This is a genomic window from Microcoleus sp. B4-D4 (assembly GCF_036705185.1).
Taxonomy (GTDB): Bacteria; Cyanobacteriota; Cyanobacteriia; order Cyanobacteriales; family Microcoleaceae; genus Microcoleus.
Genome location: NZ_JAUBTX010000005.1, coordinates 52,876 through 168,218 on the forward strand (window position 1 = coordinate 52,876; position 115,343 = coordinate 168,218).

General features: G+C 45.0%; 99 protein-coding genes, 1 tRNA gene, 1 pseudogene and 1 riboswitch (1 of these 102 running past the window's edge). Of the genes and pseudogenes, 45 read left to right on the forward strand and 56 right to left on the reverse strand.

The features are described 5' to 3' along the window. Positions 1-318 precede the first annotated feature (318 nt). The 3 genes from QUB13_RS06215 to QUB13_RS06225 all read right to left on the reverse strand — a co-directional run bounded on the left by QUB13_RS06215 (position 319) and on the right by QUB13_RS06225 (position 5,372). Positions 319-3,450 (reverse strand): MFS transporter, encoded by a 3,132-nt coding sequence (locus QUB13_RS06215; RefSeq protein WP_333379716.1) that lies wholly within the window; start codon positions 3,448-3,450, stop codon positions 319-321. A gap of 409 nt (positions 3,451-3,859) precedes the next feature. Next, entirely contained in the window at positions 3,860-4,804 is a 945-nt protein-coding gene (locus tag QUB13_RS06220) for a hypothetical protein (RefSeq protein ID WP_333379717.1), read from the reverse strand. Positions 4,805-5,057: 253 nt separating this feature from the next. Continuing rightward, positions 5,058-5,372 carry a hypothetical protein gene (locus QUB13_RS06225; RefSeq protein WP_333379718.1) on the reverse strand — a complete coding sequence of 105 codons (315 nt, stop codon included), beginning with the start codon at positions 5,370-5,372 and terminating at the stop codon, positions 5,058-5,060. Positions 5,373-5,457: 85 nt separating this feature from the next. Between QUB13_RS06225 and proS the strand changes: the two genes are divergently transcribed. Together proS and QUB13_RS06235 are read left to right on the forward strand one after the other, a co-directional pair. Further along, positions 5,458-7,263: a proline--tRNA ligase gene (gene proS / locus QUB13_RS06230; protein ID WP_333379719.1), complete on the forward strand. Its 1,806-nt coding sequence runs from the start codon at positions 5,458-5,460 to the stop codon at positions 7,261-7,263. 89 nt (positions 7,264-7,352) lie between these two features. Next, complete coding sequence (locus QUB13_RS06235) at positions 7,353-10,322, forward strand: adenylate/guanylate cyclase domain-containing protein (RefSeq protein ID WP_333379720.1); 2,970 nt, start codon at positions 7,353-7,355, stop codon at positions 10,320-10,322. Between the two features lie 157 nt (positions 10,323-10,479). Here QUB13_RS06235 and rpmB read toward each other — a convergent pair whose 3' ends face one another. The 5 genes from rpmB to rppA all read right to left on the reverse strand — a co-directional run bounded on the left by rpmB (position 10,480) and on the right by rppA (position 15,401). After that, a complete protein-coding gene (rpmB, locus tag QUB13_RS06240; RefSeq protein WP_194011072.1) occupies positions 10,480-10,716 on the reverse strand; it encodes a 50S ribosomal protein L28 in 237 nt (78 codons plus the stop codon). Between the two features lie 85 nt (positions 10,717-10,801). Further along, entirely contained in the window at positions 10,802-12,790 is a 1,989-nt protein-coding gene (gene htpG, locus QUB13_RS06245) for a molecular chaperone HtpG (protein ID WP_333091569.1), read from the reverse strand. A gap of 122 nt (positions 12,791-12,912) precedes the next feature. Beyond that, positions 12,913-13,059, reverse strand: coding sequence for a hypothetical protein (locus QUB13_RS06250; protein WP_333379721.1), 147 nt, complete (start codon positions 13,057-13,059; stop codon positions 12,913-12,915). Between the two features lie 95 nt (positions 13,060-13,154). Next, a complete protein-coding gene (rppB, locus tag QUB13_RS06255) occupies positions 13,155-14,486 on the reverse strand; it encodes a two-component system sensor histidine kinase RppB (RefSeq protein ID WP_333379722.1) in 1,332 nt (443 codons plus the stop codon). Between the two features lie 216 nt (positions 14,487-14,702). Continuing rightward, positions 14,703-15,401 carry a two-component system response regulator RppA gene (gene rppA / locus QUB13_RS06260; protein ID WP_333379723.1) on the reverse strand — a complete coding sequence of 233 codons (699 nt, stop codon included), beginning with the start codon at positions 15,399-15,401 and terminating at the stop codon, positions 14,703-14,705. Positions 15,402-15,609: 208 nt separating this feature from the next. Between rppA and QUB13_RS06265 the strand changes: the two genes are divergently transcribed. Continuing rightward, on the forward strand, positions 15,610-16,614 hold the full coding sequence (locus QUB13_RS06265; RefSeq protein ID WP_333379724.1) for a multicopper oxidase domain-containing protein: 1,005 nt from the start codon (positions 15,610-15,612) through the stop codon (positions 16,612-16,614). A 163-nt stretch (positions 16,615-16,777) separates the two neighbouring features. After that, on the forward strand, positions 16,778-17,803 hold the full coding sequence (locus tag QUB13_RS06270) for a helix-hairpin-helix domain-containing protein (protein ID WP_333379725.1): 1,026 nt from the start codon (positions 16,778-16,780) through the stop codon (positions 17,801-17,803). A gap of 99 nt (positions 17,804-17,902) precedes the next feature. Here QUB13_RS06270 and QUB13_RS06275 read toward each other — a convergent pair whose 3' ends face one another. After that, positions 17,903-18,034: a hypothetical protein gene (locus QUB13_RS06275; protein WP_333379726.1), complete on the reverse strand. Its 132-nt coding sequence runs from the start codon at positions 18,032-18,034 to the stop codon at positions 17,903-17,905. On the opposite strand from QUB13_RS06275, the gene QUB13_RS06280 reads away from it, so the two are divergent. Both QUB13_RS06280 and QUB13_RS06285 read left to right on the forward strand, forming a co-directional pair. Beyond that, positions 18,009-18,965 (forward strand): FTR1 family iron permease, encoded by a 957-nt coding sequence (locus QUB13_RS06280; RefSeq protein ID WP_333379727.1) that lies wholly within the window; start codon positions 18,009-18,011, stop codon positions 18,963-18,965. The genes QUB13_RS06275 and QUB13_RS06280 overlap by 26 nt on opposite strands. Before the next feature lie 81 nt (positions 18,966-19,046). Next, positions 19,047-20,519 carry a sensor histidine kinase gene (locus QUB13_RS06285; protein WP_333379728.1) on the forward strand — a complete coding sequence of 491 codons (1,473 nt, stop codon included), beginning with the start codon at positions 19,047-19,049 and terminating at the stop codon, positions 20,517-20,519. A 429-nt stretch (positions 20,520-20,948) separates the two neighbouring features. On the opposite strand, the gene QUB13_RS06290 is transcribed toward QUB13_RS06285, so the two are convergent. After that, entirely contained in the window at positions 20,949-21,431 is a 483-nt protein-coding gene (locus QUB13_RS06290) for a hypothetical protein (RefSeq protein ID WP_333379729.1), read from the reverse strand. Positions 21,432-21,868: 437 nt separating this feature from the next. Between QUB13_RS06290 and QUB13_RS06295 the strand changes: the two genes are divergently transcribed. Then, positions 21,869-22,177 carry a hypothetical protein gene (locus QUB13_RS06295; protein ID WP_333379730.1) on the forward strand — a complete coding sequence of 103 codons (309 nt, stop codon included), beginning with the start codon at positions 21,869-21,871 and terminating at the stop codon, positions 22,175-22,177. A gap of 518 nt (positions 22,178-22,695) precedes the next feature. Here QUB13_RS06295 and QUB13_RS06300 read toward each other — a convergent pair. From QUB13_RS06300 to QUB13_RS06325, 6 genes and pseudogenes are all read right to left on the reverse strand, one after another. Beyond that, a pseudogene (locus tag QUB13_RS06300) lies at positions 22,696-23,379 on the reverse strand (phosphatase PAP2 family protein). An 80-nt stretch (positions 23,380-23,459) separates the two neighbouring features. After that, positions 23,460-24,725, reverse strand: coding sequence for a sensor histidine kinase (locus QUB13_RS06305; RefSeq protein WP_333379731.1), 1,266 nt, complete (start codon positions 24,723-24,725; stop codon positions 23,460-23,462). Positions 24,726-24,911: 186 nt separating this feature from the next. Continuing rightward, positions 24,912-25,589, reverse strand: a complete 678-nt coding sequence (locus QUB13_RS06310) for a response regulator transcription factor (RefSeq protein WP_333379732.1) — start codon at positions 25,587-25,589, stop codon at positions 24,912-24,914. A gap of 120 nt (positions 25,590-25,709) precedes the next feature. Further along, entirely contained in the window at positions 25,710-28,829 is a 3,120-nt protein-coding gene (locus tag QUB13_RS06315) for an efflux RND transporter permease subunit (protein WP_333379733.1), read from the reverse strand. A gap of 163 nt (positions 28,830-28,992) precedes the next feature. Beyond that, positions 28,993-30,930 carry an efflux RND transporter periplasmic adaptor subunit gene (locus QUB13_RS06320; protein ID WP_333379734.1) on the reverse strand — a complete coding sequence of 646 codons (1,938 nt, stop codon included), beginning with the start codon at positions 30,928-30,930 and terminating at the stop codon, positions 28,993-28,995. Positions 30,931-31,610: 680 nt separating this feature from the next. After that, entirely contained in the window at positions 31,611-32,309 is a 699-nt protein-coding gene (locus tag QUB13_RS06325; RefSeq protein WP_333379735.1) for a DUF305 domain-containing protein, read from the reverse strand. Between the two features lie 274 nt (positions 32,310-32,583). Here QUB13_RS06325 and QUB13_RS06330 point away from each other — a divergent pair, with 274 nt between their 5' ends. The 4 genes from QUB13_RS06330 to gloA all read left to right on the forward strand — a co-directional run bounded on the left by QUB13_RS06330 (position 32,584) and on the right by gloA (position 36,318). Then, positions 32,584-32,778, forward strand: coding sequence for a heavy-metal-associated domain-containing protein (locus QUB13_RS06330; RefSeq protein ID WP_193972516.1), 195 nt, complete (start codon positions 32,584-32,586; stop codon positions 32,776-32,778). 216 nt (positions 32,779-32,994) lie between these two features. After that, positions 32,995-35,250: a heavy metal translocating P-type ATPase gene (locus QUB13_RS06335; RefSeq protein WP_333379736.1), complete on the forward strand. Its 2,256-nt coding sequence runs from the start codon at positions 32,995-32,997 to the stop codon at positions 35,248-35,250. Positions 35,251-35,269: 19 nt separating this feature from the next. After that, positions 35,270-35,779: a cupredoxin domain-containing protein gene (locus QUB13_RS06340; protein ID WP_333379737.1), complete on the forward strand. Its 510-nt coding sequence runs from the start codon at positions 35,270-35,272 to the stop codon at positions 35,777-35,779. Between the two features lie 110 nt (positions 35,780-35,889). After that, entirely contained in the window at positions 35,890-36,318 is a 429-nt protein-coding gene (gene gloA, locus QUB13_RS06345; protein WP_333379738.1) for a lactoylglutathione lyase, read from the forward strand. Between the two features lie 234 nt (positions 36,319-36,552). Here the strand turns inward: gloA and QUB13_RS06350 are convergent, their stop codons facing one another. After that, positions 36,553-37,539, reverse strand: coding sequence for an SGNH/GDSL hydrolase family protein (locus QUB13_RS06350; RefSeq protein ID WP_333379739.1), 987 nt, complete (start codon positions 37,537-37,539; stop codon positions 36,553-36,555). Positions 37,540-38,023: 484 nt separating this feature from the next. Continuing rightward, positions 38,024-39,439: an MBOAT family O-acyltransferase gene (locus tag QUB13_RS06355; RefSeq protein WP_333379740.1), complete on the reverse strand. Its 1,416-nt coding sequence runs from the start codon at positions 39,437-39,439 to the stop codon at positions 38,024-38,026. Positions 39,440-39,823: 384 nt separating this feature from the next. Here QUB13_RS06355 and QUB13_RS06360 point away from each other — a divergent pair, with 384 nt between their 5' ends. From QUB13_RS06360 to QUB13_RS06370, 3 genes are all read left to right on the forward strand, one after another. Beyond that, positions 39,824-42,784 (forward strand): ATP-dependent Clp protease ATP-binding subunit, encoded by a 2,961-nt coding sequence (locus tag QUB13_RS06360; protein ID WP_333379741.1) that lies wholly within the window; start codon positions 39,824-39,826, stop codon positions 42,782-42,784. 87 nt (positions 42,785-42,871) lie between these two features. Continuing rightward, entirely contained in the window at positions 42,872-43,102 is a 231-nt protein-coding gene (locus QUB13_RS06365) for a DUF433 domain-containing protein (RefSeq protein WP_333379742.1), read from the forward strand. After that, the gene (locus tag QUB13_RS06370; protein ID WP_333379743.1) at positions 43,099-43,350 is read left to right on the forward strand and encodes a DUF5615 family PIN-like protein; all 252 of its coding nucleotides are present in this window, start codon (positions 43,099-43,101) and stop codon (positions 43,348-43,350) included. The genes QUB13_RS06365 and QUB13_RS06370 overlap by 4 nt, the downstream gene beginning before the upstream one ends. A 214-nt stretch (positions 43,351-43,564) precedes the next feature. On the opposite strand, the gene QUB13_RS06375 is transcribed toward QUB13_RS06370, so the two are convergent. Beyond that, positions 43,565-43,792, reverse strand: coding sequence for a photosystem II protein, Psb35-related (locus QUB13_RS06375; RefSeq protein ID WP_333379744.1), 228 nt, complete (start codon positions 43,790-43,792; stop codon positions 43,565-43,567). Positions 43,793-44,269: 477 nt separating this feature from the next. Here QUB13_RS06375 and treS point away from each other — a divergent pair, with 477 nt between their 5' ends. Beyond that, on the forward strand, positions 44,270-47,653 hold the full coding sequence (gene treS / locus QUB13_RS06380) for a maltose alpha-D-glucosyltransferase (protein ID WP_333379745.1): 3,384 nt from the start codon (positions 44,270-44,272) through the stop codon (positions 47,651-47,653). A gap of 149 nt (positions 47,654-47,802) precedes the next feature. Here treS and QUB13_RS06385 read toward each other — a convergent pair whose 3' ends face one another. Then, positions 47,803-48,123, reverse strand: coding sequence for a 2Fe-2S iron-sulfur cluster-binding protein (locus QUB13_RS06385; protein WP_333090556.1), 321 nt, complete (start codon positions 48,121-48,123; stop codon positions 47,803-47,805). Between the two features lie 119 nt (positions 48,124-48,242). Then, positions 48,243-48,890, reverse strand: a complete 648-nt coding sequence (locus tag QUB13_RS06390; protein ID WP_333379746.1) for an RNA polymerase sigma factor — start codon at positions 48,888-48,890, stop codon at positions 48,243-48,245. A gap of 222 nt (positions 48,891-49,112) precedes the next feature. On the opposite strand from QUB13_RS06390, the gene QUB13_RS06395 reads away from it, so the two are divergent. After that, positions 49,113-49,841: a DUF5131 family protein gene (locus QUB13_RS06395; RefSeq protein ID WP_333379747.1), complete on the forward strand. Its 729-nt coding sequence runs from the start codon at positions 49,113-49,115 to the stop codon at positions 49,839-49,841. A 63-nt stretch (positions 49,842-49,904) separates the two neighbouring features. On the opposite strand, the gene tcmP is transcribed toward QUB13_RS06395, so the two are convergent. The 4 genes from tcmP to QUB13_RS06415 all read right to left on the reverse strand — a co-directional run bounded on the left by tcmP (position 49,905) and on the right by QUB13_RS06415 (position 55,980). Continuing rightward, entirely contained in the window at positions 49,905-51,200 is a 1,296-nt protein-coding gene (gene tcmP / locus QUB13_RS06400) for a three-Cys-motif partner protein TcmP (protein WP_333114860.1), read from the reverse strand. A 102-nt stretch (positions 51,201-51,302) separates the two neighbouring features. Beyond that, positions 51,303-55,019 (reverse strand): hydantoinase B/oxoprolinase family protein, encoded by a 3,717-nt coding sequence (locus QUB13_RS06405; protein WP_333379841.1) that lies wholly within the window; start codon positions 55,017-55,019, stop codon positions 51,303-51,305. Positions 55,020-55,088: 69 nt separating this feature from the next. Then, positions 55,089-55,217: a hypothetical protein gene (locus QUB13_RS06410; RefSeq protein ID WP_333379842.1), complete on the reverse strand. Its 129-nt coding sequence runs from the start codon at positions 55,215-55,217 to the stop codon at positions 55,089-55,091. A gap of 16 nt (positions 55,218-55,233) precedes the next feature. Then, a complete protein-coding gene (locus QUB13_RS06415) occupies positions 55,234-55,980 on the reverse strand; it encodes a M20/M25/M40 family metallo-hydrolase (protein WP_333379748.1) in 747 nt (248 codons plus the stop codon). A 47-nt stretch (positions 55,981-56,027) separates the two neighbouring features. Between QUB13_RS06415 and QUB13_RS06420 the strand changes: the two genes are divergently transcribed. The 3 genes from QUB13_RS06420 to QUB13_RS06430 are packed head-to-tail and all read left to right on the forward strand — an operon-like array spanning position 56,028 to position 58,205. Further along, positions 56,028-57,194, forward strand: coding sequence for an AAA family ATPase (locus tag QUB13_RS06420; protein WP_333379749.1), 1,167 nt, complete (start codon positions 56,028-56,030; stop codon positions 57,192-57,194). Position 57,195: 1 nt separating this feature from the next. Then, positions 57,196-57,867 (forward strand): phage tail protein, encoded by a 672-nt coding sequence (locus tag QUB13_RS06425; protein WP_333379750.1) that lies wholly within the window; start codon positions 57,196-57,198, stop codon positions 57,865-57,867. A 50-nt stretch (positions 57,868-57,917) separates the two neighbouring features. Then, positions 57,918-58,205, forward strand: a complete 288-nt coding sequence (locus tag QUB13_RS06430) for a hypothetical protein (RefSeq protein ID WP_333379751.1) — start codon at positions 57,918-57,920, stop codon at positions 58,203-58,205. Between the two features lie 185 nt (positions 58,206-58,390). Here QUB13_RS06430 and QUB13_RS06435 read toward each other — a convergent pair whose 3' ends face one another. After that, positions 58,391-59,461: a DMT family transporter gene (locus tag QUB13_RS06435; protein WP_333379752.1), complete on the reverse strand. Its 1,071-nt coding sequence runs from the start codon at positions 59,459-59,461 to the stop codon at positions 58,391-58,393. Between the two features lie 147 nt (positions 59,462-59,608). Continuing rightward, positions 59,609-59,746 carry a hypothetical protein gene (locus QUB13_RS06440; RefSeq protein WP_333379753.1) on the reverse strand — a complete coding sequence of 46 codons (138 nt, stop codon included), beginning with the start codon at positions 59,744-59,746 and terminating at the stop codon, positions 59,609-59,611. 46 nt (positions 59,747-59,792) lie between these two features. Here QUB13_RS06440 and sppA (QUB13_RS06445) point away from each other — a divergent pair, with 46 nt between their 5' ends. Together sppA (QUB13_RS06445) and aroH are read left to right on the forward strand one after the other, a co-directional pair. Beyond that, entirely contained in the window at positions 59,793-60,611 is an 819-nt protein-coding gene (gene sppA / locus QUB13_RS06445; protein ID WP_333379754.1) for a signal peptide peptidase SppA, read from the forward strand. A gap of 288 nt (positions 60,612-60,899) precedes the next feature. Continuing rightward, positions 60,900-61,307, forward strand: a complete 408-nt coding sequence (gene aroH, locus QUB13_RS06450; RefSeq protein WP_333379755.1) for a chorismate mutase — start codon at positions 60,900-60,902, stop codon at positions 61,305-61,307. Positions 61,308-61,496: 189 nt separating this feature from the next. Here the strand turns inward: aroH and crtR are convergent, their stop codons facing one another. Next, positions 61,497-62,387 (reverse strand): beta-carotene hydroxylase, encoded by an 891-nt coding sequence (gene crtR, locus QUB13_RS06455; protein ID WP_194010554.1) that lies wholly within the window; start codon positions 62,385-62,387, stop codon positions 61,497-61,499. A gap of 176 nt (positions 62,388-62,563) precedes the next feature. Here crtR and QUB13_RS06460 point away from each other — a divergent pair, with 176 nt between their 5' ends. The 3 genes from QUB13_RS06460 to QUB13_RS06470 all read left to right on the forward strand — a co-directional run bounded on the left by QUB13_RS06460 (position 62,564) and on the right by QUB13_RS06470 (position 64,815). Further along, the gene (locus tag QUB13_RS06460; RefSeq protein ID WP_194010543.1) at positions 62,564-62,737 is read left to right on the forward strand and encodes a hypothetical protein; all 174 of its coding nucleotides are present in this window, start codon (positions 62,564-62,566) and stop codon (positions 62,735-62,737) included. Positions 62,738-62,862: 125 nt separating this feature from the next. After that, on the forward strand, positions 62,863-64,650 hold the full coding sequence (gene pyk, locus QUB13_RS06465; protein ID WP_333379756.1) for a pyruvate kinase: 1,788 nt from the start codon (positions 62,863-62,865) through the stop codon (positions 64,648-64,650). 93 nt (positions 64,651-64,743) lie between these two features. Continuing rightward, positions 64,744-64,815: transfer RNA gene (locus QUB13_RS06470), tRNA-Thr, on the forward strand. A gap of 289 nt (positions 64,816-65,104) precedes the next feature. Here the strand turns inward: QUB13_RS06470 and QUB13_RS06475 are convergent. Further along, positions 65,105-66,163 carry a potassium channel family protein gene (locus QUB13_RS06475; protein ID WP_333379757.1) on the reverse strand — a complete coding sequence of 353 codons (1,059 nt, stop codon included), beginning with the start codon at positions 66,161-66,163 and terminating at the stop codon, positions 65,105-65,107. 836 nt (positions 66,164-66,999) lie between these two features. On the opposite strand from QUB13_RS06475, the gene QUB13_RS06480 reads away from it, so the two are divergent. Beyond that, a complete protein-coding gene (locus QUB13_RS06480) occupies positions 67,000-68,100 on the forward strand; it encodes an iron-containing redox enzyme family protein (RefSeq protein ID WP_333379758.1) in 1,101 nt (366 codons plus the stop codon). 97 nt (positions 68,101-68,197) lie between these two features. Here QUB13_RS06480 and QUB13_RS06485 read toward each other — a convergent pair whose 3' ends face one another. The 3 genes from QUB13_RS06485 to QUB13_RS06495 all read right to left on the reverse strand — a co-directional run bounded on the left by QUB13_RS06485 (position 68,198) and on the right by QUB13_RS06495 (position 70,240). Continuing rightward, positions 68,198-68,917, reverse strand: a complete 720-nt coding sequence (locus QUB13_RS06485; RefSeq protein WP_333379759.1) for a methyltransferase — start codon at positions 68,915-68,917, stop codon at positions 68,198-68,200. Positions 68,918-69,548: 631 nt separating this feature from the next. Next, positions 69,549-70,031, reverse strand: a complete 483-nt coding sequence (locus QUB13_RS06490; protein ID WP_333379760.1) for a YqhA family protein — start codon at positions 70,029-70,031, stop codon at positions 69,549-69,551. A gap of 68 nt (positions 70,032-70,099) precedes the next feature. Next, a complete protein-coding gene (locus tag QUB13_RS06495; RefSeq protein WP_333379761.1) occupies positions 70,100-70,240 on the reverse strand; it encodes a hypothetical protein in 141 nt (46 codons plus the stop codon). A 478-nt stretch (positions 70,241-70,718) separates the two neighbouring features. On the opposite strand from QUB13_RS06495, the gene QUB13_RS06500 reads away from it, so the two are divergent. Continuing rightward, positions 70,719-71,834 carry a hypothetical protein gene (locus QUB13_RS06500; RefSeq protein ID WP_333379762.1) on the forward strand — a complete coding sequence of 372 codons (1,116 nt, stop codon included), beginning with the start codon at positions 70,719-70,721 and terminating at the stop codon, positions 71,832-71,834. Positions 71,835-71,984: 150 nt separating this feature from the next. Here the strand turns inward: QUB13_RS06500 and QUB13_RS06505 are convergent, their stop codons facing one another. Beyond that, positions 71,985-72,353, reverse strand: a complete 369-nt coding sequence (locus tag QUB13_RS06505; RefSeq protein WP_194010532.1) for a Lin0512 family protein — start codon at positions 72,351-72,353, stop codon at positions 71,985-71,987. A 462-nt stretch (positions 72,354-72,815) separates the two neighbouring features. Here QUB13_RS06505 and QUB13_RS06510 point away from each other — a divergent pair, with 462 nt between their 5' ends. Further along, positions 72,816-73,730, forward strand: coding sequence for a branched-chain amino acid transaminase (locus QUB13_RS06510; RefSeq protein ID WP_333379763.1), 915 nt, complete (start codon positions 72,816-72,818; stop codon positions 73,728-73,730). Between the two features lie 110 nt (positions 73,731-73,840). Further along, positions 73,841-74,125, forward strand: coding sequence for a tetratricopeptide repeat protein (locus QUB13_RS06515; RefSeq protein ID WP_333090601.1), 285 nt, complete (start codon positions 73,841-73,843; stop codon positions 74,123-74,125). 22 nt (positions 74,126-74,147) lie between these two features. Here the strand turns inward: QUB13_RS06515 and fghA are convergent, their stop codons facing one another. Then, positions 74,148-75,002 carry an S-formylglutathione hydrolase gene (gene fghA / locus QUB13_RS06520; RefSeq protein WP_333379764.1) on the reverse strand — a complete coding sequence of 285 codons (855 nt, stop codon included), beginning with the start codon at positions 75,000-75,002 and terminating at the stop codon, positions 74,148-74,150. Between the two features lie 90 nt (positions 75,003-75,092). Continuing rightward, complete coding sequence (locus QUB13_RS06525; protein WP_333379765.1) at positions 75,093-76,202, reverse strand: S-(hydroxymethyl)glutathione dehydrogenase/class III alcohol dehydrogenase; 1,110 nt, start codon at positions 76,200-76,202, stop codon at positions 75,093-75,095. A gap of 79 nt (positions 76,203-76,281) precedes the next feature. On the opposite strand from QUB13_RS06525, the gene QUB13_RS06530 reads away from it, so the two are divergent. The 3 genes from QUB13_RS06530 to sppA (QUB13_RS06540) all read left to right on the forward strand — a co-directional run bounded on the left by QUB13_RS06530 (position 76,282) and on the right by sppA (QUB13_RS06540) (position 80,486). After that, positions 76,282-76,965 (forward strand): SDR family oxidoreductase, encoded by a 684-nt coding sequence (locus QUB13_RS06530; protein WP_333379766.1) that lies wholly within the window; start codon positions 76,282-76,284, stop codon positions 76,963-76,965. 142 nt (positions 76,966-77,107) lie between these two features. Continuing rightward, positions 77,108-78,163 carry a type 2 isopentenyl-diphosphate Delta-isomerase gene (fni, locus tag QUB13_RS06535; RefSeq protein ID WP_333379767.1) on the forward strand — a complete coding sequence of 352 codons (1,056 nt, stop codon included), beginning with the start codon at positions 77,108-77,110 and terminating at the stop codon, positions 78,161-78,163. Between the two features lie 502 nt (positions 78,164-78,665). Further along, positions 78,666-80,486: a signal peptide peptidase SppA gene (gene sppA, locus QUB13_RS06540; RefSeq protein ID WP_333379768.1), complete on the forward strand. Its 1,821-nt coding sequence runs from the start codon at positions 78,666-78,668 to the stop codon at positions 80,484-80,486. 253 nt (positions 80,487-80,739) lie between these two features. Here sppA (QUB13_RS06540) and QUB13_RS06545 read toward each other — a convergent pair whose 3' ends face one another. Continuing rightward, a complete protein-coding gene (locus QUB13_RS06545) occupies positions 80,740-81,012 on the reverse strand; it encodes a GlsB/YeaQ/YmgE family stress response membrane protein (protein WP_194013129.1) in 273 nt (90 codons plus the stop codon). A 374-nt stretch (positions 81,013-81,386) separates the two neighbouring features. Between QUB13_RS06545 and QUB13_RS06550 the strand changes: the two genes are divergently transcribed. Next, positions 81,387-82,574: a tetratricopeptide repeat protein gene (locus tag QUB13_RS06550; RefSeq protein WP_333379769.1), complete on the forward strand. Its 1,188-nt coding sequence runs from the start codon at positions 81,387-81,389 to the stop codon at positions 82,572-82,574. 158 nt (positions 82,575-82,732) lie between these two features. On the opposite strand, the gene QUB13_RS06555 is transcribed toward QUB13_RS06550, so the two are convergent. Further along, positions 82,733-83,446 carry a carbonic anhydrase gene (locus tag QUB13_RS06555; RefSeq protein WP_333379770.1) on the reverse strand — a complete coding sequence of 238 codons (714 nt, stop codon included), beginning with the start codon at positions 83,444-83,446 and terminating at the stop codon, positions 82,733-82,735. A gap of 345 nt (positions 83,447-83,791) precedes the next feature. On the opposite strand from QUB13_RS06555, the gene QUB13_RS06560 reads away from it, so the two are divergent. Beyond that, the gene (locus QUB13_RS06560; RefSeq protein ID WP_333379771.1) at positions 83,792-84,607 is read left to right on the forward strand and encodes an MOSC domain-containing protein; all 816 of its coding nucleotides are present in this window, start codon (positions 83,792-83,794) and stop codon (positions 84,605-84,607) included. A 19-nt stretch (positions 84,608-84,626) separates the two neighbouring features. Here QUB13_RS06560 and ylqF read toward each other — a convergent pair whose 3' ends face one another. The 3 genes from ylqF to QUB13_RS06575 form a co-directional block, all read right to left on the reverse strand. Continuing rightward, positions 84,627-85,481: a ribosome biogenesis GTPase YlqF gene (gene ylqF, locus QUB13_RS06565; protein WP_333090617.1), complete on the reverse strand. Its 855-nt coding sequence runs from the start codon at positions 85,479-85,481 to the stop codon at positions 84,627-84,629. A 255-nt stretch (positions 85,482-85,736) separates the two neighbouring features. After that, positions 85,737-85,970 carry a hypothetical protein gene (locus tag QUB13_RS06570; RefSeq protein WP_333379772.1) on the reverse strand — a complete coding sequence of 78 codons (234 nt, stop codon included), beginning with the start codon at positions 85,968-85,970 and terminating at the stop codon, positions 85,737-85,739. Next, complete coding sequence (locus QUB13_RS06575) at positions 85,946-86,356, reverse strand: universal stress protein (RefSeq protein WP_194009194.1); 411 nt, start codon at positions 86,354-86,356, stop codon at positions 85,946-85,948. The genes QUB13_RS06570 and QUB13_RS06575 overlap by 25 nt, the downstream gene beginning before the upstream one ends. A gap of 185 nt (positions 86,357-86,541) precedes the next feature. Here QUB13_RS06575 and QUB13_RS06580 point away from each other — a divergent pair, with 185 nt between their 5' ends. Both QUB13_RS06580 and QUB13_RS06585 read left to right on the forward strand, forming a co-directional pair. After that, complete coding sequence (locus QUB13_RS06580; RefSeq protein WP_194009193.1) at positions 86,542-87,741, forward strand: phosphoglycerate kinase; 1,200 nt, start codon at positions 86,542-86,544, stop codon at positions 87,739-87,741. Positions 87,742-87,928: 187 nt separating this feature from the next. After that, the gene (locus tag QUB13_RS06585) at positions 87,929-88,654 is read left to right on the forward strand and encodes a pentapeptide repeat-containing protein (RefSeq protein ID WP_333379773.1); all 726 of its coding nucleotides are present in this window, start codon (positions 87,929-87,931) and stop codon (positions 88,652-88,654) included. Positions 88,655-88,869: 215 nt separating this feature from the next. On the opposite strand, the gene QUB13_RS06590 is transcribed toward QUB13_RS06585, so the two are convergent. From QUB13_RS06590 to QUB13_RS06625, 8 genes are all read right to left on the reverse strand, one after another. Further along, positions 88,870-89,532: a response regulator transcription factor gene (locus tag QUB13_RS06590; protein WP_194070775.1), complete on the reverse strand. Its 663-nt coding sequence runs from the start codon at positions 89,530-89,532 to the stop codon at positions 88,870-88,872. 312 nt (positions 89,533-89,844) lie between these two features. Continuing rightward, positions 89,845-91,191 (reverse strand): EAL domain-containing response regulator, encoded by a 1,347-nt coding sequence (locus tag QUB13_RS06595; protein WP_333379774.1) that lies wholly within the window; start codon positions 91,189-91,191, stop codon positions 89,845-89,847. Between the two features lie 459 nt (positions 91,192-91,650). Then, the gene (locus tag QUB13_RS06600; RefSeq protein ID WP_194009188.1) at positions 91,651-91,917 is read right to left on the reverse strand and encodes a hypothetical protein; all 267 of its coding nucleotides are present in this window, start codon (positions 91,915-91,917) and stop codon (positions 91,651-91,653) included. A 45-nt stretch (positions 91,918-91,962) separates the two neighbouring features. After that, positions 91,963-92,094, reverse strand: coding sequence for a hypothetical protein (locus QUB13_RS06605; RefSeq protein WP_333090623.1), 132 nt, complete (start codon positions 92,092-92,094; stop codon positions 91,963-91,965). Positions 92,095-92,392: 298 nt separating this feature from the next. After that, positions 92,393-94,291, reverse strand: a complete 1,899-nt coding sequence (locus QUB13_RS06610; RefSeq protein WP_333379775.1) for a serine/threonine-protein kinase — start codon at positions 94,289-94,291, stop codon at positions 92,393-92,395. Positions 94,292-94,528: 237 nt separating this feature from the next. After that, a complete protein-coding gene (locus QUB13_RS06615; protein WP_333379776.1) occupies positions 94,529-95,245 on the reverse strand; it encodes a Uma2 family endonuclease in 717 nt (238 codons plus the stop codon). Positions 95,246-95,397: 152 nt separating this feature from the next. Further along, positions 95,398-96,492 (reverse strand): Rho termination factor (modular protein), encoded by a 1,095-nt coding sequence (locus QUB13_RS06620; RefSeq protein WP_194009185.1) that lies wholly within the window; start codon positions 96,490-96,492, stop codon positions 95,398-95,400. Between the two features lie 296 nt (positions 96,493-96,788). Then, entirely contained in the window at positions 96,789-96,968 is a 180-nt protein-coding gene (locus QUB13_RS06625) for a hypothetical protein (RefSeq protein ID WP_333379777.1), read from the reverse strand. Continuing rightward, positions 96,924-97,020: riboswitch (Fluoride riboswitch) on the forward strand. Its footprint overlaps the gene before it by 45 nt. 97 nt (positions 97,021-97,117) lie before the next feature. On the opposite strand from QUB13_RS06625, the gene QUB13_RS06630 reads away from it, so the two are divergent. Beyond that, positions 97,118-98,740 carry a cation:proton antiporter gene (locus QUB13_RS06630; RefSeq protein WP_333379778.1) on the forward strand — a complete coding sequence of 541 codons (1,623 nt, stop codon included), beginning with the start codon at positions 97,118-97,120 and terminating at the stop codon, positions 98,738-98,740. A 103-nt stretch (positions 98,741-98,843) separates the two neighbouring features. Further along, positions 98,844-100,148, forward strand: a complete 1,305-nt coding sequence (locus QUB13_RS06635; RefSeq protein WP_333379779.1) for a voltage-gated chloride channel family protein — start codon at positions 98,844-98,846, stop codon at positions 100,146-100,148. Between the two features lie 390 nt (positions 100,149-100,538). Here the strand turns inward: QUB13_RS06635 and QUB13_RS06640 are convergent, their stop codons facing one another. The 4 genes from QUB13_RS06640 to QUB13_RS06655 all read right to left on the reverse strand — a co-directional run bounded on the left by QUB13_RS06640 (position 100,539) and on the right by QUB13_RS06655 (position 104,786). Continuing rightward, positions 100,539-101,420, reverse strand: coding sequence for a ParB/Srx family N-terminal domain-containing protein (locus QUB13_RS06640; RefSeq protein ID WP_333379780.1), 882 nt, complete (start codon positions 101,418-101,420; stop codon positions 100,539-100,541). Beyond that, complete coding sequence (locus tag QUB13_RS06645) at positions 101,420-102,922, reverse strand: AAA family ATPase (protein WP_333379781.1); 1,503 nt, start codon at positions 102,920-102,922, stop codon at positions 101,420-101,422. Before QUB13_RS06645 ends, QUB13_RS06640 begins: the two co-directional genes overlap by 1 nt. A gap of 278 nt (positions 102,923-103,200) precedes the next feature. Then, positions 103,201-104,250 carry a fatty acid desaturase gene (locus QUB13_RS06650; RefSeq protein ID WP_333379782.1) on the reverse strand — a complete coding sequence of 350 codons (1,050 nt, stop codon included), beginning with the start codon at positions 104,248-104,250 and terminating at the stop codon, positions 103,201-103,203. A gap of 266 nt (positions 104,251-104,516) precedes the next feature. Beyond that, a complete protein-coding gene (locus QUB13_RS06655) occupies positions 104,517-104,786 on the reverse strand; it encodes a hypothetical protein (protein WP_333379783.1) in 270 nt (89 codons plus the stop codon). Positions 104,787-104,924: 138 nt separating this feature from the next. Here QUB13_RS06655 and thrC point away from each other — a divergent pair, with 138 nt between their 5' ends. Next, on the forward strand, positions 104,925-106,061 hold the full coding sequence (thrC, locus tag QUB13_RS06660; RefSeq protein WP_194067408.1) for a threonine synthase: 1,137 nt from the start codon (positions 104,925-104,927) through the stop codon (positions 106,059-106,061). Between the two features lie 51 nt (positions 106,062-106,112). Continuing rightward, complete coding sequence (locus QUB13_RS06665; RefSeq protein ID WP_333379784.1) at positions 106,113-106,304, forward strand: hypothetical protein; 192 nt, start codon at positions 106,113-106,115, stop codon at positions 106,302-106,304. 260 nt (positions 106,305-106,564) lie between these two features. Here the strand turns inward: QUB13_RS06665 and QUB13_RS06670 are convergent, their stop codons facing one another. After that, a complete protein-coding gene (locus tag QUB13_RS06670; protein WP_333379785.1) occupies positions 106,565-107,203 on the reverse strand; it encodes a hypothetical protein in 639 nt (212 codons plus the stop codon). A 151-nt stretch (positions 107,204-107,354) separates the two neighbouring features. Between QUB13_RS06670 and QUB13_RS06675 the strand changes: the two genes are divergently transcribed. Beyond that, entirely contained in the window at positions 107,355-108,386 is a 1,032-nt protein-coding gene (locus tag QUB13_RS06675) for a YihY/virulence factor BrkB family protein (RefSeq protein WP_333379786.1), read from the forward strand. A gap of 557 nt (positions 108,387-108,943) precedes the next feature. Beyond that, positions 108,944-109,606, forward strand: coding sequence for a hypothetical protein (locus QUB13_RS06680; RefSeq protein ID WP_333379787.1), 663 nt, complete (start codon positions 108,944-108,946; stop codon positions 109,604-109,606). Between the two features lie 397 nt (positions 109,607-110,003). Here the strand turns inward: QUB13_RS06680 and QUB13_RS06685 are convergent, their stop codons facing one another. Continuing rightward, positions 110,004-110,720, reverse strand: a complete 717-nt coding sequence (locus QUB13_RS06685) for a DUF1997 domain-containing protein (RefSeq protein WP_333379788.1) — start codon at positions 110,718-110,720, stop codon at positions 110,004-110,006. A 121-nt stretch (positions 110,721-110,841) separates the two neighbouring features. Here QUB13_RS06685 and QUB13_RS06690 point away from each other — a divergent pair, with 121 nt between their 5' ends. Beyond that, positions 110,842-111,501: an NAD(P)H-binding protein gene (locus tag QUB13_RS06690; protein WP_333379789.1), complete on the forward strand. Its 660-nt coding sequence runs from the start codon at positions 110,842-110,844 to the stop codon at positions 111,499-111,501. Between the two features lie 798 nt (positions 111,502-112,299). Beyond that, on the forward strand, positions 112,300-113,010 hold the full coding sequence (locus QUB13_RS30395) for a glycoside hydrolase family 24 protein (RefSeq protein WP_442922139.1): 711 nt from the start codon (positions 112,300-112,302) through the stop codon (positions 113,008-113,010). A 15-nt stretch (positions 113,011-113,025) separates the two neighbouring features. Here QUB13_RS30395 and QUB13_RS06700 read toward each other — a convergent pair whose 3' ends face one another. Beyond that, positions 113,026-113,421 carry a hypothetical protein gene (locus tag QUB13_RS06700; RefSeq protein WP_333379791.1) on the reverse strand — a complete coding sequence of 132 codons (396 nt, stop codon included), beginning with the start codon at positions 113,419-113,421 and terminating at the stop codon, positions 113,026-113,028. 253 nt (positions 113,422-113,674) lie between these two features. Between QUB13_RS06700 and QUB13_RS06705 the strand changes: the two genes are divergently transcribed. Then, a complete protein-coding gene (locus QUB13_RS06705; RefSeq protein WP_333379792.1) occupies positions 113,675-113,872 on the forward strand; it encodes a hypothetical protein in 198 nt (65 codons plus the stop codon). A gap of 47 nt (positions 113,873-113,919) precedes the next feature. Here QUB13_RS06705 and QUB13_RS06710 read toward each other — a convergent pair whose 3' ends face one another. Beyond that, positions 113,920-114,264, reverse strand: coding sequence for a Dethiobiotin synthetase (locus tag QUB13_RS06710; protein WP_333090667.1), 345 nt, complete (start codon positions 114,262-114,264; stop codon positions 113,920-113,922). A gap of 248 nt (positions 114,265-114,512) precedes the next feature. On the opposite strand from QUB13_RS06710, the gene QUB13_RS06715 reads away from it, so the two are divergent. Continuing rightward, positions 114,513-115,343 carry the 5' portion of an SGNH/GDSL hydrolase family protein gene (locus tag QUB13_RS06715; protein WP_333379793.1) on the forward strand. Its footprint extends 642 nt past the window's final position, so the window shows 831 of its 1,473 coding nt (coding positions 1-831); its start codon is at positions 114,513-114,515; the stop codon falls past the right edge of the window.

Below are 115,343 nucleotides of genomic sequence, written 5' to 3' on the forward strand. Positions count from 1 at the left end.
CTTCTTAATTTTTGCGGACTAAAGTCCTCACTACCAACCTTTTTTTGCGTTGGAAGCGAGATAATAAGATTCCCAAGTAAGGTTCGCAGCATCGGACTTCAGTCCTTCTTAATTTTTGCGGACTAAAGTCCTCACTACCAACCTTCTACAGTAAGGTTCGCAGCATCGGACTTCAGTCCTTCTTAATTTTTGCGGACTAAAGTCCTCACTACCAACCTTTTTTTGCGTTGGAAGCGAGATAATAAGATTCCCAAGAAAATAGGCTGGCGAACAGCCAGCCTAGAATCAGGAGAAATTTAATTGAAACTTGTTGAAATTCTAGCTAAACAAACCAGAAATACCGCCGACTGCTATTGCTCCAGCCAGAGCCGAAACAACCACAGAAGTTAGAGCCGTACCGAACAGCCACCAAGCAGCAGTTGCGGCTGCTTCGCGCGCATCTTCTGCTTGCTGCTTGGTCTTTTTATTGATATCTTTAATGCGTTTTTTGGCTTGCTCTTGCAGGCGTTCCGAGCGCGACAGCACGCTGTCCCGGGCTCCTTCAATTTGGTCGATAATTTTGTTAGCTTGGTCTTCTGAAATATCGGAGCGAGAGCTAATTACTGCGACTAAAGTACCGCGATCGAACTCGCCTAAACGCTCTTTAATCGCATCAAATCCGGCCTGCGGGTCGTCAAATACTTTGCGGATGTCTCGTTTGATGCTTTCGTAGTTGAGTTCTGGTCGATCGAGGGAATTGAGGTAATCCCGAATTTTCGCGAAAATACCGTCAATTGCCGACTGGAACTTGTCTTGCACCATTTGAAGTTGTTCCACAAACTCGTTGCGGACTGATTCAATACGATCGGCAATTTGGTTTGCTTCCTCTTCGGAGATGTCTTCCCGCTGCGACAGCAAGGCTACCAGCGTACCGCGATCGAAGTGCTTCAGGCGATCGCCCAAACTTTGCATCCCCATTCCCGGCTCGTTAAACAACAACTGCAAATCGCGTTTGATACCTTCGGGATTGAGTTCTTCCTTGTTGGTATTCTGCAAGTAATTTTCCAAACTTCCTTGGAAATCCTTGACAGTTTTTTGAGCGCGAGATGCCAAACGACGGGGCGATTTCACGATGCTGCGAATCGAATCTTGCACGCGGTCGATCGTCCGATCGATTTGTTCTTCGCTCAAATCTTCCCGCTGCGAAAGCAACTTGACTAAGGTTTCGCGATCGACCTGAGAAAGTCTTTCCCGAAGTGCCAAAGTACCCTCTTTCGGATTTTCAAACAATTTGGTCAAATCTCGATTGATGGCTTCTGGATCGAGTTCTTCCAGGTTTGTATTCCGCAGGTACTCGCCAATTTTTGCAGTAACTTCCTCGTACTGTTGCTTAGCTCTATCTGCAACTCTTTGCGGCGCGTGGATAATGTTGTCGCGCACAGATTCGATCCGGTCGATCGCCCCATTTATCTGTTCTTCGTTGAGGTCTTGGCGCTGCGACAGCAGTTGCACCAGCGTATCGCGGTCGAATTGAGACAAGCGTTCTCTCAGCGCTTTCAATCCCGCTTCCGGGTCGCTTAACAGCGTTTGAAACTCGCGCTCGATCGCTTCAGGATTGAGTTCTTCCTTGTTAGTATTGCGGAGATAGTCTTCTACCTTTTGGCGCAATTCTTGCGCTTTCGATTGCGCTTGCTCTTGCAATTCTTGAGATTTGGCAATTACGCGATCGCGCGAACTTTCCAGCCGCCCGATTAACTGATCTGCTTCTTCCGGGCTGAAATCTTCCCGCTGGCCGAGCAACTGCACCAAAGTATCGCGGTCAAATTGCGACAGGCGATCGCGCAAAGCCTCAAAACCAGCATCGCGATCGTCCAAAAGCGCTTGGAAGTCCTTCTCGATACCTTCAGGATTCAGCTCATCTTTGCCGGTCGATCGCAAATAATTCTCAACTCGGCTGCGTAAATCTTGAGACTGTTCCTCACCAGCAGCATCTCGAACAATTCCCAAAACTTCTTGACGGACACCTTCAAGCTGTTCGGCAATTTCCGCCGCCTGTTCCTGACTAAACCCCTCGCGGCGGCTCAAAATCCCTACAAAATACTCAGGATTCAACTGTTCTAACTGGCGCAATACTGCCCCCGGAGAAGCTTCGGGATCGTAAATAACATCCCTAAATTCCTGCTTGATAGTTTCTCGGTTGAGATGCCAAGGTTGAGTATTCAGCAAGTAATTTTCCACATCAGCCTTAGCTGTATTGAAAGGCAGCGCAGGCAATTTATCGCCCACCTTATCGCTCAAAGACTTAGCTTTTTCCTTCCCTTTTGCAGTCAGTTGCTGCAACTGACCAGAGATTTTTTCAACATCCAAATCCGACAAATCCGTCCGCGACAAAACAGTACCAACCAGAGCTTCCACACCAAACTGCATTGCTCGGTTCATGCCCCCGCTGGACTCCGATTTGTTGTCCCGATTTTCCAGAATTTGAGACAATTTGGCGTTGAGTTCGTCAGACTTCAGCAAATCGGGAGCCGCAAACTTGAGAAAATCAACCAACTCTAAATTCGGGTCTTTCTTTTCTTGCTGCTTGCCAAATGTTTGCTTCCAAACGCCTTCTAGTTGGTCGGCCACTAGATTTATTTCTTCTTGAGAAAAATCACTGCGGCTGCTAATCAAATCCACAAAAGTCTGGCGGTTAACATTCTTTAAAACATCGGTTCCCGCCAGAGATTTGATATCGGCATCCCCCAGCAATTTTTCAAATTGACCGCGAATTTCCTTGACATCTAACTTCGGCAACTGCAAAGAACCCACATAATCTTGCAGTGTTTCGCGAATGCTCTCCGGGTCTACAGCCGAGCTCAATTCGCGGCGGACAGCAGCCACAGATGCTTCTACAGTATTGACCATTTGGTCGCCCGCCATCTTGCCGCCGATCGCTGAACCGGCAGTACCCATGATGCCTTGAATGCCTGAAAAAGCAGTTTTTATCAAGGAACCAATCATCGAACCGACGGCGCTAGAACCGAGCCATACCAGGGTTAAAAAGTACGCAGCCCAGATGACCACACCAATAATTGCCGCTCCATCTACCGAGGCAATTGAAGTTAATTTGACGGCCAGAAAACAAGCTAAAAATAAAGCTAGGTTAACTGTGACTAAAATCCAACCGCCGACTAAACCTTCAGTCTTCCGAACTTTAGTGCCTAAAGTTTCAAACTCGTCATCATCGTCATCGTCGGGTAAAGCCTCATCCCAATTTGAGATTTTGGCAGCGATTGAGAAATTAGTTAACAGGAACTGGAAGCCGAAAGCCATGATGACTCCGGCAATTAATGCCACGAAAAACTGAGGACTTAGAAACATCAGCCCTGCGATATCGGGGTGCTGGAACGGGACATCTCTCTGCACCGGCATTTGGGCAATATTGAATTTGGGACTGTACAGCCACATTAATAACTCACTTTCAAACATAAATTACCTCCTAAACTTTGATGCCGAATCAGGCATATTGAAATTAGCCCCTAACATTTAACTAGGGGAATTGACACTTTTTAGATGGTGGTTTTTTTCGTCAGGCTTTATCTTAAGGAAGCCCTAATTCGTGAAATAAGGATGAATAGTAAATCAGTTCTTTAGTTATGTCATCCTTACTGCTGATTATGGCTCTGGAAGCGGAAAAATAAATCCCTCTAAAGTCAGAAATGAGTTGATTTGCGAGGAGTAGCCGTAGAGTTCGCCCAAAAAATGCAGGTTTGAGGCGGGGGCGATGGCTAGTAATTATCACAGGGGCCGTCAAGACTTTTTATGTAATTAATGGGGCGTGGTTACTTAATAAAGTGCGATTTGGCGCACCCTACAGATTGTAGAGCGCGCTGCTGAGTTAGGATTCCGGTTGGTTTTTAGACGCATCGAAACGAGCTAGTAATTCAGCCCGATCGAGCTGCATAATCAGCCGCATGATTTCAAGAGGTTCTAGTTGAATCAAAGGCTCGATTATTTGGGCTAATTCTTCATCAATCTCACTAAATTTTACTTGTAGCAGATTCTCAACCATCAGGCGTTGAGCGCGCTGCATACCTTGCTGGATACCTTGCTGGATACCTTGCTGGATACCTCGTTGAGTTGCATCTTCAAGCCGTTGCAAATAGAGGGGTGACAGTTCCATAATTAACTCCCGATCTTCTCGATCTATGTCTTGGCGGATTTCTAAAATCGTTCGCAAGTTGTACAACAATTCTAACGCGCTCAACCGAAAGAAATTATCAGAGGGTAATTCTCTCAATTCGGCAATAGCTTGCTTTTGCACGTTTCCCTTCCCTAAAACCCTCAGCCACAGCGTTTCGGGAGTGCGGGGCAGTTGGTGAATGGCAATGATTGCTGCTTTCAGAGACGGACTCAGAAAATAAACTCCATTTACCCAATTTTCGGGTTCGGGAATCGCTCCAAATCCAGCTAACATAACGTCGGAAACCGTCGGCGACAGTATCCAGAGTTGGGGCAAGTCTGCCTCTGCAATCCTGCTATTATCTCTGGCTGCGACTCGTTCATATTCGGCGTGGACATCAAATAGTTTGCCCAAACAACTGCGAATTTCTCCGGTTTGAACAGGACTGCGGAATGGTTCCAATACAGCGGGTTTTGCTGCGATTTGACCCAAAATGCCGAGGGCTGTTGGTTCGACTTCAGGTTCCGCTTTGGGGGCAAAAAAAACGTCAATCTGCCTCACTTCTCCAGCAATGTCGAGGCTGGTTTCGACATTGCCGAGAGGGGTTAATAGTTCTTTGAGATACTGTTTTGCGAATTGGTCGTGAATAAATCTAGTCATGAGAATTGTCAGCTATCAAGTGTTTAAAAACCTCGCGACTACTCATCTACTCGCTACTCGTTACCAAGCTATACCTGGTAATGCATATCCGGAGGTTCTGCCTCCATTGTTGCAGCGGAGGCTCTGCTTCTGGAAAATTTCATGCTCTGGCTGGGAACCAGTTAAACCAGTTAAAGCCAGTTAAATCTGCTCGTGAAAATTGTCAGATATCAACTGTTTAAAACTCTCGCCATCAACTATCAATTATCAACTGTCAACCATCAACTGTCAACTTTTGGCAGCATTTACCCTCGCAGTTGCGAATGCTGCGAATACAGCCGTACTCCTCGAAACGTTGACTGTGTTTGCGAACAGTAGGATAGGCCAGTAAATATAATGGAATTCCGATTAGTTTGTAAAGCAATCGACCAGCAGCATGAACAATATCCCAAATTTCGCTTAAATTAGGTTCTCGAACAAATTCTCCTATTTCATCTTTTAAGGCAAGCCATTGAGATTGCACAGTAGGAGAGTGACAATTATCAAATACTGCCATACCTTTTTCGTAGTTGTGCCAAATTTTATTCATATATTTAATCAAATCGGGCTTAATTCTGATAATATCAGAAGTTGATCTAAAATTACAATCATCCGGTATTTTAAGGAAATCAGCCATGCGACTCTCTCAAATGCTTTTTGTCACTCTGCGGGAAGACCCCGCAGAAGCAGAAATTCCCAGCCACAAACTATTACTCCGTGCGGGATACATCCGGCGCATCGGTAGCGGCATTTACGCTTATCTCCCTTTGATGTGGCGAGTTCTCAAAAAAGTCTCTCAAATTGTGCGGGAAGAAATGGATGCTACCGGCGCTCAAGAATGCCTTCTCCCGCAACTGCAACCTGCTGATTTGTGGCGGGAATCAGGTCGCTGGGATACCTACACTCAAGCTGAAGGTATCATGTTTTCTCTCACAGACCGTCGCGATACTGAGTTGGGATTGGGCCCAACTCACGAAGAGGTAATTACTACAATTGCTAAGGATATGGTTCGTTCCTATCGGCAGTTGCCTTTGCATCTCTATCAAATTCAAACTAAGTTTCGCGATGAAATTCGCCCGCGTTTTGGGTTGATGCGCGGTCGCGAGTTTATTATGAAAGATGGCTATTCTTTTCACACTAGCGAAGAAAGTTTGAAAAAAACTTATCAGGATATGGATCGAGCATACAGCAATATGCTGCGCCGCTCGGGCTTGGAATTCCGAGCAGTAGATGCCGATTCTGGTGCAATTGGTGGCTCTGGTTCTCAAGAGTTTATGGTGCTGGCAGAAGCGGGTGAGGATGAAGTTCTTTATACTGAAGACGGTCAGTATGCTGCTAATGTGGAGAAGGCTGTATCGATTCCTGCTGAGGCGGAAGTGTCGCCCTTTGCAACTTTTGAAAAGCGGGAAACGCCGGGAACTGACACAATTGATAAACTTGGCAAGTTTGTGAAGTGTTCTCCGACGCAAGTTGTCAAAAATGTGCTTTATCAGGCTGTTTATGACAGCGGTATTACAGTTTTGGTATTGGTAAGCATTCGCGGCGACCAGGATGTGAATCAGGTAAAGTTGCTGAATGAATTGACGAAGTTAGCGGGCAATTATCAAGCTAAAACTGTTTTATTTTTGACGGTTCCTGATGCGGAAGCTCAGGGGAAATGGGCGGCTAAATCTTTGCCTCTGGGTTATATGGCTCCGGATCTTGCTGATGATTATATCGCTGCAAGCAAGGAGGTAAATTCTAAGTTTTTGCGTTTGGTCGATCGCACCGCAGTTGACCTGACAAACTTTGTCACTGGTTCTAACGAGTCAGGATACCACGTTGTGGGAGCTAATTGGAACAAAGAATTTCCGCTACCTGCAACGGTTGTGGGTGTCAGAACGGCCAAAAAGGGCGATCGGGCGGTGCACAACCCGGAACAAACCTTGCAAAGCGCCAGAGGTATCGAAGTCGGCCACATCTTCCAATTAGGAACCAAATACTCGCAAGCAATGGGCGCCACCTACACCAGCGAACAAGGCGAAGAAATGCCCTTAATTATGGGCTGCTACGGTGTCGGCGTGTCGCGGCTGGCTCAATCTGCCGTAGAACAATCCTACGACAAAGACGGGATCATCTGGCCAGTGGCGATCGCGCCCTATCACGCCATCATTAGCATCCCCAACATTTCCGACGCCCAACAAGTAGAAGTCGCCGAAAAACTCTACGCAGAACTCAATCAATCTGGCATTGAAACATTACTAGATGACCGAGACGAACGAGCCGGAGTTAAATTCAAAGATGCCGATTTAATCGGCATTCCCTATCGCATTGTTACAGGTCGTTCGCTGAAAGCAGGTAAAGTTGAAATTGTGGAAAGAGCAACTCACAAATCCCATGAAATTCTCATTGAGGAAGTCAATTCTACTTTGAAAGAGTGGATTGAGGCAGCCCTCAAATAAGCCTTAATAACGGTAAGGTGCGCAGTGCGCAACGTATAGAGGTAAGGTGCGCAGTGCGCACCCTACATTAACGAGTAATAAGGTGCGATATGAATCTGAATATAAGTCAGTTTCTTCGATTCCCTCAATCCCGAATTTGGCGCTACTTAGCCCAAGTAACTGTCGTTGCGATCGCTTACGCCGTGGGGGCGAGACTAGCATTTGCAATTCAAGGTGTCAATCCCTTTGCTGCCTCGGTGTGGCCCCCCGCAGGAATTGCACAAGCTGGACTTTTATTGTTTGGCAGAAAAGTCTGGCCTGCAATTGTTTTGGGTATATTTATACTCAATTTTGTTAACCCAACTGAACAGATATTTGCGGTTTGGCTGGGAGGAAACATTGGTGCTATTCTGCAAGCTGTTTTTGGAGCAACTGTGCTGCGCTGGCTGGGGTTTCGTCCCTCTCTAGAACGTTTGAAAGATGTAGTTAATTTAATCTTGTTTGGCGGTATAATTTCTACTCAAATCAGTTGTACTATCGGCGCGCTTTCCATATATTTAGCTGGTAAAGTAGATTTGTCAGCATATTGGTCGCTTCGGTGGAATTGGTGGTTGGGTGACGCAATGGGAGTTTTGATTTTGACTCCCTTAATCCTGATATTTTTTCGTCCTCAAGTAACCGCCGATCGTTTAAAACTACAAACATATCTTCCGAAAAATTATTTAATTTGGCGGGGAGTATGGTTGCTCTTATTAATTGGGGTGAGCTGGTTTGTATTTGAATCAAAAAATGACGCTTCTCTTTCTCGCTATCCCCTTGAATATTTGCCGTTTCCTTTGATAATTTGGGCGGCGCTCCAATTCGGTCAGCGGGCCGCTGTTCTGGCATCGTTAGTTGTCTCAAGTATCGCAATTTTAGGCAGTTCTAATGGAGGTGGCCCGTTTATAGCCAAAGCAGAAAATATTAATCAGGCTATTTTATTTTTACAAGCTTTTATGGCTGTAGTTACGATTACTTCGCTGTTATTGGCAGCGACGGTAGCCGAACGCGCAGCAGCCGAAAATTCTCTGCGTGAAAGTGAAATTAAATATCGAGAGTTGGTTGAGAATGCTAATAGTATTATTGTCAAATTAGAGCGAAACGGTAAAATCATTTTTTTTAATGAGTTTGCCGAAATATTGTTTGGCTACAATCAGGAAGAAATCCTGGGGAAAAATGCACTGGGAACAATTATTCCCCAAACCGACGAGGAAGGGAATAACTTAGAGTTGGTTTATAATGAAATTTTACAAAATCCCGATCGCTTTACTAACTATGAAAATGAAAATATCCGGCGCAACGGATCTCGCATTTGGGTATCTTGGGCAAATAAACCGCTGTTTGATGCAGCGGGAGAACTCCAGGGCATCCTCTGCATCGGCACAGATATCACCGATCGCCGTAACGCCGAAATAGCCTTGCAAAAGTTGAATGAAAAGCTGGAAATACGAGTAGAAGAGCGGACAAATGCCCTGAAACAAAGCGAACTTCAGCTACAGAAACAGAAATCGGCATTAATTGATTTAGCCAAAAATAAAGCGCTGAATCAAGGGGACTTAACCAAAGCACTTGAAGAAATTACTGAGACTGCTAGCCGTACTCTGGAAGTTGCGCGATCGAGTGTCTGGTTGTACGATCGCCCTAAATCTAAGATGGAGTGCTTGGATTTGTTCGATCGCACCGCCAACCAGCACTCAAAGGGTATGGAATTAGCAGAAGCAGACTATCCTGTCTATTTTAAAGCACTTCAAGAAGAACGAGCAATTGCGGCTTTTGACGCACAAAAAGATTTGAGAACTAGAGAATTTGTGGAAGATTACCTAATTCCGTTGGGCATCACTTCCATGCTAGACACGCCGATTCAAATAGGCGGAAAAACAGCAGGAGTTCTCTGTTTGGAACACGTAGGAATGCCCCGCAATTGGACTATTGAAGAACAAAGTTTCGCTGTTTCTCTAACAGACTCTGTAACTTTTGCAGTAGAAGCGCGGGAACGCCAGCGGGCTGAAGCAGCGCTGCGGCAAGCTGAGGCCAAATACCGCAGCATTTTTGAAAATGCGATCGTCGGTATCTTTCAAACTACTCCCGATGGGGAATATCTCAGCGTCAATCCAGCTTTGATTCGCATTTATGGTTACAGTTCCTGCGAGGAGTTGATGGCAAATTTAACTGATATTAATCGCCAGCTATATGTCGATCAAGAACAGCGCGCTGAAGTCATAGATTTAATGCGAATCAACGGCAAAGTATCGGATTTAGAATCTCAAGTTTACCGTCAAGATGGCAGTATAATTTGGACTGCCGAAAATGCTTATACTGTCTGCGATATACATGGAAATTTGCTTTATTACGAAGGTACTGTTGAAGATATCACAACTCGCAAAGAAGCTGAGGCAGCTTTGCGCTTAGAACAAGAAAAATCCGATAGCCTCCTGCTCAACGTGTTACCACAAGCGATCGCCGAAAGACTCAAACAAGACCAAAGCATCATCGCCGATACTTTTGCCGAAGTAACAGTATTGTTTGCCGATATAGTCGGTTTTACCCAAATTAGTTCCCAAATTTCTCCGCCGGAATTAGTTTCGCTGCTTAACGACATTTTTTCTACCTTCGATCGCCTAGCCCAAAAGCACGGATTGGAAAAAATTAAGACCATTGGTGACGCTTATATGGTAGTTGGAGGGCTGCCCCTGCCCCGCAGCGATCATGCAGAGGCGATCGCCCAAATGGCCCTGGATATGCAGCAAGCAATTATTGATTTCAGCCACACCCAAAATCAAGATGTCAGCATCAGAATCGGCATCAACAGCGGCCCAGTTGTCGCGGGAGTCATCGGGATTAAAAAATTTATCTACGATTTGTGGGGAGACACCGTTAACACCGCTTCTCGCATGGAATCCCACGGCTTACCGGGCTGTATTCAAGTCACTTCTGCAACTTATGAACGATTGCAAGAAAAGTATGTATTTGAAAGTCGCGGCGCGATCGAAGTTAAAGGCAAAGGTGAAATGACTACTTATTTACTGAAATGTAGAATGTAGTTCTAATCTAGGTTTGTAATCGGGACTTGAGTCGTTTGTTTTCTGATTCGTGGAGAAGGAGTGAAGTCCTCACTAGGAAGGCTTTTTTTGTAAAAGTAAGGGCGATCGCACTTTTAATTTTATACGATCGCCCTTTGTGCTCAATTAGCAAGGTTATTTAAAGCTTGTAAAGGTTAATTCCAGCTTTCTTGGCCATAATTTCCAAACCCTTGTGTTCCAAGGTTTTAATTGCCTTCGTAGAAAGGTGCAATCTTACCCAGCGCTTTTCCTGCGGCCACCAAATCCGCTTCCACTGTAAATTTGCGTCTTGCAACTTGTGAGTGCGGTGGTGCGAGTGAGAAACCGCAAAACCGTTATTCGCCTTCTTCCCCGTTAACTGACATTTCCGTGACATATTGCCCTCCAGACTACTTGTTTGTGATGCAGCCTTTTATTATAGAGCAAGGACTAGGCGCGCAATGCGCGCCACACTTGCAAGATTACATTGCACGTTCAGTTAATTTTGTCAAGACATTGTTCGATCGCTCGACAAACTCTTTCATCCCCTCAGCATCGAAACCCTTCTGGGCCATCAAAGCCAAGTCATAAACGTGGTGACAAATCATACTCGCCAACTGCGCCGACGGAGACTCGCCACCGTCTTGAATAATCGCACCCTGACTCAAATTAGCCAGATTTTGAATCAGCGGGTGAGACGTATTCACCAGCAAAACGTGTTCTTCGGGGAATTCCGCTGCTTGCTGCTGTAACAGCGCCGTCATATCCCGCATCCGGCGCAAAGCTTCCGGTAAAAGGACGATCGCAGGTGGCGCACCCTCAGTAGAGTCAGACTTCAAAGCTTCGGTGCGGATGTTCACTTTCGGCTTGTTGAGAGCATTTTGGAACATTTCTTTAACTTGTTCGCTGCGAGTTTTATTCGTCGCCGGATCGACAATTTCCGCTTCTTTTTCTTTATCAATTAGCGTGTCGTCAATGTCCGAATCAACCCGCAAGAATTTAACATCAGAATATTCTCGTTCCAAGAAACTGATAAAGTGCGTGTCGATGAAAGAATCCATAAACAGCACTTCTAAACCTTGGCTTTTGTGCAGGGCGACGTAAGTTGCTTGAGACGCAGGTTCCGTACAGTAAAACACGCGATTTTCGTGACGTGTTTGATTGCGTTCCAAATACTCTTTCAGTGTCGTATAAGGCAGTGTCGAAGCGGAACTATCCGATTTGGGAGTCACATCTTGCCACAAATCTCCGTCCTCTGTTTGCACCTGCACTTCTGGGGTTGTAGTTTCTGGCTTGTCCGCTGTTGGCTCGTAGGTGCTGCGGTAGATTAAGATATCTTCGACTTGCTTTTTGAACTTGTCATCGTTGAGAGCTCCAAACTTGACAAAAGTTCCGATATCTTGCCAGCAGCGGATGTATTCCGATCGGTCGTCGCGGTAAAGTTCCTTCAGGCGATCGCCTACTTTTTTCGCAATATAGTCAGCGATTCTCCGCACGGTGCGATTGCTTTGCAAAGAACTGCGAGAAACGTTCAGCGGAATATCGGTACTGTCAATGACTCCCCGCAGCGGCATCAAAAATTTCGGGATAATTTCTTCGCAGTGGTCGCTGACAAAAACCTGATTGCAGAATAGCTTAATGTTGCCTTGGGTAACATCAACATCCGGCCGCAATTTGGGGAAGAAAAGAATGCCGTTGACAATAAAAGGATAGTCTGTATTCAGGTGTACCCAAAGCAGCGGCTCGTCTTGGAACGGGTAAAGGTAGCGGTACAGTTCCAAGTAATCTTCTTTTTGCAAATTGCTGGCTGATTCCCGCCAGATTGCTTTGTGTTTGTTGAGTTCTTCTCCCTCAAATTTGATGGGAACCGGCATGAAATCGCAGTAGGTTTTGATTAACTGCTTGATGCGGCTGGCTTCTACATATTCCTGTTCTTCATCTTGGAGAGTGAGAGTAATTGTAGTACCGCGTTCGGTGCGGCTAGATTCTGATAGTTCAAAAGCGGGGGAACCGTCGCAAGACCAATGTACTGCTTGGGAACCTTCTTTGTAGGAAAGAGTGTCAATGTCTACTTTCTTGGCAACCATGAAAGAAGAGTAGAAACCGAGTCCAAAGTGACCGATAATTGCGTCGTCGCCGCTGCCTTGGTATTTTTGAATAAATTCTTCGGCGCTGGAAAAAGCGACTTGGTTGATGTATTTTTTAACTTCGTCGGCGGTCATGCCGATGCCGTTATCGGAAATTGAGAGAGTTTTGTTTTCTGTGTCGATCGCAATGTTGATTTGCGGTTCGCCAATGTCGCCGCTGTATTCGCCGGAACGGGAAACCATTTTGAGTTTGGCAATGGCATCGACGGCGTTAGAAATTAGTTCCCGCAAGAAGACTTCGTGGTCGGTGTATAGCGACTTCTTGATAATCGGGAAAATATTCTCGGTATGGATAGAGATTGTTCCCTGTTCTAAAACTGTCATACTTCTTCGCTAGGTATTTTTTAAGAGTCATTCGTCATTCGTCATTCGTCAGTAGTTATTTGTTAGTTGTTATTTGTTAGTTGTTAGTTGTTATCACTTATTAGTTATTAGTAAACTATCAACTAAGATGGCCCGCACGGGACACCGCCCCTGCCAACTATCAACTGCCAACTGCCAACTATCAACTGCCAACTGCCAACTGCCAACTGCCAACTGCCAACTGCCAACTGCCAACTGCCAACTGCCAACTGCCAACTGACAACAGCCAACTGACTAATGACTATTTATTGATTTTGGGCGATCGCGCTACCTTTTGCCAAAGGGATTACCACAAAAAATGATTCGGTTTCCCTCACATAGTACCTTAGAAAGGCAACCGCAGGACAAAGGTGCTGCCGAAACCCACTTCGCTGCGGGCGCTGAGGCTGCCACGGTGGGCCGTAACGATCGCCTGCGCGATCGCCAATCCGAGTCCCGATCCGCCGGTATGGCGCGATCGATCGCTGTTGACTCGGTAAAATCGATCGAATATGCGCGCTAAATCTGCCGCCGGTATCCCAATACCGGTATCTTGCACCTGAATTATCGCCTCCTGGTGAGTGCAATCTAAAACCGCTGTGACTTTTCCCCCAGCCGGAGTGTATTGAATGGCATTGACAATTAAATTCGTAACTAAACGGTAAAGTCGATCGGCATCTCCGACGACATTCAACGGCTGCTGTACGCGGATTTCGGAGGTTAGCGCTACCTCGGAAGATTTCGCCAAAGCCGCCAATTCCTCGACTAAATCGTTCACCAAGTCATTCAAACAACAAAGCTGAGGGCGATCGGATCTCACCTGAGAGTCCATCCGCGCCAACAGCAACAAATCAGCCACTAACTGAGTCAATCGTCGGTTTTGGCGATCTACAGTTCGCAAAATTTCCCGCGCCTCTTTTTCATTCAATTCAGGCATCAACAGCGCCGATTCTACTGTTGATTGAGATGCCGCTAAAGGAGTCCGCAATTCGTGGGCAGCATCCGCTGTAAACTGTTGGATTTGTCGGTAAGAAGAATAAATCGGTTTCATTGCCAATCCTGCCAGCCACCAACTAGAAAACCATACAAAAATTAACGCTGTCGGCAATCCCAATTTCAAAACCAATTTCACTCTACTGAGATAACTGTTGAAGTCTTGCAAACTCCGCCCCAGTTGAAAATATCCCCATTTTTTCTGGGTTTGAGGGTGCAGCGATACAGTAATTTGGTGATAAACGTTGCCTTGGCTATCAGTTATTTTTTGCCATTGTTTAGGCTGAAATTCGGGTGGTAATCCTTCTGGATAAGCGCCTGCTGTAGCAACCAATTTTCCCGAATAATCAAATAAACGAATATAGTAATAGCCTTGGTTGATAGTGCTTAAAATAGGGCGGTTTGGCAACGGTTCTTTAATGCCATTAGCTCCAATTAGGCGAAGGTTGGGCAAAAGTTCGTTTACTGTTGGCTCCAAGCGTCCGGGCTGCTGCAACTTGAGTTCTAGGCTGTCGTGCAGCGTCCCCGCTACCGATTGTAATTCCCTGTCTATGGCTACCCAGTGAGCGTGGGCGATCGCCTTATATACGCAAAATCCCAACAAGCTTAAAATCAAACCCATTACTGCGGCATAGGAAATGGCTAATTGCGATCGAGTTCGATTAAATAGTTTGTTTTGATTCACATTAAGTTCAATTAATTTTAATATTTAACATTAATATTTAAGAAGGTATCTTGTAGGGGCTGGTTCACCAAAAATTTCAGCAAAAAACCAACAATCTCAAAAACCAGCCCCCACCCAACGGTAAATCTATATAGCAGTTCTCAGAAAGATGAGGATGGCCCTATGCCCTATGCCCTATGTCCTATGTCCTATAGTACCTCACCTTTTTGAGAAAGGCTATATCTCTCCCCTTTTCATCCGATATCCAACACCGTGGACAGTTTCAATTAAATTCGCGCAATCAACTGATTCGAGTTTGCGCCGCAGCAAGCGCACTTGAGCGGCTACTACATTGCTAAAAGAATCTGCGCTTGCTTCCCATATCTGATTCCGAATTTGGTCGGTAGTGACAATTTGGTTCGGATGTTTCATTAAATATTCTAGCAGTTGAAATTCTTTGTTAGTCAGCGAAATATTCTGATGTTTCCCGTGGGAGTCGAGATGAAAAACAGTGCGACTTCCGCAATCTAAGGCTAGATTGCCGATTTGTAGCTGTTGGGGCTGAATTTGGGGCGATCGCCTTTGCAGAGCCCGCAACCTTGCTAACATTTCCGCCATCCCGAAGGGCTTGACTAAATAATCGTCAGCCCCGGCATCCAATCCCGCGACTTTATCTTCCATCCTGTCTTTTGCTGTCAGCATCAAAACTGGCAAAAAACAATTTTTTTCGCGCAATTTTTGCAGTAGTTCTATTCCCGATAATCCCGGAAGCAACCAGTCAAAAATAGCTAAGGTGTATTGCATCCAATGACTCTCTAAATATTCCCAAGCTTCATTGCCGTCTTGCGCCCAATCAACTATATATTTTTCCTGTTTTAAGGTTCGTTCGATCGCTTTTCCTAAATCTGGCTCGTCTTCAACTAGCAAAACTCTCATAAGATTAATTTACAGCAGTCAATCTGTATATATTGTTAGCTGCCGCGAGCGCCAACCCCCAACATATAAGTTGACACACTTAGATGAAATCAGTATGAAATATCCTGAGTTCGCATAATAAAGATAACAGTTGACAAAAATTGACAATAAGCTGAAAATGTCTTATACTCGAATGCAGCCCAAATTTTGAGAATTATTATCAAGAAGTATGGCAGACTTATCCGATCGCTCCGTGATGAAAAAGCCGGGGCACTGGACTCGCCGCCAACTCCTACAGCTAGGAATAGCTGGTGCTGGGGTAGCCGGAGGCGCGATCGCACTGCAAAATTTCACCCAAAAGCGATCGGCTGCACCGAGAATACCGCCAATGGCTGCCGATCCAGTCCCAGGTAGCACGATCAACCCGATGCAAATTGCGCGGGATTTTGATTACGGCACGGTGACGCGGGAAAACGGGCGCACGGTGCGGGAATTTCGCCTGGAAGCGAACACATCGATCATCCAACTTAACAGCGCCGTTAGTTTCAACACTTGGAATGTGAACAATCGCGTACCCGGGCCGACATTGAGAGCAACTGAGGGCGATCGCATCCGGGTCATTTTTTCTAACAAAGCCGGACATTCTCATTCGCTGCACTTCCACGGCGTTCATCCCGTAGAAATGGACGGCGTTAAACCGATCCGAAACGGCTCTGCGTTTATCTATGAGTTCGACGCACTTCCCTATGGCGTGCATCTATATCACTGTCACATTGCCCCAGTGACCCGCCACATCGGTAAAGGACTTTATGGAATGTTCATTGTCGATCCGCCAAAACCTCGCCCACCAGCAGACGAAATCCTGTTAATCATGGGAGGTTACGACGTAAACGACAACCAAAAGAATGAGCTTTACGCTTTTAACGGAATACCCAATTATTACATGAACAACCCGATCCAGATTTACAAAAATCAGCTTATCCGGCTGTATGTAATGAACATGATTGAGTATGAATCGGCCGTGACTTTTCACCTGCACGCCAATTTTTTTGACGTATATCGCACGGGAATGACTTTAACTCCCAGCGAGAAAACAGATGTCATTACAATGGGAGTAGCTGAACGACATATTTTAGAATTTAGCTACAGCTACGCCGGAAAATATATGTTTCATCCCCATCAAGATGCGATCGCCGAAGCAGGCTGCATGGGTTTATTTGAAGTCATCGCTTAACCCAAATCGCGATCGATATGCGCCGATTATTAGTTAAGAAAATCTTAAATTATCTACCAAAATTTATCCTAAATAGGTAGAATCATTAACTCGCAAATAATTAAGAAACTTTCTTGATAACAGGCGAGTCAAACTGCACCCAACCCAAAAATCATCAACTGCCATGTTACCATCCTTTCGCCAATTACCGACAGCCGCTGCTACAGCCATCCTCGTTGCTTTGACTGGTTGCGTTTCCACCCCCACCAACACCGGCAGCACCGCCTCACCCACCCCCACTGCTACTACCGCAGCAACAAGCGGCCACAGCATGAATCACGGCGGCAAACCCGGCATTAACATTAATACCGCCATTCTTTCGGAGTTAGATAAACTCGAAGCCAAGTTAGGAATTCCGGCACTTTCTAACAAAATTCAAGCCAGCCGCCCCTACGGAAAAACCGAAGAATTGGTCTCTAAAAATGTCATTAATCAAGCCCAATTTGACCAAATTAAAGACATGGTAACTATTGAAGATGTTGTCCTCACAGGGGAAGCCAAAGATGTAGATTACATGACTAAACTCGGCTTGATGAAAGGGCATCTTTTCGTAGCAAAAGAACTCTTGGATGCAGGCAAAGTAGACCAAGCAGAACCGCACATCGGTCACCCGGTAGAAGAAATTTATGCCGATGTGGAAGACCAGCTAAACGAGCGAAAAGTTCCCGAATTCAAGACAACTTTAATTAAATTGCAGGATTTAATTAAAGCTGGTGCAAAAGATCCGGCTCAAGTAAATGCAGAATTTAATACATCAATGCAAGCTGTAGATGGAGCAATTGCCGCCCTTCCCGAAGCGCAGCGCCAAGATCCGAAATTCGTGCTGCAAGTGATTAACGGCTTGCTAGATACAGCTAATTCCGAATACGGAGCGGCAGTTGCTAACGGCAAAATTTCCGCAGTTATTGAATACCAAGATTCGCGGGGTTTCGTCATGTACGCGGAAACCCTGTACCAAAATATTGCCGCTCAAGTGGCTAAAACTAACCCGGATATCGACAAAGCAATTGTTGCTAATATGACTGAACTTAAGGCAAATTGGCCAACTGCGATCGCGCCGCCAGCCCCGGTAAAAACCACCGAACAAGTGGCCGTGCTCATTAAGGCGATCGAAAACGACAGCCAAAAAGTGCTCAAACCCGCCTCTTAAAAACGGTTTGTAGTGCGGACTTAACTCCGCACTACAAACCTTTCAAATATTATCGAGATTAAGTAAGTCTTTTTCCTTCTTCCTTAAGTCGCCGGATAACTAAAGCCTTCTTCCCTCTTCCTTCTTCCTTCTTTCCTCTTCCCTCTTCCCTCTTCCCTCTTCCTTCTTCCCTCTTCCTTCTTCCTTATTCCTTCTAATTAAAAAAATGAATTTCAGCGAAGCATTACCCACATTTGTAATTACTCTCCGCGAAGGAGTAGAAGCCGCCTTAGTTGTTGGAATCGTTCTAGCTTGCCTCAAAAAATCGGGACAAAGTTATTTAAGTCCTTGGGTTTATGGCGGTGTCGCCGTCGGACTTATTGCCAGCGCTTTGATAGGTGTACTGTTTGGCTGGACAATTCAAATTTTGTCCGCATCCAATCAACCCTTTGCACCAATTATGGAATCTCTGCTAGAGGCAAGTTTTGGAGTTTTAGCAATAGCAATGCTGAGCTGGATGCTGCTCTGGATGACCAAGCAAGCGCGATTTATGAAAGCCGAAGTCGAAGGCGCTGTAAGTGCTGCCTTAACGGACAAATCTCATGCAGGTTGGGGCGTATTTAGTTTAGTTTTGATTGCCGTTTTGCGCGAAGGATTTGAAACCGTTTTGTTTGTCCTCGCTAAGTTTCAACAAGGCATTCTTCCAGCCATCGGCGCTTTGGGAGGAATACTTTCAGCCGCCGGAATTGGCGCGCTGCTGTTTAAATGGGGAGTGAAAATTAATATCCGCCTGTTTTTTAAATATATGGGCATTTTATTGCTCTTTATTGTAGCGGGTTTAGTGGTATCTACTTTGGGATTATTTGACAGCGCGGTGAATATTTTATCGCAAGCCAATCGCGAGTCAGCAGGGATGTGTTTCTATTACGAAAGATTTGCCAAAGAGCACTCTTGCATTCTCGGGCCGATGGTGTGGAATACCTCGAAAGTGCTTCCCCAAGAAAAGTTTCCCGGCTTGTTGCTGAGCGCGATGTTTGGCTACACGGACAAACTTTATTTGGTGCAGGGCTTTGCTTATTTCGTCTTTCTAATCACCGTGGGCGGTATTTATCTCCAAAGTTTGAGCGGTAGAGTATTTTTTCCAATCAAATCAAAAAACAGCAGTAACGAAATAGAAAATTAAGTGCAAACAACAGGGTGCATCTATCTGGAAAATTAACATTAGTGAGATTTTAACCTAATTCAAATTAACTAAGGATTGTTTATGATTGACTTAGCAATTGCTACGGGTTCAGCAAACTCTGGAATGCTTAATTGGGAATGGCTGCAAGTTCTGATCGTAATTTCCTATTATGCAATTCCCACAATGCTGGTTTACTCGCTTTACAAAGGGCGAGATATCCCGTTTCAGTGGATGTTTTTGGTATTCGGAGCATTCTTCGTCGCCTGCGGCACAACTCACGTAATCCAAACATGGTATCTCTGGTTTCCTGAATCTTTAGTCTCACAATTCATGAAAGCGATTACGGCTTTCGTCGCTGGGAGTTCAGTTTTGTTGCTGTTGACATTGATGCCTTTTGCACTGGCACTTCCCAGCCCAGCAAGGCTAGAAGCCGCAAATTTAGCATTAGAAAATGAGATTGCAGAACGCCGGAAAGCCGAGACAGCACTGGCTGAACTAGCCGAAGTATTGGAACAGCGAGTGCAATCAAGAACTGGCAAACTTTGCCAAGCAAATAATTATTTAATTAAAGAAGTTCAAGAGCGAAAAAAAGCTAAAAAAGCTCTGCAACAATCTGAAGCAGAATTGAGAATAAAAGCCCGAGAATTAGAGCGAGCTTTGCAAAAACTTCAGGAAAGTCAAGCTCAATTAGTACATACCGAAAAATTATCCGCTTTGGGTGAATTGACAGCAGGAATTGCCCACGAAATTAACAACCCCATCAACTTTATTGATGCGAACATCGCCTACGCACGCAATTATGTTGAAGATTTGTTGCGTTTGGTCAACCTCTACGGCCAACATTATCCGAATCCGGTAGAAGAAATTCAGGAGGAAATTCAGACATTAGAATTAGATTTTCTCCGCGAAGATTTGCCCAAACTAATTACTTCAATGAAGGTAGGAACTGACAGAATTTGCGCGATTGTTTCGTCGATGCGTAATTTTTCGCGTTTAGATAAAGATGGCATGAGTGTGGCTTCGATTCACGAAGGAATCGACAGCACTCTGTTAATTCTCCAGCACCGACTGAAATCGAACGGCAAACTTCCGGGTATCGAATTGATTAAAAATTACGGGAATTTGCCGCTGGTAGAATGTTATGCAGGGCAATTAAATCAGGTGTTTATGAATATTATCAGCAATGCCATTGATGTTTTGCGAGACAGTTCTAATGCGGGTGTTTTGAATGGTCACAGAAGCTGTCCTACAATTGAGATTAGCACGGAAGTCGCGGAGGGCGATCGGGTAATCATCCGCATTTCCGACAACGGCGCTGGAATGACGGAAGAAGTCAAGGCTAAAATATTTAATCACTTTTTTACTACGAAACCCGCCGGTAAAGGAACGGGTTTAGGGTTATCAATTAGCTGCGAGATTGTTCGAGAAAAGCACTGTGGTAGCTTGGAGTGCCTTTCGAGAGTTGAAGAAGGTACTGAGTTTGTAATTTCGCTACCAATCAGGCAGCAGAAGTCTGAAACTAGCAGGTTATTGACAATGCAGCAAGCAGTTTGAATTTGATATTTTTAACGGCCGGTAGCCCAACGGGCGGCACTGTTGGTATTAGCAAACAGGTCAAATTCGCTATGAAAAAGGGTTGAAACCCCTGTCTAATAACAAAAGTCCTTGGCGGTCTTTCTGGCTTAAGTTGACACTAGCTGGGCGGGAGGTTCGTGCTACAATAAACGGGGATTTTGACTTTTGTAAAATTAGAGTAAAGCACAAAATCTTTGAATAAGGTGAGGAATATTAGCATTTTGCATGGCTCCTCCTGCAATAGATGAAATTTTAGCTACTTAAAATTGAATTATTCAATTATAACTTAGCAGGATTTACGCATTTATACCAAAGAAACCGGGTTTTTTCACGAAAATCCTTCGTTGCAGCCAAAAAATTAGGCAAAAAACCCGGTTTCTGGCCACCCGTGCTTCCAGGACTGTCAAACTACTGAGTGAATGTAAAACGACCGTCTACTTTTTCTCCGTTAATATCCGCATTCATCTTCACAGGATATTGACCCGGTTCTTTGCCGGGAAACACAACAGCGTAATGTTTGCCCTCTGGATCGTATTTGAGAGCTAGGGTTTGCTGCTTTCCATTCGGCAACTGCACTTGAGCCGTCACTTTTGCGTCAGGAACTGGTTCCTTTTTATCGCCTTTTTGCAGATACAAATCTAAGTGAGTTCCCGTAGCTTCTTTTTGAGGTACAAAATCTAAATGGTAAGCACCAGAATTGACAACTTGACCCCCGTTAGCTCCTTTCGCAGCAGAAGTCGTGGCGGGAGCGGAAGACGCAGGTTGAGAGGCCGCAGGAGGTGGTGGTGGAGTAGTATTTGTATCGCTGGTTTGGTCGCCTTTACCGCAAGCTCCCAACAAGAGCAATCCGACACTGCCTAGAATAATTAAACTTGACTTGAGCGTTTTCATGTGATTTACTCTTGGCGGACAATGATTGGTAAATTATGGCATTTTGAGACAGCTAGTCAATTAAAATTATTAAAACTTATTCATATATTAACCAACATAACTGTTGAAACAATGCTGGGCGAATCTCAGTAATTAAAAAACATATCGCCCTTGGATATGAGCGGAGACGACTATTAATCGAGAGATATTTTCATGGTTGATGGTATTTTGGTCTGTGGCTGCGAAAACTTGCACGCTTGATACTTGCTATCTTAAGTGCGATCGCACTCCTCACCGCGACAGCACCTCATCCATGTTCGATCGCCACTTAACCTAGGTTGACGCCCAAAAATGAAATCAAGATGAAATTTCTTAACTTTTAGACAGATAATCTTGCCAAGTTCTTGACATTTGCCCTGTAGAGTGAAATCGCCAACTCACATTGAAGGGATTTAACGGTGAAAACTTCAACTAAAATCACTCTTGTTGACAACTTAAGCAACGGCGAGATTAATGAAGACTCGTTAGCTGCAGGTAATGCCAGCACAGACAAGATGCTGGGCGGGCAGACAAAGGATGTGGTTCCACCATTCATTAATAATTTAGACGGCAGAATGTGGCACGATCCACTCGATCGCACAATAGGTAACGATTTGCTATCCGGTGAAGAAGAGAACGAGAAATCACTCAAAAAATTGCTAACTAAAATAAATCTTGCTAAGTTTTTGACTTTTGTGATCGACAGTGAAACTACAAACCTAAATTGAAAAAATTTAACACCATAAAAACTTCCAGAAAAATCGCTCTAGCAGCAGCTTTTGTCGGTAGTTTATAACTCAGTGGATTAGTCCGAACTGTGTACAGCCAGCAAAATCTCTGGTTGCCGCCATGCCTCGCAATAACAGCAATCCCAAAGCAGAAGCCAGTGATGGCGACGGCGAAACTAACGACGATGCCGAAGAAAAGCAAGAATCAAGTCGCCTGCAATCTAACGATGAATAAAATTGGTTTGTAGTGAGGACTTTAGTCCTTATATTTTGATAAAAACTTCAGTTTTTACTACAAACACCTGCTGATTGCGAGCAACTAACCAAACATTATATAGCGGTAGCGGTTCTCACAAAAGTGAGGTATACCCTATGCTCTATGCCCTATGCCCTATGCCCTATGCCCTATGCCGGATAGTACCTCATCTTTCTGAGAAAGGCTATATGATAGGGTAGTTTGATTTTTACCACAATCACAAGCTACCCTTTGCCATTCGCTGGAATTGAGCAATGCAATACTAGACTTGTCTGGTTTGTAACCTCAGCATTGCGATGCAAAGCGTCAGCCAAAGATAGCCGATGCCGTAGCCACCAATGATATCTGTTGGCCAGTGTACTCCTATATACATCCGACTCAGGCTAATAAGAGCGATCGTCAAAACAGCTCAAGTATATATTAATTTGGAAAACTTCGGAAAGTGAGCGGAAAGCAGGTAAGCTAGAAACCCATACATTACAAAACTTCCTAAAGCATGACCGCTCGGAAAACTAAAGGATGTTTCTGCAATTAAGCTCGGAAAAAGATGGGGACGAGGTTTAGTAAAAAACAACTTCAATCCAGTATTTAGAATCAAGGCTCCCAAACAAGCAAGAGCAAAAAAATTAGCTTCCTCGCGGTAATGCTGCCACCATAGAATTCCCAGCGTGACTGCCACAATCACTATAACTACACGGGGATCAGCAAGCTGAGTAATTGTTAGCATCACAGCATCTAGACTCGGATTTGCATATCCGTGCAGCCAGTACAGCCAAGAAGTATCAAAAGCAAAAGCTTCTCGTTCTAAGATTTCTTCAAATAGCCACGCTAAAATGAAACTGATTAGCAGAAAACTGGTAAGTCCAACTACACCAATTGTCACAATTAAAGTATTTAAGCGTGGGTTGATATGCTGCAACCAAAATTCATATATTTCTCGTAACATAATCAATCCAACTCAACAAATTTCAAATCATGTACAATTTATATCACAATCTTTAAATAGTTTTTAATATTTAAAAAACATCAATAAAGCGATGTATTTTCACCTATTTTAAAAGAGTGATCTGGCAATTTTACAGTGAAACAACTGCCAACTCCGAGCTTACTGGTGACGGTAATTGAGCCGCCGTGATTTTGGGCAATGGTTTGGGCGATTGCTAATCCCAAGCCAGAACCTCCATTCCAATAGGAACGAGATTCATCTGCTCGCCAAAACCGCTCAAAAATCAGCTTAATATGCTCCGGTGCAATTCCCACACCCGTATCTCGGACGCTGACAATGCAATAGGAAACGAGACGGTTGGCTGTTAGTTCAACTGTTCCTCCAGATGGCGTGTAGTGAAGTGCATTTTCAATTAAATTGGTGAACAGTCGCGTTAGTTGGTTTGAATCACCTACTAAATTAAGATTTTCTGTTATATGAAATTTTAAATTAATTTGTTTGAGTTCGGCGCGAGACTGATAAAGCTGAATTAAGTTATCCAAAACAACAGTTAAATTGACAGAAGTTTTATTGACGCTTGCCACTTTATCGGTTCTTGCTAACAGCAGCAAATCTTCGGTTAGCTGCGTCATTTGATTCGCCGCACTAGCAATAGCCTGAAACTTTTCGGCATCTAACTCTCTCATCCCCTCTGGGTATTTTAATGCTACCGCTAGGTTACTTTTTATAGCCATCAAAGGGCTACGAAATTCGTGAGAAGCATCGGCGGTAAACTGCTTTAAACTTTTAAAACTATCCTCAATTGGCTGCATCGCTAAACGAGTCAATATCACTCCGCCAACACCGCTAAAAATCAAGGCTATCAGGATTCCACACCCTAGCCCTAAATTGAATTTATTTAAGGTTTCGTCAATTTCATCGAGGGATTGGCTTACTCTTATATAGCCGATTATTTTACCATTTTCCCTCTCAATTATTGGCAAGGTAATTCCTTGAATTCGATTTTTTGCTGTTGGCAATTGTACTGTCTCGCTGAATGATAATGGTATGGCAAGTACAAACCTGCCTTGTTGAATTATCGTATTTCCTTTAGTATCAAATAATTCCAAACCTTGATTGTTATCAATTATAGTTTGCACGTTAAAATCAGTATCAAATCTTATACGTCCGTTTTCCCATTCTGTATTGGCAGATGCTCCTTCTCCTAAAACTGTCAGTTTTTCTGTTAGCTGGTCGGTGAGACTGCGAGCGAAAATTAGTCTAACGCCAATTGCAAAAATACTTAATATTGATGCCAGTACAAGCAGGTAAGATAATAGCAAACGAGAGCGAATTTTCTCAAACATACTTAGGAAAAATAATTAGCTATAAAAAATGCAAATATATTGGTAGATTTTCAATATATTTGAGATCTAACAAGATTGCATCAATTTTTGATATAGAAACTGCAGATGTAAGGTAGATGCAACACAGATGCAACGCAAATGTTTTGAAAGAAGTGAAAAGGAAAGAGTGCTGTTTGTCTAGAGTTGTTAGTGATGGCTGATGAGTCGATAACCAATGCCGTAAACTGTTTCGATAAAATTTTCTGAAGTTCCGGCTGCTTTGAGCTTGCTACGCAAATTTGTGATGTGAGTTTTGACTGTTCCTTCTCCTGAAGCTTTATCAAAATTCCACAATTTATCTAAAATTGCCGAGCGTGTCAAAACTTGAGTGGGACTTTTTAAGAAACATTCTAATATCATATACTCTTTGGGAGTTAAAGATAAGGCGTTTCCTGCATAAGTAACGGTGCAGCTAGTGGGATTGAGTTGTAAATGACCGTGGGTTAGAATCAGGGGTTTGGTTTCTGGAATTCTCCGAGATAAAGCTCTAATTCGGGCGGCTAATTCTTCTAATTCAAAGGGCTTAACTAAGTAATCGTCAGCTCCTGCATCGAGTCCAATGACTCTATCTAAGGTGGTATCGCGTGCTGTCAGCATCAAGATGAGAACGTGAGAGCGATCGGCACGCAGACGCTTGCACAGTGATATACCATCTAATTTGGGCAGCATTAAATCTAACAAAATTAGGTCGTAATTGACCGATCGCGCATATTCCCAACCCTCTAGCCCGTCAGTCGCTATATCTACGACGTGGTTTTGATGCCTTAAGTCTTCTGCAAGGGGTTTGACAATGCGAAGATCGTCTTCAACTAGCAAAATTCTCATTTTTTTATATCGAGATATCTTTCTCAACAGTATGATATCGTGTCCTGTCGATTGACCGCAATAAGATTAGTTCGTAGCATCGGACTTAAGTCCGATGCTGCTGCGGATTCAAAGAGGGAACTACAAACTGTTTTTTATGAGCGTCGATTTACTGGACATGAGATGAGTCGTTTTAGGTGCTAAAAAGTTTCTAAATTGAGCGTACAAAGCTGGCAAAACTAACAGAGTTAAGGCAGTAGAAGTAAACAATCCTCCTAAAACTACGATAGACAAAGGTTGTAAAATTTCTTTGCCGGGGCCGCCTTCTAAAACTAAAGGTGCTAAACCCAAGGCTGAAGTTAAAGCAGTCATCAAGATGGCGTTGAGCCGTTCCATCGAGCCTTTAATAATAGCTTCTTGAAAGGGCATTCCTTCAGCAAATTTAGAGTTATAGTTGTCTACTAGCAGCAAGCCGTTGCGGGTAGCTACGCCGAATAATGTGACAAAGCCAACCAGGGAAGCTACGGAAATTATACCGCCCGTCAAAGCTACAGCAATTACTCCTCCAACTAAGCCGAGGGGCAAATTAATCATAATCATCGCAGTTGAAGCGATCGACTTGACGGAAAGGTACATTAATACGGTAATTACCAAAAAGGCGATCGCACTAAACACTATAATATTTTGCGAAGCCCTTTGTTCCGCCTCAAATTGACCGCCGTACTGGATAAAATAGCCAAACGGCAACTGCACCTCTCGTTTGACTTTAGCTTGAATTTCAGTCACAACCGATCGCAAATCCCTACCTTTAGCATTAGCCGCCACCACAATCAACCGAGAAACATTCTCGCGGTTAATCGTATTTGGGCCCGTACCGTATGTAACAGTCGCAACTTGCGCGAGGGGAATTTTATTACCGCTGGGAGTATCAACCAACAAATTCTGAATAGTTTCGAGGTTATTTCGGGCTTCAGTCTGCAACCAAACAACTAAGTCAAAAGTTTGCTGCACCTCCAAAACTTGTGATACAACTTTGCCATTTAAAGCTGTTTCAATGATTTCCGAAAGTTCTCCAATTTTCAAACCATATCTACCCGCAGCTTGGCGGTTAAACTTAATTTGAATTTGTGAGACTGGTACTTGCGGTTCTAGTTGCAAATCCACAATTCCCTTAACAGTTTTCATTTGTGCTTCAACTTGAGCGCCGAGGCTGCGAAGTTGATTCAAATCCGGGCCAAATATTTTCACAGCAATTTGACTTCTGACACCGGACAAAACCTCATCCATCCGATGAGAAATAAAACCGCCGATATTTGGTGCAACTCCCGGCAATTTACCAAATTCCTGCCGCAGCGACTCCAAAGTTTTCGGCCTATTTTTCATCCCTTCCTCGCTCAAACCGATATCGATGTGAGCTAAATTCACTCCGGCAGCATCAGCATCACCCGGAGCTCGGCCCGATCGCACTTGCACGTATTCAAACCTGGTATCATCCTTAAGTGCATCTTCGATAGCAAAAGCCGCGCTATCCGTCGTCTCCAAAGACACACCCGGATAAAGCAGAATAGTATTCACCAAAGTTTGCTCCTGAAACTCCGGCAAAAACACTCGTCCAAAGGAAGGCAAAATCACTAATGCAGCCACCATACTAGCAGTAGCTAAAGCCAAAATTATCGCCGAATAGCGCATTGATAATTCGATAAAAAAGTGATAGATGCGCTTGCAAAATCTCGGCAACCAAGGTTCCTCAGCACTCATGCGTTTGCTCGGCAATAAAATAGCACAAAGAGCAGGAGAAATGAACAGCGATTCCAGACTAGAAATCACCACAACTACCAAATAAGTAATTCCCATCGGCGTAAAAATCCGACCTTCAACACCGGGCAAAGTAAAAATTGGTGAAAACACAACGATGCCAATAACAGTTGCTCCAATTAACGAATCGCGCACCTCCTGACTGCCATCAAAAATCACATCCATCACCGGGCGCGGATGCCCAGAAGCAGTATTTTCTCGCAAATTGCGGTAGGTATTTTCAGCATAAACAATCGCATCGTCGATCGCAGTTCCGATCGCCACCGACAAACCGCCCAAAGTCATCGTATTCAATCCCAGCCCCAGCCAATACATCGCCAGCAGCGCCAACAGCCAAGTCAGAAAGAAATCTAGCAAAACAACCGCCAGAGTGCGCCAATTCATCAAAAACGGGATCAGGATGATGGTAACAATGATGCTGCCTTCAACTAAAGCCGATCGCACATTCTCCACCGAAGAATTGATATACTCTTCCTGGCGGAAAGTGACAGTAACTTTAATGTCTTTCGGCAAAGCTTGCTGTACCTCAGTCATTGCTGCCTCAACCGCTTTCGTTACCGTCGGAGTATCGGCAATCGGCTGCCTATTTACCATCACAATCACAGCTTTTTTGCCATTAAAACTACCATCGCCCCGCTTGATTGCAGCACCAATCTTGACATCAGCCACATCACCAATTCTGACAGGTGTTCCTTGCCGAGATGCGATCGCAGATTGCCGCAAATCTTCCACCGACTCAATCCGCCCCACGCCTCGAATTAAAGTTTCTTTATCCGGCGTAATTAAATACCCTCCCGGCGCGTTAACATTCGCCGCCGCTACAGCTTCGGATACTTGCTGCAAAGATACATTAAATGCTTTCAGTTTGGCTGGTTGTACTAATACTTGATACTGCCTCTGATCGCCGCCGTAAGCCACAACTTGAGCAACGCCAGTCACTGCCAGAAGACGATTTGTCACTTGCCAATCAACCAGACGGCGCACTTCCATCAAAGGAGTAGTTTCCGAGGTAAAAGCATAAGTAATTACCAAGCCAACCGGAGAAGTTGTCGGAGAAATTTGCGGTGTTTCTACCCCAGCCGGGAGTTTGCTTTGAGCTTGCTGCAACCGTTCTGTTATCAACTGGCGCGCTTGATAAATTTCAGTTCCCCAATCAAAGATTACCTTGATCGCAGAAAGGCCCACAGCGGAAGACGATCGCACTGCTGTTACTCCAGGAGTTCCGTTAATCGCACTTTCGATGGGTAGTGTTACTAAAGACTCGATTTCTTCCGGTGCTAAACCCGGTGCTTCTGTCTGAATTTCGACTTGCGGAGGCGCAAAAGGTGGGAAGACATCAAGGGACATTTTGGGGACGATATATAATGTCCAAAGACTAATAATAATGGTGGCGAGAACGACTAGCCAGCGGCGGTTAATTACCCATCTGAGAATTGTGCTGAACATTTTATTAGCTTTGAGTTTATAGAGAATACTGGGCGGTTGAAACCGCTTCTATACAAGCAAAACCCGCCTCCGCGGGTTGAATACCAGACCGTTAAAACTACGTTATTCTCTTGAGTCCGCGGAGGCGGACATCGTTTGTATAGGCGCGGTTTCAACCGCCGTCTTATCTTTTGACTTCTGCCTCTTTAGTTTTAACGTGATGGTTGTCATTGTGTAACAGCAATTCATCGTGCAACACCGATGCAGAGGCGGAAAAACTATTGTTTCCGGCATTGTTTCCAGAATCTGCTGCCATTGCTGGCAATTTGCGCCGATTTCCCCAAAACGCACCGGCTGTGAAAGTCAGGGATGCGATCGCAATTCCTCCCCCAACTCCCGCCCACAACGGCACGGGTAAATTATTCAAATTAGCTGCTGTTACTTTCGGAGTTACCTCTTTCTTTTCCTCGGTTTTTGAGGGATTACTGCCGCCCCGCAAAGATTGTGCGTAAAGTTGAGGCGCGCGCTGCGTTACTATCAAATCTCCCTCGAATAAACCGCTCTTAATTTCAACTAAATCTCCGGCTGTTTGACCGAGTTCAATGTCAACCGCTTGATAAGCATCGCCATTTTTAACGTAAACTGTTGTTTTACCGTTAACATCTACTACCGCTGCGATCGGAATTGCTAAAATATTTGTGGTGGTTTTGTCGGTTAAAATCTCCAATTCCGCAAACTGTCCCGGCTTTAATTCGCCCTGACTATTATCTAGTTCTGCTTTCACGGGTACTACCCGCGTTTCTCCTTGCACGGATGAGCCAATTAAGGTGATTTTTCCCTTGAAAGTGCGATCGCCCAAATTAGCAACTTTCACCCTGACTTCCTGGCCCTGTTTTACCTGATTTAGGTCTTTTTCGTAAATATTGGCTGTGGCAAAAACGCGGCTGTCATTTAAGAGAGTCATCAACGGTTTTTCAGCGCTTACGGACTCTCCTGGGGTGATTTCGCGATCGGCTACCGTGCCAGAAATCGGAGCGATAATAGTAACAAATCCTTTGTCATTGGCAATAGTTCCTAATTGTTGGAGCCGCGCTTGATAGGCTGCATCAGCCAAGCGAATCCGCGACTGAGCGACTTCCACTGCAGTTTTGGCGCGTTTGACTTGGTTCTCCGCTTCCAACACTTCTCGGCGACTCAAAACCTTGGTAAGTTGAGCTTTTGCTTCTGCTACTCTGCCTTGAGAATCGCGCAATTCCCGCATTGGCAGGTCTACTTCCGCTTGTTTAATTTCGGTTTCCGCTTTGATAACTTCGGGACGGCTTTTTGCCTTAGCAACAGCCGCTTTGGCTTTGGCGAAGTGGGCTTGCGATTCCAGCATTGTCCGCCGCGCGATCGCCCCTGCGGCTACTAATTCTTTATCGCGATCGAACTGTTCTTTCGCAACAGTTAATTCTATTTCCGCTTGCGCTATTTCAGCTTGCGCTATTTCAACTTGACGCTGATAGTTTTCTTGAGCAACTTTCACAACCGAACGATTGTTTACTAATTCTTGCTCTCGCTGGTACTGCTGAGTTGCTGCTGTTAGTTGAGTTTTGGCTTGGGCGATTTCCGCTGCAGATATTTGAATTTGGCGATCGTAATTTTCTGTAGTTAGTTTCAAATCGCCTTGCGCTTGCTGCAAATCCGCCTCAGCTTCGGCACGTTTTGAGAGAGATTCAACCCGCAACTGTCCTAATTCTGAACTCGACAAAACAGCAACCGGTTGATCTTTTGATACTTTGTCCCCAGGCTTAACTAGCAACTCTACCACTTTGCCAGCAACCGAAGCCGTCACTTCTACCTTTTGGTTGGGCAAAGTTTCAATTTGTCCCGTGGTTTTGATGCCTATATCTAGTCGCTGGCGAACCGCTGGGGAGACTTTAATTCCTAACCGTTTTGCGGTGACGGCATCGACAGAAATAGCAGCAGGAGCTTGAGAGGTTTCGCCGCTTTGGTTAAATTCATTTCCGTGTCCCGCGTGGGCGAAAACAGCCGCGGGAGAAGTTAGCACCATTAGGCTGAAAAAAGTTCCCGAAAAGGTACTAATAATTGCCTGAGACTCAGAATATTTGTGCAATATCATTGTTGGCATTTTCCTTGAAATCAGGTTGAGTGCCCAAGGCTTAGCGGTTGGTATTTTGCCAAAGTAAGTTAACCGAATTAACGGGAGCTACTTATGAGCCTTTTTCAATAAACGACGGCTAAGCAATGACCAAGAGCTAAAATTTCTCTCCTCAACCTAGTCTTTCACTGCCAAATGAAATTAGGATGAAATTTAGCCTCAGCAGCCCAGATGCCCTCCAGATTCTAAAATACGAATATAAATTTTGCCTAATGCCAAGGGATTGTGCTTTTTAGTTTCTTTCACTGTTGCGAGATATTCTTGCGATTTAATTTCTTTTGTCCATCCGTTCACTAGCTTCTGTACTGCTGCATTTGATTGAGATGTTGTGTTTAGTTCCAAGCTCTGCAACATCATACAATACCCCTTTATTTTTTTTTTTGAGTGACTGTTATACTTTATAACGACTGCTGTTGAATTGTCTACAGTGATTTTACGTAAAAAATGCAATAAAAGGAAGTAGTAAAACTGCTGATAGTCGTAAAGAAGCGATATTATGGTTGATCCCTAATCCTTTTGCTACTATTTCCTTAGCTTAATTTCTGGCTGTTGTGATGCAAGTGTTTCCTGAACAATTAACATAATGTGATTCATGTCACTCATTTTCTGGCTTTGTGTCACCTTTGGTTGAGCCAGCTAAATTACTGTTTGTACCAAGCTTGTCGCCACTCTTTCATTTGCTGAATTTCTTGCTTTTGGGAAGTAATAATTTCTTGAGATAATTTCTTCATTTCCGGGCGTTTTGATTTCTTCAAGGCATCTTCAGCCATCACCAAAGCTCCTTCGTGGTGGGGAATCATGGCATTCAGAAACCGCAAATCAAATTGGTCGTCAGCAGCACCTAAATCCATGCTCATCATCATACTTTGCATTTGTTCGGGAGTCATTGCCATCATGTGACCCATTTGAGCGTGATAAGCCATTGGCGTACTGCTGGCTTTGGGATACCAATTTGTTCGCCACTCTTTCATTTGATTAATTTCGCGGTTTTGAGCGGCAATCATCTCATTTGCTATTTTTTTCATTTCAGGACGTTTGGATTTTTCCAGCACCTCTTTAGCCATGTTTACAGCACCTTGATGGTGTACTTTCATGCCATCAATAAATCGCAAATCATAGTCGGCATCAGCCGGGCCTAAATCCATTGACATACCGTGATCCATGCCACTCATGTTGTGGTTTTGTGCCACGTTTTGCTGGCTGCTAGCAGGGGTTGCTGCCGTAATATTTGGGGCTTGGGTTTCGCTGGAAGGAGCTTTTGAACAAGCTACTAGCACGCCGCTGGTGAGGGCGGTTAATGTCAGCGCTGCAAAGCCTGTTTTTAATGAGATTGATTTCATAGACTTTAGTTAAATCCTTAAAACTGCCATTTATATTGATGTTTTCACAGATAAATGAAATTAGGATGAAATCTTGATTCAGATTGGTAAATAATTATTATGTTGCCATCATTTAAATAAATATGTAAGGCGTGCAATGATTACCATACAAGTAGAATCGGTATAAATCTCAAATCTTAAATCTCAAATTGACTTGACTCTCCTCCTTACAGGAGAGTTTACAATGAAGTTAATTCATTTATTGAGCAGAGTAGTTTCTGCTGAGGTTCAAATTATGACTCTACAATTAAAAGTTCCCAAGATGGCTTGTTCTGCTTGTGCGACTACAATCACAAAAGCAGTCCAAACAGTGGATTCAGACGCCACTGTTGAGGTGGATCTCAAGACAAAAGCGGTCACGGTTCAAACCGCTAAATCGGAAAGTGAGGTTAGAAAAGCGATCGCATCTGCTGGCTATCCTGTCGATTAATATTAAGGCTAACGCCAGCGAGTTCTAACTTTAGGAATACAGCAATTTCATTGTAATTTCATCTTAGGGTGAAATGCTGAATATTACAAATGTAGCGTCCAGCCACCGCACCACTCATTTTGATCGCAATTCTCCTATCTAATTGGTCAATTCGGTTAGGCTAATTACTAAATACCTTGACAACCTGCGCTCTTATTTAGTTTAGGAGTAACCCCTATGGACAATCTCACACTTAAATTGCGGGGCATGAGTTGTGCTTCTTGTGCTTCCTCTATCGAACAAGCAATTCAGTCTGTTCCTGGTGTAATTGAGTGTCATGTCAATTTTGGCATGGAACAAGCAAGCATTCAATACGACTCTCAACAAACCAGTGTAGCCACAATTCAAGAAGCTGTTGATGCAGCGGGATATGAAGCTTTGCCACTTCCAGAAAGGGCGGCGGAAGAGGATGACAGCGAGCGAAAAAATCGTCAAGCTGAATCTCAATTGTTGCAGCGTAAACTATACGTAGCAGGAACTATTAGCATCATATTATTTGTGGGTTCAATTCCTGCCATGACTGGCTTGCATTTCCCATTTATTCCTAGCTGGCTGCACAATTTTTGGCTGCAATTAGTGCTGACAGCACCAGTACAATTTTGGTGTGCTAACTCATTTTATACGGGAGCTTGGAAAGCCTTAAAACGCCGACTTGCGACTATGGATACTTTAATTGCTTTAGGTACAAGTTCGGCTTACTTTTATTCTGTATTTGTGACATTTTTTCCGGTTTTTTTCATAGCTAAGGGTTTGATACCGAGCGTTTATTATGAAGTGTCATCGAGTGTTGTTGCTCTAATTTTGTTGGGTAAAACTCTAGAAAATCGGGCGAAGGGGGAGACTTCTGAGGCTATTCGGAAACTTATGGGTTTGCAAGCGAAAACGGCTCGGATTGTTCGCAACGGGGAAGAGTTGGAAGTGCCGATCGCCCAAGTGGAAATTGGCGACATCGTGCAGGTGCGGCCCGGCGAACAAATTCCCGTAGACGGAGAGGTGATTGAAGGTGCTTCAACCGTAGACGAAGCAATGGTTACGGGAGAAAGTATGGCTGTCAAAAAGCAGCTTGGTGACGAAGTTATCGGCTCGACAATTAACAAAACGGGCAGCTTTAAGTTTCGCACTACTAAGATTGGTAAGGATACCTTTTTAGCTCAAATTGTCAAGATGGTGCAGGATGCCCAGGGGTCAAAAGCACCTATTCAAAAGTTGGCAGACGAGGTGACTGGTTGGTTTGTTCCGGCAGTAATTGCCGTCGCTTTAGCTACTTTTGTAGTCTGGTTTAATGCGACGGGAAACTTTACTTTGGCAACTATTACAATGGTGGAGGTGCTGATTATTGCTTGTCCTTGTGCTTTGGGTTTGGCGACTCCGACTGCTGTGATGGTCGGCACTGGAAAAGGTGCAAAAAATGGGATTTTAATTAAAGGAGCCGAAAGTTTAGAGTTGGCTCATAAAATTCAAGTCATTGTGTTAGATAAAACTGGAACTCTTACTGAAGGCAAGCCGACTGTTACTGATTTTGTCACAATTAAAGGAACGGAGAATAGCAATGAGTTAAAATTGCTGCAATTGGCGGCATCTGTCGAGCGAAATTCCGAGCATCCTGTGGGGGAAGCTGTTGTTAGATACGCTCAATCTCAAGAGGTTGATTTGACGGATGTTAAGGATTTTGAGGCGATCGCCGGGAGTGGTGTGCGAGGGGTTGTCGGCGGAAAGCCGATCGCCCTGGGAACGCTGAGGTGGATGCAGGAACTAGGCTGCGATACTGAATATCTGGAACTGCGCGCGAAAGCTTTGGAAGGTGATAGCAAAACGGTGGTTTGGATGGCATCTGAGGGCAAAATAGAGGCAATTCTGGGCATTGCTGATGCTCTCAAACCGTCGTCAGCGCAGGCGGTGAAAGCACTGCAAAAACTCGGTTTGGAGGTGGCGATGCTGACTGGGGACAACCGCGCGACTGCGGAGTCGATCGCCCGATCCGTTGGTATTACTCGCGTTTTTGCGGAAGTTAGACCAGACCAAAAAGCAGCTAAAATCCAAGCCCTGCAAGGGGAAGGAAAAATTGTCGCGATGGTGGGAGACGGGATCAACGATGCACCGGCTTTGGCCTTAGCAGATGTGGGAATTGCGATCGGCACCGGCACAGATGTGGCGATCGCAGCCAGCGATATCACCCTAATTTCTGGAGACTTGCAAGGCATAGTTACAGCAATTCAACTTTCGCGCGCCACCATGCGTAACATCCGCGAAAATTTGTTTTTTGCCTTTATTTACAACATCGCTGGAATTCCGATCGCAGCGGGCGTTCTGTACCCGATTTTGGGCTGGCTGCTAAGTCCAATTCTCGCCGGTGCAGCAATGGCTTTTAGTTCAGTTTCCGTACTTACTAATGCTTTGCGCTTGCGTAATTTTAAACCAAAGTCTCTGGCCTAAATTAGGAGTAATTAGACAAATGTTGCACCATCGTCAAATGTGGGGAACTCTCGCGAGTTTAGGAATTGCGATCGGAATAGCATCGGGAGTTCAAGCTGCCGAACCCGTCGCTGCTTCTAATTCAACCACTCAATTTCGCAGCATCGAACAGCCGCTAGGTTTAAAAGTTGGTGTCACCCTCGGTGGTTTGACATTAATTGGTTTGGAGTTGTGGTGGTTTTTGTTCAATAAAGCAAAAGGTCAGCAAGCTGAATCTATTCAGGGAATACAAGAGTTGACGATTACTGTAGACGGGGGTTACGAGCCTGCTAGTGTAGTTGTGAAATCCGGTCAATTAGTCCGGCTAAATTTCTTGAGGCGTGACCCGAATAGTTGTCTTGAAAAAGTGTTGTTACCAGATTTTCACATTGTGCGAGAATTACCTCTCAATCAGGTAACAGCTATTGAATTCACCCCTGACAAACCCGGACGATACCTATTTACTTGCGGCATGAATATGTTTCGGGGTGTGGTGGAAGTACAAAAGTAAATCAAATAGACAGTTGTCAACCTGCTGCAACTGCGACGGTTGAGGCGCGAGTTTTTTCGGCAAGAAATCGCTAAAATAGATGAAAGCTTAAAAAATTTGGAGTGAGCTAAATGCAATTACTACACACGATGCTCCGAGTCTGCAACCTGGAAGAATCTCTCAAATTCTACACGGAAGTGTTGGGAATGAAACTGCTGCGGCAAAAAGATTATCCAGATGGGAAATTTACCTTAGCTTTTGTGGGCTACGGCGACGAATCAGACACTACGGTTTTGGAATTAACATACAATTGGGGCGTAACAGAGTACAATTTAGGAGATGCTTACGGTCATATTGCGATCGGCGTTGACGACATTTACGGTACTTGCGAACAAATTAAAGCCCGCGGCGGTAAAGTCAGCCGCGAACCCGGGCCGATGAAACACGGCTCAACTGTTATTGCTTTTGTGGAAGATCCAGATGGATATAAAGTTGAATTAATTCAACTAAAAAATCAAAGCAGCAGCAGTCAGAAAATAGCTGCAACAAACGCATCCTAGAAACTCTCTTTTTAGGGTGCCCGGAAACCAACTTTTGGAGTTAGTTTCTAACTCTACTTCTGGCGCACCCTAGTGATAGCAAATCCGGGTAATATACCTCCTTTACTCGCTCGGCGGTTGAAACCGCGTCTACACAAACAAAGTCGGCCTGCGCCGACTGGTTGATCGAGGGTATCCAAAACCCGGATTTGGTATTAACAATGCGACAATCCTGCACTGTTAGCAAACTGAAGTTTAGGGTTTCTTTTTGGGAGATTTGGGAGGTTGGGGAGATTTTAATATTTTGTCGGCGACCATTTTGTCAACGATTACGTCGCTGATAATCTTAGATCCGTGGGAGGTAAAATGCACGCCGTCACTAATTTTTACATAGCCTCGCTTCCCCGATTTGTCAGCAACTACCGGCACAAATTTTCCCGATTCTGCAAAGGTTTCCCAAGTAGAAATAAATTCAATTTTGGGAGAAGCTTTTTTAGCATTTTTATAAATATTGTTCATGACCGGAAAAGCTTTGATATACGGCGATTTATTAGAGTTAGATTGACCGATCCAATACACTTTTCTCACGGAGGACGAGCCAAGTAACTTGGCATATTTGTCTACTCTTTCTTGATAAGCTTTTTGCCATTCTGGGGTCAGAATTGCCCGATATTTTCCTTGAGAATCAATGATATCTTGAGGGTCGTTTCCTCCAAACAAAATTATCACTACATCTGGGCGGTAATCCTGGATAATTTTGCTGGTTCTGGCATACCAGTCATAATAATCTATCCGATTTAATCCGCTGGATACTTTGTAGTCAAGTTTTGTATCAGCGATGTTGTATTTGTTCTTAAGAGTGTTCTGGAGTTGAATTCCTAAGTCGAACATTACGGAATCTCCAATAAATAAAAATTTGCGATAAGGTACGGTTAGTTTGGGTTTGGCTGGAGTTTGCTTTTTTGCAGGTTTTGGGGGAGGAGGTGCGGATTTTGTGGCGGTTTGGACTGGAGAAGTTTCGGCTTTTTTGGGGATGCTATCGAAATTGATATCTTTGATTTTGCTCCAAAAATCTTGTTCTGATTTCCTGAAACTGTCTATTTCTATTTGGCGCGCTGCTTGTTTGATTTCGGGAGTTGCGAAAGGAGTTGAAGCAAAGTTTTTGAGAAATAAGGATAAGTTGGAAAATATTAAGGTGAGAATTACAGAAGTAACTATTAGTAAAATTTCTCGATCTTTCATAGGAAGTCATTAGTTATTGGTTATTGGTTATTGGTTATTAGTTATTAGTTATCAGTTGTTAGTTATCAGTTGTTAGTTATTAGTTGTTAGTTGTTAGTTATTAGTTATTAGTTGTTAGTTATTAGTTATTATAGCAATCCTAAATCATTTTCAATAACTGGTTAAGAGGCTAAGAGCCTAGGAATCGATGTCACTTTTGAAGAGCCTCCTGCGAAAAGGTCGGCAGAGCCTCCGGATCTGCGTTACCAGGCAGAGCCTGGTAACGAGTAGAACGAGTAAATCACTTAGGATTGCTATAGTTATTAGTTGTTAGTTGTTAGTTATCAGTTATTAGTTATTGGTTATTAGTCATTAGTCATTAGTGCTGTCCCCTCCTAGCGAACGTCCAACGTCATCAGGAAGAAGGAAGAAGGAAGAAGACATATACAGGAATCTTTTTAGCGATCCCTATTTTACGTTTAATTAGGTGGATTTATTTGCTTTTTTAGAAATTAAAGTAAATAAAAGGTGGGACGGTGCTCGGCCCCAACATCAAAATAGCATACACGAACAGCGAAACTAAGACAACTCTCAAGAAAATATTTTTTAAGGAAAATACTCTTTGCAAGAGTTGGGAAATTCTCTCGCCCCAAATGTTGATCGCGCCAATGATGGCAATTACTAAATACAATTGCCAAAAGTTAAATTGAAAAGTTGCAGCGGAAAAATTCAGAATTCCCTGAAAAAAATTCATTGCAGTTTCCCAGTTGGGCGTGCCGAAAAATACCCAGCTACAAGTCACAAAGCTAAATGTTAGCAGCCAACTGCAAAATTTAGCAAGTCGGGGAAAGGAATAGTCTAATTTTAGGTGGATAGCTTGGGGAATATCTTTGCATAAATGGTTGACAATCAATCCTAAACCGTGAATTGTTCCCCAGACAATAAAGTTTAAACCTGCGCCGTGCCAAAATCCGCCGATCGCCATTGTTATCAGTAAATTTACGTACTTCCTTAATTTCCCGTATTTATTGCCGCCTAACGGGAAGTAAACGTAATCTCTCAGCCACTCGGAAAGACTGATGTGCCACCTTTTCCAGAATTCTTGCAAGCTGAGCGATCGGTATGGCATATTAAAGTTAGCAATGGGTTTGAAACCCAGCAAACAAGAGATGCCGTTAGCTAAATCCGAGTAGCCGCTAAAATCTACGTAAATTAAACATGAATAGGAAATTGCCGCGAGGATTAAATCGATGCTGCTGTATTGCTGGGGAACTGTGAATGGGAGTTGGGTAAAGTTAAACAAAAAGCTCGATAAAGTATATTTTTTGAAGAGTCCAGACAAAATTAAAACTATGACTTCTTCGATTTGATAGTCGTATTTTTTGGGTGAATTTAGCTGGGTGTAAAACTCCCTAGGCCGCGATATGGGCCCGGAGGCAATTTGAGGAAAGTAGGTAATGTATATGGCGTAGTCTACAAATTTAGGACAGGGGATTTTTTGTTGGTAGCAGTCGATTAAATGGGAAATCATTCTAAATGTGTAGAAGGATACGCCGACTGGGGCGATTATTTGCAACATTTGAATGCTGGCGGGAATTTGTAGTTGGTTGAGTACCTCAAACAAGGATGTTACAAAGAAGTTGCAATATTTAAAGATGCCGAGGTTGGCAATGTTGAAAATTATGCCGGAAATTAAGGCAAGTTTTTTATATTTGCCGTAGCAGGTGGCTCGGAGAATGATATAATTGTAGGCAGTACCTAAAACTAGGAGTAATAGAAAGTCTAAACTCCAAAATGAATAAAATAATAAACTGGAAATTAGCAAGACGATTTTATATAAACCGACTTGGGACTTCAAGGATATAATTATGCTAAAAATAATTAGAAAAAATACTAGGAATTGGTAAGTTGGAAATAGCATAAATTTTAGAATATCAAACAACGTTAGGGCAATTTATAAAGGTTAAACATACCAATAAAAAGGTTCGTAGTGAGGACTTTAGTCCTTCATGAATGCGGACTAAAGTCCTCACTACGAACTTAGGGGAATGGCGATTCTCTGGAGTAGTTGAGAGAATGGGGAACTGCTGTATTTTAATAAGTTCGATCGCGCGCTGCAGTCGCAGAGTACAAAAAATTTCCCTAGATTGCGGGCTGCAAGCTTTTGCAAAAGCTCAATTATGTTGCAACTTCAGCAGAATTAACCGCACTCATAGATTCACAATCGTGTTTAAAGATTATGATAGTTGTGAGACGATATATTAACGGATAACAACAGGAATCCCCTTGATTGCGAGGAAGCAACGTGCAGCCAACAGACCCTAGCAAATTTACCGATGAAGCCTGGGAAGCGATTGTCAAATCCCAGGATGTAGCCCGCCGCTTTGCCAATCAGCAGCTAGAGGTTGAACATTTAGCGATCGCCATTCTCGAACAGCTCGCGACAGCAAACACGATTCTCAGCTTGGCTGGAGTAGATGTAACCCGCTTAGCGCAACAGTTAGAAGCTTTTGCCAAACGACAGCCCAAAGTTACCAACGCTGACCAACTATACCTCGGTCGCGGCTTAGACGTGATGTTAGATGCTGCTGAGTCTGCCAAACAGACTTGGCAAGATAATTTTATCGCCATTGAACATTTATTAATTGGCTTAGTAGAAGATGAACGAGTTGGTAGGCGATTGCTGACTAGGGGCGATGGGCCGCCCGGTCGCCCCGGTTACGATCGCAAATCGGCCCCAGGGACGATCGATCGACCAAAACTCGAAGAAGCAATCAAATCAGTCCGCGCCACCGCTAAAGTCTCAGAAAAAAGTTCCGAAACCGCGAAAGCCGGCCTCCGCAACCCTAAACCCCAAGGAGATAGCGAAGCCAATTCCGACGCCCTCAGCAAATACGGCCGAGATTTGACCGAAGCCGCCAAAGCAGGAAAACTCGATCCAGTAATCGGCCGCGACGAAGAAATTCGCCGCGTCGTCCAAGTTCTTTCGCGCCGTCAAAAAAACAACCCAGTATTAATTGGCGATCCCGGAGTCGGAAAAACTGCGATCGCCGAAGGTTTAGCGCAGAGAATTGTTAACGGCGACGTGCCCGAATCTTTGAAAAACCGCCAGCTATTTAGCCTCGACATGGGCAGTTTAATTGCTGGGGCAAAATTCCGAGGTGAATTTGAAGAACGATTGCGATCTGTCCTGCGAGAAGTTATCGATTCCGACGGGCAAATTGTCCTATTTATTGACGAATTGCACACCGTAGTTGGGACTGGTGGCGGTGGCAGTTCCGGTTCGGGAATGGATGCCGGAAATTTGTTGAAACCGATGTTAGCCAGAGGCGAATTGCGCTGCATCGGCGCTACAACTCTCGATGAATTCCGCAAGAATATTGAAAAAGATCCGGCACTGGAACGCCGCTTTCAACAAGTATTTGTCGGCGAACCGACTGTGGAAGATACGGTTTCAATTTTGCGCGGATTGAAAGACCGCTACGAACGCCACCACGGGGTCAAAATTACCGATTCGGCGCTGGTTGCTGCTGCAACTCTGTCTTTTCGCTATATTTCCGATCGCTTTTTGCCGGATAAGGCGATCGACCTCGTAGATGAAGCGGCCGCCCATTTGAAAATGGAAATTACCTCCAAACCCGTGGAACTGGAAGGGATCGACCGCCGGGTGATGCAGTTGGAAATGGAAAAATTGTCGATTGAAGGCGAGGGAAAAGGTTCTCCAACCCCCACCATCAGCCCCCGGATCGAACGCATCAAAACAGAGATTGACATCTTAAAAGTCAAGCAGGAAAAATTGTCCTCTCAGTGGCTGGGCGAAAAGCAGTTATTGGATGGCATCAATAAATTGAAAGCAGAAGAAGACCAATTGCGAGTGCAAATTGAGCAAGCAGAAAGAGCTTACGATTTGAATAAAGCCGCGCAGTTGAAGTACGGTAAATTGGAGACGGCGGTGCGCGATCGCGAAGCCAAGGAAGCCGAACTTTTGAAACAGCAAGCTCAAGGTTCTTCGCTGCTGCGGGAAAAAGTTACTGAGGGTGACATTGCCGAAATTGTGGCGAAATGGACGGGAATTCCGGTCAACCGATTGTTAGAGTCGGAACGCCAAAAATTGCTGCAATTGGAAAGCCATTTACACAAAAAAGTCATCGGTCAAGAGGAGGCTGTAACGGCGGTTGCTGCGGCGATCCGGCGGGCGCGGGCTGGTATGAAAGATCCCGGTAGACCGATCGGTTCTTTCTTGTTTATGGGCCCCACAGGCGTGGGAAAAACTGAGTTGGCGCGGGCGTTGGCTGAGTTTTTGTTTGACAGCGATGATGCGATCGTCCGCATCGATATGTCGGAATACATGGAGAAGCACAGCGTCTCTCGATTAGTAGGAGCACCCCCCGGATATGTCGGTTACGACGAAGGCGGACAACTTTCCGAAGCTGTGCGGAGACATCCTTATTCGGTAGTGCTGTTTGACGAAGTGGAAAAAGCGCACCCGGATGTATTTAACATTTTGCTGCAAGTGTTGGATGATGGCAGAATTACCGATTCTCAAGGTCGAGTGGTTGACTTTAGAAATACCGTAATTGTGATGACTAGCAATATCGGTAGCGATCACATTTTAGAGGTGTTTGCGAAGAAGGAAAAAACTCCCAAAAAACCTGCTAGTCGCAAGCAGGAAACGAAGGAGGTATCAATTCCCAAGACAGATTATAAAGTTGATGATGATGGTACTGTCGAGGTGTCAGCTCAGCGAGTTGATATTGATAGTGAAGTTAAGACGGGAAGTAAGTCTGAAAGTAAGTCTGAAAACAAGTCTGACAATGAAAAATCCTTGACTCAAGAACGGGAGACAGACGAAGAGTACGAACAAATGTTAAAACGAGTGATGACTGCTTTGCGATCGCACTTCCGGCCCGAATTTCTCAATCGGGTAGACGAGATCATTTTGTTCCACACTTTGAGCAAAATCGAACTGCGGCAAATTGTCACCATCCAAGTTAAGCGGATCGAGCGGTTGTTGGCGGAGCAAAAAATCACTTTGGAACTGTCAGATGCGGCGAAAAACCATATCACAGATGTCGGTTACGATCCAGTTTACGGCGCTCGTCCGCTGAAACGCGCTATCCAGCGGGAGTTGGAAAACCCGCTAGCTAACAAGATTCTGGAAAATGCGTTTGTCGAAGGCGATACAATTGCGATCGACTGCAAAAATAACAGTTTGCAGTTTCGCAAAAAAGACTCTCTCCCCGCGCTAGTAGGTAAAAGTTTGTAGTTACCGAACAGCTAGGAACAGGCTGTCCGGCCTGTTCCACCAAAAATAAATCTTCTTGTTTCCCAGAAAGCCTGGTAGTTTAAAATTATGAAACAACTAACTAGAATCACTCTGAATCCAGAAGTAATGGGAGGAAAACCCTGCATTCGCGGCTTGCGAGTCAGTGTTGGCACGATAGTCGGACTGATGGCATCGGGACACTCACCGTCAAGCATTTTGCAGGCCTATCCCTACCTGGAAGAAGCAGATATATATGAAGCGCTTGCTTATGCAGCCTGGCGAGTTGAAGAAGTAGAGATTCCTCTCAAAATAGCGTGAAAATTTTGATTGATATGAATCTGTCACCTGAATGGACTATCGTATTTACTAAATACGGAATAGAGTATCTTCATTGGTCTACTGTCGGCGATCCTCGTGCCACAGATCGTGTTATTATGGAATGGGCGCGAGTAAATGACTATGCCGTATTCACTCATGATTTAGATTTTGGCGCACTGCTGGCCGCAACCCAAGCTGATGCTCTAGCGTGTCATTCAAGTACGTATTCAAGACGTGCTGCCTGCTAATATAGAGAGTTTGATTGTGGAAGTGTTCCATCAATTTGAGGCACAAATTGAGTCGGGGGCATTCATTTCTGTGGATGAAACGCGCTCTAGGGTGAGAATTTTGCCGATTACACTTCGATAATTATTTATTACCTGTTCCACAAAAATTAATCTGCTTGTGGAACAGGTCAGAAAGCCTGTTATTCAAAATAGTCAAGCCTGCTACTTAATATTACTAATTGCCCATCGTGCGGCTGGTGTAAGCATCCATGCTGTAAGCGGGAACGCGAACGCTGTAATCAATATCTGTTCCAGTCACAGCTTTTGCCAGTTGTTCAAAAGATTCGTTGTTCCAGTTGCGATCGTGGATGGGCTTTGACTGTTCGCCGAGGAAGTATGCTTGAGTGCCAATCACTGAGGCTGCTACCCAACCGACGATTAAAAGGGCGATTACGATAGTCATAGCTGTTTTTCCTTAACTTTTGTTGCGTTATGTAAACAAATGTAACAAACCGTGAATGAGAATGTCAAGGTGGTGTATGTTCGTGGCAACCGTCCAGCAGGTAGTAAATACCACACCTTTGAGGAAACTAAGAGAAGGTGACAGGACTTGACCGGAATTTGCGCGTGTAGGGCCAGCAGCGCCACCAGTATGTAGCGTCTGCTAGCGCGCACCGATGCAGCATCCGCCACCAGACTCGAATTTTATGCTGTATCGGTGCGCGCAGAATTCATGGCATCTTATGATGAAATTTTAGTTAAGAATTTATAATTTTTGCGTTTAAAATTTACGATTAAAACTATGCCACTAGCATGAGGAACTGGGCAAAGATATGAGTTATAATCTATCGGTTTGGATTTGAAACAACAAATCTTAATTACTAAATCTCAATTACCAAATAACCATTACCAATTACCCAGACAAATTATGGCAATTTCAATGTTAAATGACGATCCCTTGTGGTTCAAAGATGCTATCATTTACGAAGTACCAATTCGCGCTTTTGCCGACAGCAATGCAGACGGCATCGGCGACTTTCAAGGACTGACAAAAAAACTCGATTACCTGCAAAACTTGGGAGTAACAGCCATTTGGGTACTGCCATTTTTTCCCTCACCGCTCCGAGACGACGGCTATGATACATCTCACTATACCACCGTCAACCCGATTTACGGCACCTTAGATGACTTTAAAAACCTTTTAGAAGCAGCGCACCAGCGGGGAATTCGTGTCATTATTGAGTTGATTGTCAACCACACTTCCGACCAGCACGAGTGGTTTCAGCGAGCGAGGCGCGCTCCGAAAGGCAGTAACGAAAGAGATTTTTATGTGTGGAGCGACACGCTGGAAAAATATCAAGATGCTCGGATTATTTTTCAAGATTTTGAAACATCTAATTGGGCTTGGGATGCGGTAGCAAAAGCTTATTACTGGCACCGTTTTTATTCCCACCAACCCGATTTGAATTACGACAATCCTGCCGTTCGCCAAGCCATCTTAGATGTGGTAGATTTCTGGTTGGCATTGGGCGTAGACGGATTGCGAATGGATGCTGTACCTTACCTGTACGAGCGCGAGGGTACTAACTGCGAAAACTTGCCAGAAACTCACGCTTTCCTCAAACAGTTGCGCCAGCACGTAGATGAAAAATTCCCGAACCGGATGCTGCTAGCGGAGGCGAATCAGTGGCCGGAAGATGCGGTTGAATATTATTCGGCTGGGGATGAATGTCACATGAACTTTCATTTTCCGTTGATGCCGCGTCTATTTATGGCTTTGCACATGGAAGATAGCTTTCCGATTAGCGACATTCTCCAGCAAACTCCGCAGATTCCTAATAACTGTCAGTGGGCATTGTTTTTGCGGAATCATGATGAATTGACGCTGGAAATGGTGAGCGATGAAGACCGAGATTATATGTATCGGGTTTACGCTCAAGACACTCAGGCGAGAATTAATTTGGGTATCCGCCGCCGATTGGCTCCGCTGATGGGAAATAACCGCCGCCAGATTGAGTTGATGAATGCTTTGTTGCTGTCTCTTCCTGGTACGCCGGTGCTTTATTACGGCGATGAAATTGGCATGGGTGATAATATCTATTTGGGCGATCGCAACGGGGTGAGAACTCCGATGCAGTGGAGTAGCGATCGCAATGCCGGTTTCAGCCGCGCTAACCCGCAGCGACTGTACGCGCCGCCAATTGTTGACCCTGAATATCACTACGAATCTGTTAATGTGGAAGCGCAGCGGGGGAATCCCAGTTCTCTGTGGTGGTGGATGAAACGCTTGATTGCTGTGCGCCAGCGCTTCCAAGCATTCGGTCGCGGAACTTGCGAGTTTCTGTACCCAGAAAACCGCAAAGTTTTAGCTTTTGTTCGCACCTATCAAGACGAACACATCCTGGTAATAACCAATTTATCCCGCTTCGTCCAGACGGCAGAATTAGACCTTTCGCCGTTTAAAGGTGCTGTTCCAGTAGAGATTTTCGGCCGGACTGAGTTTCCGCCAGTTGGCGAATCGCCTTATTTTTTGAGCTTGAGCCCTCACACGTTTTACTGGTTTACTCTTACTGTCAAGCAAGAGGATTTTTCGGTGAACGGTTTGAATACAGATTTGCCGAGTTTGGCGATCGTCGGTACTTGGGAAACTGCTTTTTCTCCTAAAAGTCAGCTCAACAATATGTTGATCTCTCTTTTGCCGAATTACTTGCAATCCAATCGCTGGTTTAGCGGTGCAGACAGGATAATTCAATCATTAGAAATCAATGAAATTGTACCTGTTGGATATAAAAATAGTGCCGGGGAGCAATCTACGGTTTACATTCTGTTTTTGCATTTGAATTATACCGAAGGTATGGCGGAAACTTACGTTTTGCCTTTAGGTTGGGAAGAACTCAAAAACGAGCCGGACGATCGACCGACGATCGCGGGCCTGCAATTCCCAGAAACCAAGGAAGTCGGAGTGCTATTTGATGCTGCGGGGGATAAAGGTTTTCTGAGCGAGCTGCTGGGGGCGATCGCCACCAATGCCAGTTACCAAGGTACAGCGGGCGAACTCGTAGGAATTGCCGACAATTTCTTGAACTCAGAACAAGATTTATCGCAACTAGAACCGTACCTGTTCAAAAAAGAACAAAGCAATACATCGGCCGGTTACGGCGATCGGTTAGTCCTGAAAATCTTGCGAAAATTCGAGGAAGGAATCAACCCAGAATTAGAAATCGGACGCTTTTTAACCAATAGCCAGTCGCTCGAAAACTACGCTCCCATTGCCGGAGAATTGGAATATCGCACAGCCGGTCAAAAACCAGTTACAGTCGGAATACTGCAAAAACTAATCCCCGACAGCAGGGATGCTTTGTCTTATACATTAGACTCGCTGCGCGACTATTTCGAGCAAGTAATGGCAGTAGAAGCAAAGTATGCAGGCGATATTTTATCTACTTCCCCCGAAGATTATTTACCCAGCGCTTTGACCGCACAAATGCGACAGTCAAGCTCGCTACTAGCCGATTTATCCCTAGAAGTACCCGCATTAGCTCGCGAACTAATCGGCTCTTACTTCGCATCAGCAGAACTTTTAGGTCAGCGGACAGCCGAACTCCACCTCGCTTTAGCTTCGGACACAGAAAATCCCGCTTTTGCTCCAGAAAATTTCACCTCATTTTACCAGCGTTCCATCTATCAATACATGAGAAATCTGGCAGGAAGAACTTTGCTGCTGTTGAAAAAGCGGCTGTCTAAACTGCCGCCAGAAACGCAAAAGTTGGGACAAACTCTTCTCAACCGCGAAGACTTGCTGATGGAACGTTTCAAGTCTATTTTGAACTTGAGAATCACCGCCGACAGAATTCGCTGTCACGGAGACTTTCATTTCGGACAAGTTCTGTATACAGGGAAAGACTTCGTAATTATTGATTTTGAAGGAGAACGTAATCGACCGTTAAGCGAGCGGCGGATGAAGAGGTCGCCTTTGCGAGATGTTGCCGGAATGCTGCAATCTTTCAATTACGCCGTTACTATGGCGCTGCAGAACGAAGTAGAAAGTGGGATGATCCGCCCTGAAAACTTACCTGAAATGCAGCAGTGGGCGAATGTTTGGCACCGCTGGGTTAGCCTGACTTTTCTCAAGAGCTATTTGTCAACAGCAGCGGATGCAAGTTTCTTGCCAAAATCTGTACCGGAATTGGAAGTTTTGCTGAATGCTTACATCTTAGAAAAAGCGGTTTCTGAGTTGTCAGATGAACTCCAGTACCGCTTGGATTTGGCAGAAATTCCGCTCCAGCGAGTTCTGCAATTGCTTCAGGTCGAGCGTCAGTCCTAGCTGATTTTTAAGTATTAATAAAAGGTGCGCGCAGCGCGCACCTTTTATTAACTAAATCTGCTTTGATAACGATTTTATCGGCGAATAGAATTCGTGACTATACAAACAAAGTCCGCGCAACGCGAGACTCAAGAATCAAGAACTTTGCATTACTTAAAATAAAGAGCTGCTTGATACAAAACTTGTTCTTGATGCGTTAACAAAGTACAATCAGAAAGTGGGTAAGCTACACAGGTAACAGCGTAGCCAGCTTGCGATTCTGACGGCTTCAAAAACTTTTGTTCGCTTTGGTCGATTTCACCACTGAGCAGTTTAGCAACGCAAGCAGAACACTCTCCTTGCTTGCATCCATTGGGCAAGCGGATGCCGGCATCTTCTGCTATATCTAAGATATACTGGTCGTCTGGTACGGCGATCGTGCGATCGAGGGCGAGAGCTTCATTCACCAGCCGAACTTGATAAATTGCCATTTCCACCTCTGATATTATTTCCGAGTTTAAGAAGGAGGCGGTTGAAACCGCTTCTTATCAAACGAAGTCCGCGCAACGCGATACTGAAGAATAATTGATATTAGCGGAATTATCGGCTGCTAGACAAGTGCTTGTTGATATTCTAGATGTTCATCTAGATAAATAGCGCGAATATCCTCCGGCAGATTTGATTCTAAAGTTTGATATCCTTTTTGGAGCAAAGCCTTGACTTGAGCGGGCGAAATTGCTTCACCTTCTGCTTGCAAATAAGCTGCGATTCGTGTTTCGCTCCAGCGGAAAGTCTGAGCCATCAACACGACTAAACGCGGCAGCGGGGCCAACAATTCTAAGGCTTGTTTGACGTAACACCAGAGGGGAGGCGGAGCGGATTGCAAGGAGTAGTGAATCGACTCTACAGGTGGCAATTCGGCTTGATTGATGCAGATAGCGGTGACATTAATCAGCCAGTTTTGGAGGCTGAGATTTTCGCCATCAGACTCTGGGATTTCGTGGCGCAAATCTAGGCCTCGGAGCTCGTGATAGATGTGCAGCCAGGTGTGGGCGAACAGGTAATCACCTTGTACGGGCGATCGCACGGAATGGCGGATCAGGGAGTGGACAATTTGAGCGTAGCGGCAAAAAATTGCCGTGAAGAAGCGACCTTGATCGGGATGGTTTTGAAACAAAGTCAATAATTCGCGATCGCTGTGGTGGAACAGGGATTTAACCACAGGATGGTTTAGTTCGGAAAAAACAGGTGTTTGCACAATTGTTCTGGAAAGGTTGTAGGAATAAATGCTGGTGCAGCATGATTCTACACTAGGATCTACAGTTCATGCAACTGCTTAAAACTTGTTGATATTTACGTCAATTTAATTATATAATAGAGTTGTAGGCGATGCTGCATCAATCTAAATTGATACATATAAACTATATGTATCCAGCGCACATCAAAAGATAATTTATTGTTTCAAGGGTAAGATTCTTGTATGTCTAGCATTAATACTGGTATCGAATGGTGCGATCGCACATGGAATCCCACAACTGGCTGCGATAAAGTCAGTCCCGGCTGCACTCATTGTTATGCAGAAGCCTTAACAAAGCGTTTCCATACTAATTTCCCTAATGGGTTTACTTTTCAAGAACACCCCAAGCGTTTGAACGAACCTAGAGGTTGGCGAAAGCCAAGTCGTATCTTTGTCAATTCAATGAGCGATTTGTTCCATGAAGATATTTCTCTTGATTTTTTGAAACAAGTCTTTGATGTAATGCGTGAAACTCCTCATCACATTTATCAAATCCTTACCAAGCGAGATAAACGTTTAGTAGAGTTAGCGCCTCAACTTGAATGGTCTGATAATATTTGGATGGGCGTGTCTGTTGAAAATCAAAACTACGTTAACAGGATTGACTGTTTGCGACAAGTACCTGCAAAAGTCAGATTCCTATCGTGCGAACCACTTTTAGGTGCTTTGGAGCTTGATTTAAAAGGCATTCATTGGGTAATAGTTGGGGGAGAATCGGGGGTAAAACACCGTCCGATGCAGGTAGAATGGGCGCAAAGTATTAGGGATCAGTGTCAGGAGGCTGGAGTCGCGTTTTTCTTCAAGCAATGGGGAGGTAGAACACCTAAAGCTGCTGGCAGACTTCTCGATGATAAAATTTGGGATGAGATGCCAAAAGCTGAGAATAAACAGAGACAAAAATTGCTTAGATGATCGAAGATGAATAAATGCTAGTAACAGAGGAGCAATTATTACAACTAAAATTTAATAATCATATTATTCTACTATCTTTAACAAACTATTTAGTGTGTAAGGCTTTTTGGAACCAGGTTTTTGTATCTCTAACATCCCTTCTTGATACAGTGAACCTAGAATATCGTTGTAATACTGAGTTCTTTTTAAACAACCCAAATCATTCAATTTTAAAATAATATGAGTAATTACATCTTCAAAAGATTTCCATTCTGATTTGAATTCACGCAAAATTTGGATAGATTGTGTTTTAATTATAGCGATGCGTCTTTTCTGTTCTGCTTCCCATTCTTTATCAAGAAATTTTTCAATTCCTTGATAATTATCTTGAAAAAATAAGAGTTTATCTTCGTCACAAACAAAATCGTTCAGAAAAGAACCAAATGCTTTTTCTGGATGATTGCTGCCAACTACAATACTGTATTGAGGTCTGACATCATTATAAGTCTCCTTAATTTCAAAGCTAGTTACACCTCTAAAACCGCCTTCTTTTCTCATTCTTTCTTTGAAGTATTCCAGCGCCCACCTTTCAAATTTTTGAGGCTCACTTTTTAGTTCCAGCCACTTTGGTTTCCAATCTATATCAGAATTAACACCTAGAAGTTTTGTCAAATTTTTTATATAAGTCTCGGCAGTTTGTTGTTCTTTAGAATTAGCATAGGTAGTTTTGTACTGCCCAGCATTACGAGCTACGTGTATATTGTGAAAAAGTAAAAACAGTTCGCCCTTATACTGGCTGACATAGTTTCCTATTTCGCATATATTATCGAAACTCATTCCTTTAACAGCAAAGGTATCAAGAAAAAATAATGTAGGATAGTTTTGCAAGTCTTTCATTAGCTCAGGCAAAGCAACTTCAAATGTTTGTGGATTATAGATTTTATATGACAATTTTTCTGCTAAACGTTCACAATGCTCATGAAGCTTTCTATTGAAATTACGATTAGATTCTATAAATAAACATCTTAAGTTTACACGATTTTCTTGCCTGAAGAGTTTCGCACATTTGAGAGCTATTAATGGTGAACCATCAGTATTTTCAAATTCATGTTTATATTTCGACCAAAAATTTGAATTATTTACAAAGTCTTCAATTCCTATTCCTTCTGTATATTTTCCTACTCCTGCGAACCCATCGACATAATTTAGATGCTCTGATTGATAAGCTTTTTGACCACCAAGATTGTAACAAAAACACTGAATATACCTTAGCATTATCCGATGCTTAGATGCTGACCATAACCGTTTTCGAGTAAAGTAATTTTCTGACTCATTTGAATTTTGTGGAAATAGAGGTAGAGATAGTTGATCGCCTTCCATTTTTTACACCAGTGCTATTATAAATTGTATTTGTAATTTATTTTCTAAATAGAGCGTAGCATAAAAAAGAAATCTGTTTACATTAAAAAATGTAATCCTATTTTAATTTTCCCTGCAACCACCATAACCGCCGCCGCCCGGAGTTTCAATTACAAACACATCCCCCGATCGCATTTCCACACTCGCCGTACTTCCCAACTCCTCAACATTTCCATCAAATCTCTCCACATAATTCCGCCCAACTTTCCCCGCCTCACCCCCATGCAAACCGCAGGGAGAAATCACCCGCCGCCCCGATAAAATTCCCGCCGTCATCGCCTCCAAAAACCGCACTCGCCGCACCACTCCATTACCCCCGCGATGACATCCATTCCCGCCGCTATTAGCCCGGATTGCAAAACTTTCTAACAACACCGGAAACCGCCATTCTAATACTTCTGGATCGGTTAAACGCGAATTAGTCATGTGAGTTTGCACCGCATCAGTACCGTCAAAACTTGCACCAGCACCCGAACCGCCACAAATTGTTTCATAATATTGATAGCTGTTATTTCCAAAGGTGAAATTATTCATAGTGCCCTGGGAAGATGCGATCGCCCCCAGCGCACAATACAAAGCATCCGTAATATTCTGCGACGTTTCCACATTTCCCGCCACCACCGCCGCCGGATAGCGCGGATTCAGCATACAGCCTGCCGGATTGATGATTTCCAGAGGTTTCAAACAGCCCGCATTTAGAGGAATATCGTCATCTACCAAGGTGCGAAAAACGTACAACACAGCCGCTTTACACACCGCAGCCGGAGCATTAAAATTGTTAAATTGCTGAGAAGATGTGCCAGTAAAATCTATTTTTGCACTGCGCGCCGACTTGTTAATTGTAATAGCTACCTTAATCTGTCCGCCACTATCCATCGGATAAGTAAACTCGCCATCTTGCAAAACATCTATTACGCGCCGCACCGATTCTTCAGCATTATTTTGCACGAAGCCCATATAAGCTTGTACCATTTCTAAGCCGTAACATTCTACCATCTCGATCAGTTCTGCTACACCGCGATTGTTTGCAGCAACTTGCGCTTGCAAATCCGCGATATTTTGTGCGACATTGCGAACAGGAAAATCTCCATTTGTGAGAATGTCCAGTAATTCTGGTTCGCGAAATTTGCCCTCGCTTACTAGCTGAAAATTGTCCAGTAATACGCCTTCTTCAGTTACAATTTTACTATTCGGAGGCATGGAACCGGGAGTGATGCCGCCGATGTCGGCGTGGTGTCCCCGCGAGGCTACATAAAACAAAGGAAGAGAGGAAGAATTATCAAATACGGGAGTAATTGCGGTGATATCTGGTAAATGCGTGCCGCCGTTGTAGGGATTGTTAGAAACATAAACATCTCCAGGTTTAATTGTATGAATTTGTGCTAAAATCAAAGCTTCTACGCTTTCGCTCATCGAACCTAAATGCACGGGAATGTGCGGCGCGTTGGCAACTAATTGCCCGTTTTTGTCGAATATTGCACAGGAAAAGTCGAGGCGTTCTTTGATGTTGACTGAGGAACTTGTATTTTGTAATGTAACGCCCATTTGTTCGGCGATCGCCCGAAATAAGTTATTAAAAATTTCCAGCAAAACAGGATCGGCTCCAACCGCAGATAAACGCGAATTAACGCGGATGCGATCTGCGTCTATCTCCGTCGATCTGCGGTTCAAAATTAAATCATTATTTTCGGTGATGGTCGCTTCCCATCCAGGCTCTATAATATTAGTTCCAGTTGCTTCTACGATCGTAGCCGGCCCGCTAATGCAGTCGCCCGATCGCAAATCGTCCCTCCGATAAACAGGCGTTTCCCGCCACTCACCAGCAACATACATTTGCACGGTAGAGATTGGCTGCTGGGCGATCGATTCCGCGTCACGATAATTAGCAACTATCGATTCATCCGGCACATTCATGGTTTCTACAACTTCCACCGAAACCGCTTCCACAATCAGCGATTTTTCCGGCATAATAAAACTGTATCGCTGTCGGTGCAAGATTTCAAACTCAGCCTGCATCTCCTCAAGATTTCCAGCAGAATTTACCATCAAAACCGAATCACTTCCCTGATATTTAAGATGCAGCTTCCTCACAACCAAAACCTCAGACTCTCCCTCAGCGCCCTCTGCACCTCTGCGGTTCAATTCCCTCTTTCCCTCCGCCTCCAATTGCGCTAAAACATCCTGTAAATCACCAATTAATTCATTAGTTAATAATTCCTCGATCGCCCTTTCGCGAATAGCCCGCACATCCGCCAAACCCATACCGTAGGCGGATAACACCCCCGCATAAGGGTGAATGAACACCCGTTTGACGCCCAAACTATCGGCGATCGCACAAGCGTGTTGGCCGCCCGCGCCGCCGAAACAGCACAATGTATACTCCGAAACATCATAACCGCGCTGAAGCGAGATTTTTTTCACCGCATTAGCCATCTTTTCCACGGCGATCGCCAAAAAACCCTCAGCCACCTGTTCCGGTGTCCTCTCGCCCCCAATTTGACCCGATAACTGCACAAATTTTTGCTTGACTACTTCAGTGGCGATCGGCAAATCTCCATTCAATCCAAACACTTTCGGGAAAAAATCCGGTTGAATTTTCCCCAACATCACATTACAATCAGTCACAGTCAAAGGGCCACCTTTGCGATAGCAAGCAGGGCCTGGATTAGCGCCCGCAGACTCCGGCCCGACGCGGTAGCGCGCCCCGTCAAAAAACACAACGGAACCGCCACCGGCTGCTACAGTATGAATTGCCATCACGGGCGATCGCAATCTCACCCCAGCAATTTCTGTCTCAAATTCCCGTTCGTATTCGCCGTTAAAATGGGCGACATCTGTCGAAGTTCCGCCCATATCAAAGGTAATAATTTTATCGAAACCAGCCTTTTTACTGGTTTGAACTGCACCGACTATTCCCCCAGCCGGGCCGGATAAAATACTGTTTTTGCCTTGAAATTGTGCCGCGTCCACTAAGCCGCCATTCGATTGCATAAACATTAATTTGGGGCATTGGGCATTGGGCATTGGGCATTGGGCATTGGGCATTAATAATCCCTCGTTCCCGGAATCTGCCTCGATTAACTGACTGATTACTTGTTCGACGTATCGACGTAAAATCGGAGATAAATAAGCATCGACAACCGCAGTATCTCCCCGCGAAACCAGTTTCATCAGCGGGCTAACTTCGTGAGATACTGAAATTTGAGAAAAGCCAATTTCTTTCGCTATTTTAGCAACTTGTTTTTCGTGTTCCGAGTAGCGGTAGCCGTGCATGAATACGATCGCACAACTGCGAATTCCCTCATCGTAGGCTTGCTGCAAAGACGGGATAAAATCGGGATTGACAGCCATTAATTCCTCACCTGTAGCGCTGTAGCGTTCGGCAACTTCGATCGCGCGATCGTACAACATTTCTGGTAAAATAATGTGGCGGGCAAAAATATTCGGGCGGTTTTGATAGCCAATTCTCAGCGCATCGCCGAAACCTTTAGTAATTAACAGAATTGTGCGATCGCCCTTACGTTCCAGCAAAGCATTTGTCGCCACCGTCGTACCCATTTTAATCGCTGCAATCTCCCCCGCCGGGATCGATTCCCCCGCCCCAATCCCCAAAATATCGCGAATTCCTTGCACTGCTGCGTCGGTATAGCGATCGGGATTTTCCGACAGCAGCTTGTGAATTACGAGCTTACCATCGGGCTTTTGGGCTACTATATCGGTAAAAGTGCCACCGCGATCGATCCAGAATTGCCAGGAAGTGCGATCGTAAAAAACATTCATATCTTCTTCTCCCATCTTCTTCTTTCTTCCTTCGCGCCCTTCGCGTCTTCGCGGTTCGTTAAAATAAAATTATAGATACCCAATAGCCTCAACCAAACCCCGACAAACACCAGCAAGAAAATCCAAATCCAAAGTCTCAATCTTATCACTCGGTTGATGATAATGCGGATTCCGCATATTAGCCGTATCCGTCACCATAATAGCCGGATAACCATTATCCCAAAAAGGAGCGTGATCGCTGCGGCGAGTATCCGGCACAATTAAACCTCGATTCGGCACCGGCAACCACTCGCAAGGCTGACCAGATTTGCGAATATTCCCGCTCAAAGTAATCATATCGCGAACAGTCCGCAAGTTCCCAATTAAAGCAATAAAATTGCCAATATTCGGATAAAAATATTTCAGTCCCGCCGGATAGCTTTGAGAGTTGGGTTTGTTGTTGCAATAACCCAACATTTCCAAAGCAATCATCAACCGAATCTGCTGTTTTTTTTTTTAAGTTAGCAGCATGATGGCTGCTTCCCCAACAACCGTATTCTTCCATATCGAAAGCAACTAATTGTACTGGATATTTTAGCGGTTGAAGTGCGATCGCCCTTGCGAGTTCCAGCAAAACAGCCACCCCAGTAGCATTATCATCAGCCCCAGGCGTACCGGGTACAGAATCGTAATGAGCACCAATTACGATCGGCAAATTTTCTTGCTTCCCCCCCTTAGCAAGGGGCGATCCTTCTTGCTTCCCCCCCTTACCAAGGGGGGGACTGAGGGGGGGTAAATCCAAGATAAAATTGTGATGAATTCGCCCGCGCACTGCAAAATCGTCGATTTCTACAGTACCCCACTGTCGCAACTGTTCGCGGATGTATTGCTGAGCATAAAAATGCCCTTCGGATGCGAGGTATGGGTTGCGATCGCGTACAATTTGAATTAGGTGGCCCTGCAGACGTTCTTTGAGATCCATGCGATCGCAGATACAATGAGTACACTCAGATTATATGGGATTGAATTATGATTGGAGAAGTCAGAATCGAAAATTATAAGTCCATTCAAAAGCTGAAGCTAGAATTAGGACGAGTAACTGTATTGATTGGTGAAAATGGCTGCGGCAAGAGTAATATCCTAGAGGCGATCGCCCTGGCTTCGGCGGCGGCTGATGATAAGCTGGATAACGAGTTTTTAGCATCTAGGGGCATCAGAGTTACAGAACCTCAATTTATGCGATCGGCTTTTGAAATTGACAATTTGATTAAAGATATCAAAATTGAGTTAAGAGGGAATGAGGTACAACCATTCAGTTGTATTTTACAAAATGATAATTCTCCCTATTCTAAGTGGGTTAGTAAAAATTTTTTGGGTGATATTGAAACTTTTCTAAAAACTGCTGTTAAGAGTGTTATTGACAAATACGGTGGGGCAGAAAAACTCCGATCTATATTAGAAGAAAAAAGGGATTTTTCAGAACCAGAACTATCAAGATTGACCAAAGAGTTGCAAGCATTCTCGCTGATAATTTCCCTCAATATTTTTATAATTTATTCTCCTGAAAACCAAGCCTTAAGAACTTTTGAAAAAGAAGGTCAAATTCAACCATTAGGCATTAATGGAGAAGGTTTGTTTAAACTTTTAAAATTTTTGAGTTCAGATAACCCAGAGCAGCTTAATGAAATAAAGAAAAAACTGCAATTGATAGATTGGTTTCAAGATTTTGAAGCTCCTCCAAATTTATCAAATATTCAAAGCTCTCTCCAAATTAAAGATAGATATTTAGATCCAGATTTAGCTTACTTCGATCAAAGAAGTTCCAATGAAGGGTTTTTGTTTTTGCTTTTTTACTTTGCTTTATTTATTACCGATATCACACCTAATTTTTTTGCAATAGATAACATTGACGCTTCTCTCAACCCCAGATTGTGCCGCAGATTAATCCAAGAATTAGTCGAATTAGCAAAAAAACACGACAAACAAGTTATATTCACAACCCACAACCCGGCAGTTTTGGACGGTTTAGATTTAGATGATGATCAACAGCGGCTGTTTGTGATCTACCGCAATCAATTAGGACATACTAAAGCCAGACGCATTCTCAAACCTGAACCTCTCGAAGGACAGGAACCTGTCAAACTATCCGAGGCTTTTTTGAGAGGCTATATCGGCGGACTTCCTAAAAATTTTTAATATGATTAGTTTTGGATTGGTTACAGAGGGACTTACTGACCAGATTGTTATTGAGAATATTTTAGCTGGATATTTCGATAGTTCGGATTTAGATGTCAAACCACTTCAACCAGAAAGAGATAAAGACAATCAGAATAAATCTCAATACGGCGGTTGGACTCTAGTTTTTGATTATTGCAAGTCAAAAGATTTTCGAGAATCATTTCAATTTATTGACTATATCATTATTCAAATAGATACTGATGTTTCAGAAGATTATAATATCGCTCATCAAGATGAAAATGGTGAGTTTATTCCTCAGCAGTTGATTGCAAAAGTTATTGAGAAATTTAGAGGCGCGATAGGTGAGGATTTTTACAGCCAAAATCAACAGAAGATAGTGTTTGCAATCTCTGTACATTCTCTTGAGTGTTGGTTGCTCCCACTGTATTATACAGATAAGAAGAAAAAAGCTAAATCCAAAAACTGTCTCGATACGTTAAATCAGGCACTTTCCAAGAAACATGATTTTACAATTGACGCTAAAAATCCTGATTATTATCGAGAGATTTCCAAACAATATGTCAAGCATACAGTTTTGATGAAGCATTACGAAGATAATCCTAGTTTAAAAAGTTTTATAGAAGAGATTCAAGGTAGAAATATTCAAATTTTTGAAGAGGATGACTGGTAACTATCCAGATTTTTATGTCGTATAATAGAGACAAAAATTAGGAGATTAGTATGCAAGTATACAAACTTAGAGGTAAAATAGATGAGGCTGGGAATTTAGTAGTTTTGGAATCCCTGGATATGCCGCCCGGAGATGTGGAAATCATCGTTTGGCCGGTGGCTGATGCTGTTAAACTGGCTAGCGAGTCGAAAAGTGCGATACCTGAGACACCTCAGACGAAGTTTAAAACGAAGGTGAAAGCATTTCAAGCTTTGTTTGAGAATACTCAGCCTGTCCCGCCTGACTTCGATGCAGACGAAGCTAGATGGGAAGCTTTGAAGGAGAAACATAACTTGTGAAAGTCCTCATAAACACCAATGATTCAAGACTTAACGAATTATCCCCATAGCAGTTTTCAATTTTCTGAAATAGAGGACACGGCAGTGCCATTTCCCTACCTGAAAACGGCTATAAATTTCTCTGAAATACAGGACACGGCAGTGCCGTTTCCCTACCTGAAAACGGCTATAAATTTCCCAAATCTCTAAATTTCTGACTCCAATTCTGTAGCCCGCACTTGCACGGGAAATTCAACTTTCTTGAACTCTGACGACTCTAATAATTGCACTTTATCCTCACAATTAGCTTCACCCTTCCGCACTTTTCCCAATTTTTCCGCCAAAGTATCCCGCTGGTTGATTAAATAAATACTCACCAAAGTCAGCCCTACCCCCATAGATTGCAGCGAATTCAACACCTCGCCCAAGAACAAATTGCCGAACAGCAAAGCAAAAATTGGGGTAAGAAACGTCAGAGAACTTAAACTCGTCAAACTGCCGCTAGAAGCAAAATAAAAGAATAAACCGTAGGCGATCGCACTTCCGAACACGGTAGAATAACCTAGCGCCATCCAACCCGAAAAATCGATATTCACAAACTGCTCAGACTCAGTTGCAGCCGAAATCGCCAACAGCGGCAAACCGCCCAAAATCATGTGCCAGCCCGTCGCCACCACCGGGTCAACATAGCGGCAAACCCAGCGCACCAAAACCGTACCCACAGCCATCGACAAAGCCGCCAACAGCATCAACCATTCCCCACCCTCAAAGAACTGTTCCATACCCCCAGAAACCTGCGTGCCTTCGGGAGAAAACAGCCCCAAAATCCAGCCATCGGGCAACCCAATCAAACTGATGCCGATAACGCCAATCACCAATCCCAACCAGCCCCAAAAACCAATTTTTTCTTGAAACAACCACAAACACAAAATCGCCACAGCTAGCGGTTGAGAATCAATCATCACCGAACCCAAACCCGCACCGGTTTTCGCCAAACCTTCGGCTAAAAAGCCTTGAAACAAAGTACCGTCAACTAAAGCAAACAGCGAAATCCACAGCCAAGCTTTCCAACCCGCAGGCTGTGCCTTTCCCATCAGCGCCGCCGCCAACAGCACTAACACGCCTGCAGGTACTAAACGCACAAATGCCACAAATAGCGGTGTCGTGTGCGGCATGACTCCTTTCATCGCTACCATCGCGGTTCCCCACAGGAAAAACGGCGCGATTAGCAACAGCGGCGCAAAGGGCAGTTTAGAATCGGTAATTTTTAGCTGCATGGCGGGGGCTCCAAATAATTGATGAGAGTGGCTCTCAGAAAAATAATGTAGATTTGTTAAGCAATTTTTACAATTATATATCGAAGGTGGGTTAAGTGTGATCGACTGATCGGCAAGAAACCCAGTTTTTTCACCCAGATATTCGCTTCAAACCCTGAATCTCTGCAAAAAACCCGGTTTCTTCAGTCTCATCGAGTAGCCTTCTTCCCTCTTCCCTCTGACAACAGCCAACAGCCAACTGCCAACTGCCAACTGCCAACTGCCAACTGCCTTCAGATGAGTCACACTAGAAGTTAGCTACAAAATTTCCTACATTGCCTGTAAACTGCCCATGATTTGGCCATTCAAGCCCCGCTACCGCAAACAAATCGCCCGTATCGAAGTCACCGGAGCCATCGCCGGAGAAACCCGCAAACGAGTTCTAGAAGCGCTCAAAACCGTTGAAGAGCGCAAATTTCCCGCCTTGCTGCTGCGGATAGACAGCCCTGGAGGGACAGTCGGCGATTCCCAGGAAATTTACAGCGCGCTCAAGCGTTTGCAAGAAAAAATCAAAATAGTCGCCAGTTTCGGCAATATTTCAGCTTCTGGCGGAGTCTATATCGGCATGGGATCTCACCATATCGTTGCCAATCCCGGTACAATTACCGGCAGCATCGGCGTGATTATCCGGGGTAACAATCTAGAAAAGCTGCTAGAAAAAGTCGGCGTTTCTTTTGAGGTGATTAAATCGGGGCCGTATAAAGATATCTTGGCATTCGATCGACAATTGACCGAGCCAGAACAGCAAATTCTGCAAGACTTGATCGACACCACCTACCAGCAATTCGTCGAAACCGTCGCAGAAGCCCGGAAACTCCCAGTTGAAAAAGTCAAAACCTTTGCCGACGGTCGCATTTTTAGCGGTCAGCAAGCCTTAGAATTGGGTGTGGTCGATCGACTCGGAACCGAAGAGGACGCTCGCCGCTGGACAGCCGAACTCGCAGGCCTCGACCCGGAAAAAACCGAGTGCTGCACGCTAGAAAAAGCTAAACCTTTCCTAAATCGGGTCTTGGGGAGTAGTCTGGATACATCCGGGCTTTCAGCTTACAAAAACTTGCTGGAATTCGAGCTTTCGACTAGCGGTTTACCGCTGTGGCTGTATCGCCCGTGATTTAATAGTCAGTTGGCAGTTGGCAGTTGCTAATTGGCAGTTGCTAATTGGCAGTTGGCAGTTGGCAGTTGGCAGTTGGTAATTGGCAGTTGGTAATTGGCAATTGGTAATTTGTAATTGCAACTCACAACTACCAACTACCAACTAACAACTCACAACTCACAACTACCAACTCACAACTCACAACTCACAACTCACAACTACCAACTCACAACTACCAACTAACAACTAACAACTAACAACTAACAACTGACAACTGACAACTAGCAACTACCAACTGACAAAAAAATGGAGAATATTTGCGTGGAATGGCAAGTGCGGGCGATTCGCGGGGCAACAACTGCTAGCGAGAATTCGGTGGAAGCAATTCGAGAATCGGTGAGAGAACTTTTAGATGAATTAGAAACAAGAAATAATTTAGATCCGCAATTAATAATTAGTGCTACGTTTTCTGTCACCCGCGATTTAGATGCTATCTTTCCGGCCGCGATCGCCCGCGAACGTCCCCGCTGGTGCAATGTTCCTTTGTTGGATGTCCAACAAATGCACGTTAAGGGTTCTTTAGAACGCTGCATCCGCTTTTTAATTCACATCAATTGGCCGGCACATACCGAAATTTATCATCCTTATTTGCGCGGAGCTCAAAATTTGCGCCCCGATTGGAATTTAGCTGTGGCGGTGGCTGGGGAAAAATAGACAGCTCTTTCGGATCTTTGGGGAAAAATGTATATTTGGCTGCAGGGTAATTGGTAATTGGCGATCGATTCGGAACCTATTACCCATTACCAGACATTAGATTAACCGATCGCCAAAATATCGGGAGAGCCGTTTGATTTACTAATAAATTGCAAAAAAAACCGGCTTCTCGAAGAAACCGGGTTTTTATTAATCAGTGGCTTTCTTGTGATGCAGCCTAATCCCTAAAAAGATGTCATATATAAAACTCCAAAAGTCCTTTTTCCCTTCCAATATTCCCAAACTTTGAGGAGAACCCTTCTCATCCAACAGCGGCTTTACAGCCTCGTAAGCCGGCTTGTAATTGTACCAAGGAATTGAAGGCCACAAATGATGGATCAGGTGATAATTCTGCCCCAAAATTAAGATATTCAGAATCGGACTCGGATATACTCTGGCATTTTTCCAGCGATCGCGCTCGTGAAACGGACGGTGCGGCAAATAATCAAAAAATAACCCCAAGGCTAAGCCCACCACCAAAGCAGGAGAAAACCAAAAATTCAGCACGTAACCTAAATGGTCGTATTGAATGGAGATACAAACCACTCCAATTACAAACAAACGGCTAAAAAACCATTCCCAAAGTTCGTATTTCCGCCACAGTTTGCGCTTAAAGAAGAAAATCTCGTGGTAAAAAAACCTCGCAGCAATTAACCACAAAGGCCCGCCAGTAGAAACATAATGGTCTGGATCGTTTTCTGGGTCATTAACGTGGGCGTGATGCTGCATATGTACCCGCGTAAACACCGGGAAAGCAAAGCCCAACATCAGCGCGCTACCGTGTCCCAAAATAGCGTTAATTGTGCGATCGCGGTGCGCCGCATTGTGAGACGCATCGTGAATCACCGTTCCAGCCATGTGTAACGCCAGCACGTTCAGCAAAAAACAACACCAATCCGGCCATTCCCCGTACCAGTAACCCACAAAGGAAATCGCGATCGTCGCTAATGCACTCACAAACAACAGCAGCGTCGGATTCAAGTCACCGGGAGGACTCAGAAACTCTTTCGGCACTGTCAGCGGCCGTCCTGCCTCCGACATCTTTGTTAACACTCCTTAATATTTCACCCTTGCGTAGTATAAGATACAAGTCTCCCTATAGTAAAGTTTGGTAAAAAAACTGAATCTAATGTATCGCCCACTAAGTTTAGAGATGTCTCTGGACTCAAACTCTTAGGTGCGCGGGACAATCCCAAATATCCAATCCCAAATTAAAATTGTTTTACCCGCAAGCTGACCAACTTTTCGAGACGGGATATTTAAAATTTCGCCCGATCGCAAATTCGATCGCCACAATGGTAGAGTTTTTGTATTATAGGCATCTTGACCCCGCCCAAAAACGGATACAAGTTTCCCACAAAACTCGCCAGCAGCCCCAAATTTTAGACTAAGAGTTCAGATCCCAGATTCATCTGCAGACTAAATCTCAAATCTAAAACTTGTAAGCCAAAGTCGAAGAATCTCAAATCTTAAATCGACCGACTGTCTTTCCACCCGCCTCCCCAGAACACCGCTGATGCAATTGCCAAAAGCCCTACGCCGAACTAAAATTGTCGCCACCATTGGCCCTGCCACATCCCAACCACAAGTGCTGCGAAACCTCATAGAAGCTGGTGCTACAACTTTGCGACTCAACTTTTCCCACGGAACAGAAGAAGACCACCAGCGCAGCATTCGCTTAATCCGGCAAACTTCCTTTGAACTCAACCAGCCGGTCGCCATCCTCCAAGACCTCCAAGGCCCTAAAATTCGTTTAGGGCGCTTTGAAACAGGCTCTATAGTTGTCAAAAACGGCGATTCCTTCATTTTGACCAGCCGCCCGGTGGTCGGCACAGAACTCATTTCTTCCGTCACCTACGAGCCCCTAGCTTCCGAAGTCCCAGAAGGAGCGCTGATTTTGCTAGACGACGGGAAAGTAGAAATGCGCGTCGAAAAAGTAGACCGCGGCGGGGGAGAACTGTTCTGTCGCGTCGTCGTTGGCGGGCCGCTTTCCAACAACAAAGGCGTAAATTTTCCGGGAGTTTACCTGTCAATCAAAGCCCTGACTGACAAAGACCGCAAAGATTTAATGTTCGGCCTCGACCAAGGTGTCGATTGGGTGGCTTTGAGCTTCGTGCGGAATCCCCAGGATATGCTGGAAATTAAAGAACTGATTGCCAGTGCGGGCAAGCAAGTACCGGTGATTGCTAAGATCGAAAAGCACGAGGCGATCGAACAAATGGAAGAAATTCTCGCCCTTTGCAACGGCGTGATGGTCGCCCGGGGCGATTTGGGAGTAGAACTTCCCGCCGAAGACGTGCCGATTTTGCAAAAGCGGCTGATTGCGACTTCCAACCGCATGGGCATTCCGGTGATTACCGCGACCCAGATGCTCGACAGCATGGTCAACAATCCCCGTCCTACCCGCGCCGAGATTTCCGACGTGGCTAACGCGATTCTCGACGGAACTGATGCGGTAATGCTCTCCAATGAAACCGCTGTCGGCAATTTTCCTGTCGAAGCGGTGGCGACGATGGCGAGAATTGCCATCCGCATCGAAAGGGAAGAAATTAAGCGCAATATTAGAAATGTAGAAGATGTCGGTCGATCGATCCCCAACGGCATCAGCCAAGCAGTTAGCCAAATCTCCGAACAGCTAAACGCCGCGGCGATTATGACACTGACCAAAACCGGCTCTACAGCCCGCAATGTCTCCAAATTCCGACCGAAAACTCCAATTTTGGCAGTTACTCCCCACGTAGACGTAGCCCGACAACTGCAATTAGTCTGGGGAGTCAAACCCCTGTTGGTGCTAGATTTGCCCTCCACAGGCCAGACATTTCAATCTGCGATAACTGTCGCCCAAGAAAAAGAATTATTGTCCGACGGAGATTTAGTGGTGATGACCGCCGGTACTCTGCAAGGGGTTGCCGGATCGACGGATTTGATCAAAGTTGAAGTAGTGACAGCAGTTTTAGGCAAAGGCACCGGTGTCGGTTTGGGATCGGTAAGCGGGATGGCCAGGGTGGCTCGCACTGCTGCAGATGTATCGAATTTCCGCGCTGGAGACATTTTGGTAGTGGAGCACACTAGCGCCGATTTTGTGGAGATGATTCGCAAAGCAGCAGGTGTGGTGACGGAAGAGGACAGTTTGACTTCTCACGCTGCAATTATCGGCTTGCGCTTGGGCGTGCCGGTGATGGTGGGCGTGGAGAATGCGATGCGGATAATTCGGGACGGCACTATGCTGACGCTGGATATGCAGCGGGGTTTGGTTTATTCCGGAGCCAGAGCCGGCTCAACTGACGGGGAACTGGTTGTTTGACAAGTTCTGAGTTAGGAGTTGTAGAGTGTTGAAGAAAATTCTACAACTCATTGCTTTTTTCTGGAATTTGTGCTATGATTCTAAATTGTCTGTGCCGATGTAGCTCAGTGGTAGAGTAACCGATTCGTAATCGGTCGGTCGCGGGTTCAAATCCCGCCATCGGCTTTGGGTTTGAGCTGTTTTTGCGAAAACGAAGCCATTAAATTTATATCAAATCCTCTCTTCATCGGAATAGTAAATTTACTGTTGACTGTTAACTGTTGACTGTTAACTGTTAACTGTTAACATCACCAGGAGTGCAGCCGGAATTGATATTAACTATTAATTAGGTTTGTAGTGAGGAATGCAAGTCCTGATTGATTAATTAACGAAGAGAGAAGAAAGAACAGGCATTCCGAAGGATCGAACGGTTAATTAGGTTTGTAGTCCAGACTTTAGTCGTGATTAATTGATTTTATTTTGGAGGGCGAGGGACGCGAGAACTCAGCGGGCTGAGGATTTGATTCAGGGCGCGCAATTGTTCCGCAGTGCCCAAACAAATTAGCATATCTCCTCCTTCGATCGCAGTTTCTCCAGTTGGCCCCACAATCAAATGGCCGTCAGCCCGCCGCACTGCTAAAACTAAGGCCCCGGATTGCGATCGCAACTTGGCATTTCTTAAAGTTTCTCCGACGTACATACAACTATTCGGATCTACCAGAAATTCTTCCATGTAAAAAGAATTTTCGGTTCCCGTCAAAACCCCATCTAAAAAATCCATAACTTGAGGGCGCAAAGCCGCCGCCGCCATGCGTTTGCCGCCCGTAATGTAGGGGGATACAACCACATCCGCGCCGCCCCGCTGCAACTTCTTTACGGCTTCTTCTGTCGTGGCGCGGGCGATCGCCCGTACCTTCGGATTCAGAGTTTTCGCCGACAGCACAGTGTATAAATTCTCGGCATCCGAAGGCAAAGCTGCTACTATGCAAATTGCGCGATCGATCCCCACATTCAGCAAAGTTTCATCGAGTGTCGCGTCTCCCTGCACGCCCTTGTACCCCAGCGCCAAAGCAGCCTCAATCGACTTTATCGCCGAATCTACCACCACAAAAGGGATATTTTCTGCCTCAAATTCCAAAGCAATCTGCCGGCCCGTGCGCCCAAAACCGCAGAGAATATAATGCCCGATTAAAGAATCTACCAAACGCCGCTGCTGCCTAATTCTTGCTCCTTCTTGAAAATAGCCTTGAATGAGCGCTTCTGTAAAGCGGTTAACGATATAACCAATCACCATCACACCCATCAAAATCAGGCACATGGTAAACATTCGCGCGCGGCTACCGAGGGGGTGTATTTCGCCATAGCCGACAGTTGCTAAAGTAAATACAGTCATATAAGCTGCATCCAGCAGTGACCATTTTTCCACTTGCCAATACCAGAGAGTACCCGTGCAAAAAACGCCACCAAGGGCGATCGCGCCGCCCGTTAACTCTTTTTCCAGATGCTGATACTTTTGCTCTAGAGTTGAATACACCTATCGCCCTGACCTATTACTGATTAGCTGCTACCAAATTTAAGCATATCAATACTTACATAAAAATCAGGTTTATTTGAGTAATTTTTTCCTCTCAACTCTTCAATTTTAACTCGATTGACTGACAGAGTTTTAACCATTGTCATTACTCACATTTGCTGAAATCCTCACGCTGGCCACGATTGCGCCAGGGAATTTATTCCCTGACTAATAGCTTGAGTCTGTTAAAACAGACTAACTTTTTGGTTTTTTGAGCTTTTTTTATGGAATGTGAGATGGCTCGCCGTGGGTTTGAACCGAAGGCTGGTTATTTGGTAAATAACAAATTAAAAATGTGGGTAAATATCGGGTTTTAACTCTGTCGCAGATGTGACGATTGCTGGAATTTGCGATCGGCAATTATGGTAGTGCGAGATGTCGGTTGTATTAGGAGTATTTTGGCGATCGGCTAGAATGCAAATAATGCCTATTTAGCCGATAGCCAAATCCACCTCATCTGATAGTATTCTTCTCGGGTGAAAAGTTTTTTGAGCAACTGTACTGCCATAATTTACCGTTCTTCTAGTTCTTGATTCCATTATAGTTAATGGAAACACAGCTCTATTAATAAATGTGGAAGGATTTTTTTTGACGAACCGCGAAGGCGCAAAGGACACGAAGGAAGAGAAAGGAAGAGCTGAGAACAAGGGGAAGTCAAAAATATCTATCAATAGAAAGGTGTATCTGGCTGACTGATTAAGTATCTTGAAAATAAGCAGCCAGAATATTCGGCAATCTGCAAAGGTTGGCTGTTTTGGCAGGCAGCACAATAATCTGAGTTAGCATAATTTGATTCCATGCAAAACACCCTAGAGATACTTTCTTCTTCTGAGTCGCCGAGTCTTCCCAAAAAGCCACCCGCGCTACCAAATTATGAAGCAGCCGATCGCCAATTTGTCAATTTGCTAGAGGTAGATGATTTAGACAAGACGGTGGCGGCAAAACCTTTACTCGTCAGCGATTTTGAAAGCGCGATCGCCTTTGCCCTGGGATCGGCCTATCAGGAAGATTCCGCCGACGAGGCCACTCACCGCTTCTTGCAGCGCGTGCTCTACCGCATCAACCGCCTCAACTTATTTTGGTACGACGATTTGCGCCGCTACAACAACGAGCGATCGCACTATTTACGTTCAGTGCGCGATCGCATCGAAGCACCCTGGCAGCAATGGGAAATCGCCCAAATCGACGTTGCAGCGCTGCAAAACATCGAGGATGTCAAGCAAGCCCTGCGCGATCGCGCGGCCGCTGATGTCGATCCAGAGCTCACTGAGATCGATCGCTACCTGCGAGAACAGATGACTGAAGAGGGATACAAGCACTTGCTGGCGATCGCTTCCTTCGACGGTTTAGTGGAAGCCAGCCGCGTTTCTCGCATCATCGGCGGTGCCGGCAACGAAATTCAGTCAACCCTGACGCGGGTGCTGATCGAAGAATACGGCGGCGGTCGCTTAGCCCGCAAACACTCGACCTATTTTGCCCAAATGCTGGCAGAATTCGGGATGAGCACGGAACCGGAGGCGTATTTCGATTTGGTGCCTTGGCAAGTGCTCGCCAGCATCAATCACAATTTCCTGCTTACCGAACGCAAGCGCCATTTTCTGCGCTACAACGGCGGACTGACATATTTTGAAGTGGCGGGGCCCGTGGCTTACCGCAATTATCTAGCCGCCGCCCAGCGTCTGGGCCTCTCGCAGGCTGCGATGGGTTATTGGGAACTGCACATCCGCGAAGATGAGCGTCACGGGCGCTGGATGCTTGATGAGGTGGCGCTACCGCTGGTTGACAGATACCCGCAGGAGGCGTGGGAGTTGGTGTTGGGCTACGATCAGGAGAAGTCGATCGGCGATCGGGCTGGTGCTGCTGTGGTGCGATCGATCCAAGCGGCAGAACAGAATTAAACTGCGAGCTCCCAGCTATCTCTTGCGGTTGCGTCAGTCACAAGCTTTTACTCAACTCGTGCAGTTTGTGACTGATGCACCATACCAAGGCTCGATCTTAAAACGCTGTCATTAACTGAATTAGTTCGATCGACAAATCTCTGCGCGACTTTTGCTGTTTCTGAAACAAAACTCCAGCCAGCAGATAGATATTGTCCGAATAAAAAGCCATTCCCTGTTTTCGGAGATTGGCGATCGCGCTTTTCACCTTGGGCTCCGAACTGTAATAGCCAAAAGTTAAAGGTGCAATCTCAAAATTCGCCACCGAGTAGTCTAGATCCAAGGCATAATCGATCAAACCCACAGGATTAGAATAGCTAGAAACCATCAGTAAAACTCGATCGCAGTCCAAAGATAAAAGTTTCTTAGCAATTGTCGAACCATCCGTCCCGCCGTGCAACAGCGGCTGATAAATATTGTCATCCACCGCAGGCAAATAAGGCGGATTGGAGATTACACAATCCGCCGACTCGTATAAAGGCGAATCAAAAAAAGAACAATTGTTGACCGTGTATTGTTCGCTGAGTTGATATTGCTTAATTTGAGACTGAGCAATTTTCCAAGCTACATTATTTAGCTCAAATCCCTGTATTTCCCCGTCAAAATCTGTTCTCAGCAAAGACTTAATAACTGGACTTCCCTCTCCTGAACCAAACTCTACGATAAGTTGAGAATTGTCGCTGGCATTTAACACTAAACTTTCCAAGCAGTGCGAGTAAAAATCTGATTCTTCCGGGCAGTGGAATACCTGTTTGAGAGGATTGGATGAAGTGAGCATAAATTCTGTAACAAAGTTTACTATTTTAAAAGTATCTAATCAGTAATAGTGCAGCCATCTGTCCCAAGAGCTATTTAATAAATTTTTATAGCACTTCGATCCAAAGATAAGGGAGAGCTCGCTCCCTCATTTTTCGTTCGATTCCCCCATTTAAAATCTCAACTCAAAAAATGAAAAATCTATAGCAGTTCGATCTAAAGATGAGGTATTGAGCGATCGAGTTCTCAATCCCTCAATTCTTCAATCTCAAATCAAAAAATGGAAAAACTCTTCCTGTTTGACTTCGTGCGATTGTAAAAGTATTACTTTCGATTGAACGTAAAATTAATAATATTCATCCTATTGATAGATTGCAATTCCCTAGCAATCCGTTTATCAATTTAAATAAGTGGTTCCCCGTTCGAGCGAAAGGAAACTGTGTAAGCGAGGAAGAGCCTAGGCACACGATTAGATCGGCTCTTCCTCGCCTGTGGGCCCTGCTTTCGCTCGAACTGAGCAGTCCTACAAATCCTGCGAGGATTGCTATAGTGATTAACAGGTTTTATATAAAATTTATTGTGAGCCTAGAGTCCCATTAGGATGCCGTTGCTCTATCAGCAAAATTTTGGTAATTTCCCTGCTCAAACAGGCCTTAATCTGACTTGGGCTTTTTTACCTGCGAACTCAGAAAATACGTCAGCGCAGCGATTACTAAAGCGATACTCACTCCTAATGAAAGGATGTTCGGATCGCCGTTCCACTTAACTACCTGGCCGAGATATAATACGCTCAATACGACGACTATCACGCTGGCAAGTTTGGTTTTGAGGTCGTCTATGGTGTGAATTTCTAGCCAGTCTGGTACTTTGATGCGCTCGTCAATAAACAGTTCGTAAAGTCCGAGTGCCGTAATGTAAAATACTGTGGCTAACAGAAACAAATCTACAACTTCGACAAAGGACAGAATCAGTGTTTTAGAGTTTTCGCTGGAAATCGGCCCTGTAGTGATAATGTAGCCGATGGTAGCGATCGTTTCTAGGGCACCGTAGATCAAAAGTGTCACAGAGGCTACAAAAGAACCGAGTACAGCAATTATCATTAGATAGCGACTTTTGGCAAGAATTCGATGCAGCATAGTTGATATCCGCTGGGGAAATTTGTGAGAGAAGAACCGCTCTCTGGCATACCTTTGGCTTTACTATATCAGGGTTTTGCCCGATCGCACTGACCAGCAAGCAATTGTGCTGCGGCCGCGCCCCAAGCCTCATCAAAACCTTGCCGTTGAAAGGTTACGGGCGAATTCGGCAACCAGCGGGCGATCGCCTGAGAGCTTTTTGAGATCATTGAGTTTGCTGGGAAAGTTTGATCCGTAGGCTGCGAGTGACAAAAATGCCAGCAGCAACATCAGAAACAGTAGCGCTAAAAAAATATTCAACTAACTCATCTGAGGGAGTTAAGCGAACGCAACACTAAACCTCAAAATCAGAGAAACCGGGTTTATATGCCCTATCCCTAAGTTTTGATGGATCTCGTAAACCCCAAAAGCAAATATCATCCACTTGAAATAAACGCCATTTTCCGAAATATTCCTAAAGATGAATGGCGAAGTTGCCAGAGTGGTAATACCTTATAAAGTATGGACACTTTGGTGTGATTTTCCACGGAAAATCACACCAAAGTAACCGCAATCAATGGGCTTCATTACCTTGATTGTCCCGCAGTGAATCTTATAAAAGTTGTAAGTTACGCTGTCAATTTAAACCTGCTGTTTTGGCCTCAAAACCCGATCGCAGGAATCTATAATGCAAAAGCAAGCATAATCATGAAATCTTCTAAATTGTTGTTGAAAGTTATTTTAGCAGGGGCTTGTAGTTTAGGTTTGGCAACGGTTTCCTTAACAGTGCCTGCCTCTGCCCAGTCGGGAGGTACCGCAGGCACTGGCACCAGCGGTACAGGCGCTGGCACCAACGGTACAGGCACTCGCACGGGTACGGATGCAACTGGTACAGGCGCTGGTACGGGTACGACAGGCACTACTGGTACGACAGGCACAACAGGCACAACAGGTACGACAGGCACAACAGATACCACTGGTACGACAGATACCACTGGCACAACAGGCACAACAGGCACAACAGATACCACTGGTACGACTGGTACGACAGATACCACTGGCACAACAGGTACAACCGATACCACTGGTACGACTGGTACAACCGATACGACAGGTACAACCGATACGACTGGTACGACAGGCACAACAGGTACAACCGATACCACTGGTACAACAGGTACGACTGGTACGACAGGCACAACAGGTACAACCGATACCACTGGTACTGCTGGTACAACCGATACGACTGGTACGACAGGCACTCCTGGTAGTGCTGGTACGACAGGCAGAACTGGTACTGCTGGCACTACCGATACGACTGGTACGACAGGCACTCCTGGTAGTGCTGGCACGGGTACGACAGGCACTCCTGGTAGTGCTGGTACGACAGGTACGACAGGTACAACTGGTACAACTGGTACGACAGGTACAACTGGTACAACTGGTACGACAGGCACAACCGATACAACTGGTACAACTGGTACGACAGGCACTCCTGGAAGTGCTGGCACGGGTACGACTGGTACAACTGGTACAACTGGTACGACAGGCACTACTGGTACGACAGGCACTACTGGTACAACTGGTACGACACCGATGCCGGCTGGTACGACAGGTACAACTGGTACTACCGGAAGCTCCACAGACGTTACGACAGACGTTACGACAGTGACGCCGGCTGGGGCGAATTCTGGAGTTTTGAGTGCTCGGCGCGATCGCCCCAATAACTTCGGTTGGCTGGGCGTGTTCGGCGTGTTCGGTTTGCTCAACTTGCTTCGGAAAGACCGTACAGCGTCCGATCGCACTTTCACCCGATCGGAGTAAAACTGAATTTTGTAGGGTGCGTCAGAACCTCGCCTTTTCTCTTGTGTTTGAGGCAAAATCTCTGACGCACCCTACCACTTTGCCTAAATCGATCGTAATTTTCTCACGGGCGATCGCACTTCAGCGCTGATTTATTCAAACAACACAAAATTAGTCCTGAGTGTCCACAAAAACAGTCACAGCCGCCACAGCGATTAACATTTCATCATTTTTATCATTCAGAGAGGCGATCGCCCTTCCCGCCACCACCATGCCTCCTTGCTCCACAATCAGAGTTTTGCTACCAAAAGGCAGCACCGCCAACACCTCATCGGGTCGCACTTGTTCCGGGTAAGGAACAGCCACCTTAACCTCCACAATCATCTGATTTGGGTCAGTCAAACCCGCCACTTCCCAGACACCTAACAGAGCATTATTGGCGATCGCATTCCGTACAGCCCTAGCCGCCGCTACAGTCGGTTCCTGCCCGTGCTGGTCAATACCCATCCCCATTTCAATGATGAAACATTTACGTGCCACAGTTACCCCTTCGTTGATATTTGCTTGCAGTCGTTAGCGAAGCCCCCAAAGAGGATCGCACTCTTTCTCAAAACAATACAATTATCTCCCAACCTGACCGCTATTTATATTATTTTATCGATCGATACAATCACAAAATAATCATCCCAGTTTCAACAAATAATGCAACTGTATGCAAGCATCAAAGCCCAATAGTCATCAATCATTCTCAATTTAATATCTAAAACTTGTAGAGTGAAGCCGAAGTCGAAGAATCTAAAACTTGTACAGCGAAGCCGAAGTATCTAAAATCGTCTAATACCATTTTTCTAAAGATGTGCTGATGAAGTCTTAGCCCCCCCTTACGAAGGGGGTTGGGGGGGGTAATATCTAGCGCTACTTTATGAAATTGGTATAACTTATGGTAGTATAACCCAATTCACGACTCCTCGCGGAAAGCCAAACTCATCTCCAGCTTAAATCATGGATAGTTTTCTACCAATTGCCTACTTTCAAAACCAATTTCTGCCATTTAGCGACGCCAACATTTCCATAGCCACCCACGCCCTGCACTACGGAACCGGAGTTTTAGGCGGGTTGCGAGGAATTCCCGACCCCCAAAATGCCGATCGCATCCTCCTATTTAGATTAGACCGCCACTGTGAAAGATTAAGTCAAAGTGCTAGCTTCCTCCACTGCGATTTACCCGCCGACAAAATTCAACAGATAATCATTGATTTTGTCCATAAAAACCAGCCCACAAAATCATTTTACATCCGCCCTTTCGTCTACACATCCAGCTTAGGAATTGCCCCCCGACTGCACAACGTAGAAACAGACTTCTTTGTCTACGGATTAGAACTTTCAGACTACTTGCCCAAAGCAGGAGTCAACTGTAGAATTAGCTCTTGGTACCGCCAAGAAGACCGCAGCTTACCCTTGAGAGGCAAAATTAGCGGCGCTTACATCACCTCAGCCTTAGCCAAAACAGAAGCAGTCGAATCCGGCTTCGACGAAGCGATTATGATGAACACCCAAGGAAAAGTCAGCGAAGCTTCAGGAATGAACATATTTATCGCCCGAAACGGTAAATTAGTGACACCAGGTTTCGATCAAGATATTCTCGAAGGAATTACCAGAGACAGCGTTATAACTATCGCCAGAGACTTAGGAATAGAAGTCATAGAAAGACCAGTTGATAAATCAGAACTGTTGATTGCAGACGAGATTTTCCTCTGCGGAACCGCCGCCAAAATTACCCCAATCAACCGAATAGAAAACTATCAATTGCCTCAAAACCGACCCATCACCGAAAAGATTTTGGACAAACTCACCGGGATTATCGAAAATCGCGACAGCCAATACAAAGACTGGGTATTTGCGATTGACCTAAATTGACCGTTTGTAGTGAGGACTTCAGTCCTTCTTTTCGTGACCAAACTCCTCACTACAAACCATCACTCGCTCCTTTATACAAGCAAGATGAATAGCAGAAATTAAGAAATGCGATGGAATCTCAAGAATTTTATGAAAAAGGATTTGACCTCGGTCGTAGAGGGCTGTACCATGAAGCAGTTGAAGCTTTTACTCAAGCAATTAATCTCAATCCTGACTTTGTAGAAGCTTATATGATCCGTGCTGATGTTCGAGCTGCTGCTGGAGATTTACAGGGGGGAATTGAAGATTTTGAGAAAGCTATGGATATTTACAGGGCGAGAGGACAATCGCAAATAGCTGATATGCTTTTAGTTCCTTGGGGTGCCCTGCACAATCAAATTAGGTTTAAGGACTAAAGTCCGAACGATCGAACAAAGTTTACCCGCACAAAACAGCCGCGTGATGGCGAATGTGATCCTCCATAAAACTCGCTATAAAATAATAGCTATGATCGTAACCATCCTGCATCCTTAAAGTTAGCGGTTGTCCCGCTTTCGCACAAGCCTCCGCGAACACTTCCGGCAACAACTGCCCGTCAGCCAAAAACGAATCAGCAGTGCCGCAGTCAATCAGAATCGGACGGTTGTACTGCGCTGCCACAACCAATTCGCTAGCATCCCAAGCGCTCCAAATCTCTTTGTCACCACCGAGGTAGTTTGCAAAAGCTTTTTGTCCCCAAGGGCAGCGCACGGGCGCGCAAATAGGCGCAAAAGCGGAAACAGAAAGATAGCGATCGCCATTTTTCAGCGCACAAATTAAAGCCCCATGTCCGCCCATTGAATGACCGAAAATTCCCTGTTTTTCTGGTATCACTGGAAAGTTTTCGGCGATTAAATTTGGCAATTCATCAACTACATAACTGTACATTCGATAGTGAGAATTCCAAGGTGCAACTGTCGCATCAATATAAAAACCAGCGCCACTTCCCAAATCCCAACTGTCATCTTCCCCAGGAATCCCAGTATCGCGTGGGCTAGTGTCGGGCGCAACTAGCATTAACCCGTATTTTGCCGCAAATTGCTGCGCCCCCGCTTTTGCCATAAAGTTTTCTTCCGTGCAGGTTAATCCTGATAGGAAATAGAGAATTGGTACGGGTTGATGTTGGGCTTGGGGGGGTTGGTAAACAGTGAATTTCATTTCGCTGTTGCAGGTTGAGGATTGATGGCTGTAAAAGCCGAGTTTGCCGCCAAAGCTTTGATATTCTTTGTGCAGTTTTAGGGTGTGAGAGATCATGTTAATTATATTTCATTTTGGAATTAGATTTTTTTTAACCGCAGAGGGCGCAGAGGACGCAGAGGAATAGAGAAGAGAGAAGTTGTTTGTTCAAAATGTTAAGACTGTGCGAATTACTTCGCCTTTTTGCATTAAATCAAAGGCTTTGTTAATTTGCTCGATCGGCATTACTTTAGTTATCAAGCTGTCAATGTCAATTTTACCATCCATGTACCAATCAACAATCTTGGGGACATCAGTTCTGCCCTTCGCCCCGCCAAAAGCCGAGCCTTTCCAAACCCTACCAGTTACTAGCTGAAACGGGCGGGTGCTAATTTCTTGACCTGCTCCCGCTACCCCAATAATTACGCTCACGCCCCAACCTTTGTGACAGCATTCTAAAGCTTGGCGCATTACATTAATGTTGCCGATACATTCAAAACTGTAATCAGCTCCGCCTTTAGTTAAATCTACTAAATAAGGCACTAAATCGCCTTCCACTTCCGAGGGATTAACAAAGTGAGTCATGCCGAATTTTTCTGCCATTTCTCGCTTGTCGGGATTCAAATCTACGCCGACAATCATGTTAGCTCCTACCATGCGAGCGGCTTGAATTACGTTTAAACCCACGCCGCCCAAACCGAAAACTACCACATTAGAACCTGGTTCTACTTTTGCCGTATTGATGACAGCGCCGATACCCGTGGTTACGCCGCAGCCGATCAAACAAACTTTATCAAAAGGAGCGTCATCGCGAATTTTTGCTACCGCAATTTCTGGCAATACTGTATAATTTGCAAAGGTAGAAGTTCCCATGTAATGGTGAATTTTTTCACCGTCTCTGGAAAACCTACTCGTGCCGTCGGGCATCACTCCCTGGCCTTGAGTCAGGCGAATTGCTTGACAGAGATTCGTTTTGTAGCTCAAACAATATTCGCAGTTGCGGCATTCGGGAGTGTAAAGTGGAATTACCCGATCGCCCTTTTTGACACTTGTCACTCCCGGCCCAACATCTGCCACAATCCCGGCTCCCTCGTGGCCTAAGATAGCAGGAAATAAACCTTCGGGATCTGCGCCGGAAAGAGTGTAAGCGTCTGTGTGACAAACACCAGTCGCTTTAATTTCCACCAGCACCTCTCCGGCCCGCGGCCCATCCAGATCCACCGTCTCAATAGTCAAAGGTTGGCCGGCACTGCGAGCAACTGCTGCTTTTACTTTCATGGTTGATTCCCTGCGATCGATTTGTCAATTAACCAGTCAATATGTATTGTATTACTTTCTGCCAAACTTCAGCAAATCTATGACCAAATTAATTGTAATTACCGGAGTCAGTCGCGGTCTTGGTCTTGCCATGACCGAAAAATTTATTGAATTGGGACACACAGTTGTGGGATGCGCCCGTTCTTCGGAAGCGGTGAAAAAACTCAACCAAAAATATAGTAAACCCCATTATTTTACTTGTTTGGATGTCACCAGCGACGATCGAGTCAAAGCTTGGGCTACAGAAATTATTGCAAATAACCAGGCTCCAGATTTGCTCATCAACAATGCAGCTTTAGTCAACCATCCCGCGCCTCTTTGGAATATCGGCAGCGAAGATTTTTCTCAGCTAATTGATGTTAATATTAAAGGTACTGCTAATGTAATTCGCCACTTTGTCCCGGCAATGATTGCGAGAAAAAGCGGCATAATTGTCAACTTTAGTTCCGGTTGGGGAAGGTCAACTTCGCCGGAAGTCGCGCCCTATTGCGCTTCCAAATGGGCAATAGAAGGACTTACGCGATCGCTCGCCCAAGAACTCCCGCGAGGTATGGCAGCAGTTCCTTTAAATCCCGGCATAATTCACACCGATATGCTAGACATTTGTTTCGGCGAAGATGCGGTAAATTACACCTCAATCAAAGCGTGGGTGCAAAAAGCAGTGCCTTTGCTGCTGAAATTAAAACCTTCAGATAACGGCGTACCGATGACCGTTCCCGGATAACAAAGCAACAGAAAACATAACTTGCAAACATCTCTCATTTCTACTCTCTGCGCCCTCTGCGCTCTCTGCGGTAAAAAAAAACTCAAAAATGAAATAAAATTACTATATTCCCAAATCACAACTCTTTCCCCAAACAGCCACTGTGAACTTGCCGCAAACCTCGCCCTCGCAAACCGAAACCCGCAAAGCAGATCATCTGCGGATCTGCCTCGAAGAAGACGTACAATTTCGCGAAACTACCAGCGGACTAGAAAACTACCGTTTTGCTCACTGCTGTTTGCCAGAACTCGATCGCGCCCAAATCGATTTAACCTCCACATTCCTCGGCAAAAAACTAGCCGTTCCCCTGTTAATATCCTCAATGACAGGCGGCACAGAACTAGCCCAGACAATCAACTACCGCCTCGCCGATGTCGCTCAAGAATACAAACTAGCAATGGGAGTCGGTTCCCAGCGATGCGCTGTCGAAAACCCTCAACTAGCTCCGACATTTGCAGTCCGCCGCCGCGCTCCCGATATTCTGCTATTTGCTAACATCGGAGCGGTGCAATTAAACTACAATTACGGTTTAGAAGAGTGCCAAAAAATTATCGACATTCTCGAAGCCGATGCCCTTATTTTACACTTAAATCCGCTGCAAGAATGCGTTCAAACCGAAGGCGATACTAACTTTAAAGGACTGCTAGATAAAATTGCTAAATTGTGCGAAAAATTACCAGTACCGGTAATTGCTAAAGAAGTTGGCAACGGTATTTCAGGCAAAATGGCAGAGAAATTGCTGGAGGCTGGAGTAAGCGCGATCGACATTGCCGGAGCCGGAGGCACTTCTTGGGCGAAAATAGAAGGACAGCGAGCCACAGATAGCAAGCAGCGCCGATTGGGTGCCACCTTTGCTGACTGGGGAATCCCGACAGCCGAGTGCGTTGTCAGCACCCGCGCTGCCGCCCCAGATGTTCCCCTGATTGCCTCTGGAGGCTTGCAAAACGGCTTGGATGCAGCGAAGGCGATTGCCCTCGGCGCGGATGTGGCGGGACTGGCGCGGCCGTTTTTGCAAGCCGCAGCGGAATCGGAATCAGCCACAGCCCTCCTAGCTGAGGTTTTGATTGCAGAGATTGCCACAACGATGTTTTGTACCGGCTGCGCTAACCTCGACGAGTTAAAGCATTCTGGGGTTTTATTCAGTAGCCGGAATATCTAGGTTTACCAAGGATTAGAATATCTAATTCTTAGTATTTCGGCTTTTGACACCGATGAGGCAAAATTAATGTATGATTTGATAACGCTGGATTAATGCGGGTTGTTAAGGCTTAGACGGGGTGAAAGCCGTAAAACACCTAACACAAATTAATCATCCCACTACAACTAAATAATTTACCCCCTCAAGGTCGTAAACTTTAACTAAGGAATTGTGGCCATGCTGAAAACTGGGCAACCGCCAAGCGATAAGCAAGCAGTAATGCACTACTTTTTACCTTGAGGAAGTTACACCGTGGACTTGGGCTTCTGTGACATCTTGTTCTTCAAGAAAAGATTTACATAGGTTTTTAGAAGCGGTTTTGGAAAGGCTAAGATAGAAGGATGTCAGTTGGCAGTTGGCAGTGGGCAGTTGTTAGTTGACATTGTTAACAGTCAACAGTTAACAGTTAACAGTCAACAGTCAACAGCTAACAATGCCTAATTCCCAATTATCGATTACCTAAATGAAAGATTTCCTCAAATATACTTGTGCAAGTTTGCTGGGAACCTTCCTAGGATTGTTGCTGCTGGGTGGCGTCGGATTGGGAGGGCTGGTACTGCTAATTGCTGTTGCGGCATCGTCCTCAAAAGATTCAGGCCCGCAAGTTAAAGATAAGTCTGTAATGGTATTAGACCTTTCTTTAAATATCACCGATAGCAAACCGAACCGCAGCACGAGTGCGGCGATTCAAGGAGTGCTTTCGGACGATTCCGGCGATGCAGTGACGCTGCGGACTGTTTTAGACGCGATCGAATCTGCGAAAAAAGACCCCAAAATCGTGGGCATTTATCTCGAAGGCAGTTCGGATTCCAGCAGCAGCGGGTTTGCTAATCTCAAAGAAGTTCGATCGGCCTTACAGCGTTTCCGAGATGCCAAAAAACCCATTATTGCTTACGAAATGGACTGGAACGAGCGAGATTATTACCTCGGTTCAGTCGCCAACACAATTGCTATCAATCCCTACGGTTCTTTAGAAATCAACGGTTTTAGCAGTCAGGCAATGTTCTGGACTGGTGCTTTGGAAAAGTACGGCGTGGGAGTGCAAGTGACTCGCGTCGGCAAATACAAGTCAGCCGTGGAACCGTTTTTGCTCAAACAAATGAGTCCCGAAAATCGCCAGCAAACTCAAAAACTGCTCGGAGATATTTGGGGAGAATACCTAAAAACTATCGGCCCCAGCCGCAAATTGACCGTGCCGCAACTGCAAGCGGTGGCAGATAATGGCGGAACTTTGATGGCTGACGAAGCTCTCAAAGGTAAGTTAGTTGATAAAGTTGTATACTTTGACGAAATTACGACGGAACTCAAAAAACTCACAGGAACCGATCGCGAAGACAAATCTTTTAAGCAAATTAGCTTAAAAAACTACGCGAGAGTTGCTGAGAGTAAAAATTCAACTCGCGCTGACAATAAAAACCAGATTGCTGTGCTTTACGCTGAGGGTGAGATTGTCGATGGGGACGGCGGGCCGACTCAAGTAGGGGGCGATCGCATTGCTAGAGAATTGCGGAAAATCCGAGAAAATGACGACGTAAAAGCAGTAGTTTTGCGCGTTAACAGTCCCGGAGGCAGCGCGACGGCAGCGGAAGTCATCGGGCGCGAAGTCGCGCTGACGGGCAAAAAAAAGCCAGTTATCGTGTCGATGGGCAATTTAGCAGCTTCCGGCGGCTATTGGATTTCGATGGGTTCCAACAAAATTTTTGCCGAAGCGAGTACGATTACGGGTTCCATCGGCGTGTTTGGAATGCTATTTAACGTCGAAAAGTTGGCTGCTAACAACGGCGTGACTTGGGACGTGGTGAAAACCGCCCGCTTTGCCGATAGTAAAACGATTTCCCGCCCGAAAACTCCTCAAGAATTGGCGAATATTCAGAGAGTAGTCGATCGCATTTACGATCGATTTATCACCAAAGTCGCCGACTCCCGCAAACTGCCAAAAAACAAGGTGCAAGAAATTGCTCAAGGCAGAGTTTGGTCTGGTACCGCCGCGAAACAGTTGGGTTTAGTCGATGAAATTGGCGGTTTAGAAGACGCTATCAAAGCTGCGGCGGAGCAAGCTAAACTAGGTGAAAACTGGCAGTTAGAAGAATATCCAAAAAATCGCACTTTGGAGGAGCGAATTTTGGAAAGACTTTCAGGCGTTCATGTTTTGGAACCAGCCACCAAACTCGACCCGCTGACTGCTGAAGTTAAGAAAATGCAGGATGAATTAGCTGTTGTCAAGTCCATGAACGACCCGCAAGGCGTTTACGTTCGCTTGCCTTTCAATTTACGGATTAATTAACTTGAATCTTCAACCCGATTGGCATGGGTTTTGTTTGTGCAGCAGCGGTTTTAGCCGCACCCGTCCGATGAAATAAACAAGGTTTGTAGTGAGGATTTTAGTCTGCATCTGTTAGAGAACTAAAGTCTTCACTACGAACTAATCTTATTATAGCGATCGCAGCGGGGGCTATTCACTGAAAAACCCGGTTTTTCAAAAAACCGGGTTTATGAATACCCTAAAAATCGGCAGGATTGGGAATAGAAAATATTTTTTATGCAGCACGCTGAGTTAACAATCCCCAGACAAAAAGTACCACGATAGCACCGATGACTGCAAAAGCTATGCTGGGTAGAGTCAATGCTCCGAATGAAGCTCCCGCGCTTGTCCCGAAAAAGACTTGACCTAGATAACCTCCCACTAAGGCACCCACAATTCCTAAACCTGTCGTTGCGAGAAAACCGCCGCCTTGAGTTCCGGGATAAATGGCTTTGGCGATCGCACCGGCAATCAATCCTAAAACGACCCAAGCAATAATTCCAAACATTTCTTTTTCTCCTGAATACTTAACTTTCTTTCGTTCTTTGTCTTATGTACCAAGAATAACAACTGACGACTCACCATTACCTCTACCGTAAGGAGGAACCGAAAGTGGTAGAATTTGTCGTGAATCCTCGGAATTTGAGGCTATTTAATCAGTCAAAAGAGTTAACCCAGTCTTTTTCGCGACGCAAGGTACTTATGCTCAATGCCAAAGGAAAAGCATCCGATTTGAGATTTGAAATTTTAGATGAAAATGACGGAGGACTATTGAGGTTTGCAGCACGCGCCCGCAGTAGTATTATCATTTTTAAGCTGATATAGGAGAATCTTTTCTCGGAATTTTTGTGTGTTACTGGTAAAAAAAATTACAATTATCCTATGAATCTGACACTGTGCACGATCGCCAAGAATGAAGAGACAACACTGTCGCGGACTTTGGACAGCGTTAAAGGTGTTGTTGACGAAATAGTCGTGGTTGATACTGGTTCGGGCGATCGCACCCGTGAAATTGCCCGTGAATCTGGGGCGAGGGTTTATGACTTTGAATGGTGCGACGACTTCGCAGCAGCCCGCAATGAGTCTCTCAAGCACGCCCGAGGCGACTGGATTTTGGTTTTGGATGCCGATGAGGTTTTGGTACCGGAGATTGTACCTCTTCTTAAGCAGGCCATTAAGAGCGATCGACTGCTGCTCATCAATCTCATCCGCCAAGAAATCGGTGCATCTCAATCTCCCTATTCCCTCGTCTCGCGCTTGTTTCGCAATCGCCCCGAAATCCGCTTTTCTCGCCCCTACCACGCCATGATAGACGACAGCGCGGCTGAGATTTTGCAGAGGGAACCCACATGGAAAATAGCTTCTCTCCCCGATGTGGCGATTTACCACTCTGGTTATCACAAAAATGCGATCGCCGCCAAAAATAAATTCCAAAAAGCTCAAGCAGCAATGGAACGCTATATAGCTTACTATCCAAACGACGCCTATGCTTGTAGCAAATTAGGCGCGCTTTATGTAGAAAGCGGGCAAATTGGGCGGGGAATTAATTTATTAACCAGAGGGTTGACGAATGTCGCAATTGATGATTCTATTATTTATGAACTCAACTATCATTTAGGAATTGCTTACTGCCTGCAGCAGCAGTTTGTTAAAGCAAAAGAACACTATCAAGCGGCAATTAATACGAATGTGTTCCCGGCGCTGAAGTTGGGCGCTTACAACAATTTGGGCAATTTGCTCAAAGATGAAGGAGATTTGCCAGCCGCAGCAAAAGCTTACAAAGCAGCATTAAAAATAGACCCCAATTTTGCAACAGGTCACTACAATTTGGGACTGACGCTGAAAGCAGGCGGAAATTTAGCAGATGCGATCGCCTATTACCGACAAGCCATTAAAATCGCTCCCGAATACGCCGAAGCTCATCAAAACTTGGCAGTAGCCCTACTGAAAATTGGCAAAATGCCAGAGAGTTTAGCAGAATTCAAAAGAGCGATCGCCCTTCACGAACAGTCCCGCCCCTTTGAAGCAGAACGCCTCCGCCGAGGCCTGCAAGAAATGGGCTTGATTTAAGCTGGCATATCTACTTTATTAACCAATGATATTCCCGATCGGGCACAGGACTAATGACCAATGACTAATGACTAGCCTTCGACTTCGCGATCGGGCAAGATGCCCCATGCCCCATGCCCCATGCCCCATGCCCCATGCCTAATGACTTACCAGCAAAATCAAGCAATTATCTCCACTTTGCCGCTATCCAAATCGTAGCGCCCCCCAACAACTTTCAGCTTGCCCGCTTTCACAGCTTCAGCCAAAATAGGCGACGAAGAACTTAACTTCTGCACATTCATTTTCACATTAGCTCTGACTGCATTATCCCACGCATTGCCATCGAGATTTTTTGTCGCATCCACAGCCGGTTTAATTGCCGCCACCAAAGTACCAATGTGACCGGGTACAGCTTTGCCGTCTAAAGCAGCTTTAACAGCACCGCAGCGTTCGTGACCCAAAATTACTAATAGCGGAACACCTAATTCTAATGCGGCATATTCGATATTTCCCAGAACCACATCGTCGAGAAAATTTCCAGCTACTCGGATATCAAATAAATCACCCAATCCTTGATCGAAAATAATTTCGGGAGCAACCCGCGAATCAGAACAAGCAAGGATGGTTGCAAACGGATGTTGACCCTGCGCTACTTCGACAATTCGCGATCGGGCTTGGTCGGGAAATGTCCGTTTTTGTTCAATGTAGCGTTGATTCCCCTGCATCAATTTCTTGAGAGCACCGTCGGGAGTGATCTCAGAAATAATCTCTGCAGCATTTGCAGCTTGGGCTTGTAAAAGCGTGGGTGCAATGCTTGCCGCCAGCATCCCTGCACCAGCCCTCAACATTAAATTTCTTCGCGAAATCCTGCTTGTTTTTTCGCTTTCAGTCATTATTTGCAACTCAGTTCAATTTTTTGTACTTTAGTCATGGACGCACCCCAACAAAAAAACCGAATTTTTAAACTCTCCCAAGAAAGTTTTAAACAAATATTTTAGTGAAAAACCCGGTTTCGGGTCGCCCGTGCCTAAGTCCTATATTTTATAGCATAAGAGTTACCACAAGATCGGCAATAGCGGCCCAAATTATTTAATTATTCTTTACAAATAGCTAGGGCAAAAATTACACTTCAAAAAAATTGCCCAATTTTATTTCAAAAAGTCAACAGCCGTCATCGTTCTGCCGGCAGAGGATGCTATAGTGTATCTAAAAAGACAATTATTTATAAATAAATCAAAATGTCTTACGTTGCCAGCATTCATATCTATCCAGTCAAGTCTCTGGACGGCATAGCAGTCAGTCAAGCCACTATTCTTGCTAGCGGAGCTCTAGAAGGCGATCGCTCTTTTGCAATCTGCGACGCAGCAGGAGAATTTATTAACACTAAGCGCAACAGCGGAATCCATTTTCTGCACTTTTCATTTGACATCAAAAAAAGAATTGCCGGTCTAAAAATTAAAGACACCGAACAAGAATTTTTTTTTCATGTAGATAGAGAACGCCCCGAAATAGAATATTGGTTGAGTAGCTACTTCGGTTTCTCCGTTCAATTAATTGAAAACTTGCTGACAGGCTTTCCCGACGATACCGCAGCACCGGGGCCAACTATTGTCAGTACCCAAACAATTGCCGAAACTGCATCTTGGTTTCCGAGAGTTTGCGTTAACGAGATGCGACATCGCTTGCGAGCTAATATTGAAATAGGAGATGTCCCGGCTTTTTGGGAAGACCAACTTTTTCCAGAAGCAGACGAAATTGTTAGGTTTAAAATAGGGACAGTAATATTTGAAGGTATTAAACCCCGTCAGCCCTGTCTCCTATCAACGCGAAATTCGGCCACGACAGAAGCTTATCCAAATTTGAAAAATGTACTAATAGCCAAGTACAAGGAAATTATGCCTGACTTGGCAAAAGATGGGGGTTTAAATCACTTGAGCAGACTGATAGTTAACACGCGAGTACCACGGGAAGCCGCCGGAAAAACAGTACGAATAGGAGACGAAGTTCAAATCCTCAGAGTCACCAAATCCCTATTTAATGCCATTCCTGATTAGTGGTACAGCACGAGTCTGATTAATCCACTGGCAATTCCAAACTAAGCTTACCCAACACACCAGTTCTAAAATCATTCAACATTTGTCGCGCCGTTCGTTCGACATCTCCTTTATATCTGTCTTTTGCTACCTCGTGCAAATAATCTTCACCGTTACTAGATCCTATATCTACTTTATACCGGGATTTGAAACCAGATACTGATACTAAAGTGTCATCATCCGCCTCAAGTTTTAGGACCAAATCTACCATAGCCGCGGCTACTACTTGATTGTCGTAAGCAGCTTCGCCAATATCTTCGCAAATAGCTAATTTTATGGCATTTTCTTGATTGTTAATCCGGGTGGGGATGATTCCGGGGGCATCTAATAACTCAATTTCGTCAGAAATGCGAATCCATCTGAGCGATTTAGTTATTCCAGCTCTGCGGGCACTGTCCACTACTCTCTGTCCTAACAGCCGGTTGATTAAAGCAGATTTTCCGACATTTGGAAAGCCCATTACCACCGCCCGAACTGGACGGGGCAGCATACCTCGATCGAACCTGCGTTTATTTAGCTGCACCCCAGCCTCCTGGACAGCATCGGAAACATCGTGTACTCCTTGGCCGTGCTCGGCATTGGTAAAATAGGCGGTTTCTCCCTGGGACTCAAACCATGTTTCCCACGCCTCGCGGGTTCGAGGCGTAATCATATCCATGCGGTTGACCACCAATACTCGCGCCTTACCGCCCACCCAGCTAGGCATTTGGGGGTGGTAAGTCGCCAATGGAATGCGGGCATCTCGGACTTCGAGCACCACATCTACTCGCTTTAGCTGTTCTTTTAATGCCCGTTCAGCTTTGGCAATGTGACCGGGATACCAGTGAATTTTCATAATACGAAGGAAGAAGGAAGAGGAAGGAAGAGGGAAGTTCGGCAACGAGCAATGTACGGGATGTAACGGATGTAACGGATGTAACGGATGTAAGTCCGTCGGAAGAGGGAAGAGGGAAGAGGGAAGAAGGAAGGGGCTTATTACATAAATCTTTGATCGAGCCAGCCAACCGTAGATGAAAGGCAGATAAATGTAGATAATTTCCTCATTGAAAAGCGACTTTTACAATAAATCTAAGGAATAAATAAGAAGGAACTAACCACAGAGGGCGCAGAGAGCGCAGAGAGAAGGAAGCAGAGGGAAGAAGGAAGAAATCAGGAAAATGGAAAAAGAATCGAGAAAAATGCCAGAAGCAATAAGAAAGAGTTGTCTTACTTCTTCCTTCTTCCTTCTTCCTTCTTCCTTCTTCCTTCTTCCTTCTTCCTTCTTACTTCTTCCTTCTTCCTTCTTCCCTCTTCCTTCTGTTAAGGCACAATCAAAACTGCACAAGGAGACAGATTGATCACCCGATTGGTAACGCTGTCAGACGCCCCATCATCGGTTAAACCCATCCCGCGACAGCCCATCACAATCAAATCAGCGCCAATTTCGTCAGCCACATCACAAATCGTGAAAGCCGGTTTGCCTTCTCGTTCAATGATTTCAGCTTCAATTCCCTGCTGGGAAAACATCGATTGGGCCTCTGACAGCAGCTTGGCCACTGCTTCGGGCGAACTCATCACCTCTGACGGCGCGTCGCCCTCCTCGGCTGGGGGCTCGACTACCGACAGAATAACTAAACGAGAAGCGTAGGTTTTCACAATATTGACAACCTTTTCGGCAGCTTCGCGGGCTTCTCGGCTTTGATCTACAGGAAATAAGACAGTCTTGAACATAGTTCGCATTTCCCGGACACGGACTCCGATAAAATGTTTACGTTGAGCCAAATCAGTGCCGTTTGTTTCATCTTCCGTTTTGTGTGCGGGCGCGGTTGAATGCGTCCGAGGCCCCAAGTGCAAGTGACGAGTGCCACCATTTCAACGGAATTAGACAAAAACACACATATTAGGAGGTTAATCCTGTGACAAAAAAAACTGTAGCAAATTTATCAGCATCAGACTTATCGGGCAAACGGGTATTGGTGCGGGCGGACTTTAACGTGCCGCTCGACAACGGCAATATCACTGATGATACTCGCATCCGGGCTGCTCTGCCGACTATTCAGGATTTAGCGTCCAAGGGCGCTAAGGTCATTTTGTGCAGTCACTTCGGGCGTCCCAAGGGTGTGACGGAGAAGTTGCGCTTGACTCCGGTTGCTAAGCGGCTGTCGGAATTGTTGGGGAAAGAGGTCAAAAAGACTGACGACTGCATCGGCGATGAAGTGGCTGCTACAGTGGCGGCGATGGCTGATGGCGATGTGGTTTTGCTCGAAAATGTCCGCTTCTATCCCGAAGAAGAAGCAAATGACCCGGAATTTGCCAAGAAGTTAGCTTCTGTGGCCGATTTGTATGTCAATGATGCTTTTGGTACGGCTCACCGGGCTCACGCTTCTACTGAGGGCGTTACTAAGTATCTGAGTCCTTCTGTGGCTGGGTTTTTGATGGAGAAGGAATTGCAGTATCTCGGTAGTGCGATCGACAATCCTCAGCGTCCCTTAGCTGCTATTATCGGTGGTTCCAAGGTTTCCAGCAAGATTGGAGTCATTGAAAAACTGCTTGAAAAGTGCGACAAATTGCTGCTGGGAGGCGGCATGGTGTTCACGTTCTACAAGGCTCGCGGTTTGAGCGTTGGTAAGTCTTTGGTGGAAGATGACAAGCTGGAATTGGCGAAGTCTTTGGAAGCTAAGGCGAAGGAACGGGGAGTTACTTTTCTGTTACCTACTGATGTGGTAGTTGCTGACAAGTTTGCTGCTGACGCTAACACTCAAACTGTCTCTGTTGAGAATATTCCCGACGGTTGGATGGGTTTGGATATCGGCCCGGATTCTGTGAAAACTTTCCAAGATGCTTTGGCCGATTGCAAAACAGTAATCTGGAACGGGCCGATGGGCGTGTTTGAGATGGAGAAGTTTGCTGCTGGAACTGAAGGAATTGCCCATTCTTTGGCGGGAATTACTAAAACCGGCACTACCACAATTATCGGTGGCGGTGATTCGGTAGCGGCTGTGGAACAGTTAAATTTGGGGTCTGAAATGAGCCACATTTCTACTGGTGGCGGTGCTAGTTTGGAACTGTTAGAAGGTAAGGAATTGCCTGGTGTTGCAGCTTTAGATGAGGCTTGATTGATTTAAGTAGGGCGGGCTTTGCCCGCCTTGCTGTAAGCAGGTCTAAATCATTGGCTGCGAATGCTGTTTTTTTTTACCGCAGAGAGCGCAGAGAGCGCAGAGAGGGAGAAAAGAGAGAAAGAAATGGGTTGAAATTCTACTGTTTGCGAGTACGATCGATCTGAAGTGGCAGTGAGGTTTGTTTGTGAAACTTAAAATCTTGGCAAGTGTAACGGCAACTATAGCAGTTTTAGCGCCGTTTTTGCTGGCAGATCCCGTCAAAGCTCAAAATCCAGATCATGTCCGGCGGTTGCTGGAAAGTAAGGAGTGTGAGGGCTGCGATTTAAGAAATGCTGATTTGTTTAAGGCGAGTTTGTACAGAGCAAATTTAAGGGGGGCTGATTTAAGCGGAGCTAATCTCTACGAAGCTAATTTGCTAGAAGCGGATTTAAGTGGTGCTAATTTGGCGAATGCTAATTTGGTTAATGCGGAGATGTACGGTGTTGGCTTGGACAGTGCTAATTTGCGAAATGCGGATTTGTCTAATGCTTTTTTGGGGCGGGCAAATATGACGAGAGCTGATTTGCGCGGTGCTAAACTTTTTAATGCTAATTTGGGCGAATCTAATTTGCTGCAAGCTAATTTGTCGAATGTGGATTTGAGGCGTTCGCTGCTGTTTAGAGTGAATTTGAATCGCGCGAATTTAAGCGGAGCGGATATGTCTTTTGCTGACGTGCGCGATACTAATTTGCAGAATGCTATTTTGTCAAATACTCGGCTTGCTAAAGCTCAATTGAGCGGGACAAATATTGACGCGGCTAATAATGCGCGGCAAGCTGATTTGGAACGTGCTAACTTGCGGGGGACGAATTTGGGGCCGGGGGTTTGTGTGATAACTACTTTTCCTGATTGTGTTGGGAATTTGGAGTAAGATCCTGTCGGTTAGAGCTGCTATAATATGATTTGGATCGTTCGGACTTTAGTCTTTTGATTGATGCGGACTAAAGTCCTCACTAATAACCTGTTCGTTGCGTTGAATGCGAGTTTTTTGATGCGGACTAAAATTCTCACTACTAACCTTGATTTGGGCTGCTGCGGGAGTTTTTGACTCCGCCCCAAAAATTTATGCTTGCTTTCCGACGCTTGCTAATTTTGAGGTGGTTTGTATCCCCTTTCTAGGGCGAATTTCACAAGCTGGGCGCGATTTTCTAACTGTAGTTTGCTGAATATGCTGCCTAAATGAGCTTGTACAGTCCGGGGGCTAATAAACAGTCGATCGCTAATTTGTTTGTTAGTATAACCTTGGATAACTTCCCAAAATACTCTTTCCTCGGCTGGTGTGAGCGGCAAAGGTGCAGGATTTGGCAATACGGCCACAAGTTTTGGCTCCAGCCTAGCGCTAGAAGTTTGCAGCAGTCGGACAATCTCGGCGTGAATGCGGTGAGAGCGCTCTAATTGTCCCTTCACTTTAGCCAAGATTTCTTCAGACTGAAAAGGTTTTACCAGATAATCGTCAGCGCCGATCGCGTGACCTTCAACTTTGGACTCAATCTCGCCTTGGCCTGATAAAAATATAAACGGCACTAACTGTCCCAAACGGGTAGTACGCAAGCGCCGGCAAAACTCAAACCCGTCCATTTCCGGCATCATCACATCGGAAATTACCAAATCAGGAGGGGCATTTTCAAAAATCGAGAGCGCCTCAATTCCAGAAGTAGCGCATTCCACCCGGTATCCTTGGCTTTCCAGGTACATTGCTAAGACTGTTTGACAGTCTGCTTCGTCGTCAACTACTAAGATTCTTTCCATGACAGCCTTGCACCAATTCCCGTTGACAGTTTTTAAAACTGCGGCTCCCAAAGTAGGAACTTAAATGAGTTTACCTGCTGCAACTTGATAAAGGCTCCCAATTTCAAGACGGCACAATTCCTCAAATAGTCCAATTACCGGTGCCGCTCCCACATAATGAGAAGAAGTAGAGGAATATTGGGGAAAATCTCCTTTTTTTATTTGCCTATCCAAAAAAAGTACAACTTTTTATGAAGCATCGTCAACTTTTCCGCAGAAAATAGCAGCTAAAAGCCAGAATTTTGTTTTATTATACACAAATCTTGCTAACATTTAGACTATTCCTAGACTAGACATGGAAAGGTTTTTAGATTTTTCTGGTTCCGACAGGGGTACAAAGGGAATAAAGTGAGCAGTTGCTGCAGCCGCGGGCGGCGCGAACAAACGCTGGTCGGCAACTAAGATACTTTCAAATATCGGTGCGGGTTCGGGGCGGCTGAACAGATACCCCTGGATGATATCGCAGTTGTGCTGTTTCAAAAAGGCTAGTTCTGCTTCTGTTTCTACCCCTTCAGCAATTACTGTCATGTTTAAACTGTGACCCAGTAAAATTACTGCTGTAGTAATAGCAGCATTTTGAGAGTCTTCATTGGCATTGCGGACGAAAATTCGATCGATCTTTAAACTGTCAAAGGCAAATAGCTTGAGATATCCTAAAGTAGCATAACCCGTGCCGAAGTCGTCGATCGCAATCCGAATTCCTAGAGCTTTAAGTTCGTTTAAAGTAGCGCCTGCGACTGTCGCATTTTCCACTAAAGCGCTTTCGGTCATTTCTAATTCTAAATTAGCAGGCTCCAAGCCTGTAGTTTCCAATATTTGCACGATTCGCGCTTTGAGTTCCGGGTCGGATAACTGTCTGGCCGACAAATTTACTGATATCCTAAAGGGCGAAAACCCCGCCGCCACCCAACTAGCGGCTTGAGCGCAAGCTGAAAGCAGTACCCACTCGCCAATCTGAATAATTAAACCTGTTTCTTCGGCTAAGGGAATAAATTCGGCGGGAGAAATTATACCTCGATCGGGATTTTGCCACCGCACCAAGGCTTCAGCACCGATGATTTGTCCGGTAGCAATATCCACCTGCGGCTGATAGTATACCTGAAACTCACCTTGTGCCAAAGCGCGGCGCAGCAGAGATTCCAGAGCCAACTTTTCAGGAGAGAAGACTGAAGCATTGGTAGATTCGTTAACTAAATCTTTGAGTCTGGCTTCTGCTTGGTGAAGCGCGAATGTCAGCGGTTGAGTAATTCTTTGCCGTTTCGAGATGCCAGAAGCAATGGCTCCGAGCAATTCAGCCTTAGTAAAGGGCTTTGTCAGGTAATCGTCGGCTCCCAATTCCATCCCCCGACGAAAATCGGTTTTGGAACTTTGAGCCGTGAGAAAAATAAATGGAATTGTTGCGGCTAGAGAGTTTTGTCGCAACGTCCGCAACACGTCATAACCGTCGATTTCCGGCATCTGCACGTCGCACAAAATTAAATCGGGGATTTCTGAAAGTGCCATCTGCACCCCAAATCGACCGTTTTCGGCGACAATCACCCGATAGCTTTGAGATTCCAGGAGTTGCAGAAGAGTTTCCCGGATTAATTCGTCGTCCTCAATAACCAAAATTTTGAGCATGATACTTAGATTACAGATGGCACTATATATCAGAACCTGACTAACTCTAGCATACTCAAACTAACGAGCTACTGATTAGGCCAATTAGCCAATAAATTATTAGCCAAATGGCTAATAATTTTGCATCTGTTCTTAAATCACAATCGAATACCTGACAAAATTGGGAATAGTTCGATATTTGTCCAGTTTTGTAAGGTCAGAAAACTGCGGCGCGATACAAGTTTTATAAATTATTATTACAAGCTCGCGGAGATTGAGCCTCAAAAAATGTCGCCAACACTTTCTGCGAGCAGATGGTGGCAATTACTTATATAATTCCAGGTCATATCATATCGGGTCGATCGCCATAACAACGATTCGTAATGTGCACTTTAGTCCGCTCTCCGGCTGCGGACTAAAGTCCGCACGCGCGAGCCAATTTTAATGCTAGCTCATCAGGATAGGCTCGGATACACCGTTTTAATTCAATGGCTTAGTGGAGTTCTCACAAAACTTGTTATCTACAATTGCAGAATTGATACTGACAGCCTGCATTGATGACGGAACGATTTTGTTTTGCGGAACTACAACTGTCTTTTTACACACAAGTTCGCTGCTGCCTACAGAGGCAAAGTTCCAAGCATAAAATTCGGGATTGCTGACTGTTGCACTGGCGGGACGCAAACCAAATGCTGTCACTAATACTAATCCCAAAGTTAATAAAGCTACGATCGCAAATCTCACCATATTATTTTTTTGAATCTAAAAATTCACCAGCTCAGGATTACCTTATTATTGCCCGATCGCCCTCAAAGCGTCAATAGCCATCAATCGATTTGAGATTTTAGATATTTCGGCTTGCTTCGGCTGCGCCAGCCGACAAGTCGCGAGGGTACAAGTTTTAGATTTTAGATTGATTTGCAAATCCATCTTGCATATAAAGTTTGGGGCGGCCCGGGACGAGTGTCGGGGGCTTGTGTCTGTTTTTGGGCGCGGGTTATAGGATTTGAGATTAAAAAACTTGAGCTGCATAAATATTCGATATTAGATCGCCCTTTTAACCGCAGATTTTAAACGGATAAACACCTATGGACGCAGATCATTCCATGACTGAAAGCGATTGAGTGCAACTCGATTCTCAAGAATTGGGGATGATTGACTGGATATGGATTAGGAATTGCCCGACAGTTGTATAATTTGGAGAAAATTGTGTTATAACCTCTTACTTTGCTGTCAGATTCAATTCGTAGGCGATCGGCTCGGATGACTGAGAAACCACTACGAATTCATAAAAACCAGTATCATCCAGCAATCCCGACCAACTTTGATCCTCTGCATCTTGCAGCAAAGCTCTAGCTTTGGTGGTTCTCCCAGGAGAATACATTGACAGCAGAGTAGATTTTGGCGGCGCTTGCAAATTTACTCGCAAAGTTTGATTTTGAGCTAACCGCGCAATATATGCTTTGCCTTCTCCGGGTTTGAGATTACCGGTGAGGGTTTTGCTGTTAGCTCGGCTGTCAAATTCTACGCTTTCGAGAGTTGCTCCTGCTTGCAAAGCTGCGAGGGTGTCGGCGGTGATTGCTTGCCAAATTTGTCCGATCGGCAAACCAATCAGATTGCGATCGCGCGGCTGTCGCGGAAACCAATAAAAGAACTTCGCATCAGCCAAATCGTACAAAGCCCGACTGCTCAAATTCAGCTTGTTAACCTCTATTTTCCAGCGATCGATATCGGCGGTGGTGTAACTCCCCAACCTGGCTCTAGCGTCGCTGCTGAGGTTTTGGAGTTTGTCGAGCAACTCGTCGCCGATTTTCTGCCACCTTTCGCGCCACAGGCGATCGTCCTCACCTTCTTTTAGCAGTCGCCCACCCAATTCTGGGTATTTGGCATAGAAATTTTCGTCTACAAGGTTGACGTAACCGCTATAGAATCGATCGTCAATTCCGAGCCTTGAAAAGCGATCGCGCAAAACATCTTCTTGCTGCTGCTTCGGGCCCCGAGTTTGGGGAATTTTCTGCACTTTTGATTGCAGGTTTAACAAATAATTGCCCGCAAACCAGCCAACTCCCCCCATACCAACAAGCACCAATACCACAAACAAAACCATTTGCCAAGCAGGCATTTTTTGCTGGTTGTTAATAGCGGCTCGCACAGGAATTCCCGGCAGTGTTGGGACTGGGGCGGGCATGGGTATGGGCGATCGATCCGGCGACGGCGCGGGCGCAAAATTTGGGGCCGGCTGCGGTGGCTGTAAAGGCGGATTGCCGGAGAGAGCGAGCATTACCTCGCGAGCCGAGGAGTAACGCTGGTTCGGCCCGTGAGCGAGCATTTTATCCAACACTAGGGACAAATTGGGAGATAGAGAACATTCTGCCCGCCAGTTCCAATTCAGCGTCTGGCTGTCGAGCAACTGATGCGGTTCCTTCCCCGTCAGCAACACCAAAACTGTCGCCGCCAGAGCGTACAAGTCGCTGTGGGGATTGACGATGCCCATTTGCATCTGTTCGACGGGAGCATAGCCGAGCTTGCCGATGCGAGTTGCGGGGGCGGGAGTACCGTTAGCTTCGGCAAACAGAGATTCTACGGTGGCTGCGACTTGTTTTACTCCGCCGAAGTCAATCAACACCGGCATTCCGTCAGACAAGCGCAGAATCAGGTTGTCTGGGGAGATGTCGCGGTGAATCACTCCCAGAGAGTGTATGTATTCGAGCACTGGCAAAATCTGGAGCAGCAGTTGATTGATTTCTGCTTCTATGAACCGCAAACCCTGACGCTTGCGGGCATCCAGCAGGAAGCGGTAGGTTTGGCCCGGTACGTAGTCTTGGACGAGAAATAGGTAGCCTCGATCGCTAATACTGACTCGAAACAGTTCGCGGAAGCGCGGGATTTGATTGTGTTGCAGCTTGTAGAGCACTCCGGCTTCTCGCTCGAAGAGTTCCTCGGATTTTTGTAAGGCGTAACTTCCGTGCACTTGGGGCGCAAATTCTTTTAAAACGCAGGGTTCGTTAAATCGGTGGGCATCTTCAGCTAGGTAGGTGCGCCCGAAGCCTCCGTGTCCCAATTCGCGGACGATGCGGTAGTGGTTGTTGAGAGTTATGCCTGGGTAAATGGGATTGTTCATTGGAACTTGCTGCGTCGGATTTGTACGCTTGACTGAAACTGGGAGTTTTGGCCGATCGCGCTAATTAATCTTGACATAGTGTGTGAGTGTTGATTGACCGATCGCCCGCAACTGTCATGTCCTGCGGTTATTGTTGTTCAAAAAGGCGGTTTCGGGCGCGCCAGTTGGTCGGCTGTGCGATTTTGGCGACCTCGAATACACCAAGCCATCAACCGTTTTTTTGGGATGAACCGGGCGCTAAATTGTATCTGGATCGATATTTAATTCTCGCAGTTTCGCGGCCAGGCGATCGGCTCGTTGAGCTTCTTGTCCGGCTCGTTGAGTCTCCCTTTCTGCAACCTCTTCTAAAGTAGGAACAAGCTCTCCTTCAGCAGTAAAGAAACGCAATTTTTCCCCACAAATTCCCAGACTCAAATCGAGCTGCTGACTCCGCAGATGCCCGAATTCGTTAGGTGCGATTGCTTCATATTCCCCGTCAAGTAAATGAAACCCTGCTAACTCTAAAGTTTCTGGATCGAACCAAAAGTAATCGTGAGTGCGAAAAGTATCTTGATAGAGTTGTTTTTTAAAGTTTTTGTCTATATTCGCTGTTTTGGGCGACAGGATTTCAACGATAATATTCGGGTACTTTCCCTCTTCATCCCAAACAACCCAGCTTTTCCGAGTTTTTCGTTCAGTTCCGAGTACCACAAAAAATTCTGAGCCTCGGAAGTCCTTCGATTTGAGTTGCTTGGAACAGTAATAAAGGGTGAGGTTTCCCGCAGCATAGAAATCATTTCTATCTCGCCACAGCCATTCTAGACAGTTGAGCAGTAGGATTATTTGTCGCAGGTGCAGTTCTGTTTCTACGGAATGTTCATCACTATATAAATCGTCGGGCGGAAAGATAAAGTTTTCCGGTATCTCTTGTTCTGGTATTTCTTGGGTAGTAGCTAATTCTGCCGTTGCGGACATGGCTGCTGGGTGAGGAGTAAGAGGTTATCTGTCTATTTTAGCAAGCTTTTGATATCTCTGCCGAGGACTATTCTGAAATCCCGATCGCGCTTTTGTCTAAAAACGCGATCGAACACCGAACAATTAGTCTTGAAATATTAGCAATTACCCCTTTATTGCGCGTCAGATTCTCTGAGAGCCGCTAGAATTTCCGGTCGTTTCATGCGCGCGTATCCCGGCAATTTCCGGTCTTTGCCGATCGCCTTTAACCGTCTCAGTGAAAGATCCTCGTAGTCTTCCTCTTGGGGCGGAAACGGCAACGGCAACGGCAACTGTAACTGCGGTAGCTGAGGTTTTTGCTGCGCCTTCGACTGCTTCTGACGCTGCGACTTCGGCTGCTTTTTACCCTGTATTTGCGGCGGTATTTCTGAGGGCGTCGCACCGTCGGAAAGTTGGCTGCGGAGTATAGCGATTTGATTTTTGAGATCGCTTTCTACATCTTCAATCGCCTCGGAAACAAACTGATTAATAATTTGGACTGTGCGTTTTAATTTTATTGACAGCAGCTTTTCTAGTTCATCCAACTGGATCGACGCACCTGCCAGATTTATCTCAGAAATTACCGCCGATTTCGGAGAATTATCGCTCCCAGACTGTTCATTTTTTTTAGCCAATTTATCTACCTTTTCGTGAAATGTTTTTTCAACTTGTTCGAGCCGGCGCTGAATTTGTTCTATTCTGTCACTCTCAAAATTAGGCTCAATTAGAGCTTTTAGTTGCTTTTTTAGTAAATCTTCATTTTTTTTAACAGATTGTTCTATTTGTTTAGTTAGACTATCGACTTTTTTTTGAAACGACAGCTCAAATTGTTGCAGTAGAGTCTCAAGTTGTGCGGTTTTCTGAGTCGGTTGCGGAGCTAAATGTTCCATTTCCGATCGAGCAGCAGCTACCTCCTCATCCGTCATTTCAAACACCCAAGCCCACATTTGCTCGGTGCCGAGTTCTTTGGCAACAATACACCAATCTGAGCCGCAGATTACTTCATATTCTTCTTCGTTGCTGTAAGCTTCTGTAGGACGTACAATTAAAGGAATTAAGTTGCTACCTTGCTCGATGAGGCTTCTTCTGAGAGCTTCGCGGCGTTCGCGAGGGATTTCTCTCCCCTCAGTCTCAGGTACCGCAATTTGCGAAGTATAAATCTGACTGTGACTAATTGGCTTAATCCGTAAATATTCAACTATTCGGTTTTGATCTTGCGATCGATCCATCTTGTTACAAGTCCCCTTTTGTCATCAAAATTATGGTGTTTGGGTAATTATGTATATTTGCACTTTACAGCCTGCGTTTTGAGTGATGCGAGATTAACCCAAGAACTCTCAGCCATAAGGTGCGAGACAAACACCTTAGCCAGACTGTGCGCTCAGGAGGACATATCGCCGCAGTGCTTTACTGTGCCGCTGGCTGTGCGGTGAGAACCCGGGCGATCGACAAAACAGACTGCAATTCCTAAAAAAAGCGACTGTGATGAGTTTAACTGGCTGTGGGACACAAATGATACACCGCTTTACTCATCTTTACTTTTTTTGGAGTTAGGGCGAGCCTCTGCGAGGGCTTCGCTAACGGGCTGACGTTGCGAGTTGTGATCGCGATTCTGCCAGAAATAATCTTCTTTTGCTTTTTGTACAAAAGATGGTATAAGAATATTAATGGCGATGGAGCTCGCCAAAACCGCCTGAAGCGTCATTCTTTCCTTGCGTTAATTGAAAGACTAAAAGGCTGATGGCTCCTACTTTTCTGGCTTGCTGCCGGAGAGTGGGGCCGTGAAAACTTCTCACTAACGACTCACAGATAGCAAGCCTTTGTCCATACCCAGAATCTGGAGAAAGGAATCTCATGTTAGCTAGTGTGCTGTGGATTTTATTGATGGGCTTTTTTGCGGGTCAAATTGCCCGCCGCTTAGGTGCTCCGCCTCTGATTGGAATGATTTTGGTAGGGATAGTTTTAGGGCCACAAGTTAGCGATGTCCTGAGTCCAGAAGTGCTGAAATCGGCGGATAATCTACGAATTGTGGCAGTGATGATTATCCTGATGAAAGCGGGATTAGGATTAGATCGAGAAAAGCTATCACAGCAGGGAACTGTGGCGCTGCGGTTAGGAGTTTTACCAGCGGCAATTGAGGCAATTGCGATCGCATTCGCTGCGATACTAATTTTTAAATTCGACTTTCCCACAGGGTTACTTTTGGGTTGTGTAATTGGTGCAGAATCACCCGCTGTAATTGTCCCTGGAATGCTACGACTAAAAAGTTTAGGCTGGGGTGTCACCAAAGGAATTCCCGATGCCATTCTTACGGGTAGTGCCTTATCTGATGTTTTATTACTGTTAGTCTTTAGCTTACTTTTGAGTTTCTTCGATCGTGGAAAAGTTGAGAATATCATGTTCCCTGGAGGATTTAGCCTGAGCGCAGTTCAATTGCTCCCCTTTCAGGTAGCAATGGAAGTAGGATTTGGGGTCTTAATTGGCTACATTGCTGCTCGTTTAACTGTCTCTCTACTAACTCAACAAAACTGGACGCAGAACGCCGTACAAGATGTATTAATTGCCGCCAGTCTTGCGCTTTTGTTAGTAATTTTTGAGCAAGCTTTCCCCTACTCCGGCTATTTGGCAGCAATGGCAATGGGCTTTTTTTTGATTGAACTCGACCCACCTTTAGCTAGACGACTACGCGGTGGATTTGACAGCTTATGGATTGTCGCTGAGATTGTTTTATTTGTCTTATTGGGAGCCAGCATTCAACTTCAGGTATTAGGGAAGACTTTTTTGCCGGGGCTTTTTGTATTGGCAATTGGCTTGTTTATTGGTCGCACTATAGGTTGGTATTTCTCCACATTGGGTAGTAATTGGAATTGGCGAGAAAGACTATTTTTGCTACCCGGAAATATGGCAAAAGCCACCGTTCAAGCTGCCATTGGTGGGATTCCTCTATCTGTGGGGATTGAGGGAGGAGAAATTATCTTAGCCGTTGCTGTCCTCTCAATTTTGACAACAGCACCGATAGGCGCTTGGGCAATTCCCATGTTTGCCCCAAAATTGTTAGAACGGGGAAAAGTCGATCCGACAAAAGTAACAGTAGTAACTCGTAATATATTGTTAGCAGCAGTCGATACTTCTCCCTTTTCTACAGATGTTTTGCTCAAAGCAGCAAGCCTAGCACGTCGTGTTGATGGTGAAGTAATTGTGTTACACATCATTAATATGGCAGAAAAAGAGGCTGTAGAACAACTGCGCGATCGCACTCAAAAATTACTTTCAGATATCCGTCATCAATTCATTACCATTACTGGCTCAGTTCCAGAGGAAATTATGCGCGTCGCGGAACAGTATCAGGTGACAGATATTGTGATGGGAAAACGGGGATATCAACCTTGGAAAAAGGTGTTGGTTGGTTCCGTATCGCAAGCAGTGATAGAAAATAGTTTTATTCCCGTAATTTTGGTAGACGAGCGCAAAATTTAACCTGCCAAAACATTTAGGAAATATATCCGTACTGCCGCCCTCTGAAGGGTATTTAAACCGCCCAGAGGGCGGCGTCACCAAAGTAACAAATAGGAGTTTGATTATGAAAAGGTTTGAGAAATTTGAGCAATTTATTGCAGTCTTCCAACTCAGTAAGTGGTTCATCATTTCTTGTCTAGTTGGTATTCTTTCCGGCTTAGGTTCTGCTGCTCTCCTAGCATCTTTAGAGTGGGCAACAAATTGGCGAGAGTCTCATCTGTGGATTATTGCCTTATTGCCATTAGCGGGATTCTTAAGTGGTTGGATTTATCATCGATATGGAAAGAGGGTAGAAGCGGGAAATAATCTTTTATTGGAAGAGATTCATAACCCGAAAAATATTATTCCGTTGCGAATGGCTCCGATGGTGCTGCTAGGTACAGATATAACTCATTTATTTGGGGGTTCCGCAGGTCGTGAAGGGACAGCACTGCAAATTGCTGCATCACTCGCAGACCAATTAACTAAAATATTCCGCTTTAAACACGCTAATCGACGAATTTTATTAATGTCTGCTCTCAGTGGTGGATTTGCTTCCGTTTTCGGAACTCCCTTAGCTGGAACTATCTTTGGTTTAGAGGTTTTAGCAATTGGAAATATTCAACATGATGCTCTTTTTCCCTGTTTAGTTGCAGCAGTTGTGGGCGATCGCGTTACCTTAGCTTTGGGTCTGCATCATACAGCATACCGCCATGCTACCTTTGTACCCACAATGACTCCAATGGGGCTAATTTCTGCAATTGTCGCTGGTGCAATCTTCGGAATTGTAGCGATGATTTTTGCCAGACTCACTCATCAAATAAGCCACTTTTTTAAATCAAAAATATCCTATCCTCCTTTTCGTACTGCGATCGGTGGTGCGATTGTCGCACTGAGTGTGTGGGCGATTGGATCGACTAAATATATCGGTTTGGGTATTCCTACCATTGTCGATGCGTTTAACACTCAGTTACCGCCTTGGGATTTTGCAGCAAAAATAGTGTTAACTGCATTAACTTTAGGGGCAGGTTTTAAGGGAGGGGAAGTGACTCCTCTATTTTTTATTGGTGCAACATTAGGCAATGCTTTGTCATTAATTTTGGCATTACCAGCACCTTTATTGGCAGGAATGGGATTTGTTGCTGTCTTTGGCGGTGCGGCGAATACACCGATCGCCTCAACTTTAATGGGAATTGAACTTTTTGGTCTCGAATCGGGGGTATTTATTGCGATATCCTGTGTGATGAGCTATGTTTTTTCAGGTCATGCCGGCATTTATAGTTCACAGCGAATTAGTTCTAGTAAATACTCTTTTATGTCAATGCAAGAAGAGTTAAAGTTGCCAAATCATGCAAATAATTCTTTTGATACAGAAAAAACTATCAAGTAGTCGCGGCCGTTAACTTGATTTGAGATAGTTCGGTTAATCGGATATGCTGATTACTGATCCTACGCTGTTACAGAAACCCGCGATCGCGATGCTAGTCGCTTTGGTATTAGTTATTTGGCTGGAAAACGCTAAAAAGCAAATCTGTTGAGCAGCAGGTTGGTTTTTAATCGCGGTTTATCCAGTCTTGCTGATGGCCATGTTTTGCTATGAAAGGCGATCGGGCAGTTTCAAATTTTGTCGGATAAGCTAGAAGCCCGCCCCAACAATGCAATTGCAAGTGATAAGTATTTTTGCCCTAGTCAATTACCTGTCAAAAATCAGGTTTCAACTCGGATTTCAACTCTTGTGGGGCGAGCTTCTAGCCCGCCCCAACAATGAAATTTAAACAGATCACAGCTTATGAGTATTTTGCCAATAATCAATAATTTTAATCATTGTTTTGTCCGTTAACCCCTTAATGCGTTCCACCACATTAGCAAAGGACACAAACGGCCGCACATCTCGTTCTTTAAGTATTAATTGTATCACCGGAGCCTTCAAAAACGTAGTGGCTTCTAAACTCGCTTTCAGTTGAGCTTTATCTTGAGTATTCAATGCCTCCAAAAGCGGCATCGAACCTGACAAGCTCGGTGTAACAGATTCCAGCTCTACCGCCGGAGGTTTTGCAGCTTCACTCTCTAATTTCAACCGCTCAATTCTGCGATCCAGCCCAGCCTCAATTAACAGAGGTAATTGTTGGGAAAATAAATTTTCAACTTCTTGTATTCTCTCAGCCAACACCTGTTTTTCGCGGGCGTGTTCCGCCTTCAATTCATTGATTTCATTTTCTAACCTAGCTTCAATATTAATCAACCGCTGCTCAAAACTCGATGGCGGTTCCGAAACCGGATTTTCACCCACACTTTCAGTTATAGATGACTCTTCGGGAGTTGCACTTTCACCCCTACTCTCACTGACAGCGCCGCTTCTGAGAATTTCCAGTTGTGCGAGGAGAAGTTCTTCATTTTCTGGTTCCAGAATGAATGCACCGATTGTCTCGCCCTTGAAAGGTTCAATTTCCTTTGCTCTCGCCGCCGCGTAGAATTCAAAATTTCCATCTACTATTTCGTAGGAATCCATACCCGTGCGGCGAACAATTATCGGATTAATCAATCCTCCCAAATTTAAAATCAGTCTCGCTAATTTCTCCAAATCCGGCTGAGCAAAATTGGAAGAAGGCACAGCAGATACAATCTTTTTCACCGCAACCAGCGACGGAAATAATTTTTTCATTAATTTTTACCTGTTTTTTCCAAAACTTCTACTGCTAACATTTCAAATTCTTGAGCAGCGATGGAATCTGGCTTAAAGTCCAGTACCGAAATCGGATCGGAAATTTCCATATCTCCCACGATTTGAATTTGTTCTGCACACTTAGCCAAATCATCTCTCTCGTAAATCACGCTGTCCATAATTTCAATACCGTAACGTTGGGGAATTGTTTCCCGCCGCTTCGGCAAACTGTACTGTACAAATTTAGCATTTGTCGAGATTTTGCAAGGCAGAACTCCTAAAATTGCTAGAGGTTTCTTGCCAATTTGTTTCTTGAATCCATTAACTTTTTTAATAAAATCCTTGACATTAATCAGTCCTTGATTGGCAAAGGGTTTTAAGTCAGAAGGAATAATCAAATAATCCGCAGCAATCAGCGCCACTCTCGCATAAAAATTCAAAGACGGCGGCGTATCAATCAGTACAATATCGTACTTATCTTGAACTTCCGCTAGTTTTTGAATTAAAATCATGCGGCTGTAATCTAGTTGATTTAGTTCCGTTTCGTAGTACATTAAATCGATGTGGGAAGGAACCACATCAATGGCGGGATTGCAAAAATTAGACTTGCGTGCTACTTCGGCTATTGAATAAAAATCTTCTGATTGTAAAATGTGAAGAATATTGCTATCTTTCAAATCGTCTTGTTCTTCATCATCAAATTTTACCAATCCAGTTGCAAAGGTTGTATTTGCTTGACTGTCTAAGTCGATGACTAAAACTTTTTTACCTTCCTTGCTCAGCGCTGCCGCTAAATTGACTACTGTTGTAGTTTTGCCAACGCCGCCTTTGTTGTGGTAGACTGCAATTATTTTCATAGTATTTGGCTTGTTAGAGGAAACAGTTACATCTGATTGAACTTGCAGATTAACTGCATTATTTTCAGGTATTTTTTGGGGTTCTGAGATGTCACTTGACTGTGGCTCTGAGGTGGCGAGATTGTCCGGTTGTATTGATACTTCGTTAATTAAATCAGGAATTAATAAATCAATATTACTATCTTTCTGTTCGAGATTTTCTGGATCTTTTAGAGATTTTAAACTATCTCTGCCAATTAAAGCGATAATTTCATCAAGTCTAGTTTCTAACTCTTCTCCGGCACACTGAAAAACTAGCTGAATATCATCGTTGACTTTTTCGTAAATTCTAATTTCTTTAGCGTTAGTTATGACTCCGTAGCGAATACTTAAACTTGTTAAGTAACGCTTCAGTCTCCTGACGTGACGGTCTAATTTTTCCTTGGGATGTTTGGCTTCGATGACTATACTCATCTGCGAGTCTGCATCGAGCATTAAGGGGATGTATTGGATGCGAAATGAGAGGAAGTCTAGGCGAATATTCCCAAAGGCGATTTCTTGATGCCAACTGTCGGGGGTATAGCCCAGTTTTGGCAACAGATAAGTGACAATGAGTTTGCTTTCTACTTCGCTTTCGTTGCGACAGTTATTGGGATTAAAACTCAAGGGATTTTATTAGTTGTTAGTTGTTAGTTGTTAGTTGTTAATTGTTAGTTGTTAGTTGTTAATTGTTAGTTGTTAGTTGTTAATTGTTAGTTGTTAGTTATTAGTTATTAGTTGTTAGTTGTTAGTTGTTAGTTGTTAATTGTTAGTTGTTAGTTGTCATTGGAAATTGGGAATTGGGAATTGGGAATTGAGAATTGGGAATTCGTAGCAAGTAACCAATAACCAATAACCAATAACCAATAACTAATAACCAATTCCCAACAACTAATGACTGCTGACTATTTGGTTTGAGCGTTAACTTCCTCTAGTGTCAGATAGCCGCCTGCAGGATTGTACAGGTGACAGTTGTCGGCAATTCGCTTCATTAAAGACCAAGAAAACTTGGTTTCGTAGAGATGAGGTTGCCAGTTTTCCTTGAGGCTGCTGTGGGCGAGGCGCAAGTTGTACCAGGGTATCGCTGTTGAAAGGTGGTGCGGAACGTGGACGTTAATGTCGTGACACAAAAACTCTACCCAGCGGGGATAATCGCAGTGAACTGTTCCCGATAGTTGTGCTTGGGCTTCGTTCCATTCTTCGGGTGCTTTAAATGAAATGTCTGGTGCTGTGTGGTGAACAATGGTGAAAGTGCTCATCCAGAAATGGTAAACCATCCAGGGCAGCAACCAAAATTTGACAAATCCCCAAATGCCTGTGGTGGCAATTAATAGCGGAAATCCGATCGCAGCACCGATTAAAACTACCAAAACTGAAAACCGCACTTGTTCGCGCTGTTGGCCTTTGAAGCGCCACCACATGAAGTGTACTTTTGCCCAGTGGGCGATCGAGCCAACCCACCACATCGGGCCGAAGATTAAACTATAAGCTATTTGTAAAGCTTTGGGTGCAGCAGCATAGTCGGCTGCTGTCATCGGCTGCCAAGCATTATCTTCGCCAATTTTGTTGGTATGCTTGTGGTGATAATTGTGTCCGTGCCGCCATGCGTGGAACGGGAAAATTAACGGCAAAAATGCCAGATGTCCGACTAAATCGTTTACCCAGCGGCGGTTAGCAAATGACCGGTGGCCGCAGTCGTGGCCGATGACAAAAAAACCCGTTAATCCGGTACCGGTGAAAATCCACATCAGGGGCAGTAAATACCAAGGTGATACTGCTATGCCAACATAACCGACAGCTACTAATAAAACGTTGACGATGACTTTTGTCCAAGCTTTGCGGGGGTTTTTGACAAAAACTTCGCGCGGCAGGGTTTTGAGAATATCTTTGAGGCGCAGGTTGGAAGTGTCACTTGCGGATGTCAATTTTAGTGGTTTTTCGATCGATGCTGTCATAAATTGATTTCGATTCTCCGTATGCCATGTGGATGGCTTAACAAAATTAACGCAGTACAAAAGCGCAATAAAATATCAGCTCGCTGTCAGCTAGGGACAGACGAGTTGAACAACAGGCAGGGGCGTTTTAGCAAATGCTAGCGATCGCTAGCCGCCGTTGATAATGGCTAGCGCTTTTGGTTTAAAAAACACTCAGGTTAACTGGGGTTAACAAAACTTTACTTTTTATACCACAGGGGCGGCACAATTAGCACGAGTTGTCACTACTAATTGCCGTTGCTGACAGCAGAATTGTGTTCGATCGCCAATTGAGAGCAAGCAACAGAGCGCTGCTGTTTGAGAGTTTGTACCTGCAACAGCAAGGAGTCAATTTCCGCTTGTAAGTGCAGGAACTTAACTTGCTGATCGGCTTGGTAGGGACACTTCACCAAATCTAATTTGCGAGTCAAGCAGGTCGATCGGGCAGAAGGACTAGCCGTTTCGGGATGGCTCGCGGTGATTTGAGGCCGGGAAAGAGTGGATGAATTATTTGACATTAGTAATTGAGTAGACATATCTACGCATTCACACCATTAAGTTACTTTAACCTGAACCGATCGTATTAAACATCAAATTAACCGATCGAGCTAAAATTAGTGTAAATTCTTTGCCAAAGCCTAGAAACCATTGACATCGTGACCCCGATCCTACCTGCTACTGACTCTGCTACTCACTCCGCGGCTAACTCCGCTGCCCCTGCAGCCTCGCCGAAACGCTACGGTTGGCCTGGCTTGATCGAAGCTTATCGCCCCTACCTGCCGGTGACGGAAACCACGCCCGTAGTGACGCTCCAAGAAGGCAACACTCCCCTGATTCCAGCACCGGCGATCGCCTCTCTCATCGGTAGAGACGTGCGCGTCCTGGTCAAATACGACGGCCTCAACCCCACTGGTAGTTTCAAAGACAGGGGGATGACAATGGCAATTTCCAAAGCCAAGGAAGCCGGCGCAGAGGCAGTAATTTGCGCCAGCACCGGCAATACTTCCGCCGCTGCGGCAGCCTACGCCAGACGCGGCGGAATGCGGGCTTTCGTGCTGATTCCCGAAGGATACGTCGCTTTGGGCAAGTTGGCGCAAGCCTTGCTTTACGGTGCCGAAGTAATTGCGATTGGGGGAAACTTCGATCGAGCCTTAGAAATCGTCCGCGAAATGGCCGTCAGCTATCCCGTGACTTTAGTCAACTCCGTCAATCCTTACCGCTTAGAAGGGCAGAAAACCGGCGCCTTTGAAGTAGTGGATGCTTTGGGCGACGCGCCCGACTGGCTCTGCATTCCCGTGGGAAATGCGGGAAACATCACAGCATACTGGATGGGTTTTTGTCAATACCACCAAGCAAAAAAATGTTCGCGCCTGCCGCAGATGATGGGATTTCAAGCAGCCGGAGCAGCGCCGTTAGTAACCGGCAAAGCGGTGGCGAACCCGGAAACCTTGGCGACAGCAATTCGGATCGGCAACCCTGCTAGCTGGAAACAGGCGATCGCCGCTTCGGAAGCCAGCCGTGGCAGTTTTAGTGCTGTTACGGATGAGGAAATTCTCGACGCTTACCGCCTGCTAGCATCCCAAGAAGGGATTTTCTGCGAACCCGCAAGCGCCGCTTCTGTAGCCGGTTTGCTGAAGGTAAAAGACCAAGTTCCGACAGGAGCGACAGTGGTTTGCGTACTCACCGGTAACGGCTTAAAAGACCCGGATACAGCAATCAATCACAGCAATAACAAATTCAAACAGGGAATTGCTCCTAGTTTGGATGCTGTAGCTGGGGCGATGGGATTTTAAGAAGGAAGTTCGGCAACGAGCAATGTACGGGATGTAACGGATGTAAGTCCGATGTCCGTCGGAAGAAGGAAGTTCGGCAACGAGCAATGTACGGGATGTAACGGATGTAACGGATGTAAGTCCGATGTCCGTCGGAAGAAGGAAGAAGGAAGAAGGAAGAAACTACTTGCTTCTTGTTACCAGGCTCTGCCTGGTAACGCAGATAGGCGAGGCTCTACCTCCATCTGGGAAACAGTTACATAAAGCGAGGCAGAGCAAGAGTGATATGGGTTCCCAGGCTGGAGCCTGGGAACCAGTTAAAGTCAACACTACAGGTTTGTAGTGCGGAATAAAGTCGGTTCGTAGTGCGGAATAAAGTCCGTACTACGAACCGTTTTTGTTATATTAGTAGTTCTTTTTTTGTGGAATAAAGTTCGTACATACGAACCGTTTTTGTTATATGAGTCGATCGCGCAAAATCTAACCGTCCAACAAATCTTCGCCACAAGTCACTTTGCTCATTTCTAATTCCCAAAGGGCGGTAAATCTATTAACTGGTTTTTAGAAGGTGGAAGCTGAGCGGAATTTCTACCGGTTGGAGCGGGATTTTGACGAATTTCGATCGCAGTTTCGCCGGGATTTGCAGTGCGGGTAGGTACTATTTCAAGAGAATATGCTGGTGTTTCCATTTTGGTAGTAGGAACAGTTTGTGCTTTCGCCAGCAAGTCAACTGCGTCTCCGAGGGCGGTGGTTAAATTCCTGCTAGTATCGGCGTGACGGGCTTCTTCTTGTTTGAGGGCTTGACTCAATTGTTTAATTTGTTCGATCGCCCGATCGCGCTCTTCGAGAACTTCTGCTAACTTAGCTTTAAGTTCGCCCACTGTTTGCAGTTGTGCGACTTCCTGCTGGCGAGCAATTCCAGCATCTTCGCCTTCGGGCGCAATCGGCGAAAAACTTTGTAACTCTTCTATTTGTGCTTCAAAAGCAGCGATGCTTTGCTGAGTTAATTTAGCATCATTCCGGCGCTGTTCGGCTTCTGTATTGTAAAGCTGTCGCCACTGAGCCGCACTTTCACCGGCATCATCGCGATCGCGCGAAACCTCTGTTAACTGCTGTTGCAGCCGCTTAATTTCATCTAACCACTGTCTGACATCCTGAGCCATATTGTTAATTTTAGATTTTAGATTGAAGAATGGGTAATAGCTTAATTAATTAATTAACGCTCTTGATTTCCAATTGTCGTTAGCGGAACCCTCGAAGAAGATCGCCCCTACATCCATTTTGCATTTTCACCTTTCCCCTTTCCTGTGCCCTATGAACATTTATTACTGGTTGCGCTACCTGAGTTTAGCTTTGTTTAAGGCGCTTTTAAAGCAGCTTCGAGCCATCACAAAAAAGTTTAGTGATTTTTTAGTGTTTTGTCGGTGTTTGACTTGGGGCACGCTCAGGGAAGTCGGCGCGCAAGCGGGAGAGCAGCGCTTGCCAGGGCTGTCTGCAGAAATGGCCTACAATTCTATACTGGCGCTATTTCCGGGGCTGTTGGCGGTGTTGTCGGCGATCGCCCTTTTTGAACCTTTGCAGTCAACACTGTATCAAATCGCCGATCTTTTGGGGGAAGTCATACCCGATGACATTCGCAATTTGATTCGCGGCGTCATTAAAGAAATTCTGTTAACTCGCAATAAAGGGCTGTTTTCCGTGAGTTTTGTAGTGTCGCTGTGGGCATTTTCTGGAGTCATGAGCGCGGCGATGGCTGCTCTCGATCGCATCCATAAAATCCCTAGCGATCGAACTAGATCTTTTGTGAAAGCGAAACTCATTTCTATAGGTTTGAGTATCGGTACAATTGTGCTGTTAATTATAGCATCGGCAGCCATATTTGTCAGCGACTTAATTGTACAAGCTATTGCCCGCCAGAGTTGCCTGTTGGAGTCCGTCGCCAATTGCGATTTAAAAGATGTCCAAAATTGCTTGCTGCTAGCCAAAAACTGCCCTTTAGAGTCGCAACTATTAGCTATTTGGGGGCTGTGGCGGTGGCCGATTGCTTTAGGGATTGTATCAGTTGCCTTTGCCTTTGTTTATCGCTACGGGCCCAGCCGCCACCAAGCCGATATTCCGATTTTTTCGGGAGCAGTTTTTGCTGCTATTTTGTGGGCGCTGTTTTCGGCTTTGTTTCGGTTTTATGTTGTGCATTTGAGCAATTTCACTTGGGCTTACGGGACGATCGGAACTTTTATTATGTTGCTGTTGTGGCTCGATCTTTCTTCTTTGGCGATGTTACTCGGAGCTCAGTTAAACGTGACAGTAGGAAAAGCCATGAAACAATCGATAGGGTATAGGGTATAGGGCATTGGCCAAACAGGGCATTGGGCGGAGCGAAGCGGAGGGATTGGCCAAACAGGGCATTGGGCGGAGCGAAGCGGAGGGATTGGGCGGAGCGAAGCGGAGGGATTGGGTATTGCAACCAACAAATAACAAATAACAAACAACAACAGTCAACAGTCAACAGTCAACAGTCAACAGTCAACAGTCAACAGTGAATTTACTATTCCGATGAAGAGAGAATTTGATATGAGGTATCGATCGATCGTTTTCTCAATCGCTCAATCCCACAATCTAAAGTCTAAAATTTTTAAATCCCCAATCTAAAATCTAAAATCTAAAATCGACTGACTTTTCACCTTTTTGAGAAAGGCAATAAATACCGGATGTCTGGTTATCGGCGCAGTAAAGTGCTGAGGATACCCGTAACAAAAGACAAAAAAATCAGTACCCAAATAACACCGCCGGGAAGGAATGTCAAGAGGCCAACACCTCGGAGAATCCAAACTAACAAAGTTATCCCGAAAACTGTTAAGAAGATGCGGGTTGATAATCGAAGTTGAAATCTTGAGGAATTACTCATGTTGAATCTAAAAATTTTATCTGGATCGATGATAGCTGTTTTGCTGGCGATCGGCAGTTACCTCACCTTAATCTCGATTCCCGGCGCTGCTGTGGCGCGTGGGGGCGCACATAAGCTGGGGGAAACGGCCAATGCTGCGACAAAACCTTCCTCTACAAGTGTAGCAATTAGCGATCGGGCAATTGGCGAAGCAAAAGTGGGAATGACTTTCCGACAACTGAAACAAGCTCTCGGTTCAACGGCACAGTTTAAGGTAGAGTCTCCTTTTATGGTAGACTTTGATGCTGTGGCGATTAGTCGATCGGGCAAAGTGCAGTATCGGATTATCTACGCTGCTGGTACAAAGCTGAAAGATACCGATGTTATTGACCTTCTGATGACTGACAATCCTAACTATAAAACAGTTCATGGCGTCGGGCCGGGAATGAAATTGAAACAAGCAGAAGCAATTTACGGCAAAGCTACTTTATCTTATAATGTGGACAATGAAATGAGAGAAGGAGTGGTTTTTGCCAAACAACCGACTCGAAAAATTATGTTTGTTCCCAAGGCTGATGGAAAGCAATTTGCTGGAGTTTACGGTACTGGCCAAAATGGATTTTATCAGACTAATAAGTATCAGCCGAATGCTGCGATTAAGTCCGTGATGGTGCGGAAGTAAATTTAAGCATCAGATATTAAGAGAAACTGGCGTGCTCTAATTTTCCCCATCCTTTTTTTTGAAACCATGAGTGGGCTGGGCTGGAGAGTCCGCCCCAAAAATTAAATTTAAAGGTATTTATTAAACGACAATTGTTAGGTTTGTTTTGTGAACGATTGTGTAATACCAAATCAGGGTTCGGGATGCCTTTTCTGAACCAGTCGGCGCAGGCCGACTTTGTTTGTGTAGATGCGGTTTCAACCGCCGAATCGTAAAGGGGGTATGTTGCTCTTGATGCCGAGATTTTTGATGGCGGCACGCCCTAGGAATAATGTTGCAAGAGTATTGAAAATTGGTATAAAATAAGGTAAGGTGCGCGCTGCACACCTTACACAGGTTAGTTGAAATGGAAGTTTTGTTAGTGTTTTTTAGGATTTTTGGGAAAAGGAATGTTCAAACTTTCGTGAAAAACAAGCTGAGTTTTATAGGTTAAGCGGCGGTTAACTTGTTTGATGATTTTTTCCAAAAGCGCATCGCCGGTTTTTTCTATTAATGGTTGAGACATCGATCGAATAAACTTAGGAAAACAAACCCCTACAGCCAAGTCCAGCTTCCAGCTAGCACTGGTAATCGCAGGCGGTAGCTGAGCGCGTTCCGACGCGGGCCAATCGGCGGCAAACTCCTCAGACGGTATCTCTACTAGGTTCATTGCCGATCGAAAATCCACTTCATATCCAGGCGCGGTATAATTCGGAACCGGGATTGTCTTAATCAAATAGCAGCCTTCAGCGTCCGGCGGCAGCAACTCTAAACCGATTCTCGCTTCAACTCGGTAGCCGAAAGCCCCAAAACGCCCGATTAATAGATCGTAGCCGTTTTCGCCGATCGGCTCAGCCTTCATCGGCGAAGCGCACTGACAAAACCAACTCTTGTGATTGTTCAAATGCTCAGCCACCGTAGCAGCATCGGCGTACATCTCCATGCTGTCTTCAAAATGGGCGTGAAACCAAATCGGCTCAACTTCCTCTGCTGCATCCGCACTTCCACTTTCGGGCTGTCGGAAACTCGCATCTGGGTAGCAATTTTCGTCAGAAGCTTCAACAGTAGTTTGATATTCAGCGGAATCCTGCTTCATAATATGCTCTCCTGTAATACACGCCAATCGATCGGCTTGGGGATGCGGTAAGGAAGTTTCCTCCCTACAATTGGGAAATAGATTGCAACAAAATTTACCCAAGAACAGCATAACCTGACTTATGAAAGCATTTGTAGCAGGAGCCACAGGCCAGACTGGCCGCCGAATTGTCACAGAATTGGTCAAGCGAGGCATTCCCGTGCGCGCTTTAGTCCGAAATTTGGAGACGGCTAGACAGATTTTACCACCGGAGGCTGAGTTAGTGACAGGGGATGTATTAAATGCGACTTCTCTGCGAGCTGCGCTCGGCGATAGTACGGTGTTGCTGTGCGCGACGGGGGCGGCCCCCGGTTTTGACCCGACAGGGCCTTACAAGGTGGATTTTGAAGGTACTAAAAATTTGGTGGAGGCCGCTAAGGCTCAGGGAATTGAGCATTTTGTGCTGGTGACTTCTCTGTGCGTTTCTCAGTTTTTTCACCCGCTAAATCTGTTTTGGCTGATTCTGGTGTGGAAAAAACAGGCGGAGGAGTATTTGCAAAAAAGCGGCTTGACTTATACGATCGTCCGACCGGGCGGTCTCAAAAATGAGGATAATTCAGATGCGATCGTCATGAGCAGTGCGGATACACTGTTTGAGAACAGCATTCCTCGCACTAAGGTAGCTCAAGTCTGCGTGGAGGCGCTGTTTGAGCCGACTTCTCGCAACAAGATTGTGGAAATTGTGGCGAAGCCGGATGCCCCACAAAAGAGTTTTGAGGAGTTGTTTGCCGGTGTGGTTTGATTGAATTAAGCTTGTTTGGGTTCGGTGCGTCAGGCAAAAACAACTATTCGAGTTGAGTCAAAAATTTGGGCTGGCGCACCCTGCATCTGTGGAGTCAATCTCAAATCTTCAGTGCCCCGATCGAAAATTGAGGCTTCGCACCCTGCAGCAATTTTTCGATCGCCAAATCTGACAAAATCTTAATAGTTTTATCATCCGCCGTTGAAATTTCCCTCTCCCAGCATGAAAACTCTCAAGTGGCCAGCTTGGTTCCCCTATCCGATTTCGTGGTTAAGGGCATTTGCTCTCGCCCAGAGTTTTAGTTTTATCCTTCGCAGGGGCATTCCTTTCGCTAGCGATGAAATTGGCTTTCTGACTTTGTTGTTGGCGGCTTGGCTGATTCAGTTACCTTTATTCTTTGTCGCTCACTTTTTCGCCGTCAAAATCTTAAATCCGTTACTAATTATGCTACCTGGCCCCAAGGGGAAAGGGCGCAAGTTCAAGCGCGGGCTTACTGGTATGCGATCGCACTTGCGAGAAGGCTTGAATGCTGTTGTAGTGCTTTTTTTTGCGTTTAATCTGGCGCTGTTGCTGCAACTGGCGATTTTTTATTGGCCCGCGCGCGCGATCGATCCGGTTAAGTTATTCGCAGGAATCTCTACTCTGACAAATGTGGCGATCGCCGGTGAATTCGATTTCTGGCTGGTAAAATTGGCGGGGGTTTTATGGAGTTTAACGCTGTTAGCTGCGCCGCTATATCAGTACGATTTTCGGGTGCGGCGGAGGCGGCTGGCGAGAAAATTAGCCGAAATGACCGACATGGAAATGACTATACTGGAAGCCCAGAAATGGGGCCGTCGCCAAACTGGTTTGTTGAGGCGATCGGAAATTCAAATCCTGGGATTTCTACTTTTAATCGGCACTGCGATCGGCGGCAGTGTTTTTTTTGTTGCCAATTTGCCGCGAAATTTGCCGTTTTCGCAGTCAGCAAGTGATGTCAGGAAATCGCCGCCGCTGGCTATGAAAACGGGCGATCCTTACATTCGAGCTTTGATGCGAACTATTTCTGCTAGCGAGTCAAATGTTTCTCGGCCTTATCACGTTGTTTACGGCGGCAAATATGTATTGGATTTGAGCCGTCATCCTGACTGGTGCGTGAGAATTGTTAACGGCCCGAATCGAGGTAAGTGTACTACGGCGGCGGGCAGATATCAATTTTTGACTACGACTTGGAAGGAGAAGGCGAAGCGCTATCACGCCCGTCGCGCTAATTTTTTATTCTGGGAAGATTACAGTTTTGAACCGGAATATCAGGATGCTGTGGTTTATGCTTGGTTGAGCGATCGCAAGTTTTGGAAAGCTGATATTTCACAGATGTTGCGGCAGGACAGATTAACTGATGTTTTTCGGATGCTTTCGGGAACTTGGACGAGTTTGGGGTATGGAATTGAGAACAATTCTATGAGTTCGAGTTTGCCGAAAGTTTACAAAAAAATGCTGCGGGAAGAATTGGAAAATGCTGATTCTTAGGTTACATTGACTGATTCATGATTTTTTTAACTTCGGTAAAAATGCGGTCAGACATTTGTATAATTCTAATCCCGGCCCAGCTTGTAGTGGATAAAGCCGATCGAAATTAATCGGGTTTCCCGGTGCTAATTTCCACTCGATTTTCTGTGCTGTTTTCGGCGAAATATCGATCGCTACCGTGATGTTCATAATGCTGTTGTGCTGCGGGATTCCCCGAAAACAGTAGCTTTTTCCGGTGCGTTTGTCGGAGTCGCTACCGGTGATGTATTTATCTCGTTTGCGAAATTGGATTTCTCGAAAAGGTCGATCGATCGCAAATGAGTCTCGGTAGCGATAGTCTCCATCGGGCAATTTTTGGATGTCGGGCCTGATTTGAGCTATAACGGTTGCTGCACTGAGAGTTAGCATCATTTATCTGAGTTTTTTTGCAAAATCAGCGATTTGGGTTCCTGGTGTCTGTGGCGCTGCGGGCGATCGGCTGAAACAAGCGCAGCCTGTAACAAATTAATAAGAGTTGTTATGCAGTTTAACTTGATCCCTGCCTATCGTGAATAATTATTTCACGGTTTCATCTCTATTACAAATTTGCGTAACAATAGAAATATTGAGCAAGCCATGAGAAATCTCACGGGCGCATATCTAGAGATTAATTGAGGATGCTGCTATGTTGGGCCTGACGCGAAAAACCAAAAATTTAGGGCGGGTTGAAACAGGAAATTTGGAACAGGGAGGCTGTATCGCCTCTGGCTGTCAAAGTATCAGCTATGCGCGATCGCGAGTTTACAAAGATGAGGCTTTGGTATCTGCTGCGCTGGCGGGACTGCCGGCTCTTTTGGCATCCTTGGAAAGCTTTCGCGAGTAGAGTTTGATCACTTTGATTGTTAAAAATCTGGAGTTGGCTGAGTTAAACTATTGCCACACTCCGGCAAAAATATTCTTGACTGCGATCGCAATTCGACTTAAATCTTCTTTCAGCAGCGGGGGCCAAGAAACTCCTTTGCCGAGTCCGGCTTCAAATTGCTGCAAACTTTCTACTGAGAGTAAATGCAGTGCCGAGATTAATTGCCGATCGAGCATGGGAGATTCTTGCAGGCCCTCAAACAATATTTTTAAAGCTAATAAAATCGATGTCACCTGTCCGGGTACCGGTGGCTGACCTTGTTTGAGGCGCATCAGGAAGGCATCGGGATTTTTTTTAGTTTCGAGGGCGCTTCCTTGGTCGATCAGAAAACTGCGGGCTGTTTTGTAATCCATTGGATGTGCGATCGATCTCCTGCAATTAATTAGCTGGCATTATATCATCTTTTGTCGCGCTCAACTGGGTAATATAGCAGACAGAAGAAAAAAAGCAACTCGTTAAGCGCGTATTGTCATCTACGGTACAGCTAATTGTAACAACGCATTTTCATTGGCTGCACAGCTTTCGGAAGGTGCGCCGCAGCGTACCCTACAGCTACGGTTGGTAGTTATGAATAAGTTTTATAGAACGGAAAAATAAAACAATGGCAAAACGGCAGAGAAATAGTAGAAAATCAAAGATTTATCGCTACTTATGGCTGCTTTGTTTGTGTCTGAGCTTCCTGTTAGTTCCGCTCCTCCCCGAAATAGCTGCCGAAACGCCATTTCCCCCGCCCGCTCCTCTTGCAAATAATGCTAATTTGGGAGCCAGAATTCAAAGGACAATGAAGTTACTTGCTGCCAGCACTCCCACAGAACGCCGCCAAGTACGCATCCTATTTTACGGTCAATCTATCACTCAGCAAGATTGGTGGAAAGATGTCGCAAAGGATTTGAAACAGCGATTTCCCTACGCTGATTTGATTATTGAAAATCGGGCAATCGGAGGATTTGCCGCGCCGATTTTAATCCGTCCCAGCGAACACGATTTGTATCCTTTTTATCCAGATTTGCTAATTTTTCACGTCTACGGAGGTGATGAGGATTACGAAGCGATAATTGCCAATGTCCGCAGCCGCACCGCTAGCGAAATACTCTTGCATTCAGACCATATAAATTGGTTGCCCGCAGGTAACAGTAGCGATAATCCAGATGAAGTCAAAGGATATGAATGGCACAATACTCATTCTACAAAATGGCTGCCAGAATTGGCAGATAAATATGGCTGCGAAATCGCGGAAATTCGCGAACCTTGGCGCAGGTATTTGCAAGACAATCGCTTGCAACCAAAACAGCTATTGAGCGACGATATTCACCTCAACGAGTGGGGAAATTTTCTGCTAGCTGCTTTGATCAAACCGCACCTGCAATATAACCCAAGTTCTCCTCAAACGCCGCCGGAGTTAGTCAAAACCTATACAGTTGGTACTGATGTT

Coding starts and splice junctions, on each gene's coding strand:
- QUB13_RS06215 (WP_333379716.1), bottom strand. CDS start 3,450: ATGTTTGAAAGTGAGTTATTAATGTGGCTGTACAGTCCCAAATTCAAT.
- QUB13_RS06220 (WP_333379717.1), bottom strand. CDS start 4,804: ATGACTAGATTTATTCACGACCAATTCGCAAAACAGTATCTCAAAGAA.
- QUB13_RS06225 (WP_333379718.1), bottom strand. CDS start 5,372: ATGAATAAAATTTGGCACAACTACGAAAAAGGTATGGCAGTATTTGAT.
- proS (WP_333379719.1), top strand. CDS start 5,458: ATGCGACTCTCTCAAATGCTTTTTGTCACTCTGCGGGAAGACCCCGCA.
- QUB13_RS06235 (WP_333379720.1), top strand. CDS start 7,353: ATGAATCTGAATATAAGTCAGTTTCTTCGATTCCCTCAATCCCGAATT.
- rpmB (WP_194011072.1), bottom strand. CDS start 10,716: ATGTCACGGAAATGTCAGTTAACGGGGAAGAAGGCGAATAACGGTTTT.
- htpG (WP_333091569.1), bottom strand. CDS start 12,790: ATGACAGTTTTAGAACAGGGAACAATCTCTATCCATACCGAGAATATT.
- rppA (WP_333379723.1), bottom strand. CDS start 15,401: ATGAGAGTTTTGCTAGTTGAAGACGAGCCAGATTTAGGAAAAGCGATC.
- QUB13_RS06265 (WP_333379724.1), top strand. CDS start 15,610: ATGGCAGACTTATCCGATCGCTCCGTGATGAAAAAGCCGGGGCACTGG.
- QUB13_RS06270 (WP_333379725.1), top strand. CDS start 16,778: ATGTTACCATCCTTTCGCCAATTACCGACAGCCGCTGCTACAGCCATC.
- QUB13_RS06280 (WP_333379727.1), top strand. CDS start 18,009: ATGAATTTCAGCGAAGCATTACCCACATTTGTAATTACTCTCCGCGAA.
- QUB13_RS06285 (WP_333379728.1), top strand. CDS start 19,047: ATGATTGACTTAGCAATTGCTACGGGTTCAGCAAACTCTGGAATGCTT.
- QUB13_RS06290 (WP_333379729.1), bottom strand. CDS start 21,431: ATGAAAACGCTCAAGTCAAGTTTAATTATTCTAGGCAGTGTCGGATTG.
- QUB13_RS06305 (WP_333379731.1), bottom strand. CDS start 24,725: ATGTTTGAGAAAATTCGCTCTCGTTTGCTATTATCTTACCTGCTTGTA.
- QUB13_RS06310 (WP_333379732.1), bottom strand. CDS start 25,589: ATGAGAATTTTGCTAGTTGAAGACGATCTTCGCATTGTCAAACCCCTT.
- QUB13_RS06315 (WP_333379733.1), bottom strand. CDS start 28,829: ATGTTCAGCACAATTCTCAGATGGGTAATTAACCGCCGCTGGCTAGTC.
- QUB13_RS06320 (WP_333379734.1), bottom strand. CDS start 30,930: ATGATATTGCACAAATATTCTGAGTCTCAGGCAATTATTAGTACCTTT.
- QUB13_RS06325 (WP_333379735.1), bottom strand. CDS start 32,309: ATGAAATCAATCTCATTAAAAACAGGCTTTGCAGCGCTGACATTAACC.
- QUB13_RS06330 (WP_193972516.1), top strand. CDS start 32,584: ATGACTCTACAATTAAAAGTTCCCAAGATGGCTTGTTCTGCTTGTGCG.
- QUB13_RS06335 (WP_333379736.1), top strand. CDS start 32,995: ATGGACAATCTCACACTTAAATTGCGGGGCATGAGTTGTGCTTCTTGT.
- QUB13_RS06340 (WP_333379737.1), top strand. CDS start 35,270: ATGTTGCACCATCGTCAAATGTGGGGAACTCTCGCGAGTTTAGGAATT.
- gloA (WP_333379738.1), top strand. CDS start 35,890: ATGCAATTACTACACACGATGCTCCGAGTCTGCAACCTGGAAGAATCT.
- QUB13_RS06350 (WP_333379739.1), bottom strand. CDS start 37,539: ATGAAAGATCGAGAAATTTTACTAATAGTTACTTCTGTAATTCTCACC.
- QUB13_RS06355 (WP_333379740.1), bottom strand. CDS start 39,439: ATGCTATTTCCAACTTACCAATTCCTAGTATTTTTTCTAATTATTTTT.
- QUB13_RS06365 (WP_333379742.1), top strand. CDS start 42,872: ATGAAACAACTAACTAGAATCACTCTGAATCCAGAAGTAATGGGAGGA.
- QUB13_RS06375 (WP_333379744.1), bottom strand. CDS start 43,792: ATGACTATCGTAATCGCCCTTTTAATCGTCGGTTGGGTAGCAGCCTCA.
- treS (WP_333379745.1), top strand. CDS start 44,270: ATGTTAAATGACGATCCCTTGTGGTTCAAAGATGCTATCATTTACGAA.
- QUB13_RS06385 (WP_333090556.1), bottom strand. CDS start 48,123: ATGGCAATTTATCAAGTTCGGCTGGTGAATGAAGCTCTCGCCCTCGAT.
- QUB13_RS06395 (WP_333379747.1), top strand. CDS start 49,113: ATGTCTAGCATTAATACTGGTATCGAATGGTGCGATCGCACATGGAAT.
- tcmP (WP_333114860.1), bottom strand. CDS start 51,200: ATGGAAGGCGATCAACTATCTCTACCTCTATTTCCACAAAATTCAAAT.
- QUB13_RS06405 (WP_333379841.1), bottom strand. CDS start 55,019: ATGAATGTTTTTTACGATCGCACTTCCTGGCAATTCTGGATCGATCGC.
- QUB13_RS06410 (WP_333379842.1), bottom strand. CDS start 55,217: ATGGTGACGGATACGGCTAATATGCGGAATCCGCATTATCATCAACCG.
- QUB13_RS06415 (WP_333379748.1), bottom strand. CDS start 55,980: ATGGATCTCAAAGAACGTCTGCAGGGCCACCTAATTCAAATTGTACGC.
- QUB13_RS06420 (WP_333379749.1), top strand. CDS start 56,028: ATGATTGGAGAAGTCAGAATCGAAAATTATAAGTCCATTCAAAAGCTG.
- QUB13_RS06425 (WP_333379750.1), top strand. CDS start 57,196: ATGATTAGTTTTGGATTGGTTACAGAGGGACTTACTGACCAGATTGTT.
- QUB13_RS06430 (WP_333379751.1), top strand. CDS start 57,918: ATGCAAGTATACAAACTTAGAGGTAAAATAGATGAGGCTGGGAATTTA.
- QUB13_RS06435 (WP_333379752.1), bottom strand. CDS start 59,461: ATGCAGCTAAAAATTACCGATTCTAAACTGCCCTTTGCGCCGCTGTTG.
- sppA (WP_333379754.1), top strand. CDS start 59,793: ATGATTTGGCCATTCAAGCCCCGCTACCGCAAACAAATCGCCCGTATC.
- aroH (WP_333379755.1), top strand. CDS start 60,900: ATGGAGAATATTTGCGTGGAATGGCAAGTGCGGGCGATTCGCGGGGCA.
- crtR (WP_194010554.1), bottom strand. CDS start 62,387: ATGTCGGAGGCAGGACGGCCGCTGACAGTGCCGAAAGAGTTTCTGAGT.
- pyk (WP_333379756.1), top strand. CDS start 62,863: ATGCAATTGCCAAAAGCCCTACGCCGAACTAAAATTGTCGCCACCATT.
- QUB13_RS06480 (WP_333379758.1), top strand. CDS start 67,000: ATGCAAAACACCCTAGAGATACTTTCTTCTTCTGAGTCGCCGAGTCTT.
- QUB13_RS06485 (WP_333379759.1), bottom strand. CDS start 68,917: ATGCTCACTTCATCCAATCCTCTCAAACAGGTATTCCACTGCCCGGAA.
- QUB13_RS06490 (WP_333379760.1), bottom strand. CDS start 70,031: ATGCTGCATCGAATTCTTGCCAAAAGTCGCTATCTAATGATAATTGCT.
- QUB13_RS06495 (WP_333379761.1), bottom strand. CDS start 70,240: ATGATCTCAAAAAGCTCTCAGGCGATCGCCCGCTGGTTGCCGAATTCG.
- QUB13_RS06500 (WP_333379762.1), top strand. CDS start 70,719: ATGAAATCTTCTAAATTGTTGTTGAAAGTTATTTTAGCAGGGGCTTGT.
- QUB13_RS06510 (WP_333379763.1), top strand. CDS start 72,816: ATGGATAGTTTTCTACCAATTGCCTACTTTCAAAACCAATTTCTGCCA.
- QUB13_RS06515 (WP_333090601.1), top strand. CDS start 73,841: ATGGAATCTCAAGAATTTTATGAAAAAGGATTTGACCTCGGTCGTAGA.
- fghA (WP_333379764.1), bottom strand. CDS start 75,002: ATGATCTCTCACACCCTAAAACTGCACAAAGAATATCAAAGCTTTGGC.
- QUB13_RS06525 (WP_333379765.1), bottom strand. CDS start 76,202: ATGAAAGTAAAAGCAGCAGTTGCTCGCAGTGCCGGCCAACCTTTGACT.
- QUB13_RS06530 (WP_333379766.1), top strand. CDS start 76,282: ATGACCAAATTAATTGTAATTACCGGAGTCAGTCGCGGTCTTGGTCTT.
- sppA (WP_333379768.1), top strand. CDS start 78,666: ATGAAAGATTTCCTCAAATATACTTGTGCAAGTTTGCTGGGAACCTTC.
- QUB13_RS06545 (WP_194013129.1), bottom strand. CDS start 81,012: ATGTTTGGAATTATTGCTTGGGTCGTTTTAGGATTGATTGCCGGTGCG.
- QUB13_RS06550 (WP_333379769.1), top strand. CDS start 81,387: ATGAATCTGACACTGTGCACGATCGCCAAGAATGAAGAGACAACACTG.
- QUB13_RS06555 (WP_333379770.1), bottom strand. CDS start 83,446: ATGACTGAAAGCGAAAAAACAAGCAGGATTTCGCGAAGAAATTTAATG.
- QUB13_RS06560 (WP_333379771.1), top strand. CDS start 83,792: ATGTCTTACGTTGCCAGCATTCATATCTATCCAGTCAAGTCTCTGGAC.
- ylqF (WP_333090617.1), bottom strand. CDS start 85,481: ATGAAAATTCACTGGTATCCCGGTCACATTGCCAAAGCTGAACGGGCA.
- QUB13_RS06575 (WP_194009194.1), bottom strand. CDS start 86,356: ATGTTCAAGACTGTCTTATTTCCTGTAGATCAAAGCCGAGAAGCCCGC.
- QUB13_RS06590 (WP_194070775.1), bottom strand. CDS start 89,532: ATGGAAAGAATCTTAGTAGTTGACGACGAAGCAGACTGTCAAACAGTC.
- QUB13_RS06595 (WP_333379774.1), bottom strand. CDS start 91,191: ATGCTCAAAATTTTGGTTATTGAGGACGACGAATTAATCCGGGAAACT.
- QUB13_RS06600 (WP_194009188.1), bottom strand. CDS start 91,917: ATGGTGAGATTTGCGATCGTAGCTTTATTAACTTTGGGATTAGTATTA.
- QUB13_RS06610 (WP_333379775.1), bottom strand. CDS start 94,291: ATGAACAATCCCATTTACCCAGGCATAACTCTCAACAACCACTACCGC.
- QUB13_RS06615 (WP_333379776.1), bottom strand. CDS start 95,245: ATGTCCGCAACGGCAGAATTAGCTACTACCCAAGAAATACCAGAACAA.
- QUB13_RS06620 (WP_194009185.1), bottom strand. CDS start 96,492: ATGGATCGATCGCAAGATCAAAACCGAATAGTTGAATATTTACGGATT.
- QUB13_RS06625 (WP_333379777.1), bottom strand. CDS start 96,968: ATGACGCTTCAGGCGGTTTTGGCGAGCTCCATCGCCATTAATATTCTT.
- QUB13_RS06630 (WP_333379778.1), top strand. CDS start 97,118: ATGTTAGCTAGTGTGCTGTGGATTTTATTGATGGGCTTTTTTGCGGGT.
- QUB13_RS06635 (WP_333379779.1), top strand. CDS start 98,844: ATGAAAAGGTTTGAGAAATTTGAGCAATTTATTGCAGTCTTCCAACTC.
- QUB13_RS06640 (WP_333379780.1), bottom strand. CDS start 101,420: ATGAAAAAATTATTTCCGTCGCTGGTTGCGGTGAAAAAGATTGTATCT.
- QUB13_RS06650 (WP_333379782.1), bottom strand. CDS start 104,250: ATGACAGCATCGATCGAAAAACCACTAAAATTGACATCCGCAAGTGAC.
- QUB13_RS06655 (WP_333379783.1), bottom strand. CDS start 104,786: ATGTCAAATAATTCATCCACTCTTTCCCGGCCTCAAATCACCGCGAGC.
- QUB13_RS06665 (WP_333379784.1), top strand. CDS start 106,113: ATGTCCGTCGGAAGAAGGAAGTTCGGCAACGAGCAATGTACGGGATGT.
- QUB13_RS06670 (WP_333379785.1), bottom strand. CDS start 107,203: ATGGCTCAGGATGTCAGACAGTGGTTAGATGAAATTAAGCGGCTGCAA.
- QUB13_RS06675 (WP_333379786.1), top strand. CDS start 107,355: ATGAACATTTATTACTGGTTGCGCTACCTGAGTTTAGCTTTGTTTAAG.
- QUB13_RS06680 (WP_333379787.1), top strand. CDS start 108,944: ATGTTGAATCTAAAAATTTTATCTGGATCGATGATAGCTGTTTTGCTG.
- QUB13_RS06685 (WP_333379788.1), bottom strand. CDS start 110,720: ATGAAGCAGGATTCCGCTGAATATCAAACTACTGTTGAAGCTTCTGAC.
- QUB13_RS06690 (WP_333379789.1), top strand. CDS start 110,842: ATGAAAGCATTTGTAGCAGGAGCCACAGGCCAGACTGGCCGCCGAATT.
- QUB13_RS30395 (WP_442922139.1), top strand. CDS start 112,300: ATGGAAATGACTATACTGGAAGCCCAGAAATGGGGCCGTCGCCAAACT.
- QUB13_RS06700 (WP_333379791.1), bottom strand. CDS start 113,421: ATGATGCTAACTCTCAGTGCAGCAACCGTTATAGCTCAAATCAGGCCC.
- QUB13_RS06705 (WP_333379792.1), top strand. CDS start 113,675: ATGTTGGGCCTGACGCGAAAAACCAAAAATTTAGGGCGGGTTGAAACA.
- QUB13_RS06710 (WP_333090667.1), bottom strand. CDS start 114,264: ATGGATTACAAAACAGCCCGCAGTTTTCTGATCGACCAAGGAAGCGCC.